This is a genomic window from Streptomyces sp. NPDC086549 (assembly GCF_044746205.1).
Classification (GTDB): Bacteria; Actinomycetota; Actinomycetes; order Streptomycetales; family Streptomycetaceae; genus Streptomyces.
Map to the genome: position 1 here is coordinate 1 of NZ_JBIVBS010000004.1, position 109,615 is coordinate 109,615.

The 109,615-nt window shown below is 70.0% G+C and carries 114 protein-coding genes, 1 tRNA gene, 1 rRNA gene and 1 pseudogene (1 of these 117 cut by a window edge); 65 read left to right on the forward strand and 52 right to left on the reverse strand.

Features of this window, described 5'->3' with window-relative positions:
- Together rrf and ACIPSA_RS14780 are read left to right on the forward strand one after the other, a co-directional pair.
- Window positions 1-93: ribosomal RNA gene (rrf, locus tag ACIPSA_RS14775) — 5S ribosomal RNA — on the forward strand; the annotation flags it as partial.
- A 171-nt stretch (window positions 94-264) separates the two neighbouring features.
- Complete coding sequence (locus ACIPSA_RS14780) at window positions 265-2,763, forward strand: beta-propeller fold lactonase family protein (protein WP_402633823.1); 2,499 nt, start codon at window positions 265-267, stop codon at window positions 2,761-2,763.
- Window positions 2,764-2,773: 10 nt separating this feature from the next.
- Here ACIPSA_RS14780 and ACIPSA_RS14785 read toward each other — a convergent pair whose 3' ends face one another.
- A complete protein-coding gene (locus ACIPSA_RS14785; RefSeq protein WP_402633826.1) occupies window positions 2,774-3,337 on the reverse strand; it encodes a cysteine hydrolase family protein in 564 nt (187 codons plus the stop codon).
- Between the two features lie 82 nt (window positions 3,338-3,419).
- Between ACIPSA_RS14785 and ACIPSA_RS14790 the strand changes: the two genes are divergently transcribed.
- Window positions 3,420-3,983, forward strand: coding sequence for a GNAT family N-acetyltransferase (locus tag ACIPSA_RS14790; protein WP_402633828.1), 564 nt, complete (start codon window positions 3,420-3,422; stop codon window positions 3,981-3,983).
- A 12-nt stretch (window positions 3,984-3,995) separates the two neighbouring features.
- On the opposite strand, the gene ACIPSA_RS14795 is transcribed toward ACIPSA_RS14790, so the two are convergent.
- From ACIPSA_RS14795 to ACIPSA_RS14830, 8 genes are all read right to left on the reverse strand, one after another.
- Complete coding sequence (locus ACIPSA_RS14795; RefSeq protein ID WP_402633831.1) at window positions 3,996-5,630, reverse strand: type IV secretory system conjugative DNA transfer family protein; 1,635 nt, start codon at window positions 5,628-5,630, stop codon at window positions 3,996-3,998.
- A gap of 11 nt (window positions 5,631-5,641) precedes the next feature.
- Window positions 5,642-7,054 (reverse strand): ATP-binding protein, encoded by a 1,413-nt coding sequence (locus ACIPSA_RS14800; protein WP_402633834.1) that lies wholly within the window; start codon window positions 7,052-7,054, stop codon window positions 5,642-5,644.
- Between the two features lie 9 nt (window positions 7,055-7,063).
- Window positions 7,064-8,623 carry an SCO6880 family protein gene (locus ACIPSA_RS14805; RefSeq protein ID WP_402633836.1) on the reverse strand — a complete coding sequence of 520 codons (1,560 nt, stop codon included), beginning with the start codon at window positions 8,621-8,623 and terminating at the stop codon, window positions 7,064-7,066.
- Complete coding sequence (locus tag ACIPSA_RS14810) at window positions 8,620-9,951, reverse strand: hypothetical protein (RefSeq protein WP_402633838.1); 1,332 nt, start codon at window positions 9,949-9,951, stop codon at window positions 8,620-8,622. Before ACIPSA_RS14810 ends, ACIPSA_RS14805 begins: the two co-directional genes overlap by 4 nt.
- Window positions 9,941-10,756: a hypothetical protein gene (locus ACIPSA_RS14815; protein WP_402633841.1), complete on the reverse strand. Its 816-nt coding sequence runs from the start codon at window positions 10,754-10,756 to the stop codon at window positions 9,941-9,943. Before ACIPSA_RS14815 ends, ACIPSA_RS14810 begins: the two co-directional genes overlap by 11 nt.
- A gap of 154 nt (window positions 10,757-10,910) precedes the next feature.
- Window positions 10,911-11,219, reverse strand: a complete 309-nt coding sequence (locus tag ACIPSA_RS14820; RefSeq protein WP_014673544.1) for a hypothetical protein — start codon at window positions 11,217-11,219, stop codon at window positions 10,911-10,913.
- Between the two features lie 366 nt (window positions 11,220-11,585).
- Entirely contained in the window at window positions 11,586-12,902 is a 1,317-nt protein-coding gene (locus tag ACIPSA_RS14825; protein WP_402633843.1) for a peptidase S8, read from the reverse strand.
- Window positions 12,903-13,611: 709 nt separating this feature from the next.
- Window positions 13,612-14,214, reverse strand: a complete 603-nt coding sequence (locus ACIPSA_RS14830) for a TetR/AcrR family transcriptional regulator (RefSeq protein ID WP_402633845.1) — start codon at window positions 14,212-14,214, stop codon at window positions 13,612-13,614.
- Window positions 14,215-14,303: 89 nt separating this feature from the next.
- On the opposite strand from ACIPSA_RS14830, the gene ACIPSA_RS14835 reads away from it, so the two are divergent.
- Entirely contained in the window at window positions 14,304-15,230 is a 927-nt protein-coding gene (locus ACIPSA_RS14835) for an oxidoreductase (RefSeq protein ID WP_402633847.1), read from the forward strand.
- Between the two features lie 74 nt (window positions 15,231-15,304).
- Window positions 15,305-16,018, forward strand: a complete 714-nt coding sequence (locus ACIPSA_RS14840; RefSeq protein ID WP_402633850.1) for an SDR family oxidoreductase — start codon at window positions 15,305-15,307, stop codon at window positions 16,016-16,018.
- Window positions 16,019-16,039: 21 nt separating this feature from the next.
- On the opposite strand, the gene ACIPSA_RS14845 is transcribed toward ACIPSA_RS14840, so the two are convergent.
- From ACIPSA_RS14845 to ACIPSA_RS14855, 3 genes are read right to left on the reverse strand one after another with little or no spacing between them, the layout of a single operon-like run.
- Entirely contained in the window at window positions 16,040-16,282 is a 243-nt protein-coding gene (locus ACIPSA_RS14845) for a DUF397 domain-containing protein (RefSeq protein ID WP_402633852.1), read from the reverse strand.
- Window positions 16,275-16,466: a DUF397 domain-containing protein gene (locus tag ACIPSA_RS14850; RefSeq protein WP_402633854.1), complete on the reverse strand. Its 192-nt coding sequence runs from the start codon at window positions 16,464-16,466 to the stop codon at window positions 16,275-16,277. The genes ACIPSA_RS14845 and ACIPSA_RS14850 overlap by 8 nt, the downstream gene beginning before the upstream one ends.
- A gap of 9 nt (window positions 16,467-16,475) precedes the next feature.
- On the reverse strand, window positions 16,476-17,330 hold the full coding sequence (locus tag ACIPSA_RS14855; RefSeq protein ID WP_402633857.1) for a helix-turn-helix domain-containing protein: 855 nt from the start codon (window positions 17,328-17,330) through the stop codon (window positions 16,476-16,478).
- Between the two features lie 192 nt (window positions 17,331-17,522).
- Here ACIPSA_RS14855 and ACIPSA_RS14860 point away from each other — a divergent pair, with 192 nt between their 5' ends.
- From ACIPSA_RS14860 to ACIPSA_RS14880, 5 genes are all read left to right on the forward strand, one after another.
- Entirely contained in the window at window positions 17,523-17,927 is a 405-nt protein-coding gene (locus tag ACIPSA_RS14860) for an ATP-binding protein (protein ID WP_402633860.1), read from the forward strand.
- An 84-nt stretch (window positions 17,928-18,011) separates the two neighbouring features.
- Window positions 18,012-18,788 (forward strand): trypsin-like serine peptidase, encoded by a 777-nt coding sequence (locus ACIPSA_RS14865; protein WP_402633862.1) that lies wholly within the window; start codon window positions 18,012-18,014, stop codon window positions 18,786-18,788.
- Between the two features lie 1,587 nt (window positions 18,789-20,375).
- Window positions 20,376-22,046: a serine/threonine-protein kinase gene (locus ACIPSA_RS14870; RefSeq protein WP_402633865.1), complete on the forward strand. Its 1,671-nt coding sequence runs from the start codon at window positions 20,376-20,378 to the stop codon at window positions 22,044-22,046.
- Window positions 22,047-22,102: 56 nt separating this feature from the next.
- Entirely contained in the window at window positions 22,103-23,104 is a 1,002-nt protein-coding gene (locus ACIPSA_RS14875; protein ID WP_402633867.1) for an NlpC/P60 family protein, read from the forward strand.
- 224 nt (window positions 23,105-23,328) lie between these two features.
- Entirely contained in the window at window positions 23,329-24,039 is a 711-nt protein-coding gene (locus tag ACIPSA_RS14880) for a phosphatase PAP2 family protein (protein WP_402633870.1), read from the forward strand.
- A 55-nt stretch (window positions 24,040-24,094) separates the two neighbouring features.
- Here the strand turns inward: ACIPSA_RS14880 and ACIPSA_RS14885 are convergent, their stop codons facing one another.
- Window positions 24,095-25,678: an FAD-binding oxidoreductase gene (locus ACIPSA_RS14885; protein ID WP_402633873.1), complete on the reverse strand. Its 1,584-nt coding sequence runs from the start codon at window positions 25,676-25,678 to the stop codon at window positions 24,095-24,097.
- Window positions 25,679-26,033: 355 nt separating this feature from the next.
- Between ACIPSA_RS14885 and pstS the strand changes: the two genes are divergently transcribed.
- From pstS to pstB, 4 genes are all read left to right on the forward strand, one after another.
- Complete coding sequence (gene pstS, locus ACIPSA_RS14890; protein ID WP_402633875.1) at window positions 26,034-27,161, forward strand: phosphate ABC transporter substrate-binding protein PstS; 1,128 nt, start codon at window positions 26,034-26,036, stop codon at window positions 27,159-27,161.
- A 107-nt stretch (window positions 27,162-27,268) separates the two neighbouring features.
- Window positions 27,269-28,279: a phosphate ABC transporter permease subunit PstC gene (gene pstC / locus ACIPSA_RS14895; protein WP_402633878.1), complete on the forward strand. Its 1,011-nt coding sequence runs from the start codon at window positions 27,269-27,271 to the stop codon at window positions 28,277-28,279.
- Window positions 28,276-29,340, forward strand: a complete 1,065-nt coding sequence (pstA, locus tag ACIPSA_RS14900) for a phosphate ABC transporter permease PstA (protein WP_402633881.1) — start codon at window positions 28,276-28,278, stop codon at window positions 29,338-29,340. The genes pstC and pstA overlap by 4 nt, the downstream gene beginning before the upstream one ends.
- Before the next feature lie 40 nt (window positions 29,341-29,380).
- The gene (gene pstB, locus ACIPSA_RS14905) at window positions 29,381-30,157 is read left to right on the forward strand and encodes a phosphate ABC transporter ATP-binding protein PstB (RefSeq protein WP_402633883.1); all 777 of its coding nucleotides are present in this window, start codon (window positions 29,381-29,383) and stop codon (window positions 30,155-30,157) included.
- 464 nt (window positions 30,158-30,621) lie between these two features.
- Here the strand turns inward: pstB and ACIPSA_RS14910 are convergent, their stop codons facing one another.
- Entirely contained in the window at window positions 30,622-31,620 is a 999-nt protein-coding gene (locus tag ACIPSA_RS14910) for an anion permease (RefSeq protein ID WP_402633886.1), read from the reverse strand.
- Window positions 31,621-31,627: 7 nt separating this feature from the next.
- Window positions 31,628-32,248 carry a DUF47 domain-containing protein gene (locus ACIPSA_RS14915; protein WP_402633889.1) on the reverse strand — a complete coding sequence of 207 codons (621 nt, stop codon included), beginning with the start codon at window positions 32,246-32,248 and terminating at the stop codon, window positions 31,628-31,630.
- A gap of 188 nt (window positions 32,249-32,436) precedes the next feature.
- Here ACIPSA_RS14915 and ACIPSA_RS14920 point away from each other — a divergent pair, with 188 nt between their 5' ends.
- Window positions 32,437-32,775 carry a metal-sensitive transcriptional regulator gene (locus tag ACIPSA_RS14920; protein WP_402633892.1) on the forward strand — a complete coding sequence of 113 codons (339 nt, stop codon included), beginning with the start codon at window positions 32,437-32,439 and terminating at the stop codon, window positions 32,773-32,775.
- A 69-nt stretch (window positions 32,776-32,844) separates the two neighbouring features.
- Here ACIPSA_RS14920 and ACIPSA_RS14925 read toward each other — a convergent pair whose 3' ends face one another.
- Both ACIPSA_RS14925 and ACIPSA_RS14930 read right to left on the reverse strand, forming a co-directional pair.
- The gene (locus tag ACIPSA_RS14925; RefSeq protein WP_402633895.1) at window positions 32,845-33,021 is read right to left on the reverse strand and encodes a hypothetical protein; all 177 of its coding nucleotides are present in this window, start codon (window positions 33,019-33,021) and stop codon (window positions 32,845-32,847) included.
- A 94-nt stretch (window positions 33,022-33,115) separates the two neighbouring features.
- Window positions 33,116-33,973 carry a hypothetical protein gene (locus tag ACIPSA_RS14930; protein ID WP_402633898.1) on the reverse strand — a complete coding sequence of 286 codons (858 nt, stop codon included), beginning with the start codon at window positions 33,971-33,973 and terminating at the stop codon, window positions 33,116-33,118.
- Window positions 33,974-34,116: 143 nt separating this feature from the next.
- Here ACIPSA_RS14930 and ACIPSA_RS14935 point away from each other — a divergent pair, with 143 nt between their 5' ends.
- The gene (locus ACIPSA_RS14935; RefSeq protein ID WP_402633901.1) at window positions 34,117-34,290 is read left to right on the forward strand and encodes a hypothetical protein; all 174 of its coding nucleotides are present in this window, start codon (window positions 34,117-34,119) and stop codon (window positions 34,288-34,290) included.
- A gap of 41 nt (window positions 34,291-34,331) precedes the next feature.
- Here ACIPSA_RS14935 and ACIPSA_RS14940 read toward each other — a convergent pair whose 3' ends face one another.
- The 6 genes from ACIPSA_RS14940 to mshD all read right to left on the reverse strand — a co-directional run bounded on the left by ACIPSA_RS14940 (window position 34,332) and on the right by mshD (window position 40,053).
- On the reverse strand, window positions 34,332-34,754 hold the full coding sequence (locus ACIPSA_RS14940) for an NUDIX hydrolase (protein WP_402633904.1): 423 nt from the start codon (window positions 34,752-34,754) through the stop codon (window positions 34,332-34,334).
- 28 nt (window positions 34,755-34,782) lie between these two features.
- A complete protein-coding gene (locus tag ACIPSA_RS14945) occupies window positions 34,783-35,844 on the reverse strand; it encodes a CHAD domain-containing protein (RefSeq protein WP_402633906.1) in 1,062 nt (353 codons plus the stop codon).
- On the reverse strand, window positions 35,825-38,179 hold the full coding sequence (locus ACIPSA_RS14950) for an RNA degradosome polyphosphate kinase (protein WP_402633909.1): 2,355 nt from the start codon (window positions 38,177-38,179) through the stop codon (window positions 35,825-35,827). The genes ACIPSA_RS14945 and ACIPSA_RS14950 overlap by 20 nt, the downstream gene beginning before the upstream one ends.
- Window positions 38,180-38,260: 81 nt before the next feature.
- The gene (locus ACIPSA_RS14955) at window positions 38,261-38,608 is read right to left on the reverse strand and encodes a hypothetical protein (protein ID WP_402633912.1); all 348 of its coding nucleotides are present in this window, start codon (window positions 38,606-38,608) and stop codon (window positions 38,261-38,263) included.
- Between the two features lie 132 nt (window positions 38,609-38,740).
- Complete coding sequence (locus ACIPSA_RS14960; protein WP_402633914.1) at window positions 38,741-39,088, reverse strand: ABC transporter ATP-binding protein; 348 nt, start codon at window positions 39,086-39,088, stop codon at window positions 38,741-38,743.
- 38 nt (window positions 39,089-39,126) lie between these two features.
- Complete coding sequence (mshD, locus tag ACIPSA_RS14965) at window positions 39,127-40,053, reverse strand: mycothiol synthase (protein ID WP_402633917.1); 927 nt, start codon at window positions 40,051-40,053, stop codon at window positions 39,127-39,129.
- A 206-nt stretch (window positions 40,054-40,259) separates the two neighbouring features.
- Between mshD and ACIPSA_RS14970 the strand changes: the two genes are divergently transcribed.
- Window positions 40,260-42,062, forward strand: a complete 1,803-nt coding sequence (locus ACIPSA_RS14970; RefSeq protein WP_402633920.1) for a bifunctional metallophosphatase/5'-nucleotidase — start codon at window positions 40,260-40,262, stop codon at window positions 42,060-42,062.
- A gap of 55 nt (window positions 42,063-42,117) precedes the next feature.
- On the opposite strand, the gene ACIPSA_RS14975 is transcribed toward ACIPSA_RS14970, so the two are convergent.
- From ACIPSA_RS14975 to ACIPSA_RS14985, 3 genes are all read right to left on the reverse strand, one after another.
- Window positions 42,118-42,831, reverse strand: a complete 714-nt coding sequence (locus tag ACIPSA_RS14975) for a response regulator transcription factor (protein WP_402633922.1) — start codon at window positions 42,829-42,831, stop codon at window positions 42,118-42,120.
- Window positions 42,832-42,886: 55 nt separating this feature from the next.
- Complete coding sequence (locus ACIPSA_RS14980; RefSeq protein WP_402633925.1) at window positions 42,887-43,606, reverse strand: PH domain-containing protein; 720 nt, start codon at window positions 43,604-43,606, stop codon at window positions 42,887-42,889.
- A 96-nt stretch (window positions 43,607-43,702) separates the two neighbouring features.
- A complete protein-coding gene (locus ACIPSA_RS14985; protein WP_402633928.1) occupies window positions 43,703-45,778 on the reverse strand; it encodes a pectinesterase family protein in 2,076 nt (691 codons plus the stop codon).
- Window positions 45,779-46,007: 229 nt separating this feature from the next.
- Here ACIPSA_RS14985 and ACIPSA_RS14990 point away from each other — a divergent pair, with 229 nt between their 5' ends.
- Both ACIPSA_RS14990 and ACIPSA_RS14995 read left to right on the forward strand, forming a co-directional pair.
- Entirely contained in the window at window positions 46,008-46,358 is a 351-nt protein-coding gene (locus tag ACIPSA_RS14990; protein WP_402633931.1) for a hypothetical protein, read from the forward strand.
- The gene (locus tag ACIPSA_RS14995) at window positions 46,355-46,714 is read left to right on the forward strand and encodes a hypothetical protein (protein ID WP_402633934.1); all 360 of its coding nucleotides are present in this window, start codon (window positions 46,355-46,357) and stop codon (window positions 46,712-46,714) included. The genes ACIPSA_RS14990 and ACIPSA_RS14995 overlap by 4 nt, the downstream gene beginning before the upstream one ends.
- Here ACIPSA_RS14995 and ACIPSA_RS15000 read toward each other — a convergent pair.
- From ACIPSA_RS15000 to ACIPSA_RS15025, 6 genes are all read right to left on the reverse strand, one after another.
- Window positions 46,689-48,137 carry an ATP-binding protein gene (locus ACIPSA_RS15000; protein ID WP_402633937.1) on the reverse strand — a complete coding sequence of 483 codons (1,449 nt, stop codon included), beginning with the start codon at window positions 48,135-48,137 and terminating at the stop codon, window positions 46,689-46,691. The two genes, ACIPSA_RS14995 and ACIPSA_RS15000, sit on opposite strands and share 26 nt — an antisense overlap.
- Window positions 48,134-48,868: a response regulator transcription factor gene (locus ACIPSA_RS15005; protein ID WP_402633940.1), complete on the reverse strand. Its 735-nt coding sequence runs from the start codon at window positions 48,866-48,868 to the stop codon at window positions 48,134-48,136. The genes ACIPSA_RS15000 and ACIPSA_RS15005 overlap by 4 nt, the downstream gene beginning before the upstream one ends.
- Window positions 48,869-48,969: 101 nt before the next feature.
- Entirely contained in the window at window positions 48,970-49,200 is a 231-nt protein-coding gene (locus tag ACIPSA_RS15010; RefSeq protein ID WP_402633943.1) for a hypothetical protein, read from the reverse strand.
- 40 nt (window positions 49,201-49,240) lie between these two features.
- Window positions 49,241-50,449 (reverse strand): S1C family serine protease, encoded by a 1,209-nt coding sequence (locus ACIPSA_RS15015; RefSeq protein WP_402633946.1) that lies wholly within the window; start codon window positions 50,447-50,449, stop codon window positions 49,241-49,243.
- Between the two features lie 183 nt (window positions 50,450-50,632).
- Complete coding sequence (locus ACIPSA_RS15020; protein ID WP_402633949.1) at window positions 50,633-51,655, reverse strand: LacI family DNA-binding transcriptional regulator; 1,023 nt, start codon at window positions 51,653-51,655, stop codon at window positions 50,633-50,635.
- Between the two features lie 86 nt (window positions 51,656-51,741).
- Window positions 51,742-52,521 carry a response regulator transcription factor gene (locus ACIPSA_RS15025; RefSeq protein WP_402633951.1) on the reverse strand — a complete coding sequence of 260 codons (780 nt, stop codon included), beginning with the start codon at window positions 52,519-52,521 and terminating at the stop codon, window positions 51,742-51,744.
- A gap of 174 nt (window positions 52,522-52,695) precedes the next feature.
- Between ACIPSA_RS15025 and ACIPSA_RS15030 the strand changes: the two genes are divergently transcribed.
- The 8 genes from ACIPSA_RS15030 (at window position 52,696) to ACIPSA_RS15065 (ending at window position 57,940) form a co-directional block, all read left to right on the forward strand.
- Window positions 52,696-53,532 carry an alpha/beta hydrolase gene (locus tag ACIPSA_RS15030; protein ID WP_402633954.1) on the forward strand — a complete coding sequence of 279 codons (837 nt, stop codon included), beginning with the start codon at window positions 52,696-52,698 and terminating at the stop codon, window positions 53,530-53,532.
- 53 nt (window positions 53,533-53,585) lie between these two features.
- Window positions 53,586-53,840, forward strand: coding sequence for a MoaD/ThiS family protein (locus ACIPSA_RS15035; protein WP_402633956.1), 255 nt, complete (start codon window positions 53,586-53,588; stop codon window positions 53,838-53,840).
- Window positions 53,841-53,843: 3 nt separating this feature from the next.
- Window positions 53,844-55,130 (forward strand): hypothetical protein, encoded by a 1,287-nt coding sequence (locus tag ACIPSA_RS15040; RefSeq protein ID WP_402633959.1) that lies wholly within the window; start codon window positions 53,844-53,846, stop codon window positions 55,128-55,130.
- A gap of 144 nt (window positions 55,131-55,274) precedes the next feature.
- Window positions 55,275-55,970, forward strand: coding sequence for a DUF2993 domain-containing protein (locus tag ACIPSA_RS15045; protein WP_402633962.1), 696 nt, complete (start codon window positions 55,275-55,277; stop codon window positions 55,968-55,970).
- A 199-nt stretch (window positions 55,971-56,169) separates the two neighbouring features.
- Window positions 56,170-56,250, forward strand: coding sequence for an Ms5788A family Cys-rich leader peptide (locus tag ACIPSA_RS15050; RefSeq protein ID WP_350751515.1), 81 nt, complete (start codon window positions 56,170-56,172; stop codon window positions 56,248-56,250).
- A 134-nt stretch (window positions 56,251-56,384) separates the two neighbouring features.
- Entirely contained in the window at window positions 56,385-57,230 is an 846-nt protein-coding gene (locus ACIPSA_RS15055) for a sulfurtransferase (protein WP_402633965.1), read from the forward strand.
- Window positions 57,231-57,272: 42 nt separating this feature from the next.
- A complete protein-coding gene (locus tag ACIPSA_RS15060) occupies window positions 57,273-57,560 on the forward strand; it encodes a DUF1416 domain-containing protein (protein WP_020122955.1) in 288 nt (95 codons plus the stop codon).
- Window positions 57,561-57,682: 122 nt separating this feature from the next.
- Window positions 57,683-57,940, forward strand: coding sequence for a DUF3099 domain-containing protein (locus tag ACIPSA_RS15065; protein WP_402633968.1), 258 nt, complete (start codon window positions 57,683-57,685; stop codon window positions 57,938-57,940).
- 342 nt (window positions 57,941-58,282) lie between these two features.
- On the opposite strand, the gene ACIPSA_RS15070 is transcribed toward ACIPSA_RS15065, so the two are convergent.
- Window positions 58,283-58,645 carry a DsrE family protein gene (locus ACIPSA_RS15070; protein ID WP_402633971.1) on the reverse strand — a complete coding sequence of 121 codons (363 nt, stop codon included), beginning with the start codon at window positions 58,643-58,645 and terminating at the stop codon, window positions 58,283-58,285.
- Window positions 58,646-58,811: 166 nt separating this feature from the next.
- On the opposite strand from ACIPSA_RS15070, the gene ACIPSA_RS15075 reads away from it, so the two are divergent.
- The 6 genes from ACIPSA_RS15075 to ACIPSA_RS15100 all read left to right on the forward strand — a co-directional run bounded on the left by ACIPSA_RS15075 (window position 58,812) and on the right by ACIPSA_RS15100 (window position 63,593).
- Complete coding sequence (locus ACIPSA_RS15075) at window positions 58,812-59,552, forward strand: hypothetical protein (RefSeq protein WP_402633974.1); 741 nt, start codon at window positions 58,812-58,814, stop codon at window positions 59,550-59,552.
- Complete coding sequence (locus tag ACIPSA_RS15080; protein WP_402633977.1) at window positions 59,549-60,457, forward strand: hypothetical protein; 909 nt, start codon at window positions 59,549-59,551, stop codon at window positions 60,455-60,457. The genes ACIPSA_RS15075 and ACIPSA_RS15080 overlap by 4 nt, the downstream gene beginning before the upstream one ends.
- On the forward strand, window positions 60,454-61,353 hold the full coding sequence (locus ACIPSA_RS15085; RefSeq protein ID WP_402633980.1) for a hypothetical protein: 900 nt from the start codon (window positions 60,454-60,456) through the stop codon (window positions 61,351-61,353). Before ACIPSA_RS15080 ends, ACIPSA_RS15085 begins: the two co-directional genes overlap by 4 nt.
- Before the next feature lie 237 nt (window positions 61,354-61,590).
- Window positions 61,591-62,163, forward strand: a complete 573-nt coding sequence (locus ACIPSA_RS15090; protein WP_402633983.1) for an FABP family protein — start codon at window positions 61,591-61,593, stop codon at window positions 62,161-62,163.
- Between the two features lie 16 nt (window positions 62,164-62,179).
- On the forward strand, window positions 62,180-62,617 hold the full coding sequence (locus tag ACIPSA_RS15095) for a Fur family transcriptional regulator (RefSeq protein ID WP_402633985.1): 438 nt from the start codon (window positions 62,180-62,182) through the stop codon (window positions 62,615-62,617).
- Between the two features lie 10 nt (window positions 62,618-62,627).
- On the forward strand, window positions 62,628-63,593 hold the full coding sequence (locus ACIPSA_RS15100) for a YgfZ/GcvT domain-containing protein (protein ID WP_402633988.1): 966 nt from the start codon (window positions 62,628-62,630) through the stop codon (window positions 63,591-63,593).
- 103 nt (window positions 63,594-63,696) lie between these two features.
- On the opposite strand, the gene dtd is transcribed toward ACIPSA_RS15100, so the two are convergent.
- Window positions 63,697-64,122: a D-aminoacyl-tRNA deacylase gene (gene dtd, locus ACIPSA_RS15105; RefSeq protein WP_402633991.1), complete on the reverse strand. Its 426-nt coding sequence runs from the start codon at window positions 64,120-64,122 to the stop codon at window positions 63,697-63,699.
- A gap of 158 nt (window positions 64,123-64,280) precedes the next feature.
- Here dtd and ACIPSA_RS15110 point away from each other — a divergent pair, with 158 nt between their 5' ends.
- The 3 genes from ACIPSA_RS15110 (at window position 64,281) to ACIPSA_RS15120 (ending at window position 67,519) form a co-directional block, all read left to right on the forward strand.
- Window positions 64,281-64,910 carry an aerial mycelium formation protein gene (locus ACIPSA_RS15110; RefSeq protein WP_402633994.1) on the forward strand — a complete coding sequence of 210 codons (630 nt, stop codon included), beginning with the start codon at window positions 64,281-64,283 and terminating at the stop codon, window positions 64,908-64,910.
- A gap of 85 nt (window positions 64,911-64,995) precedes the next feature.
- Window positions 64,996-66,252 carry a GNAT family N-acetyltransferase gene (locus ACIPSA_RS15115; RefSeq protein ID WP_402633997.1) on the forward strand — a complete coding sequence of 419 codons (1,257 nt, stop codon included), beginning with the start codon at window positions 64,996-64,998 and terminating at the stop codon, window positions 66,250-66,252.
- A 349-nt stretch (window positions 66,253-66,601) separates the two neighbouring features.
- Window positions 66,602-67,519, forward strand: coding sequence for a winged helix-turn-helix domain-containing protein (locus tag ACIPSA_RS15120; protein WP_402634000.1), 918 nt, complete (start codon window positions 66,602-66,604; stop codon window positions 67,517-67,519).
- On the opposite strand, the gene ACIPSA_RS15125 is transcribed toward ACIPSA_RS15120, so the two are convergent.
- The gene (locus tag ACIPSA_RS15125) at window positions 67,514-67,702 is read right to left on the reverse strand and encodes a hypothetical protein (protein ID WP_402634003.1); all 189 of its coding nucleotides are present in this window, start codon (window positions 67,700-67,702) and stop codon (window positions 67,514-67,516) included. The genes ACIPSA_RS15120 and ACIPSA_RS15125 overlap by 6 nt on opposite strands.
- 150 nt (window positions 67,703-67,852) lie before the next feature.
- On the opposite strand from ACIPSA_RS15125, the pseudogene ACIPSA_RS15130 reads away from it, so the two are divergent.
- Window positions 67,853-68,002: pseudogene (locus ACIPSA_RS15130) on the forward strand (GntR family transcriptional regulator); the annotation flags it as partial.
- Window positions 68,003-68,067: 65 nt separating this feature from the next.
- Window positions 68,068-68,781: an HAD family hydrolase gene (locus tag ACIPSA_RS15135; protein WP_402635389.1), complete on the forward strand. Its 714-nt coding sequence runs from the start codon at window positions 68,068-68,070 to the stop codon at window positions 68,779-68,781.
- A gap of 107 nt (window positions 68,782-68,888) precedes the next feature.
- Here ACIPSA_RS15135 and ACIPSA_RS15140 read toward each other — a convergent pair whose 3' ends face one another.
- Window positions 68,889-69,071: a hypothetical protein gene (locus ACIPSA_RS15140; RefSeq protein ID WP_402634005.1), complete on the reverse strand. Its 183-nt coding sequence runs from the start codon at window positions 69,069-69,071 to the stop codon at window positions 68,889-68,891.
- A gap of 267 nt (window positions 69,072-69,338) precedes the next feature.
- Here ACIPSA_RS15140 and ACIPSA_RS15145 point away from each other — a divergent pair, with 267 nt between their 5' ends.
- The 13 genes from ACIPSA_RS15145 to ACIPSA_RS15205 all read left to right on the forward strand — a co-directional run bounded on the left by ACIPSA_RS15145 (window position 69,339) and on the right by ACIPSA_RS15205 (window position 80,917).
- A complete protein-coding gene (locus ACIPSA_RS15145; RefSeq protein ID WP_402634008.1) occupies window positions 69,339-70,217 on the forward strand; it encodes a GntR family transcriptional regulator in 879 nt (292 codons plus the stop codon).
- A complete protein-coding gene (locus tag ACIPSA_RS15150) occupies window positions 70,166-70,951 on the forward strand; it encodes an HAD family hydrolase (protein WP_402634011.1) in 786 nt (261 codons plus the stop codon). The genes ACIPSA_RS15145 and ACIPSA_RS15150 overlap by 52 nt, the downstream gene beginning before the upstream one ends.
- 225 nt (window positions 70,952-71,176) lie before the next feature.
- On the forward strand, window positions 71,177-72,007 hold the full coding sequence (locus ACIPSA_RS15155; protein ID WP_402634014.1) for a GntR family transcriptional regulator: 831 nt from the start codon (window positions 71,177-71,179) through the stop codon (window positions 72,005-72,007).
- 97 nt (window positions 72,008-72,104) lie between these two features.
- Window positions 72,105-73,262: a phosphotransferase family protein gene (locus ACIPSA_RS15160; protein ID WP_402634017.1), complete on the forward strand. Its 1,158-nt coding sequence runs from the start codon at window positions 72,105-72,107 to the stop codon at window positions 73,260-73,262.
- A gap of 15 nt (window positions 73,263-73,277) precedes the next feature.
- Window positions 73,278-73,985: an HAD family hydrolase gene (locus tag ACIPSA_RS15165; RefSeq protein WP_402634019.1), complete on the forward strand. Its 708-nt coding sequence runs from the start codon at window positions 73,278-73,280 to the stop codon at window positions 73,983-73,985.
- A gap of 59 nt (window positions 73,986-74,044) precedes the next feature.
- Window positions 74,045-75,121, forward strand: coding sequence for a phosphotransferase (locus ACIPSA_RS15170; RefSeq protein WP_402634022.1), 1,077 nt, complete (start codon window positions 74,045-74,047; stop codon window positions 75,119-75,121).
- Between the two features lie 10 nt (window positions 75,122-75,131).
- Window positions 75,132-75,737 (forward strand): TetR/AcrR family transcriptional regulator, encoded by a 606-nt coding sequence (locus ACIPSA_RS15175; protein ID WP_402634025.1) that lies wholly within the window; start codon window positions 75,132-75,134, stop codon window positions 75,735-75,737.
- Between the two features lie 60 nt (window positions 75,738-75,797).
- The gene (locus ACIPSA_RS15180; RefSeq protein WP_402634028.1) at window positions 75,798-77,828 is read left to right on the forward strand and encodes a HelD family protein; all 2,031 of its coding nucleotides are present in this window, start codon (window positions 75,798-75,800) and stop codon (window positions 77,826-77,828) included.
- Window positions 77,829-77,886: 58 nt separating this feature from the next.
- Window positions 77,887-78,525, forward strand: a complete 639-nt coding sequence (locus tag ACIPSA_RS15185) for an RraA family protein (RefSeq protein ID WP_402634031.1) — start codon at window positions 77,887-77,889, stop codon at window positions 78,523-78,525.
- Between the two features lie 12 nt (window positions 78,526-78,537).
- A complete protein-coding gene (locus tag ACIPSA_RS15190; protein WP_402634034.1) occupies window positions 78,538-79,041 on the forward strand; it encodes an HAD domain-containing protein in 504 nt (167 codons plus the stop codon).
- A gap of 237 nt (window positions 79,042-79,278) precedes the next feature.
- Entirely contained in the window at window positions 79,279-79,743 is a 465-nt protein-coding gene (locus ACIPSA_RS15195) for a helix-turn-helix domain-containing protein (RefSeq protein ID WP_402634037.1), read from the forward strand.
- 77 nt (window positions 79,744-79,820) lie between these two features.
- On the forward strand, window positions 79,821-80,468 hold the full coding sequence (locus ACIPSA_RS15200; protein ID WP_402634040.1) for a hypothetical protein: 648 nt from the start codon (window positions 79,821-79,823) through the stop codon (window positions 80,466-80,468).
- A 101-nt stretch (window positions 80,469-80,569) separates the two neighbouring features.
- A complete protein-coding gene (locus ACIPSA_RS15205; RefSeq protein ID WP_402635392.1) occupies window positions 80,570-80,917 on the forward strand; it encodes a DUF2516 family protein in 348 nt (115 codons plus the stop codon).
- Window positions 80,918-81,218: 301 nt separating this feature from the next.
- Here ACIPSA_RS15205 and ACIPSA_RS15210 read toward each other — a convergent pair whose 3' ends face one another.
- From ACIPSA_RS15210 to ACIPSA_RS15220, 3 genes are all read right to left on the reverse strand, one after another.
- A complete protein-coding gene (locus ACIPSA_RS15210) occupies window positions 81,219-82,529 on the reverse strand; it encodes a PP2C family protein-serine/threonine phosphatase (protein ID WP_402634042.1) in 1,311 nt (436 codons plus the stop codon).
- Window positions 82,530-82,780: 251 nt separating this feature from the next.
- Window positions 82,781-83,899 (reverse strand): NlpC/P60 family protein, encoded by a 1,119-nt coding sequence (locus ACIPSA_RS15215; RefSeq protein ID WP_402634045.1) that lies wholly within the window; start codon window positions 83,897-83,899, stop codon window positions 82,781-82,783.
- Window positions 83,900-84,092: 193 nt separating this feature from the next.
- The gene (locus tag ACIPSA_RS15220; protein ID WP_402634048.1) at window positions 84,093-84,941 is read right to left on the reverse strand and encodes a class I SAM-dependent methyltransferase; all 849 of its coding nucleotides are present in this window, start codon (window positions 84,939-84,941) and stop codon (window positions 84,093-84,095) included.
- A 186-nt stretch (window positions 84,942-85,127) separates the two neighbouring features.
- On the opposite strand from ACIPSA_RS15220, the gene mshA reads away from it, so the two are divergent.
- The 4 genes from mshA to ACIPSA_RS15240 all read left to right on the forward strand — a co-directional run bounded on the left by mshA (window position 85,128) and on the right by ACIPSA_RS15240 (window position 89,686).
- Window positions 85,128-86,504 (forward strand): D-inositol-3-phosphate glycosyltransferase, encoded by a 1,377-nt coding sequence (mshA, locus tag ACIPSA_RS15225; protein ID WP_402634051.1) that lies wholly within the window; start codon window positions 85,128-85,130, stop codon window positions 86,502-86,504.
- Window positions 86,497-87,009, forward strand: coding sequence for a YbjN domain-containing protein (locus ACIPSA_RS15230; protein ID WP_402634053.1), 513 nt, complete (start codon window positions 86,497-86,499; stop codon window positions 87,007-87,009). The genes mshA and ACIPSA_RS15230 overlap by 8 nt, the downstream gene beginning before the upstream one ends.
- A 127-nt stretch (window positions 87,010-87,136) precedes the next feature.
- Entirely contained in the window at window positions 87,137-88,798 is a 1,662-nt protein-coding gene (locus ACIPSA_RS15235; RefSeq protein WP_402634056.1) for a glycosyl hydrolase family 28-related protein, read from the forward strand.
- An 84-nt stretch (window positions 88,799-88,882) separates the two neighbouring features.
- On the forward strand, window positions 88,883-89,686 hold the full coding sequence (locus ACIPSA_RS15240) for a hypothetical protein (protein ID WP_402634058.1): 804 nt from the start codon (window positions 88,883-88,885) through the stop codon (window positions 89,684-89,686).
- Between the two features lie 110 nt (window positions 89,687-89,796).
- On the opposite strand, the gene ACIPSA_RS15245 is transcribed toward ACIPSA_RS15240, so the two are convergent.
- Together ACIPSA_RS15245 and ACIPSA_RS15250 are read right to left on the reverse strand one after the other, a co-directional pair.
- Window positions 89,797-89,928 (reverse strand): hypothetical protein, encoded by a 132-nt coding sequence (locus ACIPSA_RS15245; protein WP_402634060.1) that lies wholly within the window; start codon window positions 89,926-89,928, stop codon window positions 89,797-89,799.
- 29 nt (window positions 89,929-89,957) lie between these two features.
- Window positions 89,958-91,214 (reverse strand): MDR family MFS transporter, encoded by a 1,257-nt coding sequence (locus tag ACIPSA_RS15250; RefSeq protein WP_402634063.1) that lies wholly within the window; start codon window positions 91,212-91,214, stop codon window positions 89,958-89,960.
- A 161-nt stretch (window positions 91,215-91,375) separates the two neighbouring features.
- Here ACIPSA_RS15250 and ACIPSA_RS15255 point away from each other — a divergent pair, with 161 nt between their 5' ends.
- The gene (locus ACIPSA_RS15255) at window positions 91,376-92,137 is read left to right on the forward strand and encodes a phosphoglyceromutase (protein ID WP_402634066.1); all 762 of its coding nucleotides are present in this window, start codon (window positions 91,376-91,378) and stop codon (window positions 92,135-92,137) included.
- A gap of 203 nt (window positions 92,138-92,340) precedes the next feature.
- On the opposite strand, the gene ACIPSA_RS15260 is transcribed toward ACIPSA_RS15255, so the two are convergent.
- The 6 genes from ACIPSA_RS15260 to phoU all read right to left on the reverse strand — a co-directional run bounded on the left by ACIPSA_RS15260 (window position 92,341) and on the right by phoU (window position 95,674).
- The gene (locus ACIPSA_RS15260) at window positions 92,341-92,556 is read right to left on the reverse strand and encodes a hypothetical protein (protein ID WP_402634068.1); all 216 of its coding nucleotides are present in this window, start codon (window positions 92,554-92,556) and stop codon (window positions 92,341-92,343) included.
- Window positions 92,557-92,915: 359 nt separating this feature from the next.
- On the reverse strand, window positions 92,916-93,704 hold the full coding sequence (locus ACIPSA_RS15265; protein WP_402634070.1) for a DUF5707 domain-containing protein: 789 nt from the start codon (window positions 93,702-93,704) through the stop codon (window positions 92,916-92,918).
- A gap of 310 nt (window positions 93,705-94,014) precedes the next feature.
- Window positions 94,015-94,254 carry a hypothetical protein gene (locus tag ACIPSA_RS15270; RefSeq protein ID WP_402634073.1) on the reverse strand — a complete coding sequence of 80 codons (240 nt, stop codon included), beginning with the start codon at window positions 94,252-94,254 and terminating at the stop codon, window positions 94,015-94,017.
- Between the two features lie 15 nt (window positions 94,255-94,269).
- Window positions 94,270-94,521: an SCO4226 family nickel-binding protein gene (locus ACIPSA_RS15275; RefSeq protein ID WP_402634076.1), complete on the reverse strand. Its 252-nt coding sequence runs from the start codon at window positions 94,519-94,521 to the stop codon at window positions 94,270-94,272.
- 134 nt (window positions 94,522-94,655) lie between these two features.
- Window positions 94,656-94,811, reverse strand: coding sequence for a hypothetical protein (locus tag ACIPSA_RS15280; protein WP_402634079.1), 156 nt, complete (start codon window positions 94,809-94,811; stop codon window positions 94,656-94,658).
- 173 nt (window positions 94,812-94,984) lie between these two features.
- Window positions 94,985-95,674, reverse strand: coding sequence for a phosphate signaling complex protein PhoU (gene phoU / locus ACIPSA_RS15285; RefSeq protein ID WP_402634082.1), 690 nt, complete (start codon window positions 95,672-95,674; stop codon window positions 94,985-94,987).
- 224 nt (window positions 95,675-95,898) lie between these two features.
- On the opposite strand from phoU, the gene ACIPSA_RS15290 reads away from it, so the two are divergent.
- Window positions 95,899-97,191 (forward strand): sensor histidine kinase, encoded by a 1,293-nt coding sequence (locus tag ACIPSA_RS15290; RefSeq protein WP_402634085.1) that lies wholly within the window; start codon window positions 95,899-95,901, stop codon window positions 97,189-97,191.
- A complete protein-coding gene (locus ACIPSA_RS15295) occupies window positions 97,188-97,868 on the forward strand; it encodes a response regulator transcription factor (protein WP_010358452.1) in 681 nt (226 codons plus the stop codon). The genes ACIPSA_RS15290 and ACIPSA_RS15295 overlap by 4 nt, the downstream gene beginning before the upstream one ends.
- 73 nt (window positions 97,869-97,941) lie before the next feature.
- Here the strand turns inward: ACIPSA_RS15295 and ACIPSA_RS15300 are convergent, their stop codons facing one another.
- Window positions 97,942-98,607 carry a DUF461 domain-containing protein gene (locus ACIPSA_RS15300; protein ID WP_402634087.1) on the reverse strand — a complete coding sequence of 222 codons (666 nt, stop codon included), beginning with the start codon at window positions 98,605-98,607 and terminating at the stop codon, window positions 97,942-97,944.
- A gap of 604 nt (window positions 98,608-99,211) precedes the next feature.
- Between ACIPSA_RS15300 and ACIPSA_RS15305 the strand changes: the two genes are divergently transcribed.
- The 6 genes from ACIPSA_RS15305 (at window position 99,212) to ACIPSA_RS15330 (ending at window position 105,660) form a co-directional block, all read left to right on the forward strand.
- Entirely contained in the window at window positions 99,212-99,694 is a 483-nt protein-coding gene (locus tag ACIPSA_RS15305; RefSeq protein ID WP_003953493.1) for a CarD family transcriptional regulator, read from the forward strand.
- 305 nt (window positions 99,695-99,999) lie between these two features.
- A complete protein-coding gene (ispD, locus tag ACIPSA_RS15310) occupies window positions 100,000-100,752 on the forward strand; it encodes a 2-C-methyl-D-erythritol 4-phosphate cytidylyltransferase (protein ID WP_402634090.1) in 753 nt (250 codons plus the stop codon).
- Window positions 100,742-101,236, forward strand: coding sequence for a 2-C-methyl-D-erythritol 2,4-cyclodiphosphate synthase (gene ispF / locus ACIPSA_RS15315; protein ID WP_402634093.1), 495 nt, complete (start codon window positions 100,742-100,744; stop codon window positions 101,234-101,236). Before ispD ends, ispF begins: the two co-directional genes overlap by 11 nt.
- Before the next feature lie 163 nt (window positions 101,237-101,399).
- Window positions 101,400-102,806 (forward strand): cysteine--tRNA ligase, encoded by a 1,407-nt coding sequence (gene cysS / locus ACIPSA_RS15320; protein ID WP_402634096.1) that lies wholly within the window; start codon window positions 101,400-101,402, stop codon window positions 102,804-102,806.
- Between the two features lie 98 nt (window positions 102,807-102,904).
- Window positions 102,905-103,846, forward strand: coding sequence for a 23S rRNA (guanosine(2251)-2'-O)-methyltransferase RlmB (gene rlmB, locus ACIPSA_RS15325; protein WP_402634099.1), 942 nt, complete (start codon window positions 102,905-102,907; stop codon window positions 103,844-103,846).
- Window positions 103,847-103,986: 140 nt separating this feature from the next.
- The gene (locus tag ACIPSA_RS15330) at window positions 103,987-105,660 is read left to right on the forward strand and encodes a DoxX family membrane protein (protein WP_402634102.1); all 1,674 of its coding nucleotides are present in this window, start codon (window positions 103,987-103,989) and stop codon (window positions 105,658-105,660) included.
- A 145-nt stretch (window positions 105,661-105,805) separates the two neighbouring features.
- Here ACIPSA_RS15330 and ACIPSA_RS15335 read toward each other — a convergent pair whose 3' ends face one another.
- The 3 genes from ACIPSA_RS15335 to ACIPSA_RS15345 all read right to left on the reverse strand — a co-directional run bounded on the left by ACIPSA_RS15335 (window position 105,806) and on the right by ACIPSA_RS15345 (window position 108,502).
- Window positions 105,806-106,537 carry an NDP-sugar synthase gene (locus ACIPSA_RS15335; RefSeq protein WP_402634105.1) on the reverse strand — a complete coding sequence of 244 codons (732 nt, stop codon included), beginning with the start codon at window positions 106,535-106,537 and terminating at the stop codon, window positions 105,806-105,808.
- A gap of 135 nt (window positions 106,538-106,672) precedes the next feature.
- On the reverse strand, window positions 106,673-107,140 hold the full coding sequence (locus tag ACIPSA_RS15340) for a hypothetical protein (RefSeq protein ID WP_402634108.1): 468 nt from the start codon (window positions 107,138-107,140) through the stop codon (window positions 106,673-106,675).
- A 225-nt stretch (window positions 107,141-107,365) separates the two neighbouring features.
- Complete coding sequence (locus ACIPSA_RS15345) at window positions 107,366-108,502, reverse strand: ABC transporter ATP-binding protein (protein ID WP_402634111.1); 1,137 nt, start codon at window positions 108,500-108,502, stop codon at window positions 107,366-107,368.
- A gap of 218 nt (window positions 108,503-108,720) precedes the next feature.
- Between ACIPSA_RS15345 and ACIPSA_RS15350 the strand changes: the two genes are divergently transcribed.
- Window positions 108,721-108,794: transfer RNA gene (locus ACIPSA_RS15350), tRNA-Thr, on the forward strand.
- A gap of 77 nt (window positions 108,795-108,871) precedes the next feature.
- Here the strand turns inward: ACIPSA_RS15350 and ACIPSA_RS15355 are convergent.
- Window positions 108,872-109,615, reverse strand: the 3' portion of a protein-coding gene (locus ACIPSA_RS15355) for a tyrosine-type recombinase/integrase (protein ID WP_402634113.1). It continues 396 nt past the right edge of the window; only the last 744 of its 1,140 coding nucleotides appear in the window; its start codon lies off the right edge, out of view; it ends in the stop codon at window positions 108,872-108,874.

Genomic DNA, 109,615 nt, shown 5'->3' on the forward strand with positions numbered 1-109,615 from the left:
ACGCCCGGTTACATTCCGAACCCGGAAGCTAAGCCTCACAGCGCCGATGGTACTGCAGGGGGGACCCTGTGGGAGAGTAGGACACCGCCGAACAAATTTTGAGAAAGAGCCCCAACTCCGGTTGAAAAACCGAGAGTTGGGGCTTTTTCGCGTTCACGCCACGGTCATGGCCACGCCATCTCGGTTCCACGAGGTTGTCAACGCTCCGTGTCACCGTCGTGACCCATGGTCCTCAGACGCAGAAACAGACGTCGAGTTGTCACTGTGCTGGCAGGTACCGCCGTGCTCGTCACCGGAGCCGCCGTCGCCCTCGCCGCGGCCGGCGGGCAGGGCACCGCAGGACCGAAGGGCGACGGGACCGCCGTGACTCCCGTCGGCTACAAGGTCACTCCGGCCGGGCTCCAGGCCCAGCTGGGCAATCTCCCCCTCAACGCCGTGCTGTCGCCCGACAAGAGCATGCTCCTGGTGAGCAACGCCGGTCAGGGCACCCAGTCCCTGCAAGTGGTCGACCCCGAGGACTCGGAGGTCGTGCAGACCATCTCGTATCCGAGCCCCCAGGCGGTGTTCACGGGGCTCGCCTTCAGCCCCGACGGCAAGCGCGCCTACGCCAGCGGAGGCGGGCGCGAGATCATCCACACCTATGACGTGAACGGCGGGCGGCTGACCGAGACGGCCCCCGTCAAGCTGCCCACGAAGAACCCCGCGGGCCAGGCCGTGAACATGTATCCGGCCGGGATCGCCGTGACCCCGGACGGGAAGCGGCTTGTCATCGCCGACCGGCTGGCGGATGCCGCCACCGTGGTGAATCTCGGGGACGGATCCATGGCCACTGTCGCCGTGGGACACGCGCCGTACGCCGTCGCTCTCGCGGAGGACGGAAAGACCGCCTTCGTCACCAACCAGGGTGGCGACACCGTGAGCGTCCTCGACATCAGCGGGTCGGCTCCCGCGGTCGAGACGGCCATCAAGGTCGGCACCCATCCCAATGCCGTCATCACCGACGAGGGCCGGCACAGGCTCTATGTCGCCGACGGGGACAGCGACCAGGTCAGTGTCGTCGACGTCGCCACGCGGAAGGTGACGCGGACGATCGGGCTCGCGCCGTACAGGCACGCGCCCGTCGGGAGCAATCCCGACGCCCTCGCGGTCTCGGAGGACGGACGGCGGCTGTTCGTCGCCAACTCCGGCAACAACGACATCGCCGTCATCGACCTCCGGAGCGGTAGGACCGCGGGGCTCATCCCCACGGCCTGGTATCCGACCGCCGTCGTCGCGCACGACGACAAGCTGTACGTCACCAACGCCAAGGGGCTCGGGGCCGGGCCGAACAACGGGCCCGGCTATCCGAACCCGACCTCCACCACGCCCACCTCGCCCGACCAGTACTCGGGCTCGATGATGAAGGGCACCCTGTCCACCGTCCCGCTGGACGGAGGGGCCGAGCAGCTGAGGTGGTGGACGCGGACCGTCGTCGCGAACAACGGGTTCGGGGAAGGGAACAGCCCCCGGGCCGTCGGGGCCGTCGTACCGCGGCGGGTCGGGGAGAAGACTCCGATCAAGCACGTCATCTACGTCGTCAAGGAGAACCGGACCTACGACCAGGAGTTCGGTTCGCTGGAGCAGGGCAACGGGGATGCCTCCCTCAACCTCTTCGGCGACGAGTCCGCACCCAACGCCCGCGCGCTGCAGCGGCAGTTCGTGACCCTGGACAACTTCTATGCCGACGCCGAGGTCAGCGCCCAGGGCTGGAACTGGACCGTGGCCGCCAACTCCAACCCGTACAGCGAGCAGGGCTGGCCGGCCAACTACTCCGGCCGCAATCACACCTACCCGTCCGAGAACGGGGACCCGGCGATCGCGCCCAACAAGGACCCCGAGCATGCCTACATCTGGCAGCGGCTCGACGACAAGGGTGTCGCCTTCCGGAACTACGGGTTCTATGTGAGCGCGGACGCGAACGGGAAGGCCGTCGCGGAGGATCCCGTCCTCAACGCCGGTACCGACCACGACTTCGGGCCGTACAACCTCAGCTGCCCCGACTCGGCCGGTACGTTCCCCGCTCGCGCCGCGTCCTGTGGCAGCCCGCGGATCGAGGAGTGGAAGAAGGAGTTCGCCCAGTACGAGGAGAGCGGGCAGCTGCCCGCCTTCGAGATGGTCCGACTGCCCAACGACCACACCTCCGGTACCAAGGCCGGCATGCCGACCCCGAAGGCCTATGTCGCCGACAACGACTGGGCGCTCGGGCTGCTCGTCGACGCCGTGTCGCACTCGAAGTTCTGGAAGTCGACCGCGATCTTCGTGACCGAGGACGACGCCCAGAACGGCCCCGACCATGTGGATGCGCACCGGACAATATCGCAGGTCATCAGCCCGTACACGCGCACCGGACGGGTCGATTCGACCTTCTACAGCACCGCCTCCATGGTGCGGACGATCGAGCTGCTGCTGGGGCTGTCGCCGATGACGCAGTTCGACGCGTACGCCACCCCGATGGTCAACTCCTTCACGGCCAAGCCGGACGCGACCCCGTACGACGCCGTGCGGCCGACGACCGACCTCGCGGCGGTCAACACGGTCGACTCGCCGATGGCCGGTGTCTCGGCGAAGCAGGACCTCACCAAGGAGGACCAGATCGACGAGCGGACCTTCAACGAGGCGATCTGGAAGAGCGTGCGCGGTGCCCGGAGCAGGATGCCCGAGCCCCGGCACGACCTGTACGGTGCCGTCCCCAACGACCAGGCGAAGGAGCTGGACGACGACTGATGGCCAACGGCTAGTCGGTGGCCGTGAAGTCCACGTCCGCGGTCTTCACCGTCCCGCCCCGGCGGCCGGGTGCGTGCTGCCCGCTCCAGTAGAGGTTGGTGTGGGCTATCACCTGCTCCGGGGCGGGAGCGCCGTACTCGGTGAGGTCTTCCGTCGTGTGGGCGTCGGCGACCAGCGTCGCGTCGTACCCGCGGACGAGGGCGGCGTGCAGTGTCGAGCGGACGCAGAAGTCGCTCTGGGCGCCCGTGACCACGAGGCGGCCCACCCCGCGCTCGGCCAGGACGGATTCCAGGTCGGTGTCCTCGAAGGAGTCCCGGTAGGTCTTGTGGACGAGGGGTTCGGTGTCGAGCCGCTTCAGCTCCGGGACGTACTCCCAGCTCTCGCTGCCGGGCACCAGTTCCTCGTCCTGGTGCTGCACCCAGACCACAGGCACGTCCTCCGCGCGGGCCTTGCCGATCAGGGTGTTGATGTTGGCGATGACCTCGTCCCGGTTCGGGGAGCCTGGCCCCACGACCCCGTTCTGTACGTCGATGATGAGCAGTCCGGTGTTCGGGCGATCGGGCAGTGTCGTCATCCGTCCACGGTAGGGGCTGCCACTGACGACGGACCCCGTATATCAGGTGAGAGGTCCGGCGGGTGGCGGCTACGGTGCTCCCATGACGACCCTGACCAGCGGTGACTACGTCATCCGCGCCATACGCCCCGACGAGTGGCCCGCCGTGAAGCAGCTGCGGCTCGACGCGCTGCAGGATCCGGTCGCGCACATCGCGTTCCTGGAGACCTATGAGGACGCCTCGGGCAGGCCGGACTCGTTCTATCGGGAGCGGGCCACCCGGTCGGCCGAAGAATCCGGCGGGGCCCGGCAGTTCATCGCCGAGGCGCCGGACGGGACGTGGGCCGGGACGGCGACCGTGGTGATCGAGGAGGCCGGGACGCAGGACTGGGCCGGGCTCCCGGTCGAGCGGAAGCAGGGGCACCTCGTCGGGGTGTTCGTGAAGCCGGAGCACCGCGGGACGGGGCTGCTCAAGGCGCTGTTCGAGGGCGGCCTGGAGTGGGCGTGGGAGCGGGGTGCCGAGCGGGTGCGGCTGCTGGTGCACGAGGACAACGCGCGGGCCCAGGCCGCCTATCGGAAGGCCGGGTTCGTGCCGAGCGGAGTCACCGTGGTGCTCTCCGGGGATGCGGGGGAGCTGGAGCTGGAGTTCGTCGTCGAGCGCGGCTGAGGCGCGGACCGCCTACACCGGCAGTTCGTGGTGCGGCCAGCGCGCGCGGCCCTGTTCCCGGGAGCGGAGCAGGGCCAGGGCCGGCAGGCCGCGGTCCGCTCCGGCGGTGAGCAGCTCAGGGAGCTGGGGGAGCGGGGCGACGGCCGCGATGTCGTCGAGGACGAGGGCAAGTGGTGGGTCGAGCCGACCGGAGGATGACCGTTCGGCCATGCGCCGGCCGCGCTCGACCACGCTTGAGACAAGTGCCGTCAGCAGGGGCATCGCACCGGGGTTGGTCCTGGGATCCTCGATGGATTCACCCACCACATAAAGCGTGCCCCCTTCGTTGACGAAGGAATCCAAGGCGAGCGCATCATTTCGGTTCGGAGTGCAAGCCTCCCGGATGTTGACCGTGGAGAGTGCGGCCAGTGCGCGGTTCGTCAGCTCCTGTGCCATGTCACGGCGTTCGGGGTGGGAGGTGAGGGCGGACTCCAGCTCGCCGGCGGCTCCGGGGGCGGCCTTGGGGTTGGTGCGCAGGGTCCGTACGGCGTCCTGGATCTGGTTGCCCTGGGACCAGCGGTGGACGTGGCGGATGGTGCGGCTGTCTATGGCGGCGGCGTGCAGATAGCTGCGGAGCAGTGTCTCGGCGGTGTCTGCCAGGGCCTGGTCGGCCTTGGCCGTCGGTCTGACCGGGGCAAGGAGGGTTGCGGCCCGGTGCGCTGCCGTCTGCTTGTCCTCGCAGCCTGCCGTGGGGGACCAGTGGATGCGGGCCGGGGTGTCGCAGAGATGGGTGGGGTCGTACAGAAGGACGGGGCCGAGTTTGGCTCTCGCGTCCTTTGTCTCCGACCAGAGGGCGGGGTTCGACGTGACGACCAGTGCGGGGCCTTCCGCGTCTCGGATGGCCTGGGTCGCGGCCGTCTGGCGGGTGGCGGGCGGGGCGTAGAGGACCGCGCCTTCGACGCGGTTCGTTTCCCATCCGCCCACCTCTTCACCGTGGGCCGAGAAGCCGGGAAGGGCCTCCCGTGGCGCCGTTTCCCGAAGGGCCTGCACCGGCTCGGGCTCCGATTCCCTGCGTGGTTCGGGCACCTCGAAATGCTGTGGCTGAGCTGCACGTGACGGGGCGGCCTGTGGCTGAGCTGCCTGTGACTGACCCGCCTGTGACTGACCCGCCTGTGGCTGAGCTGCCTGTGACTGATCCGCCTGTGACTGAGGCGCCGCGCCCGCCGCCCGCGCACGCCCCTTCGCCGCCCTCTTCGCCGCCCTCTTCGCCGCCCTCTTCGCCCTCTTCTCGATGCTCCGCCGGACCTTCCCCGCCCTCCACCGCGCCAGCGTCCCCATCACGAACACGGTGAACACGAACAGCACCATCAGCTGCCCGATGAAGAGTCCCCAGAACAGCCCGTACCCGGAGAGCTGTCCCGCGGGCGTCCCGGGCCAGGCGCCCGTGAGGTCGTGCGGTTCGCCGATGAGGTGCCGCATGGCCAGGGGCGTGCGGGTGAAGGTGACCCCGGACGGCCACGCGCCGCGCGCGAACCAGCCGGCCAGTCCCGTCGCCGTCCACACCAGCAGGGTCATGCCGAGGAGGAACGCGAGCAGGCCGATCAGCAGCCCGTCGGGAATACCGCCCTGGTTCTCCCGCCGGGAGTCTCGGTGGTCGTCGGGTCTCACGGGGTTCCTCCCTACGCCACCGTCGATTCGGAGTCGCCGAGGTGCTGTTCCATGAAGGCCGCCGCTCGCTCCTCCGCCTCCAGCTCGGCCGCGCGCAACGCGTCGTCGGCTTCCAGGTCCCTGGACGACTCGGTCATCGCGCGGTCGGTGAAGACGAGGGGGCGTTCCGTCTCCGTCACCAGGTGCTTGACCACCTGGACGTTGCCGTTGACGTCCCACACCGCGATGCCCGGGGTGAGGGTCGGGATGATCTCCACCGCCCACCTGGGCAGGCCGAGCACCCGGCCCGTCGCCCGCGCCTCGTCCGCCTTCTGGGCGTAGATGGTCCGCGTGGAGGCCATCTTCAGGATCGCGGCCGCCTCCTTCGCCGCCGCCCCGTCCACGACGTCCGACAGGTGGTGGACCACCGCCACGAACGACAGACCCAGCCGGCGCCCGAACTTCAGCAGACGCTGGAACAGCTGCGCCACGAAGGGGCTGTTGATGATGTGCCAGGCCTCCTCCACCAGGAAGATGCGCTTCTTGCGGTCGGGGCGGATCCAGGTGTGCTCCAGCCACACTCCGACGATCGCCATCAGGATCGGCATGGCGATGGAGTTCCGGTCGATGTGGGACAGGTCGAAGACGATCAGCGGGGCGTCGAGTTCGATGCCGACCGTGGTCGGGCCGTCGAACATGCCGCGCAGGTCACCGTCGACCAGGCGGTCGAGGACCAGTGCCACGTCCAGGCCCCAGGCGCGCACATCGTCTATGGCGACGTTCATCGCTTCGGCGGACTCCGGCTCGGGGTGCCGGAGCTGCTCGACGATGTCGGTCAGCACCGGCTGGCGCTCGACGATCGTCTCGTTGACGTACGCGTGCGCCACCTTCAGCGCAAAGCCGGACCGCTCGTCGAGGCCGCGCCCCATCGCGACCTCGATGATCGTGCGCAGCAGTGCCAGCTGGCCGGTCGTGGTGATCGAGGGGTCGAGCGGGTTGAGCCGGATGCCGTGGTCCAGGGCCGCCGTCGGGTCCAGCCGGATGGGAGTTATCCCCAGCTCCTCCGCGATGAGGTTCCATTCGCCGACCCCGTCCTCGCCCTGCGCGTCCAGGACCACGACCTGGCGGTCCCTGAAGCGCAGCTGACGCAGGACGTACGTCTTCTCCAGGGCCGACTTGCCGTTGCCGGACTCGCCGAGGACCAGCCAGTGCGGTGCCGGGAGCTGCTGGCCGTACAGCTGGAAGGGGTCGTAGATGTAGCCCTTCCCGGAGTACACCTCGCGGCCGATGATGACGCCGGAGTCGCCGAGGCCGGGCGCGGCCGTCGGCAGGTAGACCGCCTGGGCCTGGCCCGTGGAGGTGCGCACCGGCAGCCGGGTCGTCTCGACCTTCCCGAAGAGGAAGGACGTGAAGGCGTCGGTGAGGACGGACAGGGGATCCCGCATGTATGGCCCCTACCTTCGAATGCCGGTGGCGAACGGGAGTGTGTTCACGAAGGCCCGGTGGTGCTCGCGGTCGCACCACTCCAGCTTCAGATACGACTTTCCGGCCGAGGCCCTTATGGTCCGCTTGTCGCGGTTGAGTGCCTCCGGGGAGCGGGAGGAAACGGTGATGTAGCCGACGAGGTTGACCCCGGCCGCGCCGCTGGCCAGGTCCTCGCCGCGCTGGTCGAGACGGTTGTGGGCGGCGATGTCGCGCGGGTCGACGGTGCGGTTCATCTTGGCGGCGCGGCTCGCCTCGGCCTCGTCGTTCGTCTTCTCGGTCAGCATGCGCTCGATGGCGATCTCGGTGGGTTCGAGGTCCATCGTGACGGCGACCGTGCGGATGACGTCCGGGGTGTGGACGAGGAGGGGCGCGAGGAAGTTGACGCCGACCGGCGTCATCGGCCACTCCTTCACCCAGGCGGTGGCGTGGCACCAGGGCGCGCGGGTGGTGGACTCCCGGGTCTTGGCCTGGAGATAGGTGGGCTCCATGGCGTCGAGCTCGGCCGGCCAGGCATTGCGTTTCGTCATCGCCTGGATGTGGTCGATCGGGTGGTCCGGGTCGTACATGGAGTGCACGAGGGAGGCGAGCCGCCCCTGGCCGAGCGGCTGGCGCACCCGGATGTCCGCCTCCTGGAGCCGCGAGCAGATGTCGGTCAGCTCGCGCGCCATGACGATCGCGAGCCCGGCGTCCCGGTCCAGCTTCCGGCCGGCCTGCGGGCGTGCCGCCCGGGCCATGGCGTGCGCCTCGGCGGCCAGTTCGCGCGTGTAGTGCATGCAGGCGACGAGGTAGGCGCGGTGCTGCTCGCTGCTGGTGGACACCATGGACTGGAGCTGGTCGTACGACCGTGACAGCCAGTCCGGCGCCTTCTCGTCCCCGCGCAGCGCGACGTCCTTGGCGTGGGCGTCCGGGTCGGCGGGGAGGGTGCGGGCGAGCATCTGGATCCGGGTGACGAAGCCGTCGCCGTTGGCCACATGCTTGAGCAGCGTGCCGAAGCGGTCGACCAGGGCCTCCTGGTCCTCCGAGTCGCGCAGGCCGACGCCGGGGCCCTCGATCTCGATGGCGGCGGTGACGGTCTTGCGGTCGGCGTGCAGGAGTACGGCGATCTCGTCGGGCCCGAAGGGCGCGGCGAGCCAGCTGATCCGCCCGATGCCGGGAGGCGGCCCGATCTCCACTTCCCGCCCGTCGAGCCGCGTGCCCGCCTCCATGACGCTGCTCCGGTACACAGTCCCCTGGCGCAGGGTCCGCTTGTAGCTGCGATTGATCTCGAACCACTTGTAGAAGGTCCGGCGCTTGTACGGAACGTACACCGCCATCAGCGCAAGCAGCGGGAAGCCCGTCAGCAGCACGATGCGCAGGGAGAGGACGGGGACCAGGAGCCCGCACATCATGCCGAGGAACGCGCCCGCGATGATCAGCGCGATCTCGCCGGACTCACGGTTCCGTCCGACGATCGCGTTCGGCCGGGCGCGGCCGATGAGATACGTACGGCGGGGCGTGACCGGATGGGACAAGTGGGACTCGGTCGTCAACGCCCTTCACCTCCCGAGCGGTTGCTGCCGTTGCGTGTGTTGCTGGCGTGCGGGGTGTTCGCCGGGCTGGACGCGCGCGGCGCGGGTGCGGGGGAGGGGACGGATCCGCCGCCTCCGCCCGAGGTGCGCGAGCCGTGTGTGGCGACTCCGCTCTGGGCCGGGTTGGCCGGGCGGGGGGTGCTGGAGCCGGACTGGCCGCCGCCCCCGTTGTTGTCGGCGCGGGCGCTGTGCGTCTTGATGCCCTGCGCGACCAGGGTCGCCGGGGAGCTGATGACCGCGGCGGCCTTGCTCTCGGCGCCCTGCATGATGCGGTTGTTGCGGCCGTTCGCGATCTCGTCCCCGAAGCCCGGGACGAAGCGGTAGATCATCGCGCTGGCGAAGATGGCGAGCAGGATGATGGCGAGGCCGGAGACGACGGCGGAGAAGGCGTTGGGCCCCTTGTCGCTGGAGAGCGCCCCGGCGAGCCCGAGCACTATGACGATCACCGGCTTGACCAGGATGACGGCGATCATGATGCCGGCCCAGCGGCGGACGTGGCCCCACAGGTTCTTGTCGACGAGGCCCGCGTAGACGACGGTGCCGAGGAGGGCGCCGACGTAGAGCAGGGCGGCGCGGATGACGAGCTCCAGCCACAGGATGCCGGCGGCGAGGATGCTGACCAGGGACGCGACGATCAGCATGATCGGCCCGCCGCCGATGTCGTTCCCCTTGTTCAGGGCGCCGGAGAAGGTGCCGAAGAACGTGTCCGTCTGGTCGCCGGTCGTCTTCGCGAGGACGTCCGTGACGCCGTCGGTCGCCGAGACGACGGTGTAGAGGATCAGCGGGGTGAACGCCGACGCCAGCACCGTCAGCCACAGGAAGCCGATGGCCTCGGAGATAGCGGTGGTGAGGGGTACGCCCCGCACCGCCCGCTTGGCCACGGCCAGCAGCCACAGGACCAGGGTCAGGATCGCGGACGCCGCGAAGACGACCGCGTACTGCTGGAGGAACTTGGCGTTCGTGAAGTCGACGTTCGCCGTCTCCTTGACCGCGTCACTGAGCTTGTCGATGGTCCAGGAGGCGGCATCGGCACAGCCCTTGGCGAGGGAGGAGAGGGGGTCGAGGGTGGCGGAGGGGTCGGTGGTGGTGCCGGTGATGCCTTTGCGGCCGTTGCCTCGTTCGCAGTACGCCTTGGCGGGACCGCGGATGAGGTCGCAGGCGTTGTTGCTCTTCGAAGGCGATGGGCTGGGCGTGGGCGCGGCGACGGCGTGGGTGGCCAGCAGCACCGCGGTGGCCTGTACGGCACTGAAGACGGCCGTGACTTTGAGGACGCGGTGGTTAGCGCGCATACGTGAACCCTCCGTACTCCTCGACGGCCTTCGCCATGTCGTCAGCGGTGGAGGCCTTCTGGTCGCGGCCGACCGGGACGGGGCCGTCCTTCTGCTGGAAGTCGGTGACTTTCCAGTCGTTGTCGACCCACTTCATCTCGTACGTGGTGGTGTACCAGCTCTCGGACACCGGGTTGGTCGAGGCTTCGCCGGACAGGCCGAAGAGTGAGGTGTACCAGACCTCGACGGTGGCGTTGCCCGTGTTTGACGAGGTCACCTTGGTGCCCACCGGGATGACGCGGGAGACAAAGGTCTGGCCGCTGGGCGCGCTACCGTCCTTGCTGAGGCCGATGTTGGTCAGGAACTTCTCGCTGGAGTAGGCGTTGTCCAGGTCTGTCTGTCTGGCGGATGCCACATCGGAGGCATAGACGGTGTTGACGATTTGGTGCCGCCGGGCTGTGTCGAACATGTCGGCCGAACCCAACGCCACGGAGTAATTGGCGGCCGCACTCTGCGCCCCCTGCGCACTGTGCGCAAACCCCGTAGGGATCCCCCCGGCCTTGGACTCCACCGGCCTCTCCCCGCTTGCCGCGGTCGACGAAGTCACCGGCTTGTCGCCGTTGACGTCCTTCGACGAGGACGAGTCGTCGTCGCCACGGTTCGCGAACGCGATCGCGGCGATGAGGAGTACCACCACGCCGACGACCGTGACCAGGCTTCTGGAGGAGGACCGGCCGCCCCGGCGAGCGCCGCCGTAGGGGTCTCCCTCGGGCAGCCGGGTCCGGGTCTCGCCGCCGCCGTAGTCGTGCTCGTCTCCGATGCTCATGCCGCGTAACCCCCCTCGTACCGGACCGCGTAGAAATACGACGGTAGCCGTGCTGGTTCCCGCGCGGGCGCGGTGTGGTGACTCGACATCAGGGAAACGCAACCTCAGCGGGGAAAAGGGAAGGTCCAGGCCGGGCGGCGTGCCCGGAGCGCGGCTAGACGGCCATGCCGTACACGATGGTGAACAGCGTGCCCAGTGAGCCGATGATGAAGACTCCTGTCAGCCCGGCGATGATGAGACCCTTGCCCTGTTCGGCGCTGAAGGTGTCCCGGAGGGCCGTCGCGCCGATGCGCTGTTTGGCCGCACCCCAGACCGCGATGCCGAGGCAGAGCAGGATGGCCACGGCCATCACCACCTCGATCATCACCTTCGCTTCGTTGCCCAGGCTGCCGAAGGGGCCCCAGTCGGGCGCGATCCCGCCGATGATGGTGTTGATGTCTCCCTTGTCGGCCGCAAAGAGCATGTAAGTCACCGCCCCTGGTGGGTAGTTCCGCAGTCCCCTGCGGCGTGCAGAGGTCAGGCCTCATTCTCGCCGACAATGGCGCCGGCGTATGTCGACTTGACGTCATTGCTTGGCGGGTTTCGTATGAATCGAGCGTATGGTCACTCTGTGTATCACGGCAGGTCACGCCGGGCAATGAGGCCTGGGCGGAACCTGTCGTGTGGTTCCGTCGTTGACCTTCCTTATGACCTGGCACGGTTTCTGACGGCTGGTCGGGTGAGGCGTCGAGACGATGTTCTCACGGTGCCCATGAACCCGATGAACCCGATGAACTCATGACGAACGGGCCCCGGCTCTCGCCGGGGCCCGTTCCGCTCGCTGTTGGGATCAGCCGGTGAAGGCCGAGACCCCCTCGGGGGTGCCCCAGCCGGTCGGGCCGTCGTAGCCCGACTGGGCGGTGCAGAGGTAGGTGGTCGAGCAGGAGCCGTTGTTGCCGCTGGTCACGTCGTTGAGGGCGGAGGTGCCGGCCTTGGCGTAGGGGAAGGACGCCGGGTAGCTGCTGCTGGACGGGGTGCCGGCGAGGGCGTAGACGCCCGCGATGATGGGGGAGGAGGCACTGGTGCCGCCGAAGGTGTACCAGCCCGCGGTGATGCCGTAGGAGTCGTAGACGGAGACGCCGGTCGCCGGGTCCGCCACCGCCGAGACGTCCGAGATCGTGCGCTTCGAGCAGCCGGTGTCGGTCTGCCAGGTCGGCTTGGTGTCGTAGGAGGAGCAGCCGGAGCCGGTGCCCTCGGAGCTGCTGGTCTTCCAGACCGTCTCGGTCCAGCCGCGGGTGGTGGAGGTGGCCTTGGAGAGGGCCGTGCCGCCGACCGAGGTCACGTACTTGGAGGCGGCCGGGTATTCGGCGCCGTAGCCGCTGTCGCCGGCGCTGACGGTGATGGCGACGCCCGGGTGGTTGAAGTACGAGGAGTCGTACGACGTGTCCGACGACGACTCGGAGCCGCCGTAGCTGTTGGAGACGTACTTCGCGCCCAGGGTGACCGCGCGGTTCACCGCGGTGCCGAGGTTGGCCATCGTGGCGGAAGTGGCTTCCACCAGGAGGATGTTGCACTTCGGGCAGATGGCGCTGGCCATGTCGAGGTCGAGGGAGATCTCCTCGGCCCAGCCGGTGTTGGCGGACGGGAGGGAGGTCGTCGAACCCGTCTGGCTGACCTTCTTGAAGCAGCCGTTCGCCGTGGTGCAGGCGGAGAGACCGTAGTAGGAGCGGTACGTGGCGAGGTCGGCCTCGGCGTTCGGGTCGTCGTACGCGTCGACGATCGCGATGGTCTCGCCGGAGCCGTTGGAGGCGGCGGCGGAGGTCAGGCCGTAGGCGGACTGGAGGTCGGTCGGGCCGTAGCCGGAGGGAGTGGCGGCGTCGGCGGACTTGGGGGTGACGCCGTCCGCCTCGGCCCGCGCCTTCTGGAACGCGGTGACGCCGCCGGTGACGCGCAGGGCCTTGCAGGCCATCTGGCCCTTGGCGGGAGTGGAACAGGCGTTGGTCCAGGTGACCTTGGCCTTGGAGGAGACCGTCGAGGCGCTCGCGGCGTTCGCGTGGGTCGCGGTGCCGAAGCCGGCCAGGACGAGTGCGGCGGTGGCGGCGACGGCGGAGCCGACGCGACGCCAGCTGCCTTGTGTGGGGGGTCTTCCGGGGAGGGTCGTACGCATCGTGCAGCCTCCTGATGCTCCGGGGTGGGGGTGGAACAGGGGCGGTGCGTGCGGGTGGTCCGCGAAGACAATGACTTGTTGAGTACGCGACAACAAGAGGCCACTGGAATCCTGACTTCCGCCTTACCCGCCGATGGCGGGCCGTTGGACAGCGGGTGACGGCCGCTTGACTCAACTCACAGGAGATTCAAGGGAGTTACGCAGAAAAGGGAGCTGCGCGGAAACGGGGGGCCGTGCGGGAACGGGGAGTCGCGCGGAAGCGGGGAGCAGCCCGGCAAGGAGAACGGGCCGCGGCCGGATGCCGTGGCCCGTTCTCCCTCCGTGCCGCCGAGGGGACCCCACGTCCCCCTCGCTGCGGCGGCTCCCCGTGACCCGACGGGGAAGGTGGACTTGGTGGCGGTGTGGCAGCCCGCGACGACCATCGCTTGCTGAGTACGCGACAACAAGACGGGTGGAGGAATTCTGACTCCCGCGTTACCGAAACGGCTGCCGGGCTTACCGGTCGTTGGCGGCCGGATGGTTCCGGGGTGGGGGCGGCTTGACCCGGCGCACAGTCCGGACATAGCCCGGACACAGCCCTGACCGGCCGCGTTCTGCGGCTCAGCAGGGCTTGAGGGCAGGCTCGGTGGGGCCTGAGGCCCGGCTCTGTAGGGCCTGAGGCCCGGCTCTGCGTGCTTGAGGGTCGGCTCTGCGTGCCTGAGGCCCGGGCTCAGCGGGGCCTGAGGCCGTGCAGCAGATGGTGCACGTGCTCGTCCAGGCCGGCCAGGACCTGCTGCGCCGGGATCGATTCGTTGGCGGCGAAGGTGGCGAGTCCGTGCATGCTCGCGGCCGCGACGAGGGTGATGCGCTCCGGGTCGCCCGCGACGATCTCCCCCCGCGCCTGCGCGTCCGCGATCAGCCGCATGAAGGACCCGACGGAGCGGTCCACCTCGGCGGCGAGCTGCGCGGAGGCCTCGGGATCGTGCTTGCGCGTGAACATCAGCTCCAGCAGCGCGGCGTTCTCGACGGCGAATCCGACGTACGCCTTCGCCAGCGCGGTCAGTCGCGGCTCCAGTGGGAGCGCGGGTTCGTCCGCGGACTCCAGCGCCCCGGCCAGCCGCTCGTACCCGGCCAGAGCCAGGGCGTCGAGCAGCGCCTGCTTGTCCTTGAAGTGCCGGCCCGGGGCGGCGTGGCTCACCCCGATCTCGCGGGCCAGCTCGCGCAGGGACAGCGCGCCGGCGCCCCGGTCGCGCAGGGTGCGCTCGGCGGCCTCGAGGAGGGCGGCGCGCAGGTCTCCGTGGTGGTAGGGGCGGCTCTCGGGCATGCGGGCCATCGTATCGGCATGTAGGCGACAACATCATTGTTGTCGGCGTCACCATTGTTGTCATTGACAGCATTGTAGGCGCTGCCTACATTGAAGGCATGGCTGACAACAAGGACGCGCTCAAGGCGCGCACATGGAACGCGACCCGCCTCCCCGACCTCTCCGGTCACACGGCCGTCATCACCGGCGCCAACAGCGGCATCGGTTTCGCCGCCGCCGACGCGCTGGCCCGCGCGGGCGCCCACGTGGTGTTCGCCGTACGCGACCTCGGACGCGGCCGGGCCGCCGCCGCGAAGGTGACCGGCAGCACGGAGGTGCGGCACCTGGACCTGGCGGACCTCGCCTCCGTACGGGAGTTCGCCGAGGCATGGCGGGGCCCGATCGACCTGCTGATCAACAACGCGGGCGTGATGATGCTCCCGGAGCAGCGGACCAAGGACGGCTTCGAGATGCAGTTCGGCACGAACCACCTCGGCCACTTCGCCCTGACGAACCTGCTGCTGCCCCACGTCAGGGACCGGGTGGTGACGGTCTCCTCCGGCGCTCACCGCATGGGCGACCGCAGGATCAGCTTCGACGACACCAACCTCACGGGCCGCTACACCCCGCAGCGCGCCTACTCCCAGTCCAAGCTGGCGAACCTCCTGTTCACCCTGGAGCTCCAGCGCCGTCTGACCGCGTCCGGCTCACCCGTCCGCGCCCTCGCGGCCCACCCCGGCTGGGCGGCCACCAATCTGCAGAGCCACACAGCGAACCCGGTCGCCCGCGCCGTCATGGCTGTCGGCAACCGGATCCTGGCCCAGGACGACAAGGGGGGCGCCCTCCCCACCCTCTACGCGGCGAGCCAGGACCTCCCCGGCGCCAGCTACGTCGGCCCGGACGGCCTGGGCGAGATGCGGGGCGCGCCGACCCTGGTGGGCCGCATCCCGGCGGCGAGCGATACCGCGGCGGCGCGACGGCTGTGGACGCTGTCCGAGGATCTGACGGGGGTCAGGTGGGGCCTCAAGATCGCCGAGGCGGTGTGACAGGGGCGGCCGGACCGGGGTGACCGGGCGGCGGTTACCGTGAGCGGGATCAACCGTTTCAGGGAGGTGGCCGGATGTGCGGCTGTGCCGCGGACTTCGCACTCGGCGGTCGTACGGCCCTGGTCACCGGCGCGGTAGGCGGCCTGGGTCTGGAGATGGCCCGCGGACTGGCCCAGGCCGGCGCCCGCGTGATCCTCAACGGGTCCGACCCCGCCTCCCTCGACGCCGTGACCGCGCGGCTGCGGGACGACGGCGTCGACGCGCTGGCCGCCGCCTTCGACGTCACCGACCGCCAGGCCGCCCACGAGGCGGTGAACGCCCTCGGCGACATCGACGTCCTGGTCAACAACGTGGGCCACCGCGACGACCACCTGACCTCGGCGTACGCCCTGAGCCAGACCGTCGCCCGGGGCCTGTCCGAGCGCGGCACCCCCGGCCGCATCATCAACGTCTCCTCGGCCGTCGGCCGGCTCGGCCGCACCGGTGACGTCGCCTACGCCACCGCGAAGGCCGGCCTGGACGGCCTGACCCGCGCCCTCGCCGCCGACCTCGGTCCCAGCGGTACGACGGTCAACTCGGTGGCACCGGGCACGTTCGCGACGGACGTCAACGCCGGGTCGGCGGACGACCCCGAGTGGGGCCGCTGGCTGCACACCCGCACCGCCCTCGGCCGCTGGGGCCGTCCGGCCGAGATAGCGGGCATCGTCGTCTTCCTGGCGAGCGACGCGGCGTCCTTCATCACCGGGCAGACCATCGCGGTCGACGGCGGGATGACGACGACGTTCTGAGCGGGGCTCCCGCCGCTCCGGTCAGGAGTCCTCGAAGCCCTCCACGAAGTGGTCGAACTCCCCTGCCTGTACGCCGAGCACGAAGGCGTCCCATTTGCGGCGGTTGGTGGTGACCACGTTGTCCGGGTCGCTGGTCTCGCGGATGTAGACGGGGGCCTCCCCGTCGTCCCCCTCGCCGAAGGCGATCTCGATCCAGGGCCCGGGACCGGTGGCATCGGGCGGGGCTGCGCGCTCCCAGGTGAGGCCGGAGGGGATTTCAGGCATGGGGGGACTCCGTCCTGAGGGTGCGGAGGAGGGCGGCGAAGGCGGTGGGGGTGGTGGTGAGTATGGAATTCGTGGGGTCGGCGCTTTCGGTTATGCGCATCGATTCGGGGGTTGTGGCGACGTGGATGCAGGACTCGCCTTCGCCGCAGAAGGACGACCTCTGCCAACCGGGGGTGGTGATCATGTCTGCCTCTCAGAGGGACTGGACGATGCTGTGGATGAGAGCTCGTGACTCCACCTCGATCAGGCTGAGAGCCGTGAGGCGGTCGAGCACTGTGCGGTACTTGTCGAGCTGGGCCCCGGCGTCCAGCAGGGCGATGCCGTGCGACTGGTCGAGCTGGACGGTGTCGAGCTGCGGCACGGTCCCGTGGACGTAGTAGATGGGCTGTCCCGCTCCGGGGTAACCGCCCGCGTCGAACGGGATGACATGGACGGAGATGTTGGGGTGTTCGCTCATCTTGAGCAGGTGATTCAGCTGGCGCCTGGCCACATCGCGTCCGCCGAACCGCATGCGCAGGGCGGCTTCGTGGATGATCGCGCGATATGGGACCGGGGCGCGGTTCTGGAACAGCACGGCCTGGCGCTTGATGCGGAACGAGGTACGGTGCTCCACCTCGGGCGGTGACAGCTCGGGCACGACCTGGCGGAACACCTCACGGGCGTGATCCAGGGTCTGGAGCAGGCCGGGGATGCCCGACGTGTGGGCGGTGCGCAGCGCGGTGCCGTGGTGTTCCAGCTCGGCCAGATCCAGCAGCCCCGACGGCAGGATGTCCCGGTACTCCTCCCACCAGCCGCGCTTGCGATCGCCGGTCATCCCGGCGATCGCTTCGACGAGCGCCTTGTCCGGGCAGTCGTACTGACAGGCCAGTGTGCGTACGCGGTCCGCGCTCACCGCGAGGCGCCCTGTCTCCATGTTGCTGACCTGTGCCTGCTTGATGCCGAGGAGCCGAGCTGCCTCCGTCGATGTCAGGCCGGCCCGCTCGCGCAGTCTGCGCAGCTCGGCCCCGAAGCGGAGTTGTCGCGCCGTCGGATTGGTCCTCACGGGCATGCCCGTCGCTCCTCCGTGCTGACTGTCACCCACACAGGTGGATCCCAGTAAGTATTGCTCCGAGTGGGATGAAGAATATATGCCACGCGGCTACTTTGAGTTCGGCGCCGCATCCCCCAGAAGCGCACCGTCCGACGGGACGGCAGGCCACTGGGACGCTGACCAACTCCCCACAGTGATCGGAGAATTCCGATGCCCACCGTAGCCCCACCCTGGACGTACACCCTCCAACTCCCCCACGATCCACGCGCACCGGGGATCGCCCGAGCGACCCTCCGTACGGTCCTCGCCGCCCACGACCTCTCCGCCCTCACTCCCACCGCCGAACTCGTAGCCGCCGAACTCCTCACCAACGCCCACCTCCACACCGCCGGCCCCTACGCCCTCCGCCTCCTCTCGGCGGAACCGGGTGGCCTCCGGGTCGCGGTCTGGGACACCGACCCCCGGGTCCCGCCCGGCTTCACCGCGGACGCGGAACCCGTACCGCCGGACGACGCCGAAGGCGGACGCGGACTGCACCTTGTGCGGGCCTGCGCCGACTCCTGGGGCGTGGGAGCGGCGAAGGGCGGAAAGCTGCTGTGGGCCGAATGCCGGTAGCGGAGGCGCAGTCGAACGGTTCCTAGAAAAATCTCAGTGATGTCGAGGAGTGATTCTCACCTTCATGGGACAGAGTGAGGCCTGATGAAGCGCAGCTCACGCATCTCAGGTACCCCGCGACCCGTGCTGCTCGGTGGCGCGATGGTGTTGCTGGCCGCCACCTCGGCCTCCGTCGCCGCGGCAGACGACGGGCCGGGCCCGCTCGGGGTCACCGCCGTGGCCGTCGCCACCGCGCACAGCGTGCGGGTCGGGGCGCTGTTCAGCGCGGACAAGGCCGACGACCTCACCGGGAACCACTTCTGCAGCGCATCCGTCGTGCACAGCCCGCAGGGGAACCTCATCGTGACCGCGGCGCACTGTGTGGACACGGACGACGACTCCGATCTGGTGTTCGTGCCGGGGTATCGGGACGGGCAGGCGCCGTACGGGGTGTGGAAGGTGGGGATACGGTTCCTTCCTGACGGTTGGTCCAACGGGCAGCACGAGGACAGCGACATCGCCTTCGCTTACGTGGACGAACTGGACGGGAAGCAGATCGAGGACGTCGTGGGTGGCAACCACTTCGCCACGGGGGTGGCGACCGGGGCCACGGCCGTGACCGTCACCGGCTATCCCGACTCCCACGAGGTTCCCATCAGCTGCACCAACAAGCCGTCGGCCCACAGCAGTACGCAGCAGCGGATCGACTGCCCCGGCTTCAGCGGCGGGACCAGCGGCAGCCCGTGGGTGAACGGGGACCACGAGGTCGTGGGTGTGCTCGGCGGGCACGAGCAGGGCGGGGACACGGACGACACCTCGTACAGCGTGGTACTGGGGGCGGAGGCGGCCGAGCTGTACAGGGATGCGGTGGGCGAGCCCTGACGAGGTGGGCTGCCCTTCCGCCTGTCGGAGGCGTGACCGTGGGGCCGCCCGCTTCTTTGCCAGTGTCGTGCTTCCGCGCCCCGAGTAAAGGGCGCTCCCTCCGGTCGCGTCGCCTGCGGCGATGGCCCTGCGGGCCACCCTTGACTCGGGCCGCTCCAGCCCGGGCGAGAAGCGAGCGGGCGGCCGGAAGAAAGTGGCCGGCTTGGGTGGGCCGGGCCCTGGGGTGGGCTGCGTTCCGGGCCGGGGTGGAGGGGGCGCGGTCGCGCCTCGCCTGCACGCCGGGTGGGCTAAGCGGCGATCGGTTGGTGGGTGGGGCGCGGCCGCGTCTCGCCTGCACGCCGGGTGGGTTTGGCGGCTTGCGGTTGGTGGTGGGTGGGGGGCGCGGGAGCGGGGTGGCGGCACGTCAGGTGGGCTTGGCGGCTTGCGGCCGGTGGGTGGCGGGGGCGGCGCATGGGCGCCTCGCCTGCACGCCGGGCCGGTTAGCGGCTTGCGGATGGCGGGTGGGTGGGGCGCGTCGGCCGGGTGGTGGCACGCCGGGTGGGTTTGGCGGTTTGCGGGTTTGCGGGCGGTGGTCGGTGCCTGGGGGAAGGGAAGGGAGAGGAAGGGGGCGCGGCCCTGGGTCCGGACGCAATGCCTCGCCGGTCACATCGGCCGCACCAATCTCCCTGCGGGAGTCGGGAGTCGGGAGTCGGGAGCCGGACCAGGGCGGCACCCCGCCAGTCACATGGGCCACACAGGCCACGCCCTCTGAGGCAATTGGCCGATTTGGGCCCACCTGACCCCCAAAAGACCAGGTCGCACGGCTCCCGGGTGTCCCAAAGCGTCCAATTACCCCTCTCGCCCCCGCCCGTCGGCCAGCCAACGGGGGAAACAGAGCCACAGCCCCTCCACCCACCGCCGCTCCCGCCCTGCGCCCCGTCCATCACCCGCGTGTCGCCAAACCGACCGGCGTGCCCCCACTCCGCGTCCGCCCCCCCCGGGCCGTCAGTCGCCGAGCTCTCCCGGCGTGCCGCGACCGAGCCGCCGCGCTGCCCCACTCCCCACTCCCCACTCCCCACCACCCGCAAGCCGCTAAGCCGACCCGGCGTGCCGCCACCCCGCTGCCGCGCCCCACCAACCACCCGCCGCAAGCCGCTAAACCGGCCCGGCGTGCAGGCCAGGCGCGACTGCGCCCACCCACCACCCGCAGGCCGCCAAGCCCACCCGGCGTGCCGCCACCCCGCTGTCGCGCCCCATCCACCAGCCGATCGCCGCTTAGCCCACCCGGCGTGCTGGCGAGGCGCGGTCGCGTACCGCCGACTCCGGCCCCGGACGCAGCCGACCGTTGCCCGCAAACCCCGGCTGGGCCCCCGTCCTTCCGGGCCGCTCGCTCGCTTCTAACCCGTGCTGGAGCGAGGCGTGTCAAGGGTGGCCCGGAGGGCCATCGCCGAAGGCGACGCGGAGCGACAGCGGAGCGCCCTTTACTCGCCTCGCGGAAGCACGACACTGGCAAAGAAGCGGGCGGCCCCTACGGCCACTTGAAGCAGACTGCTGAGCAACACCGGCTGCCAGCCCCAGCGAACTGCTCTCTATGGCATGGTCAGTTCAGTGGACGCACTCAAACCTCAGGACCCTGCGCACATAGGCACGCACACGCTGCTCGCACGGCTCGGTGCGGGCGGGATGGGGCAGGTCTACCTCGGGCGCTCACCCGGTGGGCGGCTCGTCGCCGTCAAGGTGATCCGGGATGAGATCACCGATCATCCGGAGGCGTTGGCGCGGTTCCGGCGTGAGGTGGCGACTGCGCGGGCGGTGCGGAGTGCGTACACCGCCAACCTCATTGACGCCTCGTTGGACGCGGCGCCGTATTGGCTGGCCACCGAGTATGTCGCTGGGCCGACCCTCAGCAAGGCCGTCGCGGGGCGGGGGCCGCTGCCGGCCGACACATGTCGGGGGCTCTTCGCCGCGCTCGCGGAGGGGCTTGCGGCGGTGCATGCGCACGGCGTCACGCACCGGGACCTCAAGCCGCAGAACGTGATCCTCGCGGGACAAGGGCCACAGCTCATCGATTTCGGGATCGCCCGGGGCGCGGGGCAGACCGCGCTCACCGAGGCCCGGGTCGCACCCGGCACGCCCGGCTTCACGGCTCCCGAGGTGCTGCTGCGCAACGAGGTCGGGCCCGCGGCGGACGTGTTTGCCCTGGGTGCCACCCTTGGGTACGCGGCGACCGGACGACCGCCCTTCGGCGTGGGCGATCCCGCCGGTGTCAGTTACCGCGCCGTGCACGAGTCCATCGACCTTGCGGGCGTGGAGCCGGAATTGGCGGCCCTCATCGAGGCCTGCGTGGCCAAGGACCCGGCCGCCCGGCTCGGCCTCGCCGAGGTGATCGCCCGGTGCGGGGTGCGCACCGCGCTCGTGGAGGATCCGTTCTACCGGGAACTCGGAGCACTGGGCGAAGCCGTGCCGCAGATTCCTTCGCCGCGGCCGGTGAGCCTGCACGACCTGCCGACGGCAGGGCCGGTACCGTACGGCGCCTACGCCTACACACCCACGCAGGCCACCCTGCCCGCCCGGCGGCGTGGTGCGCCCTGGGTGATCGCGGTGGCGGCGGGCGCCGTGGTGGGGATCGGGGTCGCCACGGCCTTCGTCCTGACGGACCAGGGGAAGGAGGAGGGCGGTCAAGGCTCCGATGCGGGCGGCAGCGGGACGCCGAGAAGCTCGTCGCACGCCTCGAAGGGCTCCGGGTCCGCGAAGGGGGAACCCACCTATGCGGCGGACAAGCTCGACCGGACCCTGTGGCACTCGAACACCGGAACGTGCCAGCTGCCCGTCGAGGAGCATGCCACCGCCGGGTTCCAGATAGGACTCTCCGACCCCGACGATCCGTCCCACCAGCCGGGATCCCGCTCTTTCGGCAACAGGCTCAAGATCGAGTTCCGCGACAAGTACGCCACTGGGAAGCACGAGCCGTACTACATGACCGTCAGTGTGAAGCCGCCCCACGACATCGACCCCGACACCGGGAAGCCCGTCGCCGGTCTGCTCAGCGACAACGCGAACGTGGGATACCTGAGCAAGCCCATCGACATGTACGGCTCCGATCCGACCGCCTGGAAGTCCGTCACCTATCCGGACGACTTCCAGTCCTGGGTCAACGGGAAGGTGTTCCGCTCCATCCCGCTCACCAATGACCCTGGGGACTGGACCGTCGAGTGGCATCACATCCGCACGCCCGACGACTACACGAGCGTCATGTGCGACGGCTTCACTGTGAAATGACGCCACTCTCGGCCGAAATAGCCTTGAACGGCGCCTGCATGGGGGAGGGTTGAGTCGTGCGGAAGGTATGGGTGGCCGGTGGGGCGGCAGTCGGGCTCGGACTGAGTTTCGTCATGCTGCTCGTCATCGGCGTGTACGTCGTCGCCGGGAACCTCGTCAACGGCGTCGGCAACGGAAGCGTCGGGCTTGCCAAGGGGGCGGTGCCGGCCGCCTACAAGACGCTCGTTCAGAGATGGGGCAACCTCTGCTCCGCCCTGAACCCCGCAATGCTCGCGGCTCAGTTGTACCAGGAGAGCGGCTGGGACCCGAGGGTCGTCAGCCAGGCCGACGCGCGCGGCATCGCCCAGTTCATCCCCAGCACCTGGGCGACGCACGGCATCGACGGCAACGGCGACGGCAAGCGCGACATCTGGGATCCGAATGACGCGATTCCATCGGCCGCGTCGTACGACTGTGAGCTCGCGAAGTACGTCAAGGACGTGCCCGGAGACACCTCGAACAACATGCTCGCCGCCTACAACGCGGGTGCGTACCGCGTCATAAAGGCGGGCGGGGTTCCGGCCATCCGTGAGACCCAGAACTACGTGAAGACGATCCGCACCCTGGAGAAGAGCTTCGCCGCGCCCGCGAGTCGGGTCGATCCCTCCGAGCAGGCCGCCGGTGCCATCTACTTCGCGCAGAAGAAGCTCGGCACCCCGTACCTCTGGGGTGGCAACGGTACCGCTGACCAGGGTGGACGCTTCGACTGCTCGGGGTTGACCAAGGCCGCGTACGAGAGTGTCGGGGTCACGCTTCCCCGGGTTGCGAACGATCAGTACAACGCCGGGCCGCATCCGTCCCGGGACCAACTGCTCCCCGGCGATCTGGTGTTCTTCTCGGACGACCTCACCGACTCCCGGGCCATCCGGCACGTGGGTATCTACGTGGGCGGCGGTTATATGATCGACGCGCCGAGAACGAACGCGGTGATCCGGTTCGACCCGATCGACACCCCGGACTACTTCGGCGCCACCCGCGTCACCGAAGATGGCGCGAAAGCGCTCCCCACAACAGTGTGAACCGCGTGTGAACCCAGCCCCTGAGCTGCGGCGATGAGTCTCTCTTCGATAACGTCTGCGTGATCATTCGGTGGAGTGTGGAACGTATCAACGGGGATCGTGCGTTCCTGTTGTCGTAGCCGAGCGAACGTCAGCACAGACGAGGCGGATCTACAGACCACGGGGGTGGCAGGAGCGGCGCACGCCAGGTGCGTCCGGAACAACGACGAAGGGGCCGCAGCACGATGGCTGTACTCGCCGAATCCGGATCGAACCCCGACGTCGACCTGCTCTACGACATCAACGGACTGGCCAAGGACGCCCCGCGCTGGTTCGACCGCGTCATGGAGTTCGTGGGCGAGTACGGCCTGCTGCTCGCCATGGTGCTGCTCGTGGTGTGGTGCTGGTGGTCCGTGCGGCGCCGGGCCGTCAGCGGGGACGATGCCCCGTCGACCGTCGCGGCGCTCGTGTGGGCTCCGCTCGCGGCCGCCATCGCCGTGCTCGTCAACGTGCCCATCCGCGGGTTCGTCCAGCGGCCCCGGCCCATCCATGATCACCAGGGGCTTGAGGTCCTGGTCACCGGCAAGACCGACTACTCCTTCGTGAGTGACCACGCGACGATCACCATGGCCCTCGGGGTCGGGCTGTTCATCGCCAACCGGAGGTTCGGGATCGCGGGGATCGGGCTGGCGTTGTTCGAGGGCTTCTGCCGGGTGTACATGGGCGTGCACTACCCGACCGACGTCGTCGGCGGGTTCGCGCTCGGCACGGCCGTCGTGCTGCTGCTGTCGCCGCTGGCCATGGCCCTGCTCACGCCGGTGATGAAGGCGGTCGAGGGGTCGCCCCGGGCCGGGTGGCTGATCCGGCGCCGGTCCTCCGCCGGTGCCGACGGCGACGCGCTGGTCCCGGGATCCCGGACGCCGGTGGCGTCCGAGGAGCGGGACCTCGCGGCCTGACCACGTAAGAGAGATAGGGAAAAGAGAAAGACGACGGCTGCAGCCCTCGCGGGTACTACAGCCCCTGCGGGTAGCTGAAGAAGTGGTTCGGGTCGTACTTCGTCTTGATCTGCTTCAGGCGCGTCGCCGCGTCCCCGTAGTACGCCGTCCGCCAGTCCTTCAGCGTCGGGTCCGTGTAGTTCTGGTACGCCGCTCCGGAGGCGTACGGCTTCATCGCGTCGTGGGCCGTCGCCAGCCAGGCCTGGGCCGCGCTGCCCGAGGTGCCCGCCCGCCAGGAGGTGTAGTACTGGGCCAGCATGCGGGAGCGGCGGTGGACGAAGGCCGTCGCCGTGGGGGAGACCCGGTTGACCGCGCCGCCGAGGGCCGTGAGGGCGATGCTGCCCGAGCCGCCCTGGACCGTCTGCATCTGCCTCAGGAGTGTCTGGATGCCGGCCGCCGAGAGCGAGCGGTCGAAGAAGTCCGAGCGGGCCGCGTACGTCTCCCTGCCCAGCGCGCCCTGCGGGGAGCGGCCGGGGGTCGAGCCCGGCAGGTGGCACTGGGCCTGTGAGGAGAAGGAGGAGCAGCCCGCGTACATCTCCATCGCCTCCTCGTAGCCCCGGCGGCGCAGCGACACGCTCCTCGCGTCCGCGCCGACCAGGTGCGCCAGGCGGTCCACGGCGTTCTGGAGCTCGCCGTAGGTACCCAGGGAGAACGCGGACACCGAGACTGTGGGGGTGCCGCCCGCGGAGTTGTCCACGTGCAGGGCGGACCAGATCTCGTCGGGCTGGCCCGGGCCCCACTCCTGCCAGGCCTTGATCACCGCCGCCGCCTTCGCCCACGGCCAGGTGAGGTAGCCGGTGACGGCCTGCGGCGCGGGGTGGGTGTTGAACTGCAGCTCGGTGACGACGCCGAAGTTTCCGTTGCCGGCGCCGCGCAGGGCCCAGAAGAGGTCCTTGTTCGTGGTGGCGTTCGCGGTGAGCTGCTTGCCGTCCGCCGTGATCAGGGTGGCCTGGGTCAGGCTGTCGCAGGTCAGGCCGTAGGCGCGGGAGACGACTCCGTGGCCGCCGCCGAGGACCAGGCCGGAGACGCCGACCGTGGGGCAGGAGCCGGCCGGGATGGTCACGCCCTTCGCGGTGAGCCCGCGGTAGACGTCGATCAGCTTGGAGCCGGCGCCGACGACCGCCTGGCCGCCGCTCACGCGTATGCGGTTCAGCTTGGAGACGTCGACTATCAGGCGGCCGTTGCCGGAGGACCAGCCGGCGTAGGAGTGGCCGCCGTTGCGTATCGCCACGTGGATGCCGTGGGCGCGCGCGTAGTCCAGCGTCGTACGGATGTCGTCCGCGTGGGAGACGTAGGCGACCGCCGCGGGCTTCAGGCCGTCGAAGCGGGTGTTGTAGAGCTGGTGGGCGGTCGTCCAGGAGGCGTCTGAGGGGCGCACCAGGGGGCCGTCCAGCTCGCGGGCGAGGGCGGCCCAGTTGGCGGCGGCGGCCGCGTTGGTCGTCTTCAGTGGCGTGCGGGAGGTTGTGGACTTAGCAGACGAATCGGATACATTGGCCGTGCCAGCCGAGGAACCGCCGGTCGAGCCGTTCCCGCTGCACCCCGCAACCGCGGCCGCTGCTATCGCGGCCGCGCCGCTTGAGATGAACGTACGCCGTTCCATACCCGTGCCTTTCGTCGGCTTTCCTGGTACGAGACGAAGCCGTGGGACTGAGGGTTCCACCGGGTTCGAAAGCTCGTGCGCCTCGCCCAGTTCTTGCCGCGGCGGGCTGTCGCGTGCACCACCGTACGTAACCGGCTCGTCGGAACCGGGACGTGCCCTCCCCGTGAGCATTCCGTGACCTAACCGGGCCGACGGCAGGGGTTCACCCGCCGTTCACTTCCGGCCATTGGTCGCTTCACCTGATCTGCCTAATTTCGGCCCTACCCGGTGCGGAGTGCGGACAAAAAGCGCTCGCGTGCCACAACGACCTCGCACGCCGCCCGTCGGTGGCGGCTCTTGGAAGGAACTCCCGAAAGTGATGCTTCAGCGCAAGAACCGGCTGCGCGCCCTTTCCCTCGGTGCTGTCGCCGTCTCCGGCGCCCTGGCCCTGACGGCGTGCGGCTCGGACGACACTGGCAAGAAGTCGAGCGACAACTCCTCGTCCTCCACCAGCGCGAGCTCCATCAAGTGCGACAACGCCAAGGGTCAGCTGCTCGCCGACGGCTCGTCCGCGCAGAAGAACGCGATCGACGCCTGGGTGAAGGAGTTCTCCCAGGCCTGTGGCGTGCAGATCAACTACAAGGGCGGCGGCTCGGGCGCGGGCGTCACCGCGTTCAACCAGGGCCAGATCGCCTTCGCCGGTTCCGACTCGGCGCTGAAGCCCGAAGAGGTCACCGCCTCCAAGAAGGTCTGCTCCGGCGGCCAGGGCATCGACCTCCCGATGGTCGGCGGCCCGATCGCCCTCGGTTACAACGTTCCGGGTGTCGACAGCCTGGTCCTGGACGCGCCGACCCTCGCCAAGATCTTCGACAGCAAGATCAAGAACTGGAACGACGCGGCGATCAAGAAGCTGAACCCCGGCGCGAAGCTTCCCAACCTCAAGATCCAGGCGTTCCACCGCTCGGACGAGTCCGGCACCACGGACAACTTCACCAAGTACCTGATCGCCACCACCCCGGACAACTGGAAGTACTCCGGCGGCAAGGCCTGGCAGGCCAAGGGCGGCCAGGCTGCTCCGCAGTCCGCGGGTGTTGCCCAGCAGGTCAAGCAGACCGCCGGTGCCATCGGTTACTTCGAGCTGTCCTACGTCACGGACGGCATGAAGGCCGTGTCCATCAACACGGGTGCCAGCAAGCCGGTCGCCCCCAGCACCGACAGCGCCACCGCCGACATCGCCGCCGCGAAGGTGATCGGCACGGGCAAGGACCTGTCGCTCCAGCTGGACTACAAGACCAAGGCCGAGGGTGCGTACCCGCTCACCCTGGTCACCTACGAGATCGTCTGCGACAAGGGCAACAAGGCCGACACCCTCCCCGCGACCAAGGCGTTCCTGCGCTACATCGCGAGCGAGGACGGCCAGAAGGTCCTGTCGGGCATCGACTACGCGCCGGTTCCCGACGACATCATCGCCAAGGTCCGCACCACCATCGAGGGCCTGAGCTGACCTGAGTGTGCGGTCCGGTCCCGGGACACCGGGACCGGACCGCACCGTCCGGTGCACCGCCGCCAGGAGCCGTACACCTCACACGGCTCCGCAGACCGGAGAACCCGATGGACATATCTACACAGAACACAGAAGAAGCGCCTCCCCCCACCCCTCAGCCGACCGCGGCCGCGCAGAAGCGCACGACCCGTGGTGCCACCCGACCCGGTGACCGGATCTTCCTCGGTCTCTCCCGTGGGTCGGGCATCTTCCTGTTGGTGATCATGGCCGCCATCGCGGCCTTCCTCGCCTACCGTGCCTCCCTCGCCATCAGCAAGGACCACGGGAACTTCCTCACCACCTTCGAGTGGAACACCAACCTCACACCGCCGACCTTCGGTATCGCGGTGCTGGCCTTCGGCACGATCGTCTCCTCGGTCATCGCCATGCTCATCGCGGTGCCCGTCGCCGTCGCGATCGCGCTGTTCATCACGCACTACGCGCCGCGCAAGCTGGCCGGCCCCGTCGCGTACGTGATCGACCTGCTGGCCGCGGTGCCGTCCATCGTGTACGGCCTGTGGGGCGCGCTGATCCTCGTACCGCACATGACCGGCCTCTACGGCTGGCTCAACGACTACTTCGGCTGGACCGGCCTGTTCACCTGGGACGAGGGCGCCCCGCGCTCGATGCTCACGGTCGGCATCCTGCTCGCGATCATGATCCTGCCGATCATCACCAACGTGAGCCGCGAGGTCTTCCGCCAGGTCCCGCAGATGCACGAAGAGGCGGCCCTGGCCCTCGGCGCCACGCGCTGGGAGGTCATCCGCATGTCGGTGCTGCCCTTCGGCCGCTCCGGCGTGATCTCCGCCTCGATGCTCGGCCTCGGCCGCGCCCTCGGCGAGACGATGGCCGTCGCCACCGTGCTCTCCCCGGACTTCCTCATCCACGGCAGCCTGCTCAACCCGGGCGGCGGCACCTTCGCCCAGAACATCGCCAGCAAGTTCAGCGAGGCGACGCAGGACGGCCGTGACGCGCTCATCGCCTCCGGCCTGGTCCTGTTCGTCATCACCCTGCTGGTCAACGGCGCGGCCCGCATCATCATCGCCCGTCGCGCGGAGTACTCGGGGGCCAACGCATGAGCCACGCAGCCGTCGTCACCGACAAGCGCCCCAGCACGCTGCGCGGCGCCAGCCTCCCCAAGTGGTCGCCCTGGGCGATCGCTGGCGGCTCGATCGTCCTCGGGATCGGCATCGGCCTGGCCGCGGGCCTGGACAGCAAGATCCAGTGGGGTCTGATCGCCGCGCTCCTCTTCGTCTTCGGCACGTACGGCATCGCCGCCCGCGTCGAGGGCCGCCGCCAGGCCAAGGACCGCATCGCGACCAGCCTCGTCTGGGTCGCCTTCGTCCTCGCCGTCATCCCGCTGGTCTCCCTGATCTGGGTGACCGTCGCGCGCGGCGTCAAGGTCCTGGACATCTACTTCCTGACCCACTCCATGGGTGTGGTCGCCGACACCGAGCCGGGCGGTGGCATCTACCACGCCATCATCGGCAGCCTGGAGCAGGTCGGCCTGGCCACCCTGATCGGCGCCCCGATCGGTGTGCTCACCGCGATCTACCTGGTCGAGTACGGACGCGGGGGCCTCGCCAAGTCCGTCACCTTCTTCGTCGACGTGATGACCGGTATCCCGTCGATCGTCGCCGGTCTGTTCATCCTCAGCCTCATGCTGATGGGGGACATGCAGCCCTTCGGCTTCGCCGGCTCCCTCGCCCTGGCCATCCTGATGATGCCGGTCGTGGTCCGCTCCACCGAGGAGATGCTCAAGCTCGTCCCGAACGAGCTGCGCGAGGCGTCCCTGGCGCTCGGCGTCCCGAAGTGGCGCACCATCCTGAAGGTGGTCCTGCCGACCTCCATCGGCGGCATCACCACCGGCATCATGCTGGCGGTCGCCCGTATCGCCGGTGAGACCGCGCCCGTGCTGCTGCTCGTGTTCGGCAACCCGTTCATCAACACGAACCCCTTCGAGGGTGCGCAGTCGTCGCTGCCGCTGTACATCTATCAGCAGTTCGCGAACAGCGCGGGTTCCGGTGCGGCGTACGACCGGGCCTGGGCGGCCTCGCTGACGCTGATCGCCTTCGTGATGATCCTCAACCTGGCGGCCCGCGCGATCGCGCGCTGGAAGGCCCCGAAGACCGGTCGCTGACTGCGGCCCTCAGCGACTGATTTCTGGAAGTGAAGTAGACATGGCCAAGCGAATCGACGTAAGCGGACTCACCGCCTACTACGGCTCCCACAAGGCGATCGAAGACATCTCGATGACCGTCGAGCCCCGCTCGGTGACGGCCTTCATCGGCCCCTCCGGCTGTGGCAAGTCGACGTTCCTGCGCACGCTGAACCGTATGCACGAGGTCACCCCCGGCGGTCGCGTCGAGGGCAAGGTCCTGCTCGACGACGAGGACCTGTACGGCGCCGGCATCGACCCGGTGTCGGTCCGCCGCGAGGTGGGCATGGTGTTCCAGCGCCCGAACCCCTTCCCCACGATGTCGATCTTCGACAACGTGGCGGCGGGCCTGCGGCTGAACGGCAACTACAAGAAGAGCGAGCTCGCCGACATCGTCGAGAAGTCGCTCAAGGGCGCGAACCTCTGGAACGAGGTCAAGGACCGGCTGAACAAGCCCGGCTCGGGTCTGTCCGGTGGTCAGCAGCAGCGTCTGTGCATCGCCCGCGCGATCGCGGTGGAGCCGAAGGTGCTGCTCATGGACGAGCCCTGCTCGGCCCTCGACCCGATCTCCACCCTCGCCATCGAGGACCTGATCGGTGAGCTGAAGGAGCGCTTCACGATCGTCATCGTGACGCACAACATGCAGCAGGCGGCGCGTGTCTCCGACCGCACGGCCTTCTTCAACCTCGCCGCCGTCGGGCAGCCCGGCAGGCTGATCGAGATCGACGACACGGAGCGCATCTTCTCCAACCCGTCGGTCCAGGCCACGGAGGACTACATCTCCGGCCGCTTCGGCTGAGCCGATGCCGGTATAGAACCCCTCGCGGTGCTGCATGGCGGTGCCACCGCGAGGACGAAAAGGGCCCGCCCCTGGCTCCCGGGGGCGGGCCCGTTCGTATTGCGCGCCGGCGAGGTTCCCCTGGGCCTCCGCCCCGGACCCCCACCAGGGGGCTCCGCCCCCTGGACCCCCGGCCTGTGCCCACCCGCCACCCGACTCGGTTGGCTGAAAAGCGAGCACCGGGCCCTCGGCGGCGCGGGAAAGGCGCGTGGCGGGGCTCGGCGGGGAGGGAAAGGCGCGTGGCGGGGCTCGGTGGGGCTGGGAAGGTGCGCGCGGTGGTAGTCCGCGGGGTGGGGAAAGGTGTGCGCCGCGGGGCTCGGTGGGGCTGCTGGAAAGCGGGCGTGCGGGGTTGCTTCGCAGCCGACCGCGACGGGTTGGTGGAGTGGGAAACGGGGGTCTGGGGGCGGAGCCCCCAGCTACGGCTCCTAGAGGAACACCAGGTTCACGACCCCGAAAGCCAGCGCAGCGACCACCGCAGCGGCCGGCATCGTGATGAACCAGCCCATGACGATGTTCTTGGCGACCCCCCACCGCACCGCGTTCACCCGCTTCGTCGCCCCGACGCCCATGATGGCCGAGGTGATCACATGGGTGGTGGAGATCGGCGCCTTGAAGAGGAACGCCGTCGTGAACATGATCGACGCCCCCGTGGTCTCCGCCGCGAACCCCTGCGGCGGGTCCAGCTCGATGATCTTCCGGCCCAGCGTGCGCATGATGCGCCAGCCACCCGCGTAGGTGCCGAGGGACAGCATCACCGCGCAGACGATCTTCACCCACACCGGGATCGGGTCGCCGTAGGTCTCGTGGCCGGAGATGACCAGCGCCATCACCACGACACCCATCGTCTTCTGTGCGTCCTGCAGGCCGTGTCCGAGCGCCATGGCCGCCGCCGAGACGGTCTGCGCTATCCGGAAGCCCCGCTTGGCCTTGTGCGGATTGGCCCGCCGGAAGATCCACATGATCGCCGTCATGACCAGGTAGCCGACGATCAGACCCACGACCGGCGACAGGAACATCGGGATGACGACCTTGTCGAGCACCCCGTTCCAGAGGACGGTCGTGCCGCCCGCGAGCGCCGCGCCCACCAGGCCGCCGAACAGCGCGTGCGAGGAGGAGGACGGCAGGCCGAAGTACCAGGTGATCAGGTTCCAGGTGATCGCACCGAGCAGCGCCGCGATGAGGATGCCCATCCCCTTGCCGCCCTCGGGCGTCTGGATCAGGCCCTCGCTGACCGTTTTGGCGACGCCGGAGCCCAGGAAGGCACCGGCGAGGTTCATGACCGCGGCCATCGCCAGCGCCGCCCGGGGCGTCAGCGCCCGCGTCGACACCGACGTCGCGATCGCGTTCGCCGAGTCGTGGAAGCCGTTCGTATAGGTGAAGAAGAGCGCGACCGCGATGGTCACGACCAGGACGGTGGTGTCCATCGACGCCTCAGGACTCCTTGACGGCGATGGTCTCCACCGTGTTCGCCACGTGCTCGAAGGCGTCCGCCGCTTCCTCCAGCACATCCACGATCTGCTTGAGCTTGAGGACCTCGATCGCGTCGTACTTGCCGTTGAAGAGGTGCGCTAGAAGCTTTCTGTGGATCTGGTCGGCCTGGTTCTCCAGCCGGTTGACCTCGATCCAGTACTCGGTGAGGTTGTCCATGGTGCGCAGGTTCGGCATGGCCTCGGCCGTCAGGTCGGCGGCCCGTGCCAGCACCTCGATCTGCTGCTCGACGCCCTTCGGCAGTTCCTCGATGTTGTAGAGGACGACCAGGTCGACGGCCTCCTCCATGAAGTCCATGATGTCGTCGAGGGAGGACGCCAGAGAGTAGATGTCCTCGCGGTCGAACGGCGTGATGAACGAGGAGTTCAGCTGGTGGAAGATCGCGTGCGTGGCATCGTCGCCCGCGTGTTCGGCTGCCCGCATCCGCTCTGCGATCTCGGCCCGGGCGGAAGCGTCCGCCCCGAGCAGTTCCATCAGGAGTTTCGAGCCGGTGACGATGTTGTCCGCGGATGCGGCGAACATGTCATAGAAGCTCGTCTCCCTGGGGGTCAGACGAAATCGCACGTGGGGTCCTCGGGGTGCTTCGGTTTCGGTCAGGCTGATGCTAGGTGCAACATCCGGCCACGGCTATCGGGCCGTCCTCCAGTGTCGCCCATCGGACAGATCGATCATCACGGGGGCGTACCAAGGGCCCTATACCCAGCAAAGTTCGTTACGATATACCCACTAGGGGTATATGTCTGGAGGACGCGATGACGACCACCGAGGCCGGCGCCACGGCGCCCTCCGAGGATGCGCACGAGGGCGCCACGCACGGCTATCACAAACAGAAGGACGAGCACCTCAAGCGGCTGCGCCGGATCGAGGGGCAGATCCGTGGGCTCCAGCGCATGGTCGACGAGGACGTCTACTGCATCGACATACTCACGCAGGTGTCCGCGTCCACGAAGGCGCTCCAGTCCTTCGCGCTGCAGCTCCTGGAGGAGCACCTGCGGCACTGCGTCGCCGATGCGGCGGTCAAGGGCGGCAGTGAGATCGACGCGAAGGTGGCAGAGGCGACACAGGCGATCGGGCGGCTGCTGCGCACCTGAGGAGTCCTGCCGCGGACCTGAGGAGTCACGGGGCGGGCGGTCCCCCGTCCGCCCCGTGGGACACCCGGCCTACTCGCCGGAGGCGTCACGCTCCTGGACCACTTTCAGCACCTCGTCGATGCTCTCAAGGCTGAGCCGGTCCTCGTGGGCGGCCGAGGCCGCGATGATCAGGTCTCCGCACAGCTCGATCTCGGCGAGGGCCACGTGGTCCTGAACTGCCGTACCGCCGACCGGAGCCACGTGCATCACCTCATCTCTGCCGATACCGACTTCCTAGAGTAGGCAGCGGTCTACACATCGCGCATGGCACGGAAGGGCTAGTTCGCGGAATGGTTACCGGCTAGTTCTCTGGCTGGTTCTCTGCGATCCGGCCCGCGTAGATGTCCTTCGAGGACGGCAGCCGTACGTTCGCGAGGGCGCCGAAGTCGTACAGCAGCGTCGTCGAGGCGACCGCGACGGTGGCCTTCTGCTGCCCGTTGACGAAGCTGAAGCGCTGCCTCAGCTTACGAATACGGCCCTGGTCGTCGAGATAGGCGTCGAACGGCACCCGGGCCGTGGCGAACCCTTTCGCCGCCGAGGCCAGGGCCGCCCGGTTGCCCGCCGAGGCGGTCCGGGCCGCCCTGCCGAGATCGGCGGTGCCCCGGAAGTGCCGCACGGGTGTCCCGCCGACCTCGGTCCGCCCCACGAAGGTCGCCGTGCGCGTGCCGCGCAGCAGCTCCGCGGCCGCGTACGGGTCCGTCACCCCGCCCGTCACGAGGTTCCCGTCGGAGAGCGTGGCGGTCTCCACCCGGACCCACTTGTCGGCGGGCACGCCGGCCCCGCGGTTCTTCATGAACAGGGCGCCAGGGGCGAGGAGCTCGGTGATCGGGCGGTGCTCCGCCGTCCCCGCCGGGTCCTGCGGCAGCTGCACGACGAGCCGGCCGAGCTGTCGGCGGTAGTCGTAGACGCCCTTGCCGCGGATGGTGACCCGGGTGCCGCCGGTGGCCATCTCCATGGACGTGCTGGCCTTCGAGCTGCCCGCTTCCCGCAGCAGGTCGGCGGCGCGGTGCAGTGTGCCGACCGGGTCTCCCGCGCCACGCGCGTCCTCGGCGGCGACCCCGCTCACGGAGCACCCCGTGCCGCACGCCATGCCGAGCCCGGCCAAGATTCCCACCGCGACGACCGTCCCACTCGAGCGCCTGCGCTGCCGCCGATCCATCGCCTGCCTACCCCCAGCCGGTACGTCCGTGACGGGCCCCCTGTCGTTCCGGTAACGACGAGCAGGGGCGCACCGTCACGCGCTGCCCAAGGCCTACCGGGGGCATAGGAGTGCTTTACTCCGGCCTCGGTAACGTTGTCGGCGTGACGCAGCAGGACGGTCCGGAGCGGGCCCCGCAGGGGCAGGAACACCACACGGCGACGTATGAACAGGGCCGCTTCTGCGTGGCCCGCTGCACCTGCGGCTGGCGCGGTCCGGCCCGCCGCGCCAGAAGCCAGGCCCGCACGGATGCCGAGGGGCACTCGGCGGCCGGCTGAGACCGGTCCGTGGGCCGTACATCCGCGGGCCGTACAGAGGGCTACGTGTGTTCGAGCTGCCGCACCAGCACGTCGACGAGGTCCCGGTCGCGGGGCTGGGTCAGGCGGCTGCGGGCCGCGGCGGGGGAGAGCCACAGGATGCGGTCCACCTCGTTGTTCGGGGTGAAGCGACCCGAGGCGGCTTCGGCCGCCCAGTAGCGGACCTGTTTGGGGCGGCCGTTGGCCAGATATCGCAGGGTCGGCAGCTCGGTTCCGAGGACGGCGGTGTAGCCGGTCTCCTCCGCCACCTCGCGCAGCGCCCCGGCCATCGGGTCCTCGCCCCGTTTGAGCTTGCCCTTGGGGTGGGACCAGTCGTCGTACTTCGGCCGGTGGACGAGACAGACCTCCAGGTCGCCGTCCACCGGGGAACGTCGCCACAGAACGCAGCCCGCGGCCCGGACGATGGTGTCGTTCGTGTGCGTCACCGGTGCTCTCACCGCCTCCTCGGGAGGGTCAGGGCGCGCTGACCGCCTGTTTCTGCCACGACTGCTGGAACGCGAACCTCGCCGCCTCCACCTCGTGCCGCTGGTCGGCGTGGAGCACGCCCAGGGCGTACGCCGTCGCCGGGGCGATGCGCGGGGTGCGGGCCGCCTGCGCCGCCGCCGCGGCCGCCTCCGAGGCGTCGCGGTGCCGGTTCAGGGCCTGTCCGGCCGCGAGGAGCCGCACGTCAACGGGGGCGGCCGGGCCGCAGAGGACCTCGCGGCCGTAGCGGTGCAGGCGCAGCAGCAGCCGGACCTGGTGCCAGGGGCCGTCCTGGGGGTGGGGGGACGGATCCGGGGACAGGCCGTGGATCAGGGCCTCGGCGTTGTACGGGTGGCCGGCGGTGATCAGCGGCAGGGCGGCGATCGCGTCCATGAGCCGTTCCTCGGCGGCGGCGGCCTGCGGGCGCAGATCGGTGGTGGGGGCGGCCGGGGTGAGCGGGACCTCGCTGGCGAGCACGGCGACCTTGTCGGCGACCGCGTGGAAGCGGGAGGAGCCGAGTGCCTGGAGGGCTGTGGAGTGGGCCCGGGTCCGGGCGAGGGTGAGCTGGCGGTCCAGCAGGGCGCCGGCCTTCGCCGCGCCCACGGTGAGGTTGCCGCGGTCCGGGGCGGCCGTGGGCGGCACACCCCGGCCGTTCCCGGCCGGGCCCGCCGGGCCGACGGCCTGCGCGGGAAAGACCGTCGAACCCGACAGCCGGTGCAGGGCCAGCAGCAGCCGCTCCAGTCGGGCCTCGTACGAGTGCTCCAGCCCCAGCGTCCCCGAGAGCCAGGCCAGCTCGGGGCGCATCTCCTCCGACCAGTCGGCGTCGAGGAGCGGGCGGAAGGTGTGCAGGCTGCCGCTGATGCGGCGGGCCGAGCGGCGCAGGGCACGCGCCGCGTCGACGGCCTCCTCCGTGGCGGCGGCCGCGCCGGTCTCCCGGTGCAGCCGCAGCGCACGGAGGAACTCCGTGGCCTGGGCGCGCAGGTAGCCCCCGAGGGCGTCACCCGTCACCACGCCGGCCGTGGGGTCCGTCGGTTCAAGGTGTTGCTGTGCCACGCCGGCGCCTCCGGGCGTCTATGAGCATCTCCTGGATGTTGCGCAGGGGCTGTCCGTCCGCGTCGGTCGCGTGCCGGGTCCACTCGCCGTCCGGGCCCAGGCGCCAGGAGGAGGTGGAGTCGGACATGCCGGTTTCGAGCAGTCGGTTCAGGGACGCCCGGTGGGCCGGGTCGGTGACCCGGACCAGAGCCTCGATCCGGCGGTCGAGGTTGCGGTGCATCATGTCGGCGCTGCCGATCCAGACCTCGGGCTCGCCGCCGTTGCCGAAGGCGAAGATTCTGGAGTGCTCCAGGAAGCGGCCGAGGATGGACCGTACGCGCATGTTCTCGGACAGGCCGGCGACGCCCGGGCGCACCGCGCATATGCCGCGCACCCACACGTCGACCGGCACACCCGCCTGGGACGCGCGGTAGAGGGCGTCGATGAGCGCCTCGTCGACGATCGAGTTGACCTTGAAGCGGACGAAGGCCGGGCGGCCCGCACGGTGGTGCTGGACCTCCTTGTTGATCCGCGAGATCAGGCCGTCGCGCAGGGACTTGGGCGCGACCAGCAGACGGCGGTAGGTCTCCCGGCGGGAGTAGCCCGACAGCCGGTTGAACAGGTCGGACAGGTCGGCGCCGACCTGCGGGTCGGCCGTCAGTACGCCCAGGTCCTCGTACAGCCGGGCCGTCTTCGGGTGGTAGTTGCCGGTACCGACGTGGCTGTACCGCCGCAGCGTGTCGCCTTCCTGACGGACCACCAGGGACAGCTTGCAGTGGGTCTTCAGGCCGACGAGGCCGTACACGACGTGGCAGCCGGCCTCCTCCAGCTTGCGCGCCCACTTGATGTTGGCGTGCTCGTCGAAGCGGGCCTTGATCTCGACCAGGACGAGGACCTGCTTGCCGGACTCGGCGGCGTCGATGAGCGCGTCGACTATCGGCGAGTCGCCGGAGGTCCGGTAGAGGGTCTGCTTGATCGCGAGGACGTCCGGGTCGGAGGCCGCCTGCTCCAGGAAGGCCTGTACGGACGTCGAGAAGGAGTCGTACGGGTGGTGCAGCAGCACGTCCCGGGTGCGCAGGGCCGCGAAGATGTCGGGCGCCGACGCGGACTCGACCTCCGCCAGGTCGCGATGGGTGCCCGCGACGAACTTCGGGTACTTCAGCTCGGGACGGTCGAGGCCGTGGATGCGGAAGAGGCCTGTGAGGTCCAGGGGTCCCGGCAGCGGGTAGACCTCGGCCTCGCTGATCTTCAGCTCGCGCACCAGCAGGTCGAGGACCTCGCGGTCGATGGACTCCTCGACCTCCAGGCGCACCGGCGGCCCGAAGCGGCGGCGCATGAGCTCCTTCTCCAGGGCCTGGAGCAGGTTCTCCGCGTCGTCCTCCTCGACCTCCAGGTCCTCGTTCCGGGTGAGCCGGAAGGCGTGGTGCTCCAGGACCTCCATGCCCGGGAAGAGCTCCTCCAGGTGGGCCGCGATGACGTCCTCCAGCGGGACGTACCGGCCCGGGGCGGCCTCCAGGAAGCGGGACAGCAGCGGCGGCACCTTCACGCGGGCGAAGTGCTTGTGGCCGCTGACCGGGTTCCGTACGACGACGGCCAGGTTCAGGGACAGGCCGGAGATGTACGGGAACGGGTGCGCGGGGTCCACGGCCAGCGGAGTGAGGACCGGGAAGATCTGGTGCCGGAAGAGCGTGAAGAGGCGCGCCTGCTCCTTCTCGGTCAGCTCGCTCCAGCGGACCAGGTGGATGCCCTCCTCCGCGAGGGCGGGAGCGACGTCCTCGTGGTAGCAGGCGGCGTGCCGGGCCATGAGCTCGCGGGAGCGGGCCCAGATCATCTCCAGCACTTCACGGGGCTGGAGACCGGAGGCCGAGCGGGTGGCGACACCCGTCGCGATACGGCGCTTCAGACCGGCGACCCGGACCATGAAGAACTCGTCCAGATTGCTGGCGAAGATCGCCAGGAAATTCGCCCGTTCGAGGAGGGGCGTATTGGGGTCCTCGGCCAGTTCGAGGACACGCTCGTTGAAAGCGAGCCAGCTGCGCTCCCGGTCGAGGAATCGACCCTGCGGCAACTGGGCCCCTTCAACCTTCGCCTCCTCGTACGCGTCGAGGTCAGCATCGATGTCGGGTTCCAGGTCGGAGACCGCGGCGGCCACGGTGTGCGGGCGGTGCGCGGCGATGGAGCCCACGGAGGGCTGTGCGTGCTGGACCTGTGCCTGGGTGTCTGACTGGCTCATAAACCCATTGTTCCGCGCCACGAGCGAGACGGGCGCGTCGGAACGTGCGGGTGGGAGCGTCACTGCCCCGTTTCCCGCTGCCCCCTCGGGGGGTGGCGAAGGCTCTGGCACGGCGGGCTTCATTGGCTGAGCGTCGCAAGTTCGTCTGAACCGATGGTTACGGAGACATGGCGTGCGGGATATGTGGGAGCGGCCCCCGGGCGTCTACGCCGGCCGGTTTCCCGTACGACGCCTGAGGTGACGGCACGTACGTCCCTCCCCCCGTGGAAGGGACGTACGCGAGCGTCGGTCCCACCCGGCCCGGCGGCGCAGCACCGAGCGGGCCGTCGTGGTCGCGAGGGCCGCAAGGGTGAGGACGATGCCGCTCTCCACCAGGTGGAGGGGCCGGTAGTGGGACTCGGGGTGGTAGACGGCGAAGCAGCCGCCGGCGTTCCGGCGCCGGTGCACCTGTCGGACGCCATCGGGCAGCTCGCACCGCTTCGGCGAGGTACGGGTGACCGTCGGCCACAGGGCCGCGCTCAGCTCCAGCAGGAGGCTGAGCAGCCACTTCACCGTGAAGGCCGCGGCCGTGGCGGCCAGGGTCCGGCGAGCCGCAGCAGCGGGGCGGCGCCGAGGAGCACCAGGCCGGCCCGGACGAGCGGCGCCGGGTGAGGACGAGGTCCTCCAGGGGCGGGGGCCGGTGCGTCAGTGGGCGGGCAGCGGGCCCGCCGGGCGGATCGGTGCGCCGAGCCGGCGGCCGGTGACCCGGGAGGCGACGGTGTGCGGGGCCAGGTCGGAGGTGTCCGCGGCCGCGGACACGAGCGTGTGGGCGGCCGGCGGGTCGTCGATCTCGCCGGTCAGGCGCATCCGGCCGTCCCCGACCGGAAGCAGGTGGTCGCAGGAGTCCTCCAGCTCGGCCACCGTGTGCGAGGCCATGACAATCATGGTGCCGTGCTCGGCCGCCTGTGCCATCGGATCGTCCATGAGCAGCAGGTCGGGCCGTTTGCCCAGGGCAGGGGCGAGCGCGACGCGGGTGCGCCAGGGCGGTGTCACGGAAGCCGCCCCTTGTGAGGGAAATGTCAGCCTGGGTATCAGGTTTCGGCCCGGTACATCAGGTCGGTCTCGTGCGTCACGAACCCGAGCCGCTCGTACACCGAGACGGCGGACTTGTTGTCGGCGTCGACGTACAGCATCGCCGTGGGCAGCCCCTGCGCGGCCAGGTGCCGCAGGCCGATCGTGGTGAGGGACTTGCCGAGCCCGCCGCCCTGGGCGCCCGGGGCCACCCCGAGGACGTACACCTCGCCGATGCCCTCCTCGGCGTGCACCTTGGTCCAGTGGAAGCCGAGCAACTCACCTGCCCGCTCGGCGAGGAAGAAGCCGGCCGGGTCGAACCACGGCTGGGACTTGCGGTCGTCCAGGTCACGCTGGGTGAGGGAGCCCTGCTCGGGGTGGTGCGCGAAGGCGGCGGCGTTGACGGCGAGCCAGGCCGTGTCGTCCTGCCCCGGGACGAAGGTGCGCACGGTCACGCCCTCGGGCAGCTTCGGCTCGGGCAGCTCCAGGTTGGTCAACGGCCGTCGCATCTGCCGGAGTTCACGGAACAGGGTCAGTCCCAGGACCTGGGCGAGGTGCCGGGCGGCGGAGTGCCCGCCGTGCGCCCACACCCGCAGCCGCTTTCCGGACGCGGCCAGCAGGGCCGAGCCGAGCGCCCGCCCGTGCCCGTGCCCGCGCTGAGAGGGGTGTACGACCAGCTCGGCGGCCGGTGCCTCCACCGGATCGGTGTCCTCCAGTTGGGCGTAGCCGACGAGTTCGCCGCCCACGGTCAGCAGCAGATGCGAGACACCCTCGCGTGCGCCGCCGCGCAGTTGCAGACGCCCCTGCTCCGACACCGGCTGCTGACCGTCGGACCGGGCGGCCTCCGCGAGCAGCCCGAGCACGGCCTCGGCCTGGTCCGGGGAGAGCTCGGAGTAGGTCTCGATGGAGCGGGAGGAAAAGGGCCGTACGGTGTCGTCGCTGGTCATGCGTATGAGGGTACGGCGAGCTCCCCGCAAAGTGGCGGCAATGGAATCGGCGAAGAGGCAGGCGAAGGAACGGGCAAAGGGACAGGCAAAGGAACAGCCAAAGGGAAACCTGGATGTAACCACGAACCCCCTGTCGCGCTACGCGCGTTGACCCTAGGCTGCGCCCGATCGGACCACTCACCACAGCCGACCCACAGGGGGGTCCCATGCCGGCCACGTCCCATCCGCCCCGCCCCGCCGGACGCCGTACGTACGCGTTCCTGGCGGCCGTCGCGGGCCTCGCCACCGCCGCCGCCCTCGCCGCCGCGCTCCCCGCGGACGCGCACGACAACAAGGGCGGCGGGCACCTGCCGAGCCGTTACCAGGACGTCCAGCTCCTCTCCTTCAACGACCTGCACGGCAACCTCGAACCGCCGTCCGGTTCCTCCGGCCGGGTCAGCGAATTGCAGGCGGACGGCACGACGAAGAGCATCGACGCGGGCGGTGTCGAGTACCTCGCCACCCACCTCCGCCAGGCCCGCCAGGGCCACCCGTACTCCATCACCGCGGCCGGCGGCGACATGGTCGGCGCCTCCCCGCTCATCTCCGGCCTCTTCCACGACGAGCCGACCATCGAGGCGCTCAACAAGCTGGACCTGGACGTCACGTCCGTCGGCAACCACGAGTTCGACGAGGGCGCCAAGGAACTGGCCCGGCTGCAGAACGGCGGCTGCCACCCCACGGACGGCTGCTACACGGACCAGGAGTTCGGGGGCGCGGACTTCCCCTACCTGGCCGCGAACGTCCTCGACGAGAAGACCGGCAAGCCGATCCTCAAGCCGTACTGGGTCTGGAAGAAGAAGGACGTCAGGATCGGCTTCATCGGCGTCACCCTGGAGGGCACCCCGAACATCGTCTCCGCCGACGGGGTGAAGGGCCTTCAGTTCAAGGACGAGGTCGAGACGATCAACAAGTACGCCAAGGTGCTCCAGCGCCAGGGCGTCCAGTCGATCGTGGCGCTGATCCACGAGGGCGGCTTCCCGTCCTCCTCCTCGTACAACTACAACTGCGACTCGCCGGGCGCCGGTGACGGCATCTCCGGCCCGATCGTCGACATCGCCAAGAACGTCACCCCGGCCGTGGACGCGCTCGTCACCGGCCACACCCACGCGGCGTACGTGTGCACCGTCAAGGACCCGTCGGGCAAGCCGCGCATGGTCACCTCGGCCGCGTCCTTCGGCCGCCTCTACACGGACACCACGCTGACGTACGACCGTTGGACGGGTGACATCGCCCGTACGGCCGTGAAGTCGGCGAACCACGTGGTCACCCGGGACGTCGCCAAGGCGCCCGACATGACCGCGCTGATCGGCAAGTGGAACGCCCTGGCCGCCCCGATCGGCAACCGCGCCATCGGCTACATCTCCGCCGACATCAACAACACCGGCACCGAGTCCCCGATGGGCGACCTGATCGCGGACGCGCAGCTGGCGTACGGCAAGGAGCTGGACCCTCAGACCGACCTCGCGCTGATGAACCCGGGCGGTGTCCGGGCGGGCCTGACCTACGCGGCCAAGGGCAGTGAGGGCGACGGGGTCGTCACCTACGCCGAGGGCTTCACCGTCCAGCCCTTCTCCAACACGGTGAACCTGCAGAACTTCACCGGGGCCCAGCTGATCCAGGTACTCAAGGAGCAGGTGAGCGGTGCGAACGCGGCCGCCCCGAAGATCCTCCAGCCCTCCTCCGGCCTGACGTACACGCTGGACCTGACGAAGGCGGGCGCGGACCGGGTGGTCACCGACTCGATCCGGCTGAACGGGGCCGCCATCGACCCCGCCGCCACCTACCGCGTCGCCACCAACAGCTTCCTGGCGGGCGGCGGCGACGGCTTCCCCACCCTCGGGCAGGGCACCGGCGACCTCGTCGGCACGGACGACCTGGCCGCGCTGGAGAAGTACATGACGGCCAACTCCTCCGCCACGGCGCCGATCGTGCCTCCGGCGGCGAACCGGATCACGGTCGTGCAGTAGAAGCCGTAAGGACGTAAAGCCGTGCTGCCGCCGGTGGCGGACGACACGGTGATCCTCAGGTGGTAGCGCCGTCGCGCAGGGTGTAGCCGAGGCCGCGCACGGTGTGGATGAGCCGCGGTTCGCCGCGGCTCTCCAGTTTGCGCCGCAGGTACATGACGTACACGTCCAGCGTGTTGGACGTCGGCTCATAGTCGAAGCCCCAGACGTCCTTCATGATCTGGCCGCGGCTGAGCACCTTGGCGGGATTGCGGAGCAGGTACTCGAGCAGCGAGTACTCGGTCTTGGTCAGGTCGAGCGGGCGGCCGCCGCGGGTCACGGCGCGGGCGCGCAGGTCCATGTCGACGTCGAGGAAGGCGAGCCGGCCGGCCTTCGTCCGCGGCGGCTCGGGCGCCCGGCCCGGGCTGCGGCGCAGCAGCGCCCGTACCCGGGCGAGGAGCTCCTCCGCCGCGAACGGTTTCATCAGATAGTCGTCCGCGCCGTTGTCGAGGGCGACGATCCGGTCGCCGACCGCGTTCCGGCCGGTGATCATCATGATCGGCACGGTCGATCCGGAGGCCCGCAGCCGCCGGGTCGCCGCCAGTCCGTCGAGGCCCGGCATGGTGACGTCCATCAGCACCAGGTCGGGCTTGCTCCCCGGGGCCGCCATCAGGTCGAGGGCGGTACGCCCGTCCCCGGCGAGGACGGTGTCGTACCCCTCGAACCTGAGCAGCCGACCGATCCCTTCCCTCACGGCCGCGTCGTCGTCGGCCAGCAGAATCTTGCGCGCCATTGGTCAAAAGTGTGACGAGGTGCTGTGGCGGAGCTGGCAGAAGTATGTGGGTGGGCTACGGGGTGCGCGGGGGGCGGACGGCCCAGAACCAGTTCAGGAGGGCGCCCAGCACGGCGAACGCGGCCAGCGGTACGCACACGAGCAGCAGGAACGGGCTCTTCGGAGACCCGACGGCCACCTCCCCCGCCAGGACCACGACCATGGCGCCCAGCGTCAGCGCCGCAGCGATGCTCGCCCAGCGCCACGCCTTGCGCTGCACGGTCCGCCGCCGGATCCGTTCCTCGACCTCGGGGCGCTGCTCCCAGGTCAGGCCGCGGTGCCGGGCGGCGGCGGTGCGCAGGTCCGCGACCTCGGCGAACGGGTCGTCCAGTTGCCACTCGTTGAGCTGCGGGAGCATGAAGCGGCGGCCGTCGGAGTCGTACAGGTAGGCCGGCCACTGGGGATGGAGGGCCGTCCGGCCGCCCTCGACGGGCTGCACCCGGATGTCGTAGACGTCGCGCCAGGCCCAGGTGCGTGCCCGTACGGGCCCCTGCCGGGTGATCCCGTCGGCGGTCACGCGCGTGCGGGCCCGCAGCTGGGACAGGGCGACCCAGGCACACGCCCACAGGATGAGCGCCGCGCACACGGCCGGCCACCAGGGGGGCATGTCGTCCTCGGTGCGGACGGTCTGCAGAAGACCGTTCCCCATGATGATGACGACCAGAAGCACGTAACGTCCGGGAAGTTTCCGCTGTTTGCGGTATTCCCGCTCCATCTCTGTGCCGCCCTCGTCCATGGCGGGTTCCCCTCCCCAGGCGCACCGGTCGGGTGCGCGACTGGGGAGAGCGTAGGACCCGTTCCGTCGGGGCGTTCTTCCGGGGCGTCCCTCCGGTCAGGAAGCCGTCGGCGTCCAGTCGCCCAGCCAGTCCGCGACCTCCTGGTCCGCGGCTTGGGCGTCGGTGAGCTGGGGGCGGTTGCTGCTCGCGGCGCCCGATCCGGCACCGGTGTTCCGGTACTCGGTGAACCGGTCGTCCTTCCAGCTGAAGCCGCCCATGTCCGTCCACGGGGTGGACTTGATCGCGGCACTCAGGGTGCTGTTGCGGACGGTGGTCTGCGGGTCGACGGTGGTGTCGCCGCCGGGGTGCCAGTTGCGGCCGAGGTAGAAGCTCGCGGTGGAGACGTCGCCGCTGATGGTCGACCGGTTGACGAGGATGCCCTTGCGGCCGGCGGGGGTCGACGGGGCCGTGACATAGCCCGCCGAGGTGCCGTTCCAGCGCTTCTTGAGGGTGATGACGGACTTGTCGATCACGGCCGTCGCCCGGCCGAAGACGAAGTCGACGTTGCCGGTGATGTAGGAGTTGGTGACGTAGACGCGGCCGGTCCTGTCCTTGGCGGCGGTCTCCATCTCCAGGGTGTCCTGGTCGCCGTTGAGGATCACCGAGTCCAGCATGACCTTGTCGGCGGACGTCAGCAGAGCGACCGCCTGATTGGCGATGTCCTGGTGCTTGGCCTCGTCGAAGTCGTTGGTGACGGTCAGGTTGCGCAGCTGCGAGTCGTCGGCCAGGACCGAGACGGTGGCGCTGCCCGGGGTGCCGTAGGTGCCGGAGCCGTCGGGCTTGGTGGTTCCCGCGGCGTTGTTGTAGACGATCACCGTGTCCTTGCGGCTGCCGCCCGCGCCCTGGATGGTGACGTGCGGCTTGTCAGCCGGAACCTTCACCGTCTCCCGGTACGTGCCCGGCTTCACGGAGATGACCACCCGGGAGGAGTTGTTCACGGGTACGGCGTCGACGGCGGCCTGCACGGTCTTGTACTGGCCGCTGCCGTCCTGGGCGACGGTGAGCGTGGTGCCGGCCGCCTTGGTGGTGGCGGTCGTACCGAGCGAAGTGCGCGGTCCCGCGCCGGACTTGAGCAGGGCGGGCACGTCGGCCGCCTTGTCGAGCGTGTAGCCGTAGTAGCTCTTCGGGTCCCAGGCCGCGCCCGTGCCCCCGCTCTCGTTCCTGCCGCTCGTACCGGAGAACTGGTTGCCGCTCTGGACGAGGGTGGCGGTGCTGTCCCGGATGACCGGGTTGTTCATGCCCTGGAAGTAGGAGTTCTGCAGGAGCATGTTCGTCCTGCCGCGCGCGTAGTTGCCGTAGGACGACTTGATGGCGGTGCCCGCCTCGTCCTCCAGGAAGTTGTTGTACAGGTGCGCGTGGGCGACGTTGTCCGTGGAAGGGTTGCGCTGCTCGGTCTCGCGGATCCAGTTGTGGTGGACGGTGATGTCCGCGGTGACGTTGTCGGTCCAGCCGATGCCGAACGCCTTGTTCTCCGTGCTGAGCTTGTTCCAGGAGACGGTGAGGTAGGTCGTGTCCTTGCGGCTGTCGATCAGGCCGTCGGCCATGTGCCGGATGTCGTTGTGATCGATCCAGACGTGGTGCGCGCCGTCCATCTGGATGCCGTCGTAGTCGTGTTCCTTGTCGTTCCAGACACCCTGGTACGCGTCCCGGATGGTCAGGTTCCGGATGATCACGTTGTGAACGCCCTGACCGAGGAAGAAGCCGCCGCCGACGATCTGCCCGGAGGTCCCGGACCCGATGATCGTCTTGTTCGACTGGACCTTGATCTCCTTCCCGACCGGGTCCATGGTGATCGTCGACGCGACGACGATGATGTAGGGATCGGTGGCGGTCGCGTACTTCTCCAGGTCGGCAAGGGTTTTGACGGTGACGATCTGGCCGCCGCGTCCGCCGTACGTCCCCTTCTGCCCGAGGGCGTCGACGGAGGCGAAGCCGTCGGCGGTGGCGGTGGCCCAGGCGGGGACGACGGTCGCCGCGGACGCCTTCGGCTGGACGTCGTCCCCGAAGATCCCGAAGACGGTGCCGTAGGCGAGGGCACCGGCGGCGGTGAGGGCGAGGGGGACACCGACGGTGAGCGCGGTGCGGCGTCTGCGGTGGCGGGGCTTGGGGCGGGGGGTGGCCACTGGCTCCATGGGAGGGCTCCGATTCGGTCTGTTCCGTGCGAGGGGTGACCTGTAGTCGCCGCGGGGAGCCGGGAGGTTGCCGGTGTGCTCATGCTTTCGGGTGGCGCCCGCCGGAATTCCTGACTTTCGGGGCTCGCCGCGAACAGGGTGGATCTTGTGACCAGGACACAACGACTGATCCAAGGAGTGCGAGGCGGCTATGGTCGTGAACACGAAGCGTCGAAGGAGGGCATCGGTCATGACCGCTCACGCCACGGACAACGACCAGGTCATCCCGCCTATGCCGGAGCGGACGCCGGATGCGCTGCGCGCGGCCATCGCAGAGCACACTCCCGAGCTTCTTCCTGACTTCGAGGAGCACTGGAAGTGGGCGATCGCCGACGCTTACGACGTCGGCCCGGTGCCGGCGTTCATGGCCCGCTGGTGGGGCCAGTACGCGCTCGCACGCGATCCCAAGCTTGATGCGCACGTGCGCGATCTCGAACACCGAGCTGCGTACGAGTGCACCGACATCGCCGAGGCCAAGGCCCTCCTCGAAGAGGCGGCGAAGATTCACTACCGGGTCCGAGAACTGGAGCCCGGCGAGTGACTGATGGGTTCATGGGGCCGCCGTGGCAGATGGACTGGCGGAGTGACGCCCTTGCCGGGTTCGAGGCACTACCCGACGACGTTCGTGAGATCGTCTTGGCCGTGCGCGGCGAACTGGTCGCCGCGAAGGACCCGTATTTTCGAGGCGTCGACGCCGATTCGGGGCTTCCCGACGGCATGAGGGTCAGACCGGACCGGTCCACCGACCCGAAAGGCCGCCATATGTGTTTCTTCGATGACGGGTACGGCTGGCTGAAGTACACCTTCGTCCGCCGGACCGAAGATCCACAGATCGTGGTTGAAGAGGTCTTCTGGCAAGAAGCCAAACCCCTTACGTGGCCTCCGGTGGAGCCGTAGGCGCCCCCGGCAGCCGCACCGTAGCCACCGTGCCGCCGCCCTCCGCGCGGGCCAGGGACACCTCGCCGCCCGCCTGCTGGACCGTGCGGGCGACGATGGACAGGCCCAGGCCGGAGCCCGGCAGGGCGCGTGCGCTCGGCGAGCGCCAGAAGCGGTCGAAGACGTGCGGGAGTTCGTCCTCGGGGATGCCGGGGCCGTGATCGCGGACCGTCAGCACGCCCTTCTCCAGGGCCACGTCGATCGCGCCGCCCTCGGGGCTGAACTTCACCGCGTTGTCCAGGATGTTCACCACGGCACGCTCCAGCGCGGACGGTTCCGCCCGTACGAACCAGGGCTGCACGTCCGCCGTGATCTTCAGCTCCGGGCCGCGCAGGCGGGCGCGGCGCAGGGCGGCGTCCACGGTGTCCTGGAAGGCGACCACCTGGACGCGTTCGCCCCGCTGACCCTCGGAGCGGGACAGCTCCTGAAGGTCGCCGATGAGCGAGGCCAGCTCCGTCATCTGCGCCTTCACCGAGGCGAGCAGCGCCTTGCGATCCGCCGGGGGGAGCGGGCGGCCCGTCTCCTCGCTGCGGGTGAGGAGTTCGATGTTCGTCCTCAGAGACGTGAGGGGGGTGCGGAGTTCGTGGCCGGCATCGGCGATGAGCTGCTGCTGGAGCTCGCGGGAGCTGGCCAGGGCCGAGGCCATCGAGTTGAAGGAGCGGGACAGACGGGCCACCTCGTCCTCGCTGTCCTCCTCCACCGGGATGCGGATGCTCAGATCTTCGGTGCGGGCGACGTGCTCGACCGCCTCGGTGAGCTTGTCGACGGGGCGCAGACCCGCGCGGGCGACGGCTAGACCGGCGGCTCCGGCGCCGATCACTCCGATGCCGGAGACGAGGAGGAGTATCAGGGCCAGGTCGTTGAGGGTCCGCTGGGTGTCCTTGAGGGAGACGGCGGCCATGACCGCGACGTCGGGATACGGCTCGGAGTCGGGGCCGAATCCCATCGGGACGTTGAAGGTCATCACCCGGACGTCGTTGCCCCTGCTGTCGGCGCTGTTGTGGGACGTACGGATGCGCAAATTCGGGTTCTTGGCTATCTGCCGGTCCGTGGCCGTCACCTTCACCACGCCCTCGGAATCCGGGAGGACACACGTCTTGCCGTCCGTCGTCACGACCTGCAGGTACAGGAAGGAGGGACGGCCATTCGAGTCATCCGTGGTCTGGGGGCAGGTGGCCAACAGCGCGGACACCTGCGCGGGGTTCAGCGTTCGGGGGCCGATGCCCGACAGACGGTCGTCGACCTCGTCGTACAGCTTCCGCTGCACGATGAACCAACACGTCACCGAAACCGCCGCCACCGCGAACGCCACCGCCGCCGCGACCAGCATCGACAGCCGGGCGCGGATCGGCAGCGCGCGGTACCGGCGCGCGAGCCTCTTCACTCCGCCCCGCCCTGCCGCAGCACATACCCCACACCCCGGACCGTGTGCACGAGTCGCGGCTCGCCGCCCGCCTCGGTCTTGCGGCGCAGGTACATGACGTACACGTCGAGCGAGTTCGACGACGGCTCGAAGTCGAAGCCCCACACCGCCTTGAGGATCTGCTCACGGGTGAGGACCTGGCGCGGGTGTGCCATGAACATCTCCAGCAGGGTGAACTCCGTGCGGGTCAGCTCCACCTGCCGCCCCCCGCGCGTGACCTCGCGCGTCGCGAGGTCCATGCGCAGGTCGGCGAAGGTGAGCGCCTCGTCGTCCTCCACCGCACCCGCCACGGCGGCCGCGTAAGAGCTGCGCCGCAGCAGCGCGCGGATACGGGCGAACAGCTCGTCCAGCTCGAACGGCTTGACCAGGTAGTCGTCGGCGCCCGCGTCGAGCCCGGTGACCCGGTCGCCGACCGTGTCGCGGGCCGTCAGCATCAGGATCGGCGTCGTCTCGCCCGCGCCGCGGATGCGCCGGGCCGCCGTCAGGCCGTCCATGCGGGGCATCTGGATGTCCAGGACGACCAGGTCGGGCTTGTACGCGGTCGCCTTCTCCAGGGCGTCCGCGCCGTCGACCGCGACCTCGGTGTCGTACCCCTCGAAGGCGAGGCTGCGCTGGAGTGCTTCGCGCACGGCCGGCTCGTCGTCGACGATCAGGATGCGCTGGGGGTCACGGTCGCCATCGGCGGGGCTCATCGCTCGCTGTTCCTCGGGGTGCGGTGGGTCGTGGTCCTGGGGGCTTACTCAGCGTCGCATGTTTCCGGGCCGACCGGTAAGCGCGATCACGGAGGGCGGGATCAGCCGCGGACCGCCGTCAGCCGCCTCAGCGGAACCTTGTGGAGGTGCGGGCGGGCCGCGGGCATCCGCAGCCCCATCATCTGGGGGGCCGACACCTCAGGGGCCCGCACCGGCCACTCCGGTTCCTGTGGGGGCGCCGCCGGGGCGTGGAGCTCGTACGCCACCTGGAGGGCGAGGGTGAAACCGGCCGGGTTGTTGTCGGCCACCGGGTGCGAAATCTGCTGGATCATGACGTACTCCCTACTCCCCGCGCGGGGGTGTCAGTCGGTGTCAGTCGGTGGAGCCCGCCCGCAGCTTGGCCAGGTCGGACTTGACGGTGTTGATGGGGATCGCGAAGCCGAGGCCGACGCTGCCCGCGTCCGAGGAGGACGAGGAGGAGCTGGAACTGGCCGAGTACATCGCGGAGTTGATGCCGATGATGTTGCCGCCGGCGTCGATCAGCGCGCCGCCCGAGTTGCCGGGGTTGAGGGACGCGTCGGTCTGGAGCGCCTTGTAGGTCGTGGTCGACGAGCCGGTGTCGCCGTTGAACTGCTGGCCGCCGAACTGGAACGGCCACTGGCCGTCGCCGCCGCCCTGGCTCTGGCTCTGGCTCTCGTCCGTCGAGACGGTCACGTCACGGTTGAGCGCCGAGACGATACCGCTCGTGACGGTGCCGGTCAGGCCCTCGGGGGAACCGATCGCCACGACCGTGTCGCCGACCTGGACCCCGTCGGAGTTGCCGAGCGCCGCGGCCTTCAGGCCGGAGGCGCCCTCGAGCTTGATGAGGGCGAGGTCCTTGGAGCTGTCCGTGCCGACGACCTTGGCCGTGTAGCTCTTGCCGTCGCTGGTCGTCGCCTTGATCGACGAGGCGCCCGAGATGACGTGGTTGTTGGTGACGATCTCGCCGCCGCTGGTGATGATCACGCCGGAGCCGGTCGACGAGCCGTTGCTGAGCGTCGCCTTGATCTCGACCACGCTCGGGCTGACCGCGGAGGCGATGGCGGCGACGTCGCCCTTCTTGCTGGACGGCACCACGTTCGTGGTGGTGCTGCTGGAGGCGACGGTGTCCTTGCCGGTCAGCTCCTGGAAGGCGTACGCCGTGCCGCCGCCCACCGCCGCCGCGACTATCGCCACCGCGGCGAGCAGGCCGACCGGGCCCCGGGTGCGCTTCCTCTTCGGCGCGGGCGCCGGGTCGGCGTCCGCCGGAACGGTGGGAACGGTGGGGAGGAGAGCGGTGCCGCCACCGTGACCGATGCCGTCGCCGTGACCGATGCCGTCGCCGTGACCGGTACCGCCGCCGTGACCGCCGTCGGCGGCGGCCGCCGTGGCCTCGCCCGGCCAGACGGGGGTGACCGGCTGCGCGGGCTGGTAGGCCGGCGGGGGCGGCGGCCACTCGGGGTTCACGGGGGCGGAGGCGTGCTGCTGCTGGGGGTACGCGCCCTGGTAGGCGTCGCCCTGGGGGTTCTCGTACTCGCCGCTGCGGCGGAAGCTCTCGGTCATGGATAGAGCTTGTCCCGCGACCATGAGAGCTTCCTGAGTGCTCCCTGAGAAGCCCGGCAGAACCTCGTTTGCCCGATATAAAGAGCCTTCCCGCAGCTCGGTGAGGATTCTCAGGCGGCTTTCATGGACGCCTGAGAACCGTCATTCACAGCCGCGGGACGCGCTCACGCGCAACCGCAGAACCTATTCACAGCCGCAGGACTTCCGGAGCACCAGCCGGGACGGGAAGATCTTCAGCCGCTCCCGCCGCGAGCCCGCCACCCGCAGACCGTCGTCGAGCACGAGGTCCACGGCCGCCCGGGCCATCGCCGACCGGTCCGATGCGATCGTTGTCAGAGGAGGATCGGTCAGCGCCGCCTCCTTGATGTCGTCGAAGCCGGCCACCGCCAGCTCCTCGGGCACGTCGATGCGCAGCTCGCGTGCCGCACGCAGCAGGCCGATCGCCTGGTCGTCGGTGGAGCAGAAGACCGCGGGAGGGCGGTCGGGGCCGGAGAGGAGCTCCAGGGCGAGCCGGTACGCGTCGTAGCGGTTGTACGGCGCCTCGAAGAGCCGGCCCTCGGTCGGGATCCCCGCCTCCTCCATCGCGCGCCGCCAGCCTTCGACGTGGTCGGAGACCGGGTCGCCGACGGCGGGCGTCTCGGCGGTGCCGCCCATACAGGCGACGTACTCGTAGCCGTGCTCCAGCAGGTGGCGCACGGCGAGGTGGGCGCCGCCCAGGTCGTCGGTGACGACGGCGACGTCGTCGATGGCCTCGGGGCGCTCGTGCAGCAGCACCACCCGGGCGTCCCAGGCCTCGATCTCGGCGGCGGCGAGGTCGTTGAGCGCGTGGCTGACCAGGATCAGGCCCGAGACGCGCATGCCGAGGAAGGCGCGCAGGTAGTGGACCTCACGTTCGCCGACGTAGTCGGTGTTGCCGACGAGAACCATCTTGCCGCGCTCGGACGCGGCCTGCTCGACCGCGTGTGCCATCTCCCCGAAGAAGGGCTGGCGCGCGTCCGGGATGATCAGTCCTATGAGATCGGTGCGCCGCGAGGCCATGGCCTGGGCGACCCGGTCGGGCCGGTACCCCAGCTCCTTGATCGCGGCGAGGACACGCTCGCGCGTGGCCGGGGCGACCGGCCGGGGTCCGTTGTTGATGACATAACTGACCACGGCGGTGGAAGTTCCCGCCAGCCGCGCCACATCATCCCGAGTCACCTTGGCCACGCGCGGAGTCTACGCGGATGGACCCGCTCTGGGCAGGGACTATCGAAGCTTCGCTGTGCGGAAGCAATGCCCTGCCTGAGCGACTGCTACGCGTCGGCCGGCACCTCTGCCGTACCCAGGACGGACGATGCGTCCGCATCCTCCGGCTTTGGCCGGGCTGCCTTGGCCTTCGCCTCGTCCGAGCCGCGCTCGCCCTTCTCAGGAGTAACGAATCGATAACCGACGTTCCGGACGGTTCCGATCAGGGACTCGTGCTCCGGGCCCAGCTTGGCGCGCAGCCGTCGTACGTGGACGTCCACGGTCCGGGTGCCGCCGAAGTAGTCGTAGCCCCAGACCTCCTGCAGCAGCTGTGCGCGGGTGAAGACCCGGCCCGGGTGCTGCGCGAGGTACTTCAGGAGCTCGAACTCCTTGAACGTCAGGTCGAGGACCCGGCCCTTGAGCTTGGCGGAGTAGGTCGCCTCGTCCACGGACAGGTCGCCGTTGCGGATCTCCATGGGGGAGTCGTCGTTGACGATCTGCTGCCGGCCCATGGCCAGCCGCAGTCGTGCCTCGACCTCCGCCGGACCCGCGGTGTCGAGCAGAACGTCGTCGATGCCCCAGTCGGCGGTGACGGCCGCGAGGCCGCCCTCGGTCACCACGAGGATGAGGGGGCAGCCGGGGCCCGTGGACCGCAGCAGCTGGCACAGGCTGCGGACCTGGGGCAGGTCGCGGCGCCCGTCGATCAGGATGACGTCGGCACCCGGGGTGTCGACGAGCGCCGGCCCCTCAGCCGGAGCCACTCGCACGCTGTGCAGGAGCAGGCCGAGGGCCGGGAGCACTTCGGTCGACGGCTGGAGGGCGTTGGTCAGGAGCAGCAGAGAACTCATACGTCTGGTTCCTCCTCGGTCCCCGCGAGGACGTTTGTGGCACTTCGACACTGCTCTGCGATCCCGGCGGCCCCGTACACCTGCGGTTTCCCGCTTCGTATACAACGCTTCCGAAAGCACAAAAGGACCCGGGGGCTGCGCTGCCCGAGTCCTCTGCCCAGCAGAATAGCCCACATGAACAACGGTCCGGCAGGTCATGCAGCACGTTTCACCGTTCGTCCGAACTCCGAGACGGCTGGACCTGCACCTATGCGGACGTTTCTGCGCACGGCCGACGGGATTTCCATCGATTCCGTATACAACCCGGGCGCGGTCGTATACGACGCCTCCGCGCCACCCTCCCGTGACCTGGTGTTCGTCGTCGCGCACGGTTTCACCGGCGACGTGGACCGCCCGCACGTGCGCCGCGTGGCGGCCGCCCTCGCGCGCCACGGCGCCGTCGTCACCTTCTCCTTCCGGGGCCACGGGGCCTCCGGCGGGCGCTCCACGGTGGGCGACCGGGAGGTGCTGGACCTGGCGGCCGCGGTCGGGTGGGCGCGCGGCCTCGGGCACGAGCGTGTCGTCACCGTCGGCTTCTCCATGGGCGGCTCCGTGGTGCTGCGGCACGCGGCGCTGCACCGGGGCGTCGACGCGGTGGTCTCGGTCAGCGCGCCGGCCCGTTGGTACTACCGGGGCACGGCCTCCATGCGACGGCTGCACTGGCTGGTGACGCGCCCCGTCGGCCGCCTGGTGGGCCGCTACGGCCTGCGCACCCGTATCCACCACCGCGACTGGGACCCGGTCCCGCTGTCCCCGGTCCAGTCGGTCCCGGAGATCGCCCCCGTCCCCCTCCTGGTCGTGCACGGCGACCGGGACGGCTACTTCCCCCTGGACCACCCCCGGATGCTGGCCGCCGCGGCCGGTGACCACGGCGAACTCTGGCTGGAGCCGGGGATGGGCCACGCAGAACACGCGGCCACCGACGACCTGCTGGCCCGGATCGGGAACTGGGCGGCCGCACAGGCGGGCTAGCCTGACGGTGTTGATGTGCGGATGCCGATCCGCCGATGGAGTCGAGGGACGAGATGGCAAAGGTCACGGTGCGCTATTGGGCCGCCGCGAAGGCCGCGGCCGGGGTCGCCGAGGAGCCGTACGACGCGGTCACCCTCGCCGAGGCGCTGGACGCGGTGCGTGAGCGACACCCCGGTGAACTGGCGCGCGTGCTGCTGCGATGTTCGTTCCTCATAGACGGTGACCCCGTGGGCACCCGCGGACATGAGACGGTACGGCTGGCCGAGGGCGGCACGGTCGAGGTGCTCCCGCCGTTCGCAGGAGGGTGAGCGATGACCGATCAGCCGTATGAGGGCGGGCCCTACGAGGGGCAGCAGGGGCAGCAGGGGTACCAGGCGTATCAGGGAAACCAGGGGTACCAGGGACACCAGGGCTACGGGGGGCACGACCCGTATCAGCAGCAGGCTCCGCAGGCGGCTGGGCAGGCGTGGCCCGAGCAGACCGGGTACGACCAGTCCGGGTACGACCAGTCCGGGTACGACCGGCCGGGGTACGACCAGTCCGGTCACGACCAGTCCGGTCACGACCACCAGCAGTACACGCAGCAGTGGCAGGGGCAGACCTGGGAGACGCAGGTCCACGCGCCGGTGTCCGCCGCGGAGACGTCGTACCTCCCGCCGCAGAGCTACGAACAGCCGCCGGCCGCTCCCGCCCACCCCGGACCCACCGCCGGCCCGCCCCCGGCGGCACAGCCTCAGGCGGCACAGCCCCCGGCGGCTCACGCCCAGGCGGCACAGCCCCAGGCCGCTCAGGCCGAGGCGGAACCCGAATACGGCCCCGCCACCCTCGCCGGCAACACCCGCGTCACGGACGCCCAGCGCGCCCGTCTGGAGGGCCGCTCCCCGGTCATAGAGCCGGGCATGCAGCCGGCCGCGCTGACGGCGCTGCTCGGGCTGCTCCTCTCCGCCACGGCGGCGATGGGCTCGTACGCGCTGGCCGTACCGCTGGTGCTGCTCCAGGCGGTCACGGCGGCGGGCTGGTTCCGCCTGAACGGCATGTGGCCGGCGCGCCAGGGCATCGCCCTGGCGTTCGCGGGGGCGCTGACGGCGGACGTGGCGGTGCTGGCGGCGGGCCGTGACCACGCGGTCGCCGCGATCCTCGGGTCGCTCGGAGTGTGGGTGCTGCTCGCCCTGGTCCTTCAGCTCCGCTCGCACGCCTCTCCGGACGAGCGCATGTACGGCCTGATGGCGACGGTGGCCTCGTCGGCGCTGGCGATCATCGCCACCGGTTATCTGGGCGCCGACGCGGACGCGGTCTCGGTGGGCGCGGCCGCGGCGGCGGTCGCCGTCCTGGCCCGTGCCCTCCCCCTCCCCACCCCGGCCTCCGTCGTGGTCTCCCTGCTCGCCGCGGCGGGCGCGGGCATCGCGGTGGGCGGCATGACGGGCCTCGGCACGAAGGGTGCCCTGCTGGGCGCGGCCGCGGCGGTCTGCGCCCTGATCGGCCACCGGGTCGCCAGCTACGACTACCCGTCCCGCTTCGTGCACTTCACGGCGGGCGTGGCACTGCCGCTGTCGGCGGCGGCACCGGTGGTGTGGGCGCTGGGGCGGGTACTGGGCTGACGGGCGGACATCCCGGTGCCGGTCCGCATTTTCCGGCCGGCACAGGGCGTTCACGTCACAGGTGATCGACAATTTCCCGGCGGCCGGGCCCCGCAGGGCTAGCGTGGGAACGTTGTAGTCAGCCGACCCGGGGGAAAAACCACCATGCGAGCCCTGCGCATATTCCTGATCGTCGTCGTGATCCTGGGCGGCCTCTTCGTGATCGCGGACCGGGTCGCCGTCCACTTCGCCGAGGGCCAGGCCGCGGACAAGCTGAGGGCGACGGAGAACCTGGCCGCCACCCCGGACGTGTCCATCAAGGGCTTCCCCTTCCTCACCCAGGTCGCGGGCGGCTCCCTGGACGACGTCGAGGTGGGCATCAAGGACTACGAGGCGGCCACCGGGAACGGCTCCGAGAGGATCCGTATCGACGACCTGAAGGCGGACATGAAGGGCGTCGATTTCTCCGGCGACTACAGCTCCGCCACGGCGGCCGACGCGACCGGCACCGCGACGATCGCCTACGACCAGCTGCTGAGCGCGGTCAAGAACGACCCGGTCGACCTGCCCCTGGGCGCCACCGGCAAGGTGACCAGCCTCTCCTACGGTGGCAACGGCAAGGTCAGGGCCACGGTCGTGGTCGCGGGCGTGCCGCTCCCGGTGCTCGGCACGGTCACGGTCCAGGGCGACACGGTGAAGGTGCATGCCGATGGGCTGCCCAAGTTCGGCAACCGGCCGATCGACGTCTCCGAGGTGAAGATCGGCGAACTGCCCGGCGGTATCAAGCTGGACAAGGTGCAGGCCGCCCAGGACGGTGTGAAGCTCAGCGTGAAGGGTTCGAACGTCAGGCTGGCGGGGTAGTTCGAGAGCCGGTGGAACGGCGGGTGTCCGAAGGGCGAGACAGCCCCGTCCGCACCGCAGATGCACTGACCGGCGCAAGCGCCCGGAGGCCGTCCCGCGACGCCCCGGGCGCTTTTCTCATCCCGCCATTCGGACGATCGTGTCTCAGAATCCGACACGCCGGTGACACGCCCGGCTGTCCGTCCCTACGATCGAGCCCATGAAGCGACAGGCGGATCTCACGAAGCGGCGGGCAGTAGACCTCTGCCGCGTTGCCGCCATGCTCTGTCGCCCCTTCTGAAGCGGTAGCGGCCACCTAGGCCCTCCGCATTCCCAGCCGCCCAGCTCAGGGCACCCGTGCGTCACTCCGCGCTGGAGTGCGCACACCCCTCTCACTTGCACGCCCCGCCGCAACTGCCCCGGAGGAGAAAGAGCATGAGCCGCAGCGACGTCCTGGTCGACGCCGACTGGGTCCAGGACCACCTGGACGACCCGAGCATCGCCATCGTGGAGGTGGACGAGGACACGTCCGCCTACGAGAAGAACCACATCAAGAACGCGATCCGCATCGACTGGACCAAGGACCTGCAGGACCCGGTCCGTCGCGACTTCATCGACCAGGAGGGCTTCGAGAAGCTCCTGTCGAAGAAGGGCATCGCCAACGACACCCTCGTGATCCTCTACGGCGGCAACAACAACTGGTTCGCGTCCTACGCCTACTGGTACTTCAAGCTGTACGGCCACGAGAACGTCAAGCTCCTCGACGGCGGCCGCAAGAAGTGGGAGCTGGACGCCCGCGAGCTGGTCGACGGCTCCGAGGTGCCCGAGCGCGACACGACCGACTACAAGGCCAAGGCGCAGGACAGCTCGATCCGTGCCTTCCGCGACGACGTGGTCGCCGCGATCGGCTCGCAGAACCTGGTGGACGTCCGTTCCCCCGACGAGTTCTCCGGCAAGCTGCTTGCCCCGGCGCACCTGCCGCAGGAGCAGTCGCAGCGTCCGGGTCACGTCCCGACCGCCCGCAACATCCCGTGGTCGAAGAACGCCAACGACGACGGCACGTTCAAGTCGGACGACGAGCTCAAGGAGCTCTACGCCCAGGAGAACGTCGACCTGGCCACGGACACCATCGCCTACTGCCGCATCGGTGAGCGCTCCGCGCTGACCTGGTTCGTGCTGCACGAGCTGCTCGGCGTCCAGAACGTCAAGAACTACGACGGTTCCTGGACCGAGTACGGCTCCCTCGTCGGCGTGCCGATCGAGCTCGGCGCCAACAAGTAGTCGACCCCGACCGACCTCTCAAGACCTCTTCAGGAGTACGACATGTGTGGAGCGAAGGCCGGCGGCCCGGACGCCTCGACGATCAAGCCCGGTGAGACCACGATCCAGGGCCAGGTGACCCGCGACGGCGAGCCGGTGGTGGGCTACGTCCGCCTCCTCGACTCGACCGGCGAGTTCACCGCGGAGGTCCCGACCTCCGCCACCGGACAGTTCCGCTTCTACGCGGCCGAGGGCACCTGGACCGTGCGCGCCCTCGTGCCCGGCGCCACCGCCGACCGCACGGTCGTCGCCCAGCAGGGCGGTCTCGCGGAGGTCGCGATCGCGGTCTGACCGAGATCCCGTACGGCCGAAGGGCCGCACCCACCGGGTTGGACACCTGGGGTGCGGCCCTTCGGCATGTCCGGGCCTACGGCGGCGGTGCCCGGGGGAGGCCGCCGACCTACCCTTGATGTATGTACGCACGGCGGCGTCACATCTACTTCGCCATGATGGGGACCTGCGTCGGGCTCTTCGTCCTGGCGTGGGCCGTTGTGCGCCTCTGGTCGATTCCCGCGGCGGTGGGCATGTGCGTCGTGGCCATGGTCATCCCGCCGCTCGCCGCGATCGTCGCCAACCGCCGGGGGCCCGAGGACCGCTGGTGGGACGATCCGTCGGGCGACCCGCAGTCCGACGAGTGGTGGGACGAGCTGGACGGCAAGAAGCGCCACTGAGCGCTCCGCTGGAAGTCCGGTGTGTCGTCCGCGGGTCCGTCGTGGCCGGTCGCTCCCCCAAGTTCTCGGCTTCGCTCGAGCAGGGGGGACCCCCATCGCGGCGGAGCCGCATACGGACAGCGCCCCGCGCCCCTTCGGGGCGCTGCCGAACCGCACCCGACTTCCCGGACCCGCTTGGGGTCCCACCAGGGCACCGACAGGGCCTGTCCGGCGGATCAAGTTGCAGAAAGACAAGGCCGCAGACGGGCGTTCCAGGCCCCGCGCCCGCGGCGTGATCCGGCGGACAGCACACGTGGGGACCGCCAGGCACCGCACCGGGCACCCGGCCGCCTCGTGCCCGTCTCAGTAGACGAGCGCCTGCGTCCCGTCCCCGAGCGCCTCCTGTACGAAGACCTGCGCGCCCGCGATCCGCACGCCCTCGATGACGTCCTTCTCCGTGATGTCCCGGCGTGCCGCGCACTGGGTGCACAGGGTGACGCCGCCGCCCGCCAGGATCGCGTCGAGCAGGTCGGGCAGCGGGGCGGCGTGCGGCAGTTCGAACTCGGCGGCCCGCCCCGGCAGCGCGAACCACGAGGACTCGCCGGTCAGCCACAGGGAGACCTCGACGCCACTGGCCACGGCCACCGCGGCGACCGTGAAGGCCTGAGAACAGCGTTCGGGAGCGTCTGCTCCCGCCGTCACCTTGATCACGAGCTTCTTCGCCATGTCCGAATCGTAATCAACTCCTCTGCAACTCAATGCGTTGGCCATGGGTCTCTTGTGCGCGCACATGGAATGCACAGTTCACGTTCTGTTGGGGGACGTAGTGGATGAACCCGAAGAAGTGCCTCAGGAAGCGCCGCGGGAGGTGGGGCAGGAAGCGTCGGACAAGATGCGTGAAGAGGTACATCAAGACGCGCGGCCCGTTCGCAGGCGCGGACGCACCGCCCTGCTGATCGCCGGCGCCGTCGCACTCGGCCTGGTCGCCGGCACTTGTGCCGGTTACCTAGTCCAGGCCGACCGCGAGCCCACCAAGCTGCCCCCGCTGTCGCAGCCGGTGCTCGCACAGGCGAAGGGCGACGGCCCCGAGCCGCTCTCGGCGGCCCAGGACCGCCAGGTCACGCTCGACGGCGATCTGCGCAAGCTGCTGCTGAAGCGGCCCGGCAACGCCCGTAAGGCCCTGTACACCGTGGGCAGCGACGGCTGGATGAGCCTTGCCGACTACGCGGAGACGTACAACAAGCCCAAGAACGCCTTCGGCAACCTCATCGGCGAGGAGTTCCGGCGCGCCGCCGTCACCAACTGGCGCGAGGGCAGCACGTTTCACGTGGAGATCCGCCTGATCCAGTACCGCCAGGAGGAGAAGCTCGCGGCCTACGACGAGGCCGACGACTCCTACTACTGGGCGGAGAAGCAGGGCGACACCGACAGCTGGCCGATCCCCGGCACCGGCGACGGCATGGCGTACGTCCACCACAAGCCCGAGAGCGAGCCCGGTTACATGGACGTGTACCACGCCGAGGCGCACGCCTGGCGAGGTGACATCGCCATGGAGATCTGGGCCTTCGACACGAAGCCGATCCCGAAGAAGAAGATCATGGACCTGGCGAAGCGGCAGATGGAGCGGCTGTGAGCGACAACTCCGCGAACCCAGAGGTCATCGTGAGCCCCGAGGCCGCAGTGGACCCGGTCGCCGATTTTCCGGCGCAGTCCCAGCCCGCCCCGGAGCAGCCCGCCCCGGAGCAGCCCGCCCCGGAGAAGGCCGCTCCGGAGAAGCCCGCCCGCAACCGGCGCCGTGCCGCCGCCGTCGCGGGAACCGCCGTCCTGCTCGCGGCGGTCGTCGCGGGGGCCGGTTACACCGTGGTGACCGTGAACGGTGCCGACCGGGATGCGGGAGCCCCCGACTGGAGCTTCCCGAAGACCGGCGGGGACAAGAACAAGGAGAAGGCGGCCGAGGCCACCGGGCTGCAGGGCATGCTCCTGCCGTACGGCACCGAGGGCTTCGGGCGCGGCCCGGACCTCGGCGAGTTCGGCTCCGACGTCCGGCTGTCCGGCGGCCGGGCCACCGCCATGCGCAAGGAGTCGATCAAGGACCTGCCCCGCTCCCAGCGCCAGGAGCTGGAGCGGCTGATCGACAAGCAGGACATCAAGGGCATGGCGATGCGCAGCTACCTGAGCACCGAGAACGCGGTCGACTCAACGGCCTACTCGGCCCACGCCTACACGGTCGACATCGTGCTGTCGCAGATGGGCAACCGGCGCACCGTCCGCTCCATCGCCGCGGTCCAGCAGGAGTTCTTCGACGCCATGAAGATCTTCCGCAAGGGCCCGGAGATCGAGGGCCACAAGAACGCCGTCTGCTTCCTTCCGCCGACCGACTCGCACGAGAAGCTCGACATGATGGTGTGCTCCGCGTACGTGGGCGACGTGCTGGTCAGCGCCACCGCGACCGGGGGCAAGCCATTGGACAAGAAGGGTGTGGCGCTGTTTCTGCGCGAGCAGCTGGACCGCATCAAGGACCCGGGGGAGGCGGTATGACCGAGCAGCAGACCGAGCGGGCCGAGCAGGCCGAGCAGGCCGAGCAGCAGGCCGAGGTTCCGCCGCAGGTTCCGCCGCTTCCTGAAGGACAGTCCCTCGTGCTGCCTCCGGTGGACGCCGTCCGGCCGGCGAAGGACCGCCGCGTCCTGCGCGCCGCCCTGCGCTGGACGGCCGCTGTCGTGGTTTTCGCGGCGGTCGGGGCCGGGACGGCGTACGGCATCACACGGGTGGAGCGTACGGACCTGCCCGGTCTCGCCACCGAGTCGGACGGCCGCTGGGAGTACCCGGAACTGGTGAAGCCGCCGCTGCCGGACGGCCGCCCGGGGCCCTTCGCCGGGACGAACAAGTCGGGCTCCCACTACGCCGACCTGCGCGAACTGGTGCTGCCCGCGCCGAAGGGCGCGACGGCGGACGGCACACTGCGCGGCACGGACGGCTGGCTGGCCACGAAGGACTTCCTGGCGCAGTACACGAAGAAGGAGGACCGCGAGGAGCTCGGGCAGCAACTGACCGACTACGGCCTCAGGCACATCGCGGCCCGCGGCTGGACCACGCAGGACGGCACGCGCACCCGGATCTACCTGCTTCAGTTCGGCACCGCGACGGTCGCGGACAAGCTGATGACCGGCGACCTCACCAGCTACGACTCGCCGAACTACGTGGTGCGCGGCGCCGACTCCTTCGCCCGGGACGAGAAGTTCCCCGACGCCGCCCGGCTCGCGGACGTCGCCATGACCCCGTACGCCGAGACGAAGCCGTACGGCGCCGAGCAGGTCCGGCAGGCCTATCTGACCGCCGGCGACACCCTCGCGGTGATCGTCCAGTCCAGGAAGGGCACGGCGCCCACCGTCCCGTTCCAGCAGACGGTGACCCTGCAGAGCCAGCTGCTGGGCTGACCCCGCACCCGCCCGAGGGCGTACCTCGCACGGAGGGCCGGGCCCCGGCCGCGTAAGCTGGGGCACGGCCCTGTGCATGCCCACCCTCGCTCAAGGAGCACTCCGTGGAGATCTTCTTCGAAACCCTGTTGGTCCTGGTCTGCGTCGGCGTCCTCGCCTTCGCCGGTCTGACCGTGAAGAAGCTGTACCAGGGCCAGCGCTGACCACCGTCAAGGAACTGGCTAGGAACTGTCTGTCATGATCGAGATCCCGTCCGACCTCCACAAGGACCTGGTTCCCCTCGCCTTCCTGCTCGGCAAGTGGGCCGGCGCGGGCGTGCACGACTTCCCCGGCTCCGAGAAGTGCAACTTCGGGCAGGAGGTCACCTTCACCCACGACGGAAGGGACTTCCTGGAGTACCACTCCCACACCTGGGTGCTGGACAACGACGGGAACAAGGTCCGTCCGCTGGAGTCGGAGTCCGGCTTCTGGCGCATCGACGACCGCAAGGTCGAGGTCACGATGACCCGCGACGACGGCGTCATCGAGATCTGGTACGGCGAGATGGCCGACAAGAAGCCGCAGATCGACCTGGTCACGGACGCGGTGGCTCGCACGGCCGCCTCCCAGCCGTACAGCGGCGGCAAGCGCCTGTACGGCTACGTCAAGAGTGACCTCATGTGGGTCGGCGAGAAGCAGACCCCCGAGGTCGAGCTGCGCCCTTACATGTCCGCCCACCTGAAGAAGGTCGTCACCCCGGAGGAGGTCGAGCGCTGGGCCAAGGCCCTGCCCGACGACATGCCGGACGACGGGATCGCCTTCTTCAAGTAGTCCTAGACTCTCTGGTGTGGTGAGCACCGACTGGAAGAGCGACCTCAGGCAGCGCGGCTACCGGCTGACGCCGCAGCGGCAACTCGTGCTCGAAGCCGTGGACACCCTTGAACACGCGACCCCCGACGACATCCTCGTGGAAGTGAGGAAGACGGCGTCGGGGGTCAACATTTCCACGGTGTACCGCACGCTGGAGCTGCTGGAGGAGCTCGGCCTCGTCTCGCACGCCCACCTTGGCCACGGCGCCCCGACCTATCACCTCGCGGACCGCCACCACCACATCCACCTGGTCTGCCGGGACTGCCAGAACGTCATCGAGGCGGACGTGGACGTGGCGGCCGAATTCAGGGCCAAGCTCCGTGAGACGTTCGGCTTCGACACGGACATGAAGCACTTCGCGATCTTCGGGCGCTGCAAGGACTGCACGCTCAAGAGTTCAATTACCAAGTCGTAGGCTTACGGATATGAAGAGCCCTCTGCTGTCCCTGCCCGGCGCCGTCCCCGCCGAGGGCGTGGACGAAGGTGTCGCCGCCCACTACGGGGACCTGTTCCGCGAGCAGCGCGCCCTCGCCGACGGCACCGGATTCGTCGACCTCTCCCACCGCGGTGTCCTCACCGTCACCGGTGAGGACCGGCTGAGCTGGCTGCACCTCCTGCTCACCCAGCACGTCAGCGAACTCCCCGCGGGCCAGGCCACCGAGGCGCTGATCCTGTCGGCGCACGGCCACATCGAGCACGCGCTGTACCTGGTGGACGACGGCACGACGGTCTGGGCCCACGTGGAGCCCGGCACCCGGGACGAGCTGGTCGCGTACCTGGAGTCGATGAAGTTCTTCTACCGGGTCGAAGTCGCCGACCGGACCGAGGACTTCGCGGTCGTCCACCTGCCGGCCGGTTCGATCGCCGAGGTCCCGGAGGGCGTCGTCATCCGCGAGACGGCGTACGGCCGTGACCTCTTCCTGCCTCGCGCGGACCTGGAGTCGTACGCGGAGAAGGCGGGCCCCGCGGCCGGGATCCTCGCCTACGAGGCCCTGCGCGTCGAGCACCACCGCCCGCGCCTCGGCTTCGAGACCGACCACCGCACCATCCCGCACGAGCTGGGCTGGATCGGCACGGCGGTGCACCTGCAGAAGGGCTGCTACCGGGGCCAGGAGACGGTGGCACGGGTGCAGAACCTGGGGAAGCCCCCGCGCCGCCTGGTCTTCCTCCACCTCGACGGCAGCGAGGTCCACCTGCCGACCCACGGCACCGAGATCCGCCTCGCGGACGAGGGGCCGGACGGCCGCAAGGTCGGCTTCGTCACCACGTCCGTACGCCACCACGAGCTGGGCCCGATCGCGCTGGCCCTGGTCAAGCGGAACGTGCCCGTGGACGCACGACTGGTGGCGGGGGAGACGGCCGCGGCGCAGGAAACGGTCGTAGAACCCTAGTCCCCGGCCTCGACCAGGACCCTGGTCCCCGGCCTCGACCAGGAGCCTGGTCCCCGGCCCCGACCAGGAGCCTGGTCCCCGGCCCCGACCAGGAGCCTGGTCCTCAGACCTCGATCAGGACCGTGAACGGGCCGTCGTTCGTCAGCGAGACCCGCATCCGCGCGCCGAACCGGCCCGTCGCCACCGTCGCGCCCAGCGAGCGCAGCTGGGCGACCACCTCGTCGACCAGCGGCTCGGCGACGTCGCCGGGAGCGGCGGCGTTCCAGGTCGGCCGACGGCCCTTGCGCGCGTCCCCGTACAGGGTGAACTGGCTGATGACGAGCAGCGGCGCGTCGATGTCGCTGCACGACTTCTCGTCGTGCAGCATGCGGACGGACCAGAGCTTGCGGGCGAGCTGGGCCGCCTTCTCCTTGGTGTCCTCGTGCGTCACCCCGACGAGTACGCACAGTCCCTCACCGGCGATCTCGCCCACGGTCTCGCCGTCCACGACGACGCTTGCGCCGTCCACCCTCTGCACCACTGCACGCATGCGGACCATCATGCCGGGTGCCGCACCCGCGTTCGCGGGGGGTCTATTTTTGATCCTTAAGCCCCTATCTGGGGCCGTTCGGGGGCACTCGGTCACATAGCAGCCACTTGGGGTGGCACGATGCTTCCGTACGCCGGTCGAGGGGACGGTTGAGGCACATGAGCACACCGAGCACCGGGCAGCCGCCCGGGGCGGTCGCGGCCGCCCGCGAGGGAGGTCCGGACACGCACCGGCCGCCCGCGCAGCGCAGCGACAGCACCCCGCTGTCCGCGCGTCCGCCCGAGCACGACCTGACCCTGCTGAGTCTGCCCGAACTGCGCACACTGCGCCGGGACGCCCAGCGCGACGAGGCGGACCTCAGTTACGTACGGCGGCTGCTGCAGGGCCGGATCGACATCCTGCGCGCGGAGCTGTCCCGCCGCGGACCGGCGTCGCTGCCGGCCGCCGAGGACGCCGCCGCGGTCGCCCCCGTGGTCGCCCGCCTCCCGGAGATCCTCACCGACGCCCCGGCCCGCCACCGGTCCTCGGCCCGCCACGTGACACTCGGCACGCCGCACAATGAGGAGTACCGGCAGCTGGCCGCCGAGATGCTCGCCGAGGTCGAGCTCTCCGACCTCCAGGCCCGCACCGACCTGGAACTCAACACCGCGATGGGCCGTCTAGTCCGCTACGAACAGCAGGTCTCCCGCCGCCGCCAGCACCTCCAGCGCACGACCGACGAGTGCAGCGCGGAGATCGCCCGGCGATACCGGGACGGGGAGGCGCAGGTGGACGACCTGCTCACGTGACGCGCCGCGCCGGGCGGTGCGGACCGCCCGGCGGGCGTTCGGAAATCCCCGCGACACCGGGCAGCGGTCCACCTACCGTGACCCCATGAGCCGCCCCGCCGCAGACATCGATGTCCGTCCCATCACCGAAGACGAGTTCGCCGACTGGCACCGGGCCCTGAACACCGGGTTCCTGCGGGAACCCGTCGTGGCGCAGGAGCAGTTGGACGCCCGCAGGCTGAAGTTCGTCCCCGGCCGTCTCCTCGGCGCCTTCGACGGCGGCCGGTGTGTCTCGACCTTCCGCTCCTTCGCCCAGGAGGTCACGCCGGTGGGCGGCGCGGCCGTCCCCGCCGACGCCATCTCCAACGTCACCGTCAGCCCCACCCACCGCCGCCGGGGCCTGCTCACCCGCATGATGAGCCAGGACCTCGCCGCCGCGAAGGACCGCGGAGACGTCGTCGCCACCCTCATCGCCGCCGAGTACCCGATCTACGGCCGCTACGGCTTCGGCCCCGCCACCTGGATGACCGAGTGGACCGTCGACGTCCTCCGCACCGGCCTGGACCCCCGCTGGTCGGGCCCGGAGGACGGCGGTCGTATCGACCTGGTGGAGGCCGAGGACGTGCGCAAGCTCGGCCCGGAACTGCACCAGCGTGTACGCCGCGTCCAGGCCGGCGCGGTCAGCCGCGGCGAGCTGTGGTGGCGGGAGAACACCGGAGCCGTGCGCATGTTCGCCGGCGACTGGACCGAGCCCTTCTACGCCGTCTACCGCTCCGCGTCCGGTGAGGTCGAGGGCATGGTGTCGTACGAGTCGGACAACAACTGGCAGGGCAAGCTGCCGAACAACACGGCCGACGTGAACTGGCTGCTCGCGTCGACCCCGGCGGCCGAGCGCGCGCTGTGGCACTACCTCTGCTCGATCGACTGGATCACCAAGGTCAAGAGCGGCTGGCGGTCGCCCGACGACCTGCTCCCCTTCTTTCTCCCCGACCCGCGCGCGGCCAAGGTGACCACACACGCGGACTGGCTGTGGGTGCGGATCCTGGACGTCGTACGGGCCCTGGAGGCACGGACGTACGAGGGGGCGGGCACGCTGGTGCTGGAGGTCGTCGACCGGCACGGTCTGGCGGGCGGCCGCTACCGGCTGGAGGCGTCGCCCGAGGGCGCGTCCTGCACGCCGACCACCGAGGATGCGGAACTGGTCCTGGATGTAGCCGAGTTGTCCACGCTGTGGCTGGGCGACGAGAGGGCGACGCGGCTCGTGGCACTGGGCCGGGCCGAGGAAGCACGAGCGGGCGCCGCCCGGGTGGCCGACGCCCTGCTGCACACGTCCGGGCGACCGTGGTGCCCGGACATCTTCTGATGCCCCCTTCCTTCCGGCGGCGGTACTTCTCATCTCATCCGTAGCGAGCTGTTCAGTTGTGACTGTGCGCTGCCGATATCGAGTTCTCGGCGTTCAGTTGTCGGTGTTGAGTTGTGGCTGTGCGTTCGGTTGCGGCTGTACCTCTTGTGCCGCTGTGGTTCGCCACCGGCCGGTCCGGCCTGCCGAGCTCCCGGCTCCCCTCCGGAAGGGAGCCCGATCGGCCAACCACCGGGAAGTTCGACCATGTTGCTCAAGTTGGTGACCAACTCAACAGTACTTATCTCCACTTGGGGTCGACTCATAACCACCTTCCCATGAACTGCCGGAAGATGGCGGGAAGTTGTAGTGTTTGTCCGTGGACCCGGAACACGCCTCCGTCAATGGACGGAAGAGGTCACAGCGGCCACAGAAGTCACATCGCGAGGTGGCCGACGAGCTGCGCGCCCGGATCAGGTCCGGAGTGCTGCGGGCGGGTCAGCGCATGCCCACGCAGGCCAGGCTGGCCGACGAGTTCGGCGTGGAGCGCGGAGCCGTACGGCAGGCGCTGCGCATTCTGCAGTCGGAGCACCTGCTCACCGATGTATCGAAGGGCAGCCCCGCCACAGTGGCCCCGAATCCGGACGTGAGGCTGCTCCCGGCCGGCCCCGGAGCCCCTCCGCAGCCCACCATGGTGGCCCTGGCTCCGCGGACGGCCGCCGCCTTCGCGGCCCCGCACGTCGAGATCGACGCCCTGTGCCTGACCTCCGTCTCGCTCACGATGGCGATCGGCGAACCGCTGCGCCAGATCCACGCCGGGCGACTGAAACCGGCCAAGGTCGATCTCCGGGTCCTGTTGCCCAGCCGCGACATAGCCTTGGCCTTCCCGGCAGCGGTGGACGACGCCTCGGCCACGGGCCGGCTGCACCGGCGCTGGCTGGCTCAGCGCAATGCCCAGGGCCAGGTGCTCCGGCACAGCCTGCTGGCCCTGCGCGCCACGCACGGCATTGACGTGAACGTGTCCTTCCGCGCGCTGCCGTTCACACCGCCGGTGAAGCTGTACCTGCTCAACGGCACGGAGGCGCTCTTCGCGTACTACACGGTGGCCCGGCGCGAGCGGGAGATCGACCACGAGTACCTGGCGATGTACGACGCCGAGGGCACCCGGTCGATGCTGTTCGCCTTCGAGCAGGGTGCCGGGCCGCGGGACACGACGTTCGTGGAACAGTCCCACCTGTGGTTCAACGCGCTGTGGGAGACGATCAGTACCGAACTCGTGCTGACGTCATAGGGCGGGCCCCGCGAGCAGGACGGCGAGCAGGACCGCCCCGGCGGAGCTGACGGCCGGGCTCTTGGCCTTGATGCCCACGGTGAGCAGCAGCAGGCCGACGATGCCGGTGGCGCCGTACCTCCATTGGACGAGCTGCTCGAAGCCGACGACGAGGACGGCGGACAGGAGAGCGAGGACAGGCACGATGAATCCCCCTTCGGGTCGGCAAGGGAAGCAAAACTTCCGCCAACTCAATCAAGTTGGCAACCAACTCGGATTAAGTTGTCCCCACTTGGCAGCCTGTCGTAAACAACTTCCAAGCAACGGCCTTGAGATGGCGCTAAGTTGTAGCGTCTGGTCGTGACCCACGAGAACGCGGCAGTGAACGGCACCGGTGGGCTCACGCCCCAGGAGATCGCCGACACTCCGCGGGAACGGATCCGCGTCGGCGACCTCAGGGCGGGGGACCGCCTGCCCACCCAGGCCGTGCTCGCCGAGGTGTTCGTGGAGCAGTCCCAGAAGTGGTTCGACGCCCTCTGGGAAACCATTGCCGCGGACCTGACACTTTCCTGGTGACTTCTGATGCGCAGCAGACCGCAGAGGTGGCGGAGCTCATTGCCCGAGCACGGGTGGTCCTGTGGGATTTCGACGGGCCGATATGCCGACTGTTCGCGGGTCACCCGGCGAACCATGTGACCCGTGAACTGGTGCAATGGCTCGACGGACATGGCATGCGCAGGCTGCTCACGGACGACGAACGGGCGGCCTCGGACCCCCAAGTGGTCCTGCGCGCCGTGGACCTGCGGCATCCGGGCAGCGATCTGGTGACCGAGCTGGAGGGACGTCTCACGCTGGAGGAACTGCGCGCCGTTCCGTCCGCGATGCCCACCCCCTACGCGGACCCGTTGATCCGTACCTGGTCGGCAGTCGGCACCCGGCCGGCCGTGGTGACCAACAACTCCCCGCTCGCCGTCCGCGAGTACCTGGTGAGCCGTGGCCTGCTCGGCTGCTTCGCCCCGCACATCTACGGCCGCACCCAGGACCTGCGCCTCCTCAAGCCCGACCCGCACTCCCTCAACCGCGCGCTGAACGCGACGGGCGTCGCCCCCTTGGCGGCCCTCATGATCGGCGACTCCCCCTCGGATCTCGCCGCCGCCGAGAGGGCCGGGGTTCCGTTCCTGGGCTACGCGCGCAACCAGCTGAAGGCCGATCTCCTGATGGATGCCGGGGCAGAGCACGTCGTCGGGTCGCTCCAGCCCGTGCTGGACGCGCTCCGTCGGTAGCGGAAGCGACTGCTCCCGAAGGCCTCCGCCTTTTCGACGGACCAGTCAAATCCGCTTCTTCACGAGCGATTGGACTGCTGGCGCCCGACGTGACCCACGGAGCCGGTTCAGGCCTGGGTCATGAGCAGCACGAGCAGCACGGCGCCGATGGAGGAGCAGGTGGTGTTCTGCGCCTTGATCCCGGCTCCGATGAGGAACAGAGAAAGCGCGCCGGCTGCTCCGTAGCGCGCTTGGATCGTGTATTCGAATCCCATGGTGAGGGCGGCGGACACCAGCTGAGTGACGATCATGACTCCCCCTGTCGGTCACATAGGCCGGTCGATCAAACTTGTCGTCCAATTGGACTGATCGAGGCATCAAGGTTGTGCCCTAATCGCGTGATCGCCTAACCGGAAGGATGGTTGGACTGGTGATGTGACTGAAAACTGGTCCGCTTGCTGGTTGGGTCGGCCGGTCCAGGGGGTTGGTGCCCAACTGCGACCAACTTGCCGGAGCTTGGTTGATCTTCATAAACAACTAAGAAACAACTCCCCCTAGATGGATCAAAGTTGTAGCGTTTGGTCGTGACCGAGGAGTACGTGGCAGTGGACCGCAGCAAGAGGGTCTCGCCCCAGGAGATTGCTGATGTCCTGCGGGAACGGATCCGCGCCGGTGACCTGAAGGTGGGTGACCGTCTGCCCACGCAGGCAGAGCTGGCCGAGCAGTTCGGCGTGGAGAGGGGTTCCGTGCGCCAGGCCCTGCGGTTGCTGCACGAGGACGGATTGCTCAGCAATGTGAGCAAGGGCAGTCCGCCGCGCATCGCGGAGCAGACCACGCCTCGGAGCGAGCCCCAGCCGACGATGGTGGGGCTGTCGCCCAGGCTGACCGAGGCACTCTCGGTCCCGCACGTCCGTATCGACGTCGTCTGTCACACGGCCGAGACGTTGATGCTGGCCCTCGGCGAGCCGCTTCGGCTGATTCACGACGGCCGCCTGAGCCCTGATTCGATCAGCGTTCGGATTCTCGTACCGTCCCGGGACATCACCCTCGCCTTCCCCGTGCCCGTGGAGGGCCGGAGCAAGGACGACCCCGTCCATCAGCGCTGGCTCGCGATGCGCAATGCCCAGGGGCAGGTCCTCCAGCACAATCTGCGGGCCCTGCGGTCCACGCACGGCATCGATGTCAAGGTGGCTTTCCGCGCGCTTCCCTTCACTCCTCCCATCAAGATGTACCTGCTCAATGGCGAGGAGGCGCTGATCGCCTACTACATGCTGACCCGGCGGGAGGAGGAGTGGGAGAGCCAGACGCTCGACATGTACGACGCTCTGGGCTCCCAGTCCCTCCTCTTCTCCTTCGAGAAGAGAGCCGGCGACCGGGACGCGGCGTTCGTGGAGGAGTCCCAGAAGTGGTTCGACGCCCTCTGGGAAACCATCACCACGGACCTGACACTCTCCTAGTGACCTCTGATACGGCGCAGCCTCATCTGGTGACGGAACAGAGCCCGGCTCTGCAAGGGTTGATCACGAGCGCCAAGGTGGTGCTCTGGGACTTCGACGGGCCGATCTGCAGTCTGTTCGCCCGCCATTCGGCGCAACAGGTGGCCGGTGATCTGAGGCAGTGGCTCGATAGGCAAGGGCTGCGAGACCTGGTGCCGGATGCCGCGCAGGAGTCCCCCGATCCGCACGAGCTCCTGCGCGCCGTCGACCGTCGGCGCCCCGGCAGCTACATGGTCGGTGAGTTGGAGGAACGTCTCACCGGAGAAGAACTCCTCGCGGCCGCCACGGCCATGCCCACCGCATACGCGGACCCGCTGATACGCACCTGGACGGCGGTCGGCTCGCGGCTTGCCGTCACGAGCAACAACTCCGGCCGGGCCGTGCGGGCGTATCTGGAAAGCCGTGGCCTGCTGGGCTGCTTCGTCCCGCACATCTACGGCCGGACCCAGGACATCGGCAGGCTCAAGCCCGATCCCTACTGCCTCAACCGTGCGCTGACCGCGATGGGGGCGGCACCTGCCACCGCGGTGATGATCGGCGACGCCCCGACCGACTTCACCGCCGCCTCGCGCACGGGTGTGCCCTTCATCGGCTACGCGACCAGCGAGGAGAGGCTGAAGGAGTTGCGGAACGCCGGGGCCGAGGTGGTCGTGACATCGCTCGAACCCCTGTTGTGCGCTCTGCGGGACGGTTGACGGGGCGGCACCCGCCACCGTTACCCCCTTTGAGTGCACTACTTTCCAGCCAATCGGCCCAGTGGGGCAGAGTTGACGGATCGCGATCAAGATCAGTCCTTCAATAATCGGTCCAATAGGAGTGATTGAGCGGCCGGAAGTAGTGCGCCTGGCGCGCGGGGGCGCTAGGTTCGGTCTGTGGCTACCTCAGGACGTGCAGAAAGCGGAGGAAGGGCATCCACTTTGGTGGAGTCCGTACTTCGGGAGCAGCTGGCGAACGGGACGTACCGCGCCGGCCAGTCGCTGCCGACCCAGCGGCAGCTCGCCGAGGAATTCGGGGTGAGCCGGGACACCGTCCAACGGGTCCTGCGCAAGCTCACGGACGAGGGATGGGTCGAGTCCCGGCAGGGCAGCGGCATGTGGGTGCTGAAGGTGCCGCAGGTGGAACCGGCGGACCCGCGCCCCAGGCGCCGGGTGGCCACCTCGCTGGGACCGTTGATCCACCGCGCTTTCGAGCAGCCGGAAGTCGTCCTCGACACCTTCGCGCTGACCTCCGAAACGCTGTGGAACCACCTGAAGGTCCAGGCCGAGCGCGTGGCCGCCGGGGAGGTCACGCCGGAGCGGGTGCGGCTGCGCATGCTCCTGCCCTCCGACACGGTGAAGCTGGCCTATCCCGCGGCCAAGGACAAGGAGGACGACCGGATCTGGCAGCGCTGGCGGGCCATGGCCCGGAGGTACGCCATCGAGATCACCGGTCTGATGGGGCAGCTGCGCGAACTGGGGGTCGATGCCGAGGTGGAGATCCGCCGTGTGGCGATGACGCCCCAGTACAAGCTGTACGTGATCAACAAAGAGGACCTGCTGTTCGGCCTGTACGAGGTGTTCGAGCGCAAGATCACCCTTGACGACGGGACGTCCGTCGAGGCGCTGGACGTACTCGGCCTGGGCTCGGTGCTCTCCCACCACCGCGAGGAAACGGCGGAGGACGAGTCGCACGATGGCCGGATCTTCGCGACCATGCGGGCCAGTTTCGAGTCGTATTGGGAACGTTTGAGTGACCCCGAGGCCGACATCTGAACCGGTCGCGGAATCGTCCGCGCCGGGACCGGCGTGACGCCGTCCACATAGTGACATGACGTGAGAACACCCAGCACGCCCGCTATTCTCTGCGCGCATGTCGCACCCTCTGCCCCGCAGAGCGCACCTGTCTCTCGTGCGCGTTTTCGCGGAGGCGCGGCGCCGCAGCCCCGATGGGGAGGTGGTTTCCGGCCATCACAACATCAACCGCATCGCAGCACTGCGGCAACCGTTGGCGTTCCTTCTCCGGCAGCCGTCCGGGCGGGTTCTCGCCAAGTTCCGTACGCCCTTTCCCTCGGTCGAGGTGGTTCCCCGGGTCTGGCGCAGCGAGGCTCAGGTGCTGCGCGCTCTGCAAGCGCATGCGAGCAGCGTCCCCCGCTGCCTGGCCGACTTCGGAGAATGGTCACTGCACGAGTACGTCGCCGGACAGGCCCTGGCCGACGTCGTTCCGGAGGGACCGATCGGCAGCGAACGGCTCCTGGCGCTGGCCGGGTTCTTCGCGTGCCTGGCCGATGTGACGAAGGACGAGCTGCCACCGCTTCCTCCGGACTGGCCGCGCGATGCCGACAGCCGGGGCTTCCTGGAATGGATCGCGCGGTTCGCGAAGGAGCGGGTGCAGCTGGCCAACCAGCCCCGTTTCGGAGGGCTCTTCGAGGCGATCGGCGTTCCCGCGGACGCCATCGACCGCTTCATCGGCTCGGCCCCCGTCCTGACCTCGCGTCCGTTCGTCCTGCTCCACACGGACGTCCACCGGGCCAATGTCGTGGTGATTCCGACGCCCGGGGGCGAGCGGTTGTCCGTGATCGACTGGGAACTCGCCCTGTTCGGCGACCCGGTGCACGACCTGACCACCCATTTGGTGCGGATGAACTACGACAAGGCGGAGCAGGAGCTGATGGTCCGCATGTGGGCCGATGCCATGGACCGCACGGGGCATGGAGCGATGTCCGCGGGCCTGGAGGCCGACCTGCCCGTCTATCTCGGCTTCGAATACGTCCAGTCGGTATTTCCCGATGTCATGCGGGCCGCGCTGCTTCTTCCGGACCGCCCCGGCGACCGGGACCTCCGTCTCGCGACCGAGCGCATCCGCCGGGCTCTCCAGCGGGCCCGTGAGCCGCTGGGGCTGGTGGACGAGGTACGGGACGAACGGGCGGTCGTCGCCGCCCTGCGTGAGTGGGTCACGATCGACAAGGGTCGCCGCTCGGGGCGATCCGACGGTATGGACCGCCGGGGGGACAGAGAGGCGCGTGGGTGAGGCGAAGGGAGCGGGATGGTCGACGAGCTCGGTGACGTCCAGGACGCGCGGCGGCTGATCGAGGGGGCGCGCTGCGTACTGTTCGACTTCGACGGGCCGATCTGCCGCCTCTTTCCCAAGGGCCGGTCGGCGCCGCTGGCGGATGAACTGCGGCGACTGGCTGTCACGTTCGGTGCGGGGAAGGTTCTCACCGACGCGGAGCGCCAGGACATCGACCCGCATGTCGTGTTGCGGGCCGTGCACCGGGCACGGCACGACACGGACGTGCGTCTGCCGGCACTGATGGAGGAGCGTCTGACGGCAGGTGAACGGGCCGCCGCGGAGGTCGCCTGGCCCACGCCGCACGCCGCTGACCTCGTTCGTCGCCTGGCCGGCCGGGGGCATCGCCTGGCGATCGTCACCAACAATTCCGCCGAGGCCGCGCGCCTTTATCTGTCCCGCGCCGGCCTGCTCGGTCAATTCGAGGCCATTCAGGGTCGTACAGCCGATCCCGGCCTCATGAAACCCGACCCGGATGTATTGTGCCGTGCGCTCGGCAGCCTCGGCCTCGGCCCCGGGGACGCGGTGATGATCGGTGACAGCGGTACGGACGTTCAGGCCGCGCGGAATGCGGGGTCGGCTTTCATCGGCTTCGGGCGGAACGAGCGTAAGGTGCGGGGGCTTCGGCAGGCCGGTGCTTCGGTGGTGGTGAGTTCTTACCACCCTCTGCTCCAGGATGATTGAGGGGAATCCGGTACGTGGTCGCTCCCAGGGCCTCAATTGCTCGTCAACGGGCGGAGGAGTTGAGCGGCGATGCAAGCAGCGTCGTCGGACCGCTCCAGGGTTATCACCATGAGACGTATGTTTTTCCGCTACCGGACGGGTCGCGGTTCAAGTGCCGGGAGCCGCGGGCGCAAATCCTCTGGTTCGACCGGAGGTGCTTCGACTCGGAGGACGAGCTGCTGTGCGCGCTCAGGGGGCGCGTCAAGCGGATTCCCGAGGTCGTCGAGATCGAGGGCACAAGGGTCCAGCGGTTCATCGAGGGACAGACCCTCAGGTCGCTGCGGTTGCCGGGCCGACGCATACCCCCCGAGGTCTTCTGGCAGATCGTCGGGCTGTTTCGGCAGACGGCACGGATCACTCCGGACATGCTCGACGTCGTGCGGCTTTGCAGCTACGAGGACCGCCCGGTGGAAGGTGACAGCGACGGCTTCCTGGAACAGTTGATCACTTTCGCCGAGAAAGAGGTCTATCAATCGAACCTTGAGCAGTTCGGTGTGCTGTTCGGCGATCTGGGGGTCAGCGACGAGTCTTTCCGCTACCTGAGAAAGCATGTGCCCGGTCTGCGGGAACGCCCCTTCTGTCTCCTCCACGGGGATCTGCACCGGGAGAACCTGATCGTCGACCCCGCAAGGATGTTATGGGCGATCGACTGGGAATTGGCGATGCTGGGCGACCCGCTCTACGACTTGGCGACCCATCTGCATCTCATGCGTTATCCGGACGTCCAGGCGCGCCGCATGGTCGAAGAGTGGTGCCGGGCCGTGGAGAGGGTCCGCCCCGGAAGTTCGTCCGGATGGCAGCGGGACCTCTTCCTCCTCCTCGACTTCAAAAGGGCGCAGTCGGTCTTCACCGATGTCATACGTGTGTCCCTGTCGCTGTGTGACGGGCCGGAACTCCGCCTGCACGATCTCCAGCGGGCCGCTCGCATCCTGGAAGGCAGGCTGGCTGCCGCCGCCGTGCCCCTGGGGCTCGATCACGTGCCGAGCTCAACCCGGATCATGGCTGCCCTCATGCGGTGGTGGTGCGGCGACCGAGCGGGGCGGCGGTCCCCGTACGGCCTCCGACCGCAGCGGTCGGTTCGCCGGCCTTCGCCGTAGGCTCGGCCCCATGGGTGAGGAGATGGGGCTGCGCGAGCGCAAGAAGATCCGGATGTACCAGGAGGTGTCCGAGGTCGCCGTGCGGCTCTTCCTGGAGAAGGGGTTCGATGCCGTGTCGGTCGCGGAGGTCGCCGCGGCCGCCGGGATCTCCAAGCCGACCCTCTTCCGGTACTTCCCGGCCAAGGAGGACCTCGTCCTCCAGCAGATCGCCGACCACCGGGAGGAGGCCGCACGGGTGGTCGCCGGGGAGGCGCGGCCGGTCGACGCGCTGCGGCGGCACTTCCTCGACGCGCTCGACCGGTGCGATCCGATCACGGGTCTCAACGACGACCCCGGGGTGCTCGCCTTCCACTCGCTGCTCTACGGGACTCCGTCCCTGGTGGCGCGGCTGTACGAATACCAGGAGCGGTCGGAGGAGGCGCTGGCCGAGGCGCTCGGCGGGGGTCTGGACGGGCGGCTCGCCGCCGCGCAGATCATCGCCGTGCGGCGGATCCTCGCGCAGGAGAACTGGCGGCGGGTCGCGGCGGGGGAGGGCGTGGAGCAGGTGCGGGGGGATGCGGTGGCGGCGGCCGAGCGGGCGTTCGGGCGGCTGGAGAACCTGCTTGAGGATCACTGACACCATGTGAGACTCGGTTAAAGATGTAACTCGGTTAAATTATTCGGTATGGTGGATGGCATGACGTCACCCCACCCTGCCCTTGAGGAAGCCCTCCACGACGAACGCGCGTACCACGACACCTGCCGCACCGCCCTCGCCGCCATGGTCGACGGAGCGGCCGAACAGGTCGTCATCGGCGAGGACGTCTCCGCCTCCGGTGCCGACGCCGAAGTCCTCGGATACCGGCTGCGCAGCCATGCCAAGGCGCTCACCGAACTGCCCGAAGGGCCGCTGTTCTTCGGGCGGCTGGACTTCGGCGCGGGGGACGGCGAGCACGGCGGGCAGCGGTACCACATCGGCCGGCTGCGGATCACCGAGCACCCGTCCGCCCCGCCCCTCGTCGTCGACTGGCGCGCCCCCGTCTCCCGCTCCTTCTACCAGGCGAGCGCCCTCGAACCGCGGGGAGTGGCCGTGCGCCGCCGCTTCGGCTGGGCGCCGGCCAGCCGCGGCGACTCCGCCGACCTCACCGGGATGGAGGACGAGCACCTGGGCAAGGGCGAGTCGGGGACCGGCGACTTCGTCGCCCGCGAGATCGAGCGGCCCCGCGTCGGACCCATGCGGGACATCGCCGCGACCATCCAGCCCGAGCAGGACGACCTCGTACGCGGCGACCTCACCGGTTCCCTGTGCGTGCAGGGCGCGCCGGGCACCGGCAAGACCGCCGTCGGCCTGCACCGCGCCGCGTACCTGCTGTACACCTACCCGCAGCGGATCCGGCGCTCCGGACTGCTGATCCTCGGCCCGAACCGGACCTTCCTCTCCTACATCGCCGAGGTGCTGCCCTCCCTCGGCGAGACCGGCGTACGGCAGTCCACCCTCCACGACGAGATCGCCCGGCATCCGGTCGGCGGCACCGACTCCGAGCGGGCGGCGGCCGTCAAGCACGACGCCCGCATGGCCGAGGTGCTGCGCCGGGCGCTGTACGCACGGGTGTCGGCCGACGGAGTCGAATCCCTCGCCGTGGCGGACGACTCGTACACCTGGCGGGTCTCGGCCGACGAGCTGGCGGAGATCGTGGCGGGAGTAAGGGCCGAGGAACCGCCGTACGCCGTCGGGCGCGAGCGGGTGCGGGCCCGGGTGGTGCGCTCCATCCAGACGCGGGCCGAACGGCGGGCGGGGCCGCAGCCGGGCTCCTGGGTGCGGCGGATCGAACGGGCGCGGGCGCTGAGCGCGTACGTCGACGCCGTGTGGCCGAAGGTCCGGCCCGAGGAGGTCGTCGCCGGACTCCTCATGGATCCCGGGGAGCTGGCGCGGGCGGCCGAGGGGCTGCTGGACGCCGACGAGCAGGAGGCGCTGCTCTGGACGCGGCCGCCGCGCTCGTACAAGTCCGCGCGCTGGTCGGCCGCCGACCTCGTCCTGCTCGACGAGGTCGGCGGGCTGATCGAACACCCCGAGGGATACGGCCACATCGTGGTCGACGAGGCGCAGGACCTGTCGCCGATGGAGTGCCGGGCGATCGCACGGCGGGCCTCCTTCGGCTCGCTGACCGTGCTCGGTGACCTGGCGCAGGGCACCACACCGTGGTCCGCGCGCCGGTGGGACGTGCTGCTGCGCCACCTGGGCAAGCCGGACGCGGCCGTGGTCCCGCTGACGACGGGGTTCCGGGTGCCCACGGCGGTCGTGGAGCTCGCCAACCGGCTGCTGGGACGGCTGGACGTCGACGTACCGGCGGCCCGGTCGATGCGGCGGGACGGGGAGCTGTGCATCCGGCACTGCGACAACGTGCTCGGCGAGACCGTGGCCGCCGTTCGGGACGCGCTCACCCGGGAGGGCTCCGTCGGGGTGGTCGCGGCGGACGCCGACGCGGCCCGGGTGCGGGAGGCGCTCGCGGCCGCCGGGATCGCGGTGGCGGGGCCGGACGAACTGGGCGCCCGGGTGGCGGTGGTGCCCGCGACCGTCGTCAAGGGCCTGGAGTACGACCATGTCGTGGCCGTGGAACCGGCCGCCGTCGCGGAGGCGGAGGAGCGGGGGCTGCACCGGCTGTACGTGGTGCTGACCCGGGCGGTGTCGCGGCTGGACGTGGTGCACGGGCGGCCACTGCCGTTCTAGGGCTGCCCCAGGCCGGTTCCGGGCGATGGCCAAGGGCGGGGTCGCTACCGTCGGCCCCATGACCGACACCACCACGACTGACGTCACCGGCTTCCAGGACATCCCCCCGACCACCCTCGCCGACCTGCTGGGCCGCGCGCAGGTCATGGACATCGGCATACGGCCGCTGTGGGACCCCGTCCCGCGGGTCGCCGGCCCGGCGTTCACGGTCAGCTGTCCTCCGGGGGACAACCTCATGCTCCACGCGGCCATCCACCGCGCGCAGCCCGGCTCGGTGATCGTCGTGGAGTCGGGGGACCTGGACTACGCGCTGGCCGGCGGGAACGTCTGCGCGGTGGCCCGGCGGCGCGGCATCGCGGCCTTCGTCGCCGACGGGCTGATCCGTGACCTGGCAGAGGTGCGCGAGATGGGCTTCCCGGTGTTCGCGCGGGGCGTCATACCGATCCCCGGAGGGAAGAAGGCGGTTCGGCCGCTAAACGAGCGGGTCAGGTGCGGCGGTGTGAACGTCGGCGCCGGGGACGTGGTCGTCGCCGACGAGGAGGGCGTGGTGGTCGTGCCGCACGCCCGCCGGACGAAGGTGCTCGCGGACGCCCGCGCCAAGCTCGCAAAGGAGGCCGCCGAGACCCTCGACGCCTGGCAGGCGGCACACCGGGCCCGTATCGACATGATTCTCGCCGGGAACGGCTTCGATGTCTGATCCTGTTACCTGATGCTCCTCTTCCTCGACGTCGACGGCCCGCTGATCCCGTTCGGGGCGACGAACCGCCCGTACCCGGTGTACGAGGCGGCGGGCGTCCCTCCGGAGGCGGCCGCCGGCCATCCTTTGCTGTCCCGGATCGATCCCTCCCTGGGCCCCCGGCTGGCCGCGCTGGGCTGCGAGCTGGTGTGGGCCACCACGTGGATGGACGACGCGAACACCGTGGTCTCGCCCTGGCTCGGTCTGCCCCCGCTGCCGGTCGTGGAGTGGCCGGACGAGGACGCGCCGCCGGCTCTGCTGCACTGGAAGACCCGGCCCCTGGTCGCCTGGGCGGCCGGCCGCCCGTTCGTCTGGCTCGACGACGAGATCACCGAGGCCGACCGCGCCTGGGTCGCCGCGCACCACCGCCGGCCCGCGCTCCTGCACCGCGTCGAGCACTCCTACGGCATTACGGACGCCGACTTCACGACGGTCACGCAGTGGCTGCGGACGAACGGGCGAACCGCGGGCCCGTGACACCGCGCGGCGACGAGCGCGAACACCGGGCGCGGCCGACACGCCAGGCCTTCCGCCGCAGTGCTCCATCCGGCTGGCCGCCGGTCACCTCTTCGGTCCCGGTTCCGGCGTGTCGGGGCCGGGGGCGTGGCGGTGATGCCAGCCTGGGCCGGGCCCCGAGCCCCCGTGGGAGTGGCGTGACACACTTTTGCAAGCAGGTGCTTGCAATTGTTAGCACGGGTGGGGCAGGGTGGGGGCATGGCATCGCTCAACGTCGGCAATCTCGGTGAGTACCTGCGCGAGCAGCGTCGCAGTGCGCAGCTGTCGCTCAGGCAGCTCGCCGATGCCGCCGGGGTCTCCAATCCGTACCTGAGCCAGATCGAGCGCGGGCTGCGCAAGCCGAGCGCGGAGGTGTTGCAGCAGGTCGCCAAGGCCCTGCGGATCTCCGCCGAGACGCTGTACGTCCGCGCAGGCATCCTCGACGCGGAGCGGGACCTGGACGAAGTGGAGACGCGCGCCGTCATCCTCGCCGATCCCACGCTCAACGAGCGGCAGAAGCAGGTGCTGCTGCAGATCTACGAGTCCTTCCGCAAGGAGAACGGATTCGCGGGCGTCTCGGACGGCGACGGCGCGGAGGAGACCCGGCCCCACGAAGACACCACCGTGCGCGGCACCCGCACGGCCGACGCGAGCGAAGCCGATCCGCAGCAGGCGGCAGGCTGAACCGGACCAGGGCGCCGGCCGCCCGACTGCGGACCACAAAACCCTCAGCCGAATGTGAATCCGGGAGGACCCTCACCATGGCCATCACCGACGATCTGCGCAAGACCTTCAGCGACCCGACTCCGCTCTACTTCGCGGCCGGCACCGCCGACCTGGCGTACCAGCAGGCCAAGAAGGTGCCGGCCCTGGTCGAGCAGCTGCGCGCCGAGGCCCCGGCCCGCATCGAGGCCGTGCGCAACACCGACCCGAAGGCCGTGCAGGAGAAGGCCGCCGCGCGTGCCAAGGAGGCCGGTGCCAAGGCCAAGGAGGCGCAGGAGACCATCCAGGCCAGGGTCAACGAGTTCATCGGCGCCCTCGACGGCGACCTGAAGAAGCTCGGCACCACGATCGACGCGGACCTCAAGAAGCTCGGCGAGTCCGCCCAGGACCTCGCCCTGCGCGGTGTCGGCGTCGCCGCCGAGTACGCCGTGAAGGCCCGCGAGACCTACGAGAAGGTCGCCGAGCACGGCGAGCAGGCCGTGAAGTCCTGGCGCGGCGAGGCCGCCGAGGGGATCGAGGAGTTCGCCGTCGCCGTCGAGCCGAAGGCCGAGCCGGCCGTGGTCGAGGACGAGCCGAAGCCCGCCGAGGCCCAGGCCGAGTCCGCTGCGGCGAAGAAGCCGGTCGCCAAGAAGGCCCCGGCTCCTCGCAAGGCCACCGCCAAGAAGACCACGCCGCCCGCCAAGTAAGCGGCGGCTGGACGCACGGGCCGGGCACCCCTGGGGTGTCCGGCCCGTTGTACGGGTACGGTGGCCGCGTAGGAGTCGGGAGAGAACGGGCGGTGGACGGCATGCTGATGTTGGGCTTCGCGGGGTTCCTGGGGATCTTGAAGATCATCCTGATGGCTCTCGCGGCGTTCGGGCTGTTCGACGCCGCGTTCCGGCGCGAGGACGCCTTTCGGGCGGCCGACAAGCAGAACAAGATCTTCTGGCTGATCATCCTGGGTATCGCGCTCGTGGTGAGCTACCTCTTCTCGATCCTCTCGATCCTGCCCATCGCGGGCGTGGTCGCGAGCATCGTCTACATCGTCGACGTACGCCCCGCGCTCAAGCAGGTCTCGGGCGGCGGCCGCGGCTGGGGCCGCCGCCGCGGAAGCAGCAGCGACGGTCCGTACGGCCCCTGGAACGGCGGCCGCTGACCGGTCCCTCACGACTCCGGGGCCGACGGGACCGCGGCCGTTGGTCCGGCAGGACTACGGCTGCTGGTCCGGCGGACTGTGACTCCTGGTCCGGCGGGACTACGGCCCCCGGTCCGGCAGGGCTGCGGCACCGGTCCGGCAGGACCGTGGCTCCTGGTCCGGCGGACTGTGACTCCCGGTCCGGCAGGGCTGCGGCACCGGTCCGGCAGGACCGTGGCTCCTGGTCCGGCGGACTGTGACTCCCGGTCCGGCAGGACTGCGGCACCGGTCCAGCAGGACCACGGCTCCCAGTCCGGCAGGACTACGGCACCCGGTCCAGCAGGACTACCGCCACGTCGTCCGTCAGCTCACCGCCGTTGAGTTCGCGGACCTCGTGGACCGCGGACCGCAGCAGATCCTCCCCGCGCAGACCGGCGGCGAGCTGGCGGCGGACCATCTCCACCATGCCGTCCTGGCCCAGGCGCTCCCCGCCCACGCCGACACGGCCCTCGATCAGTCCGTCGGTGTAGAGCATCAGGCTCCACTCGGCGCCCAGCTCTACCTGCATACGCGGCCAGCGCGCACCGGGGAGCAGGCCGAGGGCGGGGCCGTTGTTGTCGTACGGCAGCAGCTCCGCGGGCCGGCCGGGGCGGGTGACCAGCGGGGACGGGTGGCCGGCCAGGCACAGGCCGGCCCAGCGGCCGTCGGGCGAGATGTCCACCGTGCAGAGGGTCGCGAAGATCTCCTCGTCCGAGCGCTCGTGCTCCAGCACCTGCTGGAGCGTGCCCAGCAGCTCGTCGCCGCACAGTCCGGCCAGCGTCAGCGCCCGCCAGGCGATGCGCAGCTCCACGCCGAGCGCGGCCTCGTCCGGGCCGTGGCCGCAGACGTCGCCGATCATGGCGTGCACGGTGCCGTCGGGTGTGCGCACGGTGTCGTAGAAGTCGCCGCCGAGCAGCGCGCGCGAACGGCCGGGGCGGTAGCGGGCGGCGAAGCGCAACGACGAGCCGTCCAGCAGGGGCGTCGGCAGCAGGCCGCGCTCCAGGCGACGGTTCTCCTGGGCGCGCACCCGGCCCTCGGCCAGGCGTCGCTCGGCCGTGTCGGACCGCTTGCGCTCCACGGCGTACCGGATGGCGCGGCTCAGCAGCCGTCCGTCCAGTTCGTCCCGGAAGAGGTAGTCCTGGGCGCCCACGCGCACGGCCTCGGTGCCGCGCTCGGCGTCACCGGACGCGGTGAGCGCGAGGACGGCATGCCGGGGCGCGAGCTCCAGCACGTGCTTGAGCACGGCCAGCTCGTCGTCGCCGGCGCCGGCCCGGCCGGGGGCCGGGAGCGCGAGGTCGAGCAGGATGCAGTGGACGTCGTCGGTGAGCAGCCGTCCGGCCTCGGTGAGGTTGCGGGCGGTGCGGACGCGGATGGGCTTGCCGGCCGAGTCGAGCAGTTCGGGCACGATCGGCGAGCCCGCCGGATCGTCCTCGATCAGCAGCAGCGTGAGAGTGGCGCCGGCCGCGCTGTGGGTGGTGGCGGCGGCTTCGGTGCGGTTGGCCTCTTCCGTGAGGGGGCCGCGTGCGGACGCGGCCTGCGCCTGACCACTCTCCACGGCCGGGATCGCTCTCTGCCGCGGTACGGGTACGGGCATCTTGTTGGGTTCCTTCCCTCCCCCCGAGGGCACGGGTGGGGCGAGGGACCTCGACCCACCGACGGGGACCATAGCGGTACAGGCCGCCGCAGCGGAATGGTGTGAGCCGCGTCGCTAGGTCGCAGGCCGCTGGCATATGCCGCGATCCATAGCGGAGTTGGACACGGTGGCACTGGGCAGGGGATGACGAAGGTCACGTCCGGCCCGGGTTTGGAAGGGTGTTGACCATGGACTGGGTCACATGACCCGTGTCACGCGTCCGGCCGCACCACGCCCAGAATGGGCATTTCGCCCGCCCCGGCGAGCGTCACCGTCCGTCCGGGCCGCGGGGCGTGGATGATCGCGCCGTCGCCCACGTACATCGCCACATGGCTCGCGTCGTCGAAGTAGATGATGAGATCGCCGGGCCGCATGTCCTTGAGGTCCACGTGCTTGAGCTGCTTCCACTGCTCCTGCGAGGTGCGCGGGATCGCATGGCCGGCCTTCAGCCAGGCCTGTGAGGTCAGGCCCGAGCAGTCGTACGTGTCCGGGCCCTCGGCGCCCCACTGGTACGGCTTTCCCATCTGGGCCGTCGCGAACTCGACCGCCTTCTTGCCCTGCTCGGACGCCTTGCCGTTGATCTCCTTCAGGATGCCGGTGTCCAGCCAGGCGGTCTGCGCCTTGTGGGCGGCCTCCTGTTCCAGCTTGGCGAGGCGCTCCTTCTCCTTCTTCTCCAGCCGGGACTGGAGCTTCTCGGCGGCCGCGATCTGCTGCTTGATCTTCTTCTTGGCGGCGGCCTTGGTCTTGCGGTTGGCCTCCAGCTTGTTCCACTGGGCGGAGGCGTCCTGCGCGTACTGCTTCAAGTCCTGCTGGGTGCGGGTCATTTCCACGATCAGACCCTTGGTCGCCCGCTGGCCCTGGAGCACTTGCCCCGCGCCGTCCAGGAACTGCTGCGGGTCGTCGCTCAGTATCAGCTGGGCCGCGGGCGGCAGTCCGCCCGTGCGGTACTGGGCGCGGGCCGCGGCGCCCGCGCGGTCCTTCAGGTCGTCGAGCCTCTTCTGGCCCTCGACGATCTTCTTCGCCAGCTCGACGATCTCGGCGGACTGCTTCCGGGTCCTCTCCTCGGCGGCGTTGTACTCGTCGGTGGCGACGGCCGCGTCGTGGTAGAGCGCGTCGAGCTTCTCGCGGACGGCCTCAAGGTCCTTGTTCGGCGGGAGAGTCGGCGAGGCCGTGGGGGTGGTCGTGGGGGTGGCCGCGGGGGGTCTGGTCGTGGCCGTTGCCGTGGGTTTCGGCTTCGGGGCCGCGAACGCCGTGCCGGGTGCCGCCAGCACGGTCACCGCGCAGACCACGGTCACGGCCGCCGTGAGCAGGCCGCGCTTGCCCGTCCCCATACCCCGTCCCCCAAACTGATTTACCGTCAGTAACTTACGGTCGCCCGGGGGATCGTGCCATGTCGTGGCGTAAAGCGACAGGGGTGGTGCCCGGTGGATCCTCCCCACTTTCCCGTCCGGACATGACGATCTCCCGCCGATGTGACGAACGGCGCATGAAGATCGTTCCCCGCAGGTCAGGGGCCGGGAGGGGTCAGTTCCGGGGTGCCAACGCCGTCCACGCCACCGTCACTTCGCCCTGCCGCCACCGCGCCGCCGAGTCCGTCACCGGCCAGTCGGCCGTCAGGTCCCGCACCGCGCGGATCCAGCGCTGGCGGGCGCCGTAGGAGGCGTAGGGCGCGGCGGCCGCCCAGGCGCGGTCGAAGTCGCGCAGGAAGGCGTGCACCGGCTCACCCGGGACGTTGCGGTGGATGAGCGCCTTGGGCAGGCGTTCCGCGAGGTTGGACGGCCGCTCCAGGGACCCCAGTCGGGTGGCGAAGGTGACCGTCCGCGGCCCCTCGGGACCGAGCGCGACCCATACGTGCCGCCGGCCGATCTCGTCACAGGTCCCCTCGACGAGCAGCCCTCCCCGGGAGCCCGGGCCGATCGGCGCGAGCCGCCGGCACAGCCGCTCCCACACGGCGGCGACCTCGCCCTCCTCGTACTGTCGCAGCACGTTGGCGGCGCGGATGAGGTGCGGCCGCTGGGGGACGGGGATCTCGAAGCCCCCGTGCCGGAAGGCCAGGCCCTCGCGCTCGTACGGCTTCGCCGCCGCGACCCGGGCCGGTTCGATCTCGACGCCGACCACGCGCGCGCGGGGCGCGGCGGTGCGGAGCCTGCCGAGCAGTTCGACCGCCGTCCAGGGCGCGGCCCCGTACCCCAGGTCGATCGCCACGGGGTCGGCGGCCCGGCGCAGTTCGGCGCCGTGTGTGGCCGCGATCCAGCGGTCCATGCGGCGCAGACGGTTGGGGTTGGTCGTCCCGCGCGTCACCGTTCCCACGATGGGGGTGCCCCCGCTCGAGCGAAGCCGAGAGTGGGGGAGGGTGGCTGCGCGGGCTGTCATACGTACGAGGGTATGCGGGGCCGGGTCGGCGAACGCGCCTCAGCATCGAACGGTTGAGCGATTGGTGGTAATGATTCGGCAAAGCTCCTTGATCGGGAAATGGGGCCGCCCCTCCCGCTGTTGCACCCCCTTGGAGGGCGCCCCAGGTCCTCCCACCGGCATGCCCGCAGCAAGGAGGAACGCCACGTGAGCCAGTACGTCAGCAGGCTCGGGCGTCGCTCTTCGGCGGCCCCCTCGCGGCTCAGGCTGCACCGCAGGCCCCGCCGTGTCGCCATGCTCTCCGTGCACACCTCACCGCTCCACCAGCCCGGCACCGGCGACGCCGGCGGCATGAACGTCTACATCGTGGAGCTCGCGCAACGCCTGGCCGCGATCAACATCGAGGTCGAGATCTTCACGCGGGCCACGGCCGGCGGACTTGCGCCCACCGTCGAACTCGCCCCGGGCGTCCTCGTCCGGCACGTCGACGCGGGCCCCTACGAGGGCCTGGCCAAGGAGGACCTCCCGGCCCAGCTGTGCGCCTTCACGCACGGCGTGATGCAGGCCTGGGCCGGCCACCGCCCCGGCTACTACGACCTCGTGCACTCGCACTACTGGCTCTCCGGCCACGTCGGCTGGCTCGCCGCCCAGCGCTGGGGCGTCCCACTGGTGCACGCCATGCACACCATGGCCAAGGTCAAGAACGCCAACCTGGCCGACGGCGACACCCCCGAGCCCGCCGCCCGCGTCATCGGCGAGACCCAGATCGTCTCGGCCGCCGACCGGCTGATCGCCAACACCGCCGAGGAGGCCGACGAGCTCGTACGGCACTACGCCGCCGACCCGGCCAAGGTCGCCGTCGTCCACCCGGGCGTCAACCTCGACCGTTTCCGCCCCTTCCCCAAGGGCGGCGACCGGCCCCTTCCGGGGGGACCCACGACCGCCCGCGCCGCCGCCCGCGCCCGCCTCGGCCTTCCGCAGGACGCCCTGATCCCGGTCTTCGCGGGCCGCATCCAGCCCCTGAAGGCCCCGGATGTGCTCCTGCGCGCCGTGGCCGTCCTCCTGGACGAGCGCCCGGAGCTGCGGTCGAGGATCCTCGTGCCGGTCGTCGGCGGCCCCAGCGGCAGCGGCCTCGCCAAGCCCGAGGGCCTGCAGAAGCTCGCCGCGCGGCTCGGCGTCGCCGACGTCGTGCGGTTCCGGCCGCCCGTCGGGCAGGAGCAGCTCGCGGACTGGTTCCGGGCCGCGTCCGTCCTCGTCATGCCCTCCTACAGCGAGTCCTTCGGGTTGGTCGCCATAGAGGCGCAGGCGGCCGGCACGCCGGTGCTCGCCGCCTCGGTCGGCGGGCTCCCGGTGGCCGTGCGGGACGGTGAGACCGGATTCCTGGTCCAGGGCCACGATCCGGCCCACTACGCGCGCGTGCTGGGCCGTTTCGCCGACGACCCCACCCTCCCGGACCGCATGGGCGCGGCCGCCGCCCGGCACGCCCAGTCCTTCGGCTGGGACACCGCGGCCGCCGCCACCGCCGACGTGTACACGGCCGCGACCCAGGCCCATCGCCGTCGCGTACGCTCCCACCATGGGTGAGGCTTCACAGCGGCAGCAACGGGCGGCGCAGGTCATCGAGGATGCCCTCAAGGACGCCGAACTCGACTGGGAGAGCCCCGAGCCCGGCAACTACGTCGTCAAGCTCCCCGGCACCCGCAAGCTCTCGACGACGGTCTCGCTCCTCGTCGGCCGGCACTCCCTCTCCCTGAACGCCTTCGTGATCCGCCACCCCGACGAGAACGAGGCGGCCGTCCACCGCTGGCTCCTGGAGCGCAACCTCAAGCTGTACGGCGTGAGTTACGCCGTCGACCGGCTCGGTGACATCTACGTCACCGCCCGCCTGCCCCTCGCCTCCGTCACCGCCGACGAGACCGACCGGCTCCTCGGTCAGGTCCTGGAGGCCGCGGACGGCAGTTTCAACACCCTCCTGGAACTCGGCTTCGCCTCCGCGATCCGTAAGGAGTACGCCTGGCGGGTGGCGCGGGGCGAGTCGACACGGAACCTGGACGCGTTCACGAATCTGATCCAGCGCCCGGCTGACTGAGCACGTCTGACTGAGCAACCGACTCTCGGTACGACCCCTTCCGCGTGAAGGGGCTCTGGTGGCATGCTCACCGCCAACGCACATCTGAACGTCGTTCACGTCCATGAAAATCGCCATGGAAGTCACCATGGGAGGGCGGACGGACATGGGCAAGGCGCACCTCACAAGACGGGCCCTGCTCGGCGGAGCCACCGCCGTGGCGCTCGGCGCGGCGACGGGCACCGCGGCGGCCGCGGAAGTCCCCGCGCTCTGGCGGGAGTTCACCCGCACCCCGTTCACCCACCCGCAGATCCCGTACATCGGCCGGGCCGGCTGCCACGGCGGGGCGGCGTGCTTCCCCCGCCGCCCCGCCGTGGCCGATGTGACGGACTTCGGCGCCGTGCCGGACGGCACCACCGACTGCGCCCCCGCGATCAACCGTGCCATCGCCGCCGCCGGAAGGGCCGGCGGTGGCACGGTCACCATCCCGCCCGGCACCTTCCGCATCGACGGCCTGATCCGGGTCGCCGACTCGAACGTGGTCGTCAGGGGCGCCGGCAGCGACCGTACGAAGCTGTACGCGACCAAGAACCTCACCGAGCTGATCGGCGTCTACGGCTCCCGCTACGGCGGCGACAAGTCCGCCTGGTCCTGGGCCGGAGGGCTCATCTGGCTGACCCCGCAGGCCCGTTGGGACTCCCTGGTCGCCGCGATCGGGGCCAGGGCCTGGCCGTTCGAGGGCTGGACCGGCAACCGGCGCGACGAGTGGACGACCCTGACGACCGTCGAACCGGCCCGCCAGGGCTCCTGGACGCTGACCGTCGCGGACTCCCGCCGGCTCAGGCCGGGGCAACTGGTCCTCCTCCGCCTCGCGGACGACCCCGACCACACCCTCCTGGAGCACATGTCGGGCGGCGGGCCCGGTCCACAGGCGTACTACTGGGACGACAAGACCAAGCTGACCTCGTACGTCCCCTACGAATGGCCCGTGCGCGTCACCCGCGTCCACGGCCGCCGCGTCACCCTCGAACGCCCGCTCCCGCTGGACGTACGACCCGAGTGGGACCCCCGGCTGACCACCCACGTACCGGAGTTGACCGGGTCCGGTGTCGAGGGCCTGACCCTGGAGGCGGTGGAGACCCCGCAGTCCCCGCACCTCCTCGACAAGGGTTACAACGGCGTCGTCCTGCAGTGCGCCTACGACTGCTGGCTGGACGACGTCACCGTCCGGCACGTCGACAACGGCTTCGGCCTGGTCGCCGCCTCCGCCTGCACCCTGCGCGGCACACGCGTGTCCGGCCGCGGCTCGCACCACCCGTACTTCTGCCGCGAGGGCTCGCACGACAACCTGATCGAGGACTTCACGATCGAGGAGCGGACCGTTCCCGCCCCGCCGAACACCCAGCTGCACGGCATCAACGTCGAGGGCCTGTCCTCCCACAACGTGTGGTCACGCGGCGACATGCGCATGGGCACCTTCGACAGCCACCGCGGACTGCCCTTCGCGAACGTCCGTACCGACATCACGGTGAACAACAACGGCCGCCACGGCGGCGACGCGAGCGCCGGGCCGCTGTTCGGCGCCCGTTTTACCCACTGGAACGTCCGGGTCACCAACGGCCGCGCGGGCCTGATGAGGATCGACGGCCTGGCGCCGTACTCCGCGACCGTCGGCCTCAACACGGTGACCGAGTTCGACCAGACCGACGTCCCCGACTTCGCGGGCGACCTGCACTCCCGGCTGGAGCTGTACGGCACGACGGACGCGGTGCGCCCGCGCAACCTGTACGAGGCGCAGCGGGGCCTGTGAGGCATGTGAGCCACGGCTGTTAACCTGCGGCAACCCGAATTCTTACCTGACCCTTACCGGTCTCTCACCAGCAAGAGGTTGTGCATGCGCGCAGGCAGATCCGGCTCCGCGGTCGTGCTCGCGGGAGCGCTCGCCCTGGGGGCGTTCGCCGCGCCGTCCGCGGAGGCGGCGGACACCGGCATCACGGTGTCGAACCTGGTCGTGAACAAGGGCAAGCCCGTCATCGTGGGCACCACCGCGGAGGTGCGGCCCGGCTTCACCTTCCACATGACCCTGCCGTCCGGCGTCGGCGTCGACGACGTGACCCCGTTCCCGTACCTGTACCACGACACCACGGCCGCCAAGGGCGCCGAATCCGGCGGCATCTACACGGGCTTCACCACCTGCAACGAGGCCGGCCCGCGCGCTGCCGACTGCGAGGGTGAGCTGTACATCGATCCACGCTGGAGGCTGGACTCCAACAACGACGCGACGACCTGGAAGACGGCTGTCTGGGTGCGCGTCTGGGACTCGAACGACCACCTCAAGGGCGAGGAGTACCTGACCGGCTTCAGCTCCGTGCAGGTCAAGCGCGCGGCGAAGGTGACCGTCAATGCCACGCCCGAGCCCGTCACGAAGGGCAAGGCGCTCACCGTGACCGGCAGGATCACCCGCGCGGACTGGGTGAGGCACGCCTACACCGGCTTCGGCGGCAAGGCGGCCAAGCTGCAGTTCCGCAAGGCGGGCACCAGCACCTACTCGACGGTCAAGACCGTGTCGGCGGACTCCGCGGGCTACCTGAAGACCACGGTCACCGCGTCCACGGACGGCTACTGGCGCTGGACCTTCGGCGAGACGGCCACGACGGGCGGCGCGACCGCGACGGCCGACTACGTCGACGTCAACTGACCCGCTGCCGCCTCACCGGCCGCTGACCCGGTAGCGCCCCGGCGTCACGCCCACCAGTTTCCTGAAGTGCCGGGTGAGACGGGCCTGGTGGTCGAACCCGGCCGCGCACTTCAGGAAACCGGTGACGCCACCTCGCCCGGCGCCCGCCCGTCGAGCAGCTCACGCAGCGCACGGGCGACGGCGGGGTCGCGCCGGTTCTCGGCCTCCAGCTCGTCGCCGGGGTGCGCGAGCGCGCCGTGCACGCTCCCGTGAGGCGGGCGCGGGGCCGGCCTCACGCCGTACGGACCTCGGGCTCGGCGTTCGCCGCGGCGGTGGAGTCCGTCGCCCCGGCCGCCGGAAGGCGCCGCATGACCACGGAGTACCCGATCGCCGCCGCCGTACCGACGACCGCGCACATGCCCCACAGCCATTCCGCGCCGAACCGGTCGATGACGACGCCGGACATGAGGGGCGCGACCAGGGCGGCGAGGGACCAGGACAGGGTGTACATGCCCTGGTAGCGCCCGCGCCCGTGAACGGGCGACAGCCGGACGACGAGGCTGGTCTGGGTCGGGGCGTTGACGATCTCGGCGAGCGTCCACACGCACACGGTGAGCGCGAAGACGCCGACCGATCCGGCGAAGGCGGTGAGCCCGAAGCCGTACCCGGCGAGCACGGAGGAGACGACGAGGAGCCGTCGTGCGTCCCGGTGCTCGATGAAGCGGGTGACGGGGATCTGCAGGGCGACGATCAGGATGCCGTTGGCGGCGATGGCCATGCCGTAGTCGGCCGGCGAGAACCCTGCCGCGCCCATCGCCACCGGCAGTCCGACCGAGCCCTGCTGGAAGACGACCGCGACGAGGAAGGACAGCCCGACGACGGCCATGTACCTGCCGTCCCGCAGCACGGTGCCGAGACCGACCTCGTCCCCCGCCCCCTTGACGGCCTCCCGCACCGGCCGCGACTCCGGCAGCTTGGCGAAGACGACGACCGCGCAGGCCGCCGTCATCCCCGCCTCGATCAGGAAGCCGGCGAGATAGCTGACCTCGGCGATGAAGCCGGCGGCCATGGAGGAGACGGCGAAGCCGAGGTTGATCGCCCAGTAGTTGAGCGAGAAGGCCCGCACCCGGTCCTGAGGCCGGACGATGTCGGCCATCATCGCCTGCACGGCGGGCCGGGAGGCGTTGGAGGCCATCCCGACGAGAAAGGCGACGGCGGCGATGGCGACGGGGTCGTGCATGAACCCGAGCAGCGCCACCGAGGCGGCGGTGGCCGACTGGGCCACGAGCAGCGTCGGCCGCCGCCCGAGCCGGTCCGCCATCACACCCCCGCCGAGGGAGGACACGACCCCGCCGAGCCCGTGCAGCGAGGCGACCAGACCGGCGTACGACGCGCTGTATCCCCGGTCCAGGGTCAGATACAGGGCCATGTACGTGGCGACGAAGGCACCGAGCCGGTTGACCAGGGTGCTGGTCCACAGCCACCAGAACTCGCGGGGGAGGCCGGAGACGGTGTCCCGGGCGGCGCGTCTCAGGGCGGCGAGCGGCATGGATCCCCCACGGTCGGACAAGCTTGTGTAAGTGCCTGGCTTGGCGAGGACACCTTACGAAGGGCCTGCTCGACTGAGCCACTCAATTAACAGATGCCGTCAATCGTCCGGCCTTCGGGCACTCGAGCGAGGGTCCGAATGCGTGGATTACGCTCTGGGGCATGGCCGACGCACCGTACAAGCTGATCCTCCTCCGCCACGGCGAGAGCGAGTGGAACGCGAAGAACCTGTTCACCGGCTGGGTGGACGTCAACCTGAACGAGAAGGGCGAGAAGGAGGCAGTCCGCGGTGGCGAGCTCCTGAAGGACGCCGACCTCCTTCCCGACGTGGTCCACACGTCCCTCCAGAAGCGAGCGATCCGCACGGCGCAGCTGGCCCTCGAAGCCGCCGACCGCCACTGGATCCCCGTCCACCGCAGCTGGCGCCTGAACGAGCGCCACTACGGCGCCCTCCAGGGCAAGGACAAGGCGGCGACGCTGGCGGAGTTCGGCGAGGAGCAGTTCATGCTCTGGCGCCGCTCGTACGACACCCCGCCGCCCCCGCTCTCGGACGACTCCGAGTTCTCCCAGGCGAACGACGCGCGCTACGCCTCCATCCCGCCGGAGCTGCGCCCGCGCACGGAGTGCCTGAAGGACGTCGTCGTCCGCATGCTCCCGTACTGGTACGACGGCATCGTCCCCGACCTCCTGGCCGGCCGCACGGTCCTGGTCGCGGCCCACGGCAACAGCCTCCGCGCCCTGGTCAAGCACCTGGACGGCATCTCCGACGCCGACATCGCGGGCCTGAACATCCCGACGGGCATCCCGCTCTCCTACGAACTCGACGCCGACTTCAAACCGCTCACCCCCGGCGGCAAGTACCTCGACCCGGACGCGGCCGCGGCAGCCATCGAGGCGGTCAAGAACCAGGGCAAGAAGAAGTAGCTTTCTTGATCATGCCCCTGATCTGCGCTTTCGGTGCGGAGCAGGGGCATTTTCGCGGTTTGGGACCTCCCTGGCACCTCAGCCCGTGTGATCTTGCGGGCGGAGAAGCGTGCCCGAGGGGTCGGCACAGTCCCTGCGACTCTCCCGGCTACGCTCGCGCGGGAGCGCCCCGCGGCGCGTGGCTGCGGGGCGCCCTCTGGGGTTCAGTCGACCGTCTCCCCGTCGTGCGTACCGCCCTTGCAGAGGTTGCCCGGCTCATTGATCGCGGGCACTCCGCCGCCCTCCCTGCACTGCCCAGGGGTGACGTAGGATTTGGCACCCTGCGCGGTGGCGGCGGTGGCGGTGGCGGCGCCTGTGAGGCCGAGTCCGGCGAGGGCTGCCGTGGCGATGACGGCGGCGAGGATTCGTCGAATGCGCATGTGGTTCCCCTTTCACGGATTACCTCGGTTGGGGCACTAGTCAGTTTGATCTTCACCCATGTGGGTGGCACGTCACGTTGGGCCATTCGGGTGACAGTGCTGCCCGCCCGCGTCCTCACCACGCAAACAGGCACCGAGGTGCACCGGCCAGAACAAGGGGTCGTCCAGATAGGCCACTGTCTGGGCCTTCTCTGGGCCGTCCGAGGTCGCTCGACAGTGGCCAACAACGACCGATGACGACCATCCGGCCGCCTATGAGTACTGCCCTGACCAGCAAAAAGCCCACATGAGCAAGCCCCCTGGCTGCGCTCTGTCCGCCGGCAGGGGGCTTTTCGGTGGGGCTGGTTCGGCTGCTGGGGCTACTGCACGTCCACGAAGTCGCCCGGCGCGTTGGCGGCCGGGGTGGTGGAGGTGCCTGCGAAGGCCCAGCGCCAGTAGCCGTCTTCGAACGCGGGGACCGTGGTCGTCAGGCTGCCGGTGCTGGAGGTGTTCACCGTCTTGACGGTGGTGTAGGTCGTGGTTCCGGCCTTGCGGAACTGGAGTTTGACCGGCTGGCCGGCGTAGCCCCGGTAGTCGAGCGTGTCCCAGTTGGCCCGGGTGAGCTTGCCGGTGACGGTCAGTGTCCTGCCCTTGGCGACCGGCTCGGGACCTGCGTCGGCGGTCAGTTTGGAGTGCCGCTGGAGGCGGGTGGTGGTGTAGGCGTACCGCTCGGTCCAGCTGCCGTCGTTGGCCGACACCTGGACGCCCACCTTCCACGTGCCGGCGTCGGCGTTCTTGAGCCACCAGTCCGGTTCGAAGGTGAAGGTCTTCGAGCAGGTGGACGTCGTGCTGCTGGAGGCGACGCAGTCCGCCGGTTCGGTGTCCTCGTTGGTCGCGACGTAGCTGTCGGCGCTGAAGTAGGGGTCGGTGCCGTCCGGGCCCCGCCAAAGGTAGAAGTCCGCGTCCCAGATGCCCGACGGGTCGGTGGCGGTCACCGAGACCGTGACCGTCTTGTCGGCCGTGTCGACCACGATGTTCTTACCGCCGTTGACGACGACGCTGTCGACCTGGATGTCGCCATGGGTCTCGTCCGCGTAGGCGCCAGGGGCGGCGAAGCCGGCCAGACCGGCGACGGCGGTGAGTACGGCAAAAGCAGCGCGCTTGCGCATGTATCTCCTGAACGGGTCGATGAGGTGCGATGAGGGGCAGCCCGAGCTGGTGAGGGACCGGTGCTGAAGGCGCCGGAACGGCCGATGAGGCGGGCGCTGGTCTCGTGCAGCTGTGCGGAGGCGACGCGCGATGCCACCTTCGTCCCCCAGTTCCATCGCATGACTTGGGCACAGCCGTCGCACAGGCTGCCCCCAGTACCCAGCGCACCTGCGTGCTCAAACGTCACGTGCGGTGCGGGGGTTGGGGGCTTGTCACATCCCGGGGGCCGTCACGTGACGGGGCCGGGAGAGCGTGGTTGCGGCTGCTCTCTCACGGCTGCCTCCGCTCCCGCGTCACGGAGAGCGGCAGCCGCCGTCTCGGCCACCTCGTCGGGCTCCCGTCGAGAATCACGACGGGAGCCCGGTCCGTCAGGACCTTGCTGTGCCAGAGGCTCAGTCCGGTCAGCCGGCGTACGACCTGGGCGACGTCCAGAACACGGGCGCCCGGGACGGTGAGCACCACGTCCTTGGGCACGTCGTCGCAGACCAGCGTGACGTACTCGACTTCCATCCCTGTTCCCTTACGTCACCAGATCGACAGTGGCACCGGACGGATCTCGTCCGCCCGATGGCCCGCGCGTTCGTGGATGCGCTGGACCGCTTCGGCCGAGGGGGCGTCGGAGAGGCAGTACATCGTGCCGGACTCGGGGTCTGCCCAGGCCCTCTCGAAGTGCACGTCCTCCTCCTTCTCGATGGCCAGGTCGGCCTGGTGCATCCGACTCAGCTGGTCGTCGGTGATGCCCTTCATCCCGTGGTGGACGTCCATGAACTGGGTCATGGCCACGCGCCTCCTTCGTGCACGCACTGCCTGTGTTCCCTTTCATGCTGCGCCTCACCGCCCGCCGGGCACACGACGAAGGACCCCGGTGATCCATCGCACCGGGGTCCTTCGTCGTCGTACGAGAGCTGTCGTCAGCCGCACTGGCAGGGATTGCCGGACTGGCACCCGCAACCGCAGCCCGAGCCGCAGCCGCACGCGCCGAAGAGCGGGAGGCTCCTGGTCTCGGTGGGCTGGTCCGTCTCGCGCTGCTGGGTGGGGTCGGGCGTGGTGCCGGGGGATTCGGCCATGGGTCCCCTCCTTGAGGCTTGGGCCTGGTGCCTTTGCCCATTCCATGCCCGGTTTGCCGGGCGCATCAACGGCGCACAGTGGCGTTCGCGCGCCCTGGCAGGGCAACGCGCGACGCCACCGGGCAACCGTCGAGCGCCCCGCGGCTCCCGGAGCGCCCGCGGCTCCCGGAGGACTACGCGCCCTCCGCCCCCGTCACCGGGTGGATGTCGGCCTGGAGCTCGTCCGCGTGCTCGCCCGTCACCAGGTAGACGACGCGCTTGGCGACCGCCACCGCGTGGTCGGCGTACCGCTCGTAGTAGCGGCCGAGCAGGGTGACGTCGACGGCGGTCTCGATGCCGTGCTTCCAGCGCTCGTCGATCAGGTGCTGGAAGAGGGTGCGGTGCAGGAGGTCCATCTCGTCGTCGTCCTGCTCCAGCTGGAGCGCGAGGTCGACGTCCTTCGTCACGATCACCTCGGCGGCCTTCGCCATCAGGCGCTGGGCGAGCTGGCCCATCTCCAGGATTGTGGCGTGCAGGTCCTGCGGGACCGCGCGCTGGGGGAAGCGCAGGCGGGCGAGCTTCGCCACGTGCTGGGCGAGGTCGCCGGAGCGCTCCAGGTCCGCCGACATACGGAGCGAGGTGACGACGATCCGGAGGTCCGTGGCCACCGGCTGCTGGCGCGCGAGCAGGGCTATCGCCCGCGCCTCCAGGTCGTGCTGGAGCTCGTCGACCTTTTGGTCCGCCTCGATCACGCTTTCGGCCAACTTGAGGTCGGAGTCGAGGATGGCCGTCGTGGCGCGCCCGATCGCCGACCCGACCAGCCGGGCCATCTCCACCAGACCGTCGCCGATCGAATCAAGTTCCTCGTGGTACGCGTCCCGCATCAGGATTCCCTCTCGTACGTGTGCTTTCGTGGGTTCCGGGGGCTGGGGCCCGTGGCGAAACCAGCGGTGCGAACCCCACGCTCCCACGTTCCGGCCCCCACGCGTCCGTTTCTGCCACCCCAAATGAACCAATACTGGCTCCAAGGTGAACTCTGGGCGACGAGTGTTCTAGCTCGCACCTCGACGGCTGTGGCCATCACCTGTCCCATGCCTAACCTGGATGCATGGACGTGAACGCGGCGGTCGCCGCAGCGGCAGCGATCGCCGGGGTTCTCACCGGTGTGATCGCCATGCTGGCGTTCCGCTGGAGCGAACGCGACCAGAAGCGACCGACCAGGACTTCTCTGCACACCGACCCCGTGCTTCCGCCGGGCGTGGACACCGTACTGTCCGTGCTCCGCTCGTCGGCGGTCGTCCTCGACGAGGCCGACGCCGTCGTCAAGGCCAGCTCCGCGGCATACGCCCTCGGACTGGTGCGCGGCGGCAAACTCGCCATCGAGCCGATGCTCCAGATGGCCCGGGACACCAGACGGGACGGAGAGATACGACAGGTCGAGCTGGACCTGCCGAGGCGGGGCACCGGACGGGGCGAGGCCCTGGCCGTCTCCGCCCGCGTGGCGCCGCTCGGGTCCCGGCTGGTACTGCTCCTGGTCGAGGACCTCACCGAGGCCCGCCGGATCGAGGCCGTACGACGCGACTTCGTCGCGAACGTCAGCCACGAGCTGAAGACCCCCGTCGGCGCGCTCTCCCTCCTGTCCGAGGCCGTCATGGACGCCTCCGACGACCCGGAGGCCGTGGAGCGCTTCGCCGGACGCATGCAGATCGAGGCCACCCGGCTGACCAACCTGGTCCAGGAGCTCATCGACCTCTCCCGGGTGCAGAACGACGACCCGCTGGAGGACGCCGAGCCCGTCCGGGTCGACGAGCTGGTCGCCGAGGCCGTCGACCGGTGCCGCCACCAGGCCGGCACCAAGCAGATCACCATGGCCGCCGGCGGCACCGCCGACCTGCACGTGTGGGGGAACAGGGGGCAGCTCGCCGCCGCCCTCGGCAACCTCGTCGAGAACGCCGTCAACTACTCCCCGGCCCGCACCCGCGTCGGCATAGCTGCCCGCAGGGTCAGCGTGCCCGGCGGCGACCAGATCGAGCTCGCCGTGACGGACCAGGGCATCGGCATCTCCGACAAGGACAAGGAGCGCATCTTCGAGCGCTTCTACCGCGTCGACCCGGCCCGCTCCCGGGCCACCGGCGGCACCGGTCTGGGTCTCGCGATCGTCAAGCACGTGGTCGCCTCGCACGGCGGGGAGGTCACGGTGTGGAGCGCCGAAGGCCAGGGCTCCACCTTCACCCTGCGGCTGCCGGAGGCGGGCGTGGCCCGCGACCGCGCCCAGCAGCACCCCGACCTCGACGACGAGGCCGGTCAGGCCGCACACTCATCCCCCGGATCATCCGGATCCGCCGAATTCCCCGAGTCAACCGCGTACGCAACGCTTCCCGCCCCGGAGGTCCTTCCGTGACCCGAGTGCTCGTCGTCGAGGACGAGGAGTCCTTCTCCGACGCCCTGTCGTACATGCTCCGCAAGGAGGGCTTCGAGGTCGCCGTGGCGGCCACCGGCCCCGACGGACTCGACGAGTTCGAGCGCAACGGCGCCGACCTCGTCCTGCTCGACCTGATGCTGCCGGGGCTTCCCGGCACGGAGGTGTGCCGGCAGCTGCGCGGCCGCTCCAACGTTCCGGTGATCATGGTCACCGCCAAGGACAGCGAGATCGACAAGGTCGTCGGCCTGGAGATAGGAGCCGACGACTACGTCACCAAGCCCTTCTCCTCGCGCGAGCTGGTCGCCCGCATCCGCGCCGTGCTGCGCCGCCGCGGTGAGCCGGAGGAGGTCACGCCGGCGGCCCTGGAGGCCGGCCCGGTCCGCATGGACGTCGACCGCCACGTGGTGACGGTCTCCGGCTCGAAGGTGGACCTCCCCCTCAAGGAGTTCGACCTCCTGGAGATGCTGCTGCGCAACGCCGGGCGTGTCCTGACCCGTATGCAGCTCATCGACCGCGTCTGGGGCGCCGACTACGTGGGCGACACCAAGACCCTCGACGTCCACGTCAAGCGCCTGCGCGCCAAGATCGAGCCGGACCCGGGGGCGCCGCGGTACCTGGTGACGGTGCGGGGGCTCGGGTACAAGTTCGAGCCGTAAGCCGAGGCATGAGTGAAGGGCGGCACCCCTCGGGGTGCCGCCCTTCACTCGTACGGCTTCGTCGTACGGCCGGTCAGTTGCCGGAAGGCGTGGCCGACGCCGACGCGGAGTCGCTCGCGGTCGCCCCGGCGGTCGCGGTCGCGGTGGCGGACGCGCGGTGCTTGCCCGGCTTGGCGCTGGTGGACGCCGTGGCACCCGCGGCGGGCGTCGCCGACGCCGTCGGGATCTCGCTCGGGCCCCACTCGGTGAAGTAGTGCGCGGCCGGGACGACGAAGGCGCGCAGGCTCACGTCACCGGTCGTGCTGAAGGTGAAGGTGATCTTCTGGGCGTTGCCGTCCTGGACCGACTCGCGGCTGCTGGACAGCACGGCGGAGGCGTTGTTCTTGCCGCCGATGACGAGCGAGCCGCCGGGCGGGATGCTCAGCGACCCGCCCTTGGCGGGGGAGAGCTGGGCGGTCTTGCCGGTGCCGGGGACGACGATCGACTGGAGGGTCTGGGGGTGGATGGTGTCGGTGTTGAAGATGGTCGCCGAGATCACGGCCGGTCCGTCGGACGTCAGATCGGGCTGGGTGATGACGGTGGCGTTCTGCACCTTGATGCTGCCGACGCTCGTCGCCGCGTTGTCCGGCTTGACCTCCAGCGTCTGGGAGTCGCTGCCGGCAGCGCACGCGGCGAGCGAGGCGATCGAGAAAACGACGGCGGAGGCGGCGAGGGCGCCGCGTCGAAGGCTGCTGCTCACGGCGGCGGCAACTCCTTGAACGCACGGGCGGCTCCCTAATAAAGCCACCCTAAGTGTCTGTCAGCGGCCTTAGGTTACCGAGCCGTTCCCGCGCGGCCGCACCCGACCCTCCCCCAACCTCGCAGGCTTCGCTCATGCAGGGGGTACCCGGGCCCAACAAGTGACTCCCGAGTCACTATGACTCGGGGCCGACTCGGGGCTTGTCCGGCATTCACATAAGACGGCTCGCAAAATTTCAGTGGAGGAATGCGCGGCCGCCCCGGAAATTGATCACGTACCGCTCAGTCGGATGCCCGTGATCAATTCCGGAAAGTCTCGTACCCGCCTCCGGCCCACCGAACGGAGTAGCGGAAGTCGCACGCTTGATACCGGACAAATGTGGACGTTCGTCCGGTTGGAGGGGCCTCCGGATGTGTGTAACGTACGCGTTTCACCCTGCCCGAAGAGCCGCTCCGACCTGCGAATACCCGCTTCCGCTGCCCGTCCGAAGCACGTTCCTGTTGCTGTTGTCAAGCCCCGAGATATGCCCTGACCTGCGAAAACGCCATTCAGAAGACGCCGTATCCGTGTTACCCTGGATAGCCACGGAAGGGGTACCTGTCACATGACGTTCAAGGTTGGCGACACCGTGGTCTATCCCCATCACGGGGCCGCGCTGATCGAGGCCATCGAAACTCGTCAGATCAAAGGCGTGGACAAGACCTACTTGGTGCTGAAGGTCGCCCAGGGTGACCTGACGGTGCGTGTGCCAGCGGACAATGCTGAGTTCGTGGGCGTGCGTGATGTGGTCGGTCAGGACGGGCTGGACCGGGTCTTCGAGGTGCTGCGCGCGCCGTACGCCGAGGAGCCCACGAACTGGTCGCGTCGATACAAGGCAAACCTGGAGAAGCTCGCCTCCGGCGATGTCATCAAGGTCGCGGAAGTCGTGCGTGACCTGTGGCGTCGTGAGCGCGAGCGCGGACTCTCCGCCGGTGAGAAGCGCATGCTCGCCAAGGCCCGCCAGATCCTGGTGAGCGAGCTCGCTCTTGCGGAGAACACGAACGAGGACAAGGCCGAGGCCCTGCTCGACGAGGTTCTCGCGTCCTGAGGCGAAGCCGGCTACGCCCGCTCTGCTCAGCACAGTGAAAATGCCGTGGTGCCCGATGACGCAACTGCTGTCGCCGGGCGCTGCGGCATGTTCGTATCTGGACACCCGGATACCCGGATGCCGTACACCCGTCGAATATCGGGGCGATCAAGTGTCGAAGTCGGGGGACATCCCCCGATACTTGGCGTGCCGGGCCCGGGCAGCTGGCTCGACCGGCGTCACGGAAGGGTCCGGTCAAGGCGTCGCGCCCGGCACTTCCCAGGCCATACCCACGTAGGCCGAGCACACAAACCTGACAGGAACCGATGTCTGACGATTCGCGTCCTTCGCCCGCGGAGCTCCGTACAGCCGCGGTGATTCCGGCCGCCGGCCGGGGCGTACGCCTCGGTCCGGGCGCCCCCAAGGCGCTCCGCACGCTGAACGGCACGCCCATGCTCATCCACGCGGTGCGCGCGCTCGCCGCGTCCCGTGCCGTCTCCCTGGTGATCGTCGTGGCCCCGCCCGACGGCACCGCCGAGGTCAAGTCGCTGCTCGACGCGCATGCGCTCCCCGAGAGGACCGACTTCCTGGTCGTAGCGGGCGGCGAGACCCGCCAGGAGTCGGTGAAGCTGGGCCTGGACGCGCTCCCGCCCGACTACGGCATCGTCCTGGTGCACGACGCGGCCCGCCCGCTCGTGCCCGTGGACACGGTGGACGCCGTCATCGAGGCCGTACGCGACGGCGCCCCGGCCGTGGTCCCCGCACTGCCGCTCGCCGACACCGTCAAGGAGGTCGGGCCCGCGGCGGTGCACGGCGACCCCGAACCGGTCGTGGCCACGCCCGAGCGGGCCCGGCTGCGCGCCGTGCAGACGCCCCAGGGATTCGACCGGGCGACGCTGGTACGGGCCCACGAGACCGTCACCGACGACGTCACCGACTGCGCCGGCATGGTCGAGCGGCTCGGGGAGACGGTCGTCGTGGTCCCCGGTCACGAGGAGGCCTTCAAGGTCACCCGCCCGCTGGACCTGGTCCTCGCGGAGGCGGTCCTGGCCCGCAGGAGGCTGAACGATGGATTCTGAGGCACTCCCGGTGCTGCCCCAGGTCGGCATCGGCACCGACATCCACGCCTTCGAGGAAGGCCGGGAGCTGTGGTGCGCCGGCCTGAAGTGGGAGGGCGAGGGACCGGGGCTGGCCGGCCACTCCGACGCGGATGTCGTCGCCCACGCCGCGTGCAACGCGCTCTTCTCCGCGGCCGGCCTCGGTGACCTGGGACAGCACTTCGGTACCGGACGCCCGCAGTGGTCGGGCGCCTCCGGCGTCACCCTGCTCACGGAGGCGGCCCGGATCGTCCGCGAGGCGGGCTTCCGCATCGGCAACATCGCGGTCCAGGTCGTCGGCCCCCGCCCCAAGATCGGCAAGCGCCGGGACGAGGCCCAGAAGCTCCTCTCGGAGGCCGCGGGCGCCCCGGTCTCCGTCTCCGGGGCCACGACGGACGGCCTCGGATTCCCCGGCCGGGACGAGGGGCTGATGGCGGTGGCCACGGCGCTGGTCGTCCGGGCCTAGGGGGCCTAGGGGCTCCTTGGCCGAGGCCGGCAGCCCCCAGGGACGTGACCCACAGCGCACCGGCACGAAACAGCCGCCCGACCGCCGGAGGCAAACGTCACGAATTCATGGCCCTTCGACGGAAGGTCCCAAGGCACTACCCCGCGCCCACTACCCTGGAGTGGTGACTATTCGGCTGTACGACACCAACGCCCGGCAGATCCGCGACTTCACCCCGCTCACGCCGGGTTGTGTCTCGATCTACCTGTGTGGTGCCACCGTGCAGTCCGCCCCGCACATCGGGCACATCCGCTCGGGCCTCAACTTCGACATCATGCGCCGGTGGTTCGCGTACCGGGGCTACGAGGTGACGTTCATCAGGAACGTCACCGACATCGACGACAAGATCATCGCCAAGGCGGCCGAGCAGGGCCGCCCGTGGTGGTCGATCGGGTACGAGAACGAGCGCGCGTTCGGCGACGGTTACACGGCGCTGGGCTGCCTGCCGCCGACGTACGAGCCCCGCGCCACCGGCCACATCACCGAGATGATCGAGATGATGCAGGGCCTCATCGAGCGCGGCCACGCCTACGAGGCGGACGGCAACGTCTACTTCGACGTCCGCTCCTTCCCGCGCTACCTGGAGCTGTCCCGGCAGGAGCTCGACAACCTGCTCCAGCCCTCCGGCGAGGGCGAGACCGGCAAGCGGGACCCGCGCGACTTCGCCATGTGGAAGTCGGCCAAGCCCGGCGAGCCGACCTGGCCGACGCCCTGGGGACCCGGGCGCCCCGGCTGGCACCTGGAGTGCTCCGCCATGGCGCACAAGTACCTGGGCAGCGCCTTCGACATCCACGGCGGCGGCCTCGACCTGATCTTCCCGCACCACGAGAACGAGATCGCCCAGGCCAAGGCCTACGGCGACGACTTCGCCCAGTACTGGGTGCACAACGCCTGGGTGACCCTGGCCGGCGAGAAGATGTCCAAGTCGCTGGACAATTCGGTGCTCGTGAGCGACATGGTCAAGCGCTGGCGGCCGATCGTGCTGCGCTACTACCTCGGCACCCCGCACTACCGCTCGATGATCGAGTACAGCGAGGAGGCCCTGCGCGAGGCCGAGTCCGCGTTCGCGCGGATCGAGGGGTTCATGCAGCGGGTCACCGAGCTGACCGGCGGCGCCGCCGTCGAACCCGCCGCCGAGGTGCCGCTCGCCTTCGCCGAGGCCATGGACGACGACCTCGGCGTCCCGCAGGCCCTCGCCATCGTGCACACCACCGTCCGGCAGGGCAACTCCGCTCTCGCCGCGGACGACAAGGAAGCCGCCGTGGCCCGCCTCGCCGAGGTCCGTGCCATGCTCGGCGTCCTCGGCCTCGACCCGCTCGACCCGTACTGGGCCGGTGACGGCGCCGGCCGTGGCGAAGACCTGCACGGTGTCGTCGACAGCCTCGTACGGCTCGTCCTCGACCAGCGCGAGTCCGCCCGCGCCCGCAAGGACTGGGCCACCGCGGACGCCATCCGCGACCAGCTCAACCAGTCGGGACTGGTCATCGAGGACAGTCCGCAGGGACCGCGCTGGAGCCTCGGCCCGCTCTGAGACCGCCCGCCGGTCCGATGATCGATTGTGCCGCCCGGCTGTCCGGGCGGCACACTGCATATACACGTACGCACGCTTCCGTAGAGAACAGGTAGGTCATGGCCGCGAACAACCGCCGCATGTCCGGCAAGAAGGGCGCGCAGGTCGGCAGCGGCGGCCAGCGGCGCCGGGGCCTGGAGGGCAAGGGTCCGACCCCGCCCGCCGAGATGCGCAAGGGGCACGCCAAGCAGCGCGCCGCGAACGCGAAGGTCCGCCGCGCCCAGGGGCGCCCGCAGCAGCGCCGGGGCGGCGGCAAGTCGTCGTCCGAGCTGGTCGTCGGCCGCAACCCGGTCGTCGAGGCGCTCCGCGAGGGCGTCCCGGCGTCGACCCTCTACGTCCAGCAGTTCATCGACAACGACGAGCGCGTCCGCGAGGCACTCCAGCTCGCCGCCGAGCGCGGGGGCATCAACCTCATGGAGGCCCCGCGCCCCGAGCTCGACCGGATGACCAACGGGCTCAACCACCAGGGCCTGGTCCTCCAGGTCCCGCCGTACGAGTACGCGCACCCCGAGGACCTCGCCGACGCCGCCTACGACGAGGGCGAGGACCCGCTGATCGTCGCCCTCGACGGGGTGACCGACCCGCGCAACCTCGGCGCCGTCGTCCGCTCCGTCTCCGCCTTCGGCGGCCACGGCGTCGTCGTGCCCGAGCGGCGCGCGGCCGGCATGACCGCCGGTGCCTGGAAGACGTCCGCCGGTACGGCCGCCCGTACGCCCGTCGCCCGCGCCACCAACCTGACGCGCGCCCTGGAGGCGTACAAGAAGGCCGGGATCGTGGTCGTCGGCCTCGCCGCCGACGGAGAGGCCGAGCTCGGCGACCTGGAGGCCCTGCACGGCCCGGTCGTCATCGTCGTCGGCAGCGAGGGCAAGGGCCTGTCCCGACTGGTGGGCGAGACCTGCGACTTCCGGGTGCGGATCCCGATGCCCGGTGGTGCGGAGTCGCTCAACGCGGGTGTCGCGGCGGGGATCGTGCTGTACGAGGCGGCTCGGCGCCGAGGCTGACGGAGACTCACGGGCGCGCCTGAACGCGCGTCCGTGAGCCCACCCGTACGGGTTAATTCAGGCGTCCAGGGCAACCTTGACGCGGTCCGGACAGATCCGACAGTTCAAAGCAGTGTCCTAACTCCACGTCACTCGGTTAGATGAGTGTGGACACCAGAACACCCCGCACACCCACGGGGGACCGCTCGTCGGGATTCGACGACGCTCCCGCGCTGAGCATGGTGAAGGTGCCGAGCGATCCGGCGCAGGTCATCGTCAATCACGCGAGCTTCCGCGTGCAGCTGGGCACCTCGACACGGCGAGCCCAATCCCCGCGGGTCGCACGGCACTTGAGCGGCGCCGAAGCCCCCCGCACCCCGGTCGCCGGCGCCGCGGGCAGAGCGGGCACGGCCGGAACCCGGCGCCGCCCCCTCGTCTGGAGCGGCAGGTCCGCACCCGACGACACCGGCGCCCACCGCCTGCTCCAGGCCGTGCGGGGCGGCAGCGTCCGCTACCCCGACGAGTCGTCCGCCGACGCCGCGGCCACCCAGGTCATCCCCCGCGTCGGCGGCGGATACAGCGGCTACGGCGGCTACGGCGACGACCGCTACGACGACTTCGGCCGGACCGCCGAGACCCCCCTCGTAGGCCCCCAGCGCGCCCCCGCCCCCGGCGAGAACAGACTCCTGCCCCCCATGCGGACCGTCGGCAGCACCTACGACGAACCCGCCTACACGGGAGGGGAGTTCGAGGAGTACGAGGACTTCGAGGAACCGGCCGAGGCGGCCGCCGAACCCCGGACCAGGCGCCAGGGCGACGACCCGGCCCGGCACGCCTACTACCCCGGCCGCCGGATGAACCTCGGCGTCGTCCTGCTCCCCCTGCGCGTCTTCCTCGGCTTCATCTCCATCTACGCCGGCATGGGCAAGCTCTGCGATCCCGTCTACTTCGACGGCGGCAAACGCGGCTCCATGGTCAAGTGGCTCAACACCCTGCACCCCTGGGAAGTCGCCGAGCCGCTCAGGCAGTTCGCCCTCCAGCACCCCGTCGGCTCCGGCCTCGTCCTCGCCTTCCTCCAGGTCGTCGTGGGCGTCCTCACGATCCTGGGCTGCTGGCAGCGGGTCGCCGCCGTCTTCGGCGCGCTGCTCTCCGCCGCACTCATCGTCACCGTCAGCTGGGAAACCGTCCCCGCCTACGACGCCCCCGACATCATCTACCTCGCCGCCTGGTCCCCGCTGATCATCGCCGGCGCCCCCGTCTACTCCGTCGACGGCCGCCTCGCGGGCAACGCCTGGCGCACCCTGGGACCCCGCTCCGACATCTGGGAGCTGCGCCGCCACGTCCTGCGCCGCGGCGCCCTCGTCACCGCCATCACCGTCGGCCTCACCCTGCTCGTCGGCTCCCTGCTGGGCGGCGCCGTCCGCGACTCCAGCCGCGTGGTCGTACCCGGACCCGGCGAGGCCCCGCGCAACAACCTGCCCGGCTCCCCGCTCCCGGAACAGCCCGCCAAGCCGCACACCAAGGCCCCCGCGGCATCCACCGCGCCGTCCCGCGGCGCCACGGCGTCCACCTCGCCGTCCGGCGCCGCGACGGCCCCGGGCGCGGCCCACTCGTCCGGCACCGTCACCGGCGGCGCGCCCAGCCAGACCCAGGGCACCGCGGGCCAGGCCCCGCCACGGCACACCTCCCCGGTCGGCCAGGCCCCCAGCACCACCGCCGGCCCCAGCACCGGCGGCACCGCGACCGGCGGCACCGGCTCCACCGGCGGCACGGGCAGCGGCGGCGGCAGCACGTCCTCCGGACAGCCGGGCCTGGTGGGCGGCTTGCTGGGCTAGGGACGGACAGCCCCCACAGCAAAGGGGTCCCGCACCACAAGGTGCGGGACCCCTTTCACGCATTCAGGCATTCACGTGCTTCGCGTATTTCCCGTATTTACCGTATTCCGCGTGTTTCGCGCACGGAGCCAGGTGGCCACAGCCGTCAGCGCCCCAACGCCGCCAGCTCCTTCGCCGCCTCCGTCAGGTCCTTCGCCGTGTCGATGGCCCGCCAGTACGCCCCCTGCGGGATCGGGAAGCCCGCCAGCCGCCGCTCACGGGCCAGGTGCGGGAACGTGGTCCGCTCGTGGTCACCGCGCTCGGGAAGCAGGCCGGCGAACTCCGGCGAGAACACATAGACGCCCGCGTTGATCTCGAACGTCGACGGCGGGGCCTCGATGAAGTCCGTGATGTGCCCGAACCCGTCGGTCTTCACCGCACCCCACGGAATGCGCGGACGGGCCAGCGCGAGGGTCGCCACGGCGTCCCGCTCGGTGTGGAAGTCGGCCATCTCGCGCAGCGAGAAGCGGGTCCAGATGTCGCCGTTGGTGGCGTACCAGGGGCGGTCCGGGTGGGGCAGACGGGCGGCGGCGTACTTCAGACCGCCGCCTCGGCCGAGGGGTTCCGACTCGACGACGGTGGTGACGGTGACGGGCAGGTCGGCCGAGTCCAGCCACTTCTGCAGCACCTCGGCGAGGTGGCCGCAGGAGATCACCACGTCCGTCACGCCCTCTTCGGCGAGCCAGGTCAGCTGGTGGCCGATGATCGGGGTGCCCGTGCCGGGGATCTCGACCATCGGCTTGGGCCGGTCGTCGGTGTAGGGACGCAGCCGGGAGCCCTGGCCACCGGCAAGGACGACGGCTTGAGTGGGGCGCGACGCGGCGCTCGGATGGGTCATGACCGAACTGTACGTGGCGCCCCGCTGGTGGCTTTCGCCTGCAACCGTTCCTTAATCAGCCGTTACCGGATTCTCGGCCGTCGCTCACGCGGAGACGGAGACGGCCGGGAATCCGGCAACGGATGTTCAACGGATTCAGCTGTGCGCGGCCAGGACGCCGGAGGCGAAGGAGGTGTCGCAGACGGGGCGGGCGTACGACTGGGCACGCGAGGCCCCGTACACGCGGACCGCGGCGCGGCCGAGGGCGCGGGCGATGGAGGTGCAGTGCCTCGCCAGCGACGGGCGGCCGTTCACCGCCTGCTGGAGGTGCGTGAGGACCTCGCCCGGGTTCTTCTCCTGCAGCTCGCTCATCAGCTGGTCGCGCAGCACGTCCTGCGGGGCGCGGGAGATGGCTCCGGCCTTGGCGGACGACACCTCCGCCGAGGAGACGTCCGTGGCGGTGAGCACCGAGTTCCGGGGGCTCCCCGTCCAGTTGACTCGGGTGACCGCCAGGGTCCCGGAAAGCACCAGGACGACGGGCAGGACGAGGGCGAGGGTGCGGCCGATCCGGCGGGCAGGACCCCGGTGGCCGCGTCGCGTCTGTTGGGTGGTGGAGTGCTTCACGCGTGTGAGAGTAGCGCCCGGTAGTGATTTGGCGACAATTGGTCACCGGTTCGGGGGACGAAGTTGTACCCCCTCACGGGTGACGGGTTGACGCGCGCTGATCGAAATGAGCCGACTTGCCGGGGTATCCGGCGACATCGAAATGGGCCCCGCAGCAGCCTGCGGGACCCATTTCGTCAACGTGGGTGAATTGCCGGGTTTATTCCGGCCCTTCCGGCCCTCGTGTCAGTCGGAGAGGCGCTCGCCCGTGGAGGTCGAGAACACGTGGGTCTCGCCCGGACGCGGCACGACGTGCAGCTGCGCGCCCTTCTCCGGCACCTGACGGCCGTTGACACGGACCACCAGGTCCTTCAGCTCGCCACCGACCTCGGCGCTGCCGTACACGTAGCCGTCGGCGCCGAGCTCCTCGACGACGTTCACGGAGACGGCGAGACCGGCCGGGGCGTCCTCGGAGTCCTTGGACAGGGAGGCGGCCGCGTCGCCGTTGTGCTCGACCACGTCGAAGTGCTCGGGCCGGACACCGACGGTCACCGTACGGTCACCCTTGTCGGAGGCGGCCTTCAGGGCGTCCCGGTTGACCGGCACCACGCTGTTGCCGAACTTCACGCCGCCGTCGGTGATCGGGACCTCGACCAGGTTCATGGCGGGCGAGCCGATGAAGCCGGCGACGAAGAGGTTGGCCGGGCGGTCGTACATGTTCCGCGGCGAGTCGACCTGCTGCAGGATGCCGTCCTTCAGCACGGCCACCCGGTCGCCCATCGTCATGGCCTCGACCTGGTCGTGGGTGACGTAGACGGTCGTGATGCCCAGACGGCGCTGCAGCGACGCGATCTGCGTACGCGTCGACACACGGAGCTTGGCGTCCAGGTTGGACAGCGGCTCGTCCATGAGGAAGACCTGCGGCTCACGCACGATGGCGCGGCCCATGGCGACACGCTGACGCTGACCGCCGGAGAGCGCCTTCGGCTTGCGGTCCAGGTACTCGGTGAGGTCGAGGATCTTCGCGGCCTCCTCGACCTTCTGCCGGATCTCCGCCTTGTTGACGCCGGCGATCTTGAGCGCGAAGCCCATGTTGTCGGCGACCGACATGTGCGGGTAGAGCGCGTAGTTCTGGAACACCATGGCGATGTCCCGGTCCTTCGGCGGCAGGTGGGTGACGTCGCGGTCACCGATGCGGATGGCGCCGCCGTTGACGTCCTCGAGCCCCGCGAGCATCCGGAGCGAGGTGGACTTCCCGCAGCCCGACGGGCCGACCAGGACGAGGAACTCGCCGTCCTCGATCGCGATGTCGAGACCGTCGACGGCGGGCTTGGTGGAACCCGGGTAGATCCGGGTCGCCTTGTCGAACGTGACAGTGGCCATGGTGAATGGGCCCCCTTCTACCGGCAGGAACGTGCCGGACGATCCGAGTAGGAAGGTGGTTGGTGTAGTCCACGAGAGTGAACTGGGTCAGGACGGTACCTGGCGTTTCCCGGATCTGTCAGTACCTGGGGGACTGTGAACTTCGCGGAAATTTTCGCCGGGACACCCCCGGGACGTGGGTACACTGCACGGGCACGGCGCGCCACGCGTGCGTGCAGGCCTCCTTAGCTCAGCTGGTCAGAGCACCGCTCTTGTAAAGCGAAGGTCGTCGGTTCGAATCCGACAGGGGGCTCTATCCCTACCAGGGACAACGCCCCCGCGATCATGGATGGCGGGGGCGTTGACGGTAGTTCCTGACGGCAGTCCCCTCTAACGGCGCCGTCTGAGCAGGCGGTCCATGTGGCCCATGGCCTCGCGCCGGTCGCCATCGCTCACGTGCGTGTAGACGTTCATCGTCACCGCGATCTGGGAGTGTCCGAGGATCTCCACCACGGTCCGGGGCGCGACGCCGGCCGCGAAGAGCAGCGAGGCGCATCCGTGGCGGGTGTCGTGCAGCCGGACTTTCGGGAGCTCCGCTGACGACGCGATCCGCAGGAACGAGCGGTACAGGTTCCGGGGCTCGATCGGGCGACCGCTCCGGGTGGTGAACACGTGATCACTGCCATGCCACTCTGCGCCGGCGGCCGCGCGCCGGTCAGCCTGCCGTAGACGTTGCCACCGGAGCGGCGCGACGCACATGGACGGGATCGGGATCACCCGCGCTCGCCGGTTCTTCGTGGTGTCGAGATACAGCTCTTTGCCGCCACGGTTCAGCGTGGTCCGCACCGTGAGGATGCGCCGCTCAAGGTCGACGTCCTTCCACTGCAATCCCAGGATCTCTCCGCGCCGCAGGCCGAGCGCCACGGCGAGGACGAACGCCGTATACAGGGGGTCGGTCCGTGCCGCTTCGAGAAACGTCAGCGTCTCGTCGAGCGACCAGGGGCGCAGCTCGCGCGGCTCGACCTGGGGAGCGGGGACCAACTGCACCACGTTGCGGCTGATCAGTTCCTCACGACAGGCGGCCGTCAGAGCCGTACGCAGGACGCGGTGAGACTCCTTCGCAGTTGCTGCCGA

Excerpts from the sequence above, each read along its gene's own strand:
- ACIPSA_RS14785 (WP_402633826.1), bottom strand. The coding sequence starts at position 3,337 with ATGACGACACTGCCCGATCGCCCGAACACCGGACTGCTCATCATCGAC.
- ACIPSA_RS14790 (WP_402633828.1), top strand. The coding sequence starts at position 3,420 with ATGACGACCCTGACCAGCGGTGACTACGTCATCCGCGCCATACGCCCC.
- ACIPSA_RS14800 (WP_402633834.1), bottom strand. The coding sequence starts at position 7,054 with ATGCGGGATCCCCTGTCCGTCCTCACCGACGCCTTCACGTCCTTCCTC.
- ACIPSA_RS14810 (WP_402633838.1), bottom strand. The coding sequence starts at position 9,951 with ATGCGCGCTAACCACCGCGTCCTCAAAGTCACGGCCGTCTTCAGTGCC.
- ACIPSA_RS14815 (WP_402633841.1), bottom strand. The coding sequence starts at position 10,756 with ATGAGCATCGGAGACGAGCACGACTACGGCGGCGGCGAGACCCGGACC.
- ACIPSA_RS14820 (WP_014673544.1), bottom strand. The coding sequence starts at position 11,219 with ATGCTCTTTGCGGCCGACAAGGGAGACATCAACACCATCATCGGCGGG.
- ACIPSA_RS14825 (WP_402633843.1), bottom strand. The coding sequence starts at position 12,902 with ATGCGTACGACCCTCCCCGGAAGACCCCCCACACAAGGCAGCTGGCGT.
- ACIPSA_RS14830 (WP_402633845.1), bottom strand. The coding sequence starts at position 14,214 with ATGGCCCGCATGCCCGAGAGCCGCCCCTACCACCACGGAGACCTGCGC.
- ACIPSA_RS14835 (WP_402633847.1), top strand. The coding sequence starts at position 14,304 with ATGGCTGACAACAAGGACGCGCTCAAGGCGCGCACATGGAACGCGACC.
- ACIPSA_RS14840 (WP_402633850.1), top strand. The coding sequence starts at position 15,305 with ATGTGCGGCTGTGCCGCGGACTTCGCACTCGGCGGTCGTACGGCCCTG.
- ACIPSA_RS14845 (WP_402633852.1), bottom strand. The coding sequence starts at position 16,282 with ATGCCTGAAATCCCCTCCGGCCTCACCTGGGAGCGCGCAGCCCCGCCC.
- ACIPSA_RS14850 (WP_402633854.1), bottom strand. The coding sequence starts at position 16,466 with ATGATCACCACCCCCGGTTGGCAGAGGTCGTCCTTCTGCGGCGAAGGC.
- ACIPSA_RS14855 (WP_402633857.1), bottom strand. The coding sequence starts at position 17,330 with ATGCCCGTGAGGACCAATCCGACGGCGCGACAACTCCGCTTCGGGGCC.
- ACIPSA_RS14860 (WP_402633860.1), top strand. The coding sequence starts at position 17,523 with ATGCCCACCGTAGCCCCACCCTGGACGTACACCCTCCAACTCCCCCAC.
- ACIPSA_RS14865 (WP_402633862.1), top strand. The coding sequence starts at position 18,012 with ATGAAGCGCAGCTCACGCATCTCAGGTACCCCGCGACCCGTGCTGCTC.
- ACIPSA_RS14880 (WP_402633870.1), top strand. The coding sequence starts at position 23,329 with ATGGCTGTACTCGCCGAATCCGGATCGAACCCCGACGTCGACCTGCTC.
- ACIPSA_RS14885 (WP_402633873.1), bottom strand. The coding sequence starts at position 25,678 with ATGGAACGGCGTACGTTCATCTCAAGCGGCGCGGCCGCGATAGCAGCG.
- pstC (WP_402633878.1), top strand. The coding sequence starts at position 27,269 with ATGGACATATCTACACAGAACACAGAAGAAGCGCCTCCCCCCACCCCT.
- pstA (WP_402633881.1), top strand. The coding sequence starts at position 28,276 with ATGAGCCACGCAGCCGTCGTCACCGACAAGCGCCCCAGCACGCTGCGC.
- pstB (WP_402633883.1), top strand. The coding sequence starts at position 29,381 with ATGGCCAAGCGAATCGACGTAAGCGGACTCACCGCCTACTACGGCTCC.
- ACIPSA_RS14910 (WP_402633886.1), bottom strand. The coding sequence starts at position 31,620 with ATGGACACCACCGTCCTGGTCGTGACCATCGCGGTCGCGCTCTTCTTC.
- ACIPSA_RS14920 (WP_402633892.1), top strand. The coding sequence starts at position 32,437 with ATGACGACCACCGAGGCCGGCGCCACGGCGCCCTCCGAGGATGCGCAC.
- ACIPSA_RS14925 (WP_402633895.1), bottom strand. The coding sequence starts at position 33,021 with ATGCACGTGGCTCCGGTCGGCGGTACGGCAGTTCAGGACCACGTGGCC.
- ACIPSA_RS14930 (WP_402633898.1), bottom strand. The coding sequence starts at position 33,973 with ATGGATCGGCGGCAGCGCAGGCGCTCGAGTGGGACGGTCGTCGCGGTG.
- ACIPSA_RS14950 (WP_402633909.1), bottom strand. The coding sequence starts at position 38,179 with ATGAAGCCCGCCGTGCCAGAGCCTTCGCCACCCCCCGAGGGGGCAGCG.
- mshD (WP_402633917.1), bottom strand. The coding sequence starts at position 40,053 with ATGACCAGCGACGACACCGTACGGCCCTTTTCCTCCCGCTCCATCGAG.
- ACIPSA_RS14970 (WP_402633920.1), top strand. The coding sequence starts at position 40,260 with ATGCCGGCCACGTCCCATCCGCCCCGCCCCGCCGGACGCCGTACGTAC.
- ACIPSA_RS14975 (WP_402633922.1), bottom strand. The coding sequence starts at position 42,831 with ATGGCGCGCAAGATTCTGCTGGCCGACGACGACGCGGCCGTGAGGGAA.
- ACIPSA_RS14980 (WP_402633925.1), bottom strand. The coding sequence starts at position 43,606 with ATGGACGAGGGCGGCACAGAGATGGAGCGGGAATACCGCAAACAGCGG.
- ACIPSA_RS14985 (WP_402633928.1), bottom strand. The coding sequence starts at position 45,778 with ATGGAGCCAGTGGCCACCCCCCGCCCCAAGCCCCGCCACCGCAGACGC.
- ACIPSA_RS14990 (WP_402633931.1), top strand. The coding sequence starts at position 46,008 with ATGACCGCTCACGCCACGGACAACGACCAGGTCATCCCGCCTATGCCG.
- ACIPSA_RS15005 (WP_402633940.1), bottom strand. The coding sequence starts at position 48,868 with ATGAGCCCCGCCGATGGCGACCGTGACCCCCAGCGCATCCTGATCGTC.
- ACIPSA_RS15010 (WP_402633943.1), bottom strand. The coding sequence starts at position 49,200 with ATGATCCAGCAGATTTCGCACCCGGTGGCCGACAACAACCCGGCCGGT.
- ACIPSA_RS15015 (WP_402633946.1), bottom strand. The coding sequence starts at position 50,449 with ATGACCGAGAGCTTCCGCCGCAGCGGCGAGTACGAGAACCCCCAGGGC.
- ACIPSA_RS15025 (WP_402633951.1), bottom strand. The coding sequence starts at position 52,521 with ATGAGTTCTCTGCTGCTCCTGACCAACGCCCTCCAGCCGTCGACCGAA.
- ACIPSA_RS15030 (WP_402633954.1), top strand. The coding sequence starts at position 52,696 with ATGAACAACGGTCCGGCAGGTCATGCAGCACGTTTCACCGTTCGTCCG.
- ACIPSA_RS15035 (WP_402633956.1), top strand. The coding sequence starts at position 53,586 with ATGGCAAAGGTCACGGTGCGCTATTGGGCCGCCGCGAAGGCCGCGGCC.
- ACIPSA_RS15040 (WP_402633959.1), top strand. The coding sequence starts at position 53,844 with ATGACCGATCAGCCGTATGAGGGCGGGCCCTACGAGGGGCAGCAGGGG.
- ACIPSA_RS15045 (WP_402633962.1), top strand. The coding sequence starts at position 55,275 with ATGCGAGCCCTGCGCATATTCCTGATCGTCGTCGTGATCCTGGGCGGC.
- ACIPSA_RS15050 (WP_350751515.1), top strand. The coding sequence starts at position 56,170 with ATGAAGCGACAGGCGGATCTCACGAAGCGGCGGGCAGTAGACCTCTGC.
- ACIPSA_RS15055 (WP_402633965.1), top strand. The coding sequence starts at position 56,385 with ATGAGCCGCAGCGACGTCCTGGTCGACGCCGACTGGGTCCAGGACCAC.
- ACIPSA_RS15060 (WP_020122955.1), top strand. The coding sequence starts at position 57,273 with ATGTGTGGAGCGAAGGCCGGCGGCCCGGACGCCTCGACGATCAAGCCC.
- ACIPSA_RS15065 (WP_402633968.1), top strand. The coding sequence starts at position 57,683 with ATGTACGCACGGCGGCGTCACATCTACTTCGCCATGATGGGGACCTGC.
- ACIPSA_RS15070 (WP_402633971.1), bottom strand. The coding sequence starts at position 58,645 with ATGGCGAAGAAGCTCGTGATCAAGGTGACGGCGGGAGCAGACGCTCCC.
- ACIPSA_RS15075 (WP_402633974.1), top strand. The coding sequence starts at position 58,812 with ATGCGTGAAGAGGTACATCAAGACGCGCGGCCCGTTCGCAGGCGCGGA.
- ACIPSA_RS15085 (WP_402633980.1), top strand. The coding sequence starts at position 60,454 with ATGACCGAGCAGCAGACCGAGCGGGCCGAGCAGGCCGAGCAGGCCGAG.
- ACIPSA_RS15090 (WP_402633983.1), top strand. The coding sequence starts at position 61,591 with ATGATCGAGATCCCGTCCGACCTCCACAAGGACCTGGTTCCCCTCGCC.
- ACIPSA_RS15100 (WP_402633988.1), top strand. The coding sequence starts at position 62,628 with ATGAAGAGCCCTCTGCTGTCCCTGCCCGGCGCCGTCCCCGCCGAGGGC.
- dtd (WP_402633991.1), bottom strand. The coding sequence starts at position 64,122 with ATGCGTGCAGTGGTGCAGAGGGTGGACGGCGCAAGCGTCGTCGTGGAC.
- ACIPSA_RS15110 (WP_402633994.1), top strand. The coding sequence starts at position 64,281 with ATGAGCACACCGAGCACCGGGCAGCCGCCCGGGGCGGTCGCGGCCGCC.
- ACIPSA_RS15115 (WP_402633997.1), top strand. The coding sequence starts at position 64,996 with ATGAGCCGCCCCGCCGCAGACATCGATGTCCGTCCCATCACCGAAGAC.
- ACIPSA_RS15140 (WP_402634005.1), bottom strand. The coding sequence starts at position 69,071 with ATGATCGTCACTCAGCTGGTGTCCGCCGCCCTCACCATGGGATTCGAA.
- ACIPSA_RS15160 (WP_402634017.1), top strand. The coding sequence starts at position 72,105 with ATGTCGCACCCTCTGCCCCGCAGAGCGCACCTGTCTCTCGTGCGCGTT.
- ACIPSA_RS15165 (WP_402634019.1), top strand. The coding sequence starts at position 73,278 with ATGGTCGACGAGCTCGGTGACGTCCAGGACGCGCGGCGGCTGATCGAG.
- ACIPSA_RS15175 (WP_402634025.1), top strand. The coding sequence starts at position 75,132 with ATGGGTGAGGAGATGGGGCTGCGCGAGCGCAAGAAGATCCGGATGTAC.
- ACIPSA_RS15180 (WP_402634028.1), top strand. The coding sequence starts at position 75,798 with ATGACGTCACCCCACCCTGCCCTTGAGGAAGCCCTCCACGACGAACGC.
- ACIPSA_RS15185 (WP_402634031.1), top strand. The coding sequence starts at position 77,887 with ATGACCGACACCACCACGACTGACGTCACCGGCTTCCAGGACATCCCC.
- ACIPSA_RS15190 (WP_402634034.1), top strand. The coding sequence starts at position 78,538 with ATGCTCCTCTTCCTCGACGTCGACGGCCCGCTGATCCCGTTCGGGGCG.
- ACIPSA_RS15195 (WP_402634037.1), top strand. The coding sequence starts at position 79,279 with ATGGCATCGCTCAACGTCGGCAATCTCGGTGAGTACCTGCGCGAGCAG.
- ACIPSA_RS15200 (WP_402634040.1), top strand. The coding sequence starts at position 79,821 with ATGGCCATCACCGACGATCTGCGCAAGACCTTCAGCGACCCGACTCCG.
- ACIPSA_RS15205 (WP_402635392.1), top strand. The coding sequence starts at position 80,570 with ATGCTGATGTTGGGCTTCGCGGGGTTCCTGGGGATCTTGAAGATCATC.
- ACIPSA_RS15210 (WP_402634042.1), bottom strand. The coding sequence starts at position 82,529 with ATGCCCGTACCCGTACCGCGGCAGAGAGCGATCCCGGCCGTGGAGAGT.
- ACIPSA_RS15215 (WP_402634045.1), bottom strand. The coding sequence starts at position 83,899 with ATGGGGACGGGCAAGCGCGGCCTGCTCACGGCGGCCGTGACCGTGGTC.
- ACIPSA_RS15220 (WP_402634048.1), bottom strand. The coding sequence starts at position 84,941 with ATGACAGCCCGCGCAGCCACCCTCCCCCACTCTCGGCTTCGCTCGAGC.
- ACIPSA_RS15230 (WP_402634053.1), top strand. The coding sequence starts at position 86,497 with ATGGGTGAGGCTTCACAGCGGCAGCAACGGGCGGCGCAGGTCATCGAG.
- ACIPSA_RS15235 (WP_402634056.1), top strand. The coding sequence starts at position 87,137 with ATGGGAGGGCGGACGGACATGGGCAAGGCGCACCTCACAAGACGGGCC.
- ACIPSA_RS15240 (WP_402634058.1), top strand. The coding sequence starts at position 88,883 with ATGCGCGCAGGCAGATCCGGCTCCGCGGTCGTGCTCGCGGGAGCGCTC.
- ACIPSA_RS15250 (WP_402634063.1), bottom strand. The coding sequence starts at position 91,214 with ATGCCGCTCGCCGCCCTGAGACGCGCCGCCCGGGACACCGTCTCCGGC.
- ACIPSA_RS15255 (WP_402634066.1), top strand. The coding sequence starts at position 91,376 with ATGGCCGACGCACCGTACAAGCTGATCCTCCTCCGCCACGGCGAGAGC.
- ACIPSA_RS15260 (WP_402634068.1), bottom strand. The coding sequence starts at position 92,556 with ATGCGCATTCGACGAATCCTCGCCGCCGTCATCGCCACGGCAGCCCTC.
- ACIPSA_RS15265 (WP_402634070.1), bottom strand. The coding sequence starts at position 93,704 with ATGCGCAAGCGCGCTGCTTTTGCCGTACTCACCGCCGTCGCCGGTCTG.
- ACIPSA_RS15270 (WP_402634073.1), bottom strand. The coding sequence starts at position 94,254 with ATGGAAGTCGAGTACGTCACGCTGGTCTGCGACGACGTGCCCAAGGAC.
- ACIPSA_RS15275 (WP_402634076.1), bottom strand. The coding sequence starts at position 94,521 with ATGACCCAGTTCATGGACGTCCACCACGGGATGAAGGGCATCACCGAC.
- ACIPSA_RS15280 (WP_402634079.1), bottom strand. The coding sequence starts at position 94,811 with ATGGCCGAATCCCCCGGCACCACGCCCGACCCCACCCAGCAGCGCGAG.
- phoU (WP_402634082.1), bottom strand. The coding sequence starts at position 95,674 with ATGCGGGACGCGTACCACGAGGAACTTGATTCGATCGGCGACGGTCTG.
- ACIPSA_RS15290 (WP_402634085.1), top strand. The coding sequence starts at position 95,899 with ATGGACGTGAACGCGGCGGTCGCCGCAGCGGCAGCGATCGCCGGGGTT.
- ACIPSA_RS15305 (WP_003953493.1), top strand. The coding sequence starts at position 99,212 with ATGACGTTCAAGGTTGGCGACACCGTGGTCTATCCCCATCACGGGGCC.
- ispD (WP_402634090.1), top strand. The coding sequence starts at position 100,000 with ATGTCTGACGATTCGCGTCCTTCGCCCGCGGAGCTCCGTACAGCCGCG.
- ispF (WP_402634093.1), top strand. The coding sequence starts at position 100,742 with ATGGATTCTGAGGCACTCCCGGTGCTGCCCCAGGTCGGCATCGGCACC.
- rlmB (WP_402634099.1), top strand. The coding sequence starts at position 102,905 with ATGGCCGCGAACAACCGCCGCATGTCCGGCAAGAAGGGCGCGCAGGTC.
- ACIPSA_RS15330 (WP_402634102.1), top strand. The coding sequence starts at position 103,987 with ATGAGTGTGGACACCAGAACACCCCGCACACCCACGGGGGACCGCTCG.
- ACIPSA_RS15335 (WP_402634105.1), bottom strand. The coding sequence starts at position 106,537 with ATGACCCATCCGAGCGCCGCGTCGCGCCCCACTCAAGCCGTCGTCCTT.
- ACIPSA_RS15345 (WP_402634111.1), bottom strand. The coding sequence starts at position 108,502 with ATGGCCACTGTCACGTTCGACAAGGCGACCCGGATCTACCCGGGTTCC.